This is a genomic window from Streptomyces sp. NPDC088745, assembly GCF_044751045.1.
GTDB classification, from domain to species: domain Bacteria; phylum Actinomycetota; class Actinomycetes; order Streptomycetales; family Streptomycetaceae; genus Streptomyces; species Streptomyces cremeus.
Window position 1 is genome coordinate 57672 of sequence record NZ_JBIVLB010000004.1, and the last position, 93053, is coordinate 150724.

Annotated in this window: 73 protein-coding genes, 1 tRNA gene, 1 pseudogene and 1 riboswitch; of the genes and pseudogenes, 41 read left to right on the top strand and 34 right to left on the bottom strand. The window is 73.0% G+C overall.

All coding sequences use genetic code 11. The annotated features are described in order from the left end of the window. Nucleotides 1-32 precede the first annotated feature (32 nt). From ACIP93_RS13170 to ACIP93_RS13190, 5 genes are all read left to right on the top strand, one after another. Complete coding sequence (locus tag ACIP93_RS13170) at nt 33-1583, top strand: diaminobutyrate--2-oxoglutarate transaminase family protein (RefSeq protein WP_401758023.1); 1551 nt, start codon at nt 33-35, stop codon at nt 1581-1583. Nucleotides 1584-1923: 340 nt separating this feature from the next. Beyond that, on the top strand, nt 1924-3729 hold the full coding sequence (locus ACIP93_RS13175) for an IucA/IucC family protein (protein ID WP_401758025.1): 1806 nt from the start codon (nt 1924-1926) through the stop codon (nt 3727-3729). Nucleotides 3730-3829: 100 nt separating this feature from the next. Continuing rightward, on the top strand, nt 3830-4561 hold the full coding sequence (locus ACIP93_RS13180) for a GNAT family N-acetyltransferase (protein ID WP_401758026.1): 732 nt from the start codon (nt 3830-3832) through the stop codon (nt 4559-4561). A gap of 141 nt (nt 4562-4702) precedes the next feature. Further along, nucleotides 4703-6562, top strand: coding sequence for an IucA/IucC family protein (locus ACIP93_RS13185; RefSeq protein WP_401758818.1), 1860 nt, complete (start codon nt 4703-4705; stop codon nt 6560-6562). A gap of 73 nt (nt 6563-6635) precedes the next feature. Continuing rightward, complete coding sequence (locus tag ACIP93_RS13190) at nt 6636-8618, top strand: ATP-dependent DNA helicase (RefSeq protein WP_345217351.1); 1983 nt, start codon at nt 6636-6638, stop codon at nt 8616-8618. Nucleotides 8619-8709: 91 nt separating this feature from the next. Here the strand turns inward: ACIP93_RS13190 and lexA are convergent, their stop codons facing one another. After that, nucleotides 8710-9495 carry a transcriptional repressor LexA gene (lexA, locus tag ACIP93_RS13195; protein WP_345217352.1) on the bottom strand — a complete coding sequence of 262 codons (786 nt, stop codon included), beginning with the start codon at nt 9493-9495 and terminating at the stop codon, nt 8710-8712. A gap of 614 nt (nt 9496-10109) precedes the next feature. On the opposite strand from lexA, the gene nrdR reads away from it, so the two are divergent. Both nrdR and ACIP93_RS13205 read left to right on the top strand, forming a co-directional pair. Beyond that, nucleotides 10110-10622: a transcriptional regulator NrdR gene (gene nrdR, locus ACIP93_RS13200; protein ID WP_345217353.1), complete on the top strand. Its 513-nt coding sequence runs from the start codon at nt 10110-10112 to the stop codon at nt 10620-10622. A 166-nt stretch (nt 10623-10788) separates the two neighbouring features. Next, the gene (locus tag ACIP93_RS13205; protein ID WP_345217354.1) at nt 10789-13680 is read left to right on the top strand and encodes a vitamin B12-dependent ribonucleotide reductase; all 2892 of its coding nucleotides are present in this window, start codon (nt 10789-10791) and stop codon (nt 13678-13680) included. Between the two features lie 132 nt (nt 13681-13812). Here the strand turns inward: ACIP93_RS13205 and ACIP93_RS13210 are convergent, their stop codons facing one another. After that, nucleotides 13813-14343: a TerD family protein gene (locus ACIP93_RS13210; protein WP_345217355.1), complete on the bottom strand. Its 531-nt coding sequence runs from the start codon at nt 14341-14343 to the stop codon at nt 13813-13815. Nucleotides 14344-14539: 196 nt separating this feature from the next. On the opposite strand from ACIP93_RS13210, the gene ACIP93_RS13215 reads away from it, so the two are divergent. The 6 genes from ACIP93_RS13215 (at nt 14540) to ACIP93_RS13240 (ending at nt 20639) form a co-directional block, all read left to right on the top strand. Then, on the top strand, nt 14540-15145 hold the full coding sequence (locus ACIP93_RS13215) for a YdbC family protein (RefSeq protein ID WP_401758030.1): 606 nt from the start codon (nt 14540-14542) through the stop codon (nt 15143-15145). Between the two features lie 130 nt (nt 15146-15275). Further along, nucleotides 15276-15935, top strand: coding sequence for a histidine phosphatase family protein (locus tag ACIP93_RS13220; protein ID WP_345217357.1), 660 nt, complete (start codon nt 15276-15278; stop codon nt 15933-15935). An 11-nt stretch (nt 15936-15946) separates the two neighbouring features. Further along, on the top strand, nt 15947-16855 hold the full coding sequence (locus ACIP93_RS13225) for an ADP-ribosylglycohydrolase family protein (protein WP_345217358.1): 909 nt from the start codon (nt 15947-15949) through the stop codon (nt 16853-16855). 303 nt (nt 16856-17158) lie between these two features. Next, on the top strand, nt 17159-18892 hold the full coding sequence (locus tag ACIP93_RS13230; RefSeq protein WP_401758032.1) for a DUF4153 domain-containing protein: 1734 nt from the start codon (nt 17159-17161) through the stop codon (nt 18890-18892). Nucleotides 18893-19207: 315 nt separating this feature from the next. Continuing rightward, on the top strand, nt 19208-19918 hold the full coding sequence (locus tag ACIP93_RS13235) for a ribonuclease HII (RefSeq protein ID WP_401758035.1): 711 nt from the start codon (nt 19208-19210) through the stop codon (nt 19916-19918). A gap of 112 nt (nt 19919-20030) precedes the next feature. After that, entirely contained in the window at nt 20031-20639 is a 609-nt protein-coding gene (locus ACIP93_RS13240; RefSeq protein WP_345217361.1) for a hypothetical protein, read from the top strand. 165 nt (nt 20640-20804) lie between these two features. On the opposite strand, the gene ACIP93_RS13245 is transcribed toward ACIP93_RS13240, so the two are convergent. After that, nucleotides 20805-21434, bottom strand: coding sequence for a hypothetical protein (locus ACIP93_RS13245; RefSeq protein ID WP_345217362.1), 630 nt, complete (start codon nt 21432-21434; stop codon nt 20805-20807). Nucleotides 21435-21650: 216 nt separating this feature from the next. Then, nucleotides 21651-21854, bottom strand: coding sequence for a hypothetical protein (locus tag ACIP93_RS13250; protein ID WP_345219126.1), 204 nt, complete (start codon nt 21852-21854; stop codon nt 21651-21653). A gap of 177 nt (nt 21855-22031) precedes the next feature. On the opposite strand from ACIP93_RS13250, the gene ACIP93_RS13255 reads away from it, so the two are divergent. Beyond that, nucleotides 22032-24191 carry a RecQ family ATP-dependent DNA helicase gene (locus ACIP93_RS13255; RefSeq protein WP_401758038.1) on the top strand — a complete coding sequence of 720 codons (2160 nt, stop codon included), beginning with the start codon at nt 22032-22034 and terminating at the stop codon, nt 24189-24191. 245 nt (nt 24192-24436) lie between these two features. Then, nucleotides 24437-25261 (top strand): SAM-dependent methyltransferase, encoded by an 825-nt coding sequence (locus tag ACIP93_RS13260; RefSeq protein WP_345217364.1) that lies wholly within the window; start codon nt 24437-24439, stop codon nt 25259-25261. 231 nt (nt 25262-25492) lie between these two features. Here the strand turns inward: ACIP93_RS13260 and ACIP93_RS13265 are convergent, their stop codons facing one another. The 3 genes from ACIP93_RS13265 to ACIP93_RS13275 form a co-directional block, all read right to left on the bottom strand. Further along, nucleotides 25493-26350 carry a BTAD domain-containing putative transcriptional regulator gene (locus ACIP93_RS13265; RefSeq protein ID WP_401758042.1) on the bottom strand — a complete coding sequence of 286 codons (858 nt, stop codon included), beginning with the start codon at nt 26348-26350 and terminating at the stop codon, nt 25493-25495. A gap of 20 nt (nt 26351-26370) precedes the next feature. Next, entirely contained in the window at nt 26371-27132 is a 762-nt protein-coding gene (locus tag ACIP93_RS13270; protein ID WP_401758045.1) for a BTAD domain-containing putative transcriptional regulator, read from the bottom strand. A 294-nt stretch (nt 27133-27426) separates the two neighbouring features. Next, nucleotides 27427-28233 carry a helix-turn-helix domain-containing protein gene (locus ACIP93_RS13275; RefSeq protein ID WP_401758048.1) on the bottom strand — a complete coding sequence of 269 codons (807 nt, stop codon included), beginning with the start codon at nt 28231-28233 and terminating at the stop codon, nt 27427-27429. A gap of 200 nt (nt 28234-28433) precedes the next feature. On the opposite strand from ACIP93_RS13275, the gene ACIP93_RS13280 reads away from it, so the two are divergent. Further along, complete coding sequence (locus tag ACIP93_RS13280; RefSeq protein ID WP_345217368.1) at nt 28434-28826, top strand: hypothetical protein; 393 nt, start codon at nt 28434-28436, stop codon at nt 28824-28826. A 44-nt stretch (nt 28827-28870) separates the two neighbouring features. On the opposite strand, the gene ACIP93_RS13285 is transcribed toward ACIP93_RS13280, so the two are convergent. The 8 genes from ACIP93_RS13285 to ACIP93_RS13320 all read right to left on the bottom strand — a co-directional run bounded on the left by ACIP93_RS13285 (nt 28871) and on the right by ACIP93_RS13320 (nt 37644). Beyond that, complete coding sequence (locus tag ACIP93_RS13285; protein ID WP_401758051.1) at nt 28871-30202, bottom strand: NAD(P)/FAD-dependent oxidoreductase; 1332 nt, start codon at nt 30200-30202, stop codon at nt 28871-28873. After that, nucleotides 30199-30879 carry a flavin reductase family protein gene (locus ACIP93_RS13290; RefSeq protein WP_401758054.1) on the bottom strand — a complete coding sequence of 227 codons (681 nt, stop codon included), beginning with the start codon at nt 30877-30879 and terminating at the stop codon, nt 30199-30201. The genes ACIP93_RS13285 and ACIP93_RS13290 overlap by 4 nt, the downstream gene beginning before the upstream one ends. 231 nt (nt 30880-31110) lie before the next feature. Then, the gene (locus tag ACIP93_RS13295; protein WP_401758056.1) at nt 31111-31605 is read right to left on the bottom strand and encodes an SRPBCC family protein; all 495 of its coding nucleotides are present in this window, start codon (nt 31603-31605) and stop codon (nt 31111-31113) included. Nucleotide 31606: 1 nt separating this feature from the next. Further along, nucleotides 31607-34042, bottom strand: a complete 2436-nt coding sequence (locus tag ACIP93_RS13300; protein ID WP_401758058.1) for an MMPL family transporter — start codon at nt 34040-34042, stop codon at nt 31607-31609. Beyond that, nucleotides 34039-35058, bottom strand: coding sequence for a hypothetical protein (locus tag ACIP93_RS13305; protein ID WP_345217373.1), 1020 nt, complete (start codon nt 35056-35058; stop codon nt 34039-34041). Before ACIP93_RS13305 ends, ACIP93_RS13300 begins: the two co-directional genes overlap by 4 nt. Before the next feature lie 121 nt (nt 35059-35179). Continuing rightward, nucleotides 35180-36655, bottom strand: coding sequence for a cytochrome P450 (locus ACIP93_RS13310; RefSeq protein WP_401758061.1), 1476 nt, complete (start codon nt 36653-36655; stop codon nt 35180-35182). Continuing rightward, complete coding sequence (locus ACIP93_RS13315) at nt 36652-37332, bottom strand: methyltransferase domain-containing protein (RefSeq protein WP_345217375.1); 681 nt, start codon at nt 37330-37332, stop codon at nt 36652-36654. The genes ACIP93_RS13310 and ACIP93_RS13315 overlap by 4 nt, the downstream gene beginning before the upstream one ends. Before the next feature lie 225 nt (nt 37333-37557). Then, nucleotides 37558-37644: transfer RNA gene (locus tag ACIP93_RS13320), tRNA-Phe, on the bottom strand. A 189-nt stretch (nt 37645-37833) separates the two neighbouring features. On the opposite strand from ACIP93_RS13320, the gene ACIP93_RS13325 reads away from it, so the two are divergent. After that, nucleotides 37834-38610 carry a hypothetical protein gene (locus ACIP93_RS13325; protein ID WP_401758065.1) on the top strand — a complete coding sequence of 259 codons (777 nt, stop codon included), beginning with the start codon at nt 37834-37836 and terminating at the stop codon, nt 38608-38610. Between the two features lie 122 nt (nt 38611-38732). Here ACIP93_RS13325 and ACIP93_RS13330 read toward each other — a convergent pair whose 3' ends face one another. From ACIP93_RS13330 to ACIP93_RS13365, 8 genes are all read right to left on the bottom strand, one after another. Continuing rightward, on the bottom strand, nt 38733-39224 hold the full coding sequence (locus tag ACIP93_RS13330) for an SRPBCC family protein (protein WP_401758068.1): 492 nt from the start codon (nt 39222-39224) through the stop codon (nt 38733-38735). Nucleotides 39225-39263: 39 nt separating this feature from the next. After that, a complete protein-coding gene (locus ACIP93_RS13335) occupies nt 39264-40520 on the bottom strand; it encodes a beta-ketoacyl-[acyl-carrier-protein] synthase family protein (protein ID WP_401758071.1) in 1257 nt (418 codons plus the stop codon). Beyond that, nucleotides 40520-40759, bottom strand: a complete 240-nt coding sequence (locus ACIP93_RS13340) for a phosphopantetheine-binding protein (protein ID WP_345217379.1) — start codon at nt 40757-40759, stop codon at nt 40520-40522. Before ACIP93_RS13340 ends, ACIP93_RS13335 begins: the two co-directional genes overlap by 1 nt. Before the next feature lie 89 nt (nt 40760-40848). Continuing rightward, entirely contained in the window at nt 40849-41391 is a 543-nt protein-coding gene (locus tag ACIP93_RS13345) for a hypothetical protein (protein WP_401758074.1), read from the bottom strand. Beyond that, entirely contained in the window at nt 41391-41900 is a 510-nt protein-coding gene (locus ACIP93_RS13350) for an SRPBCC family protein (RefSeq protein WP_345217383.1), read from the bottom strand. Before ACIP93_RS13350 ends, ACIP93_RS13345 begins: the two co-directional genes overlap by 1 nt. Further along, entirely contained in the window at nt 41893-43266 is a 1374-nt protein-coding gene (locus ACIP93_RS13355; RefSeq protein ID WP_401758077.1) for an aspartate aminotransferase family protein, read from the bottom strand. Before ACIP93_RS13355 ends, ACIP93_RS13350 begins: the two co-directional genes overlap by 8 nt. 10 nt (nt 43267-43276) lie before the next feature. After that, nucleotides 43277-44410, bottom strand: coding sequence for an acyl-CoA dehydrogenase family protein (locus ACIP93_RS13360; RefSeq protein ID WP_401758080.1), 1134 nt, complete (start codon nt 44408-44410; stop codon nt 43277-43279). A 59-nt stretch (nt 44411-44469) separates the two neighbouring features. Then, entirely contained in the window at nt 44470-46164 is a 1695-nt protein-coding gene (locus ACIP93_RS13365) for an aldehyde dehydrogenase family protein (RefSeq protein ID WP_401758083.1), read from the bottom strand. A gap of 203 nt (nt 46165-46367) precedes the next feature. On the opposite strand from ACIP93_RS13365, the gene ACIP93_RS13370 reads away from it, so the two are divergent. After that, on the top strand, nt 46368-47366 hold the full coding sequence (locus tag ACIP93_RS13370) for a bifunctional lysylphosphatidylglycerol flippase/synthetase MprF (protein ID WP_401758086.1): 999 nt from the start codon (nt 46368-46370) through the stop codon (nt 47364-47366). Between the two features lie 147 nt (nt 47367-47513). On the opposite strand, the pseudogene ACIP93_RS13375 reads toward ACIP93_RS13370, so the two are convergent. Further along, a pseudogene (locus ACIP93_RS13375) lies at nt 47514-47871 on the bottom strand (recombinase RecQ); the annotation flags it as partial. 104 nt (nt 47872-47975) lie between these two features. Between ACIP93_RS13375 and ACIP93_RS13380 the strand changes: the two are divergent. The 7 genes from ACIP93_RS13380 (at nt 47976) to ACIP93_RS13410 (ending at nt 59059) form a co-directional block, all read left to right on the top strand. Further along, a complete protein-coding gene (locus ACIP93_RS13380) occupies nt 47976-49484 on the top strand; it encodes a DUF4192 domain-containing protein (RefSeq protein ID WP_401758089.1) in 1509 nt (502 codons plus the stop codon). A 122-nt stretch (nt 49485-49606) separates the two neighbouring features. Beyond that, complete coding sequence (locus tag ACIP93_RS13385) at nt 49607-51634, top strand: glycogen debranching N-terminal domain-containing protein (protein ID WP_401758092.1); 2028 nt, start codon at nt 49607-49609, stop codon at nt 51632-51634. A gap of 99 nt (nt 51635-51733) precedes the next feature. Then, nucleotides 51734-52591 (top strand): NUDIX hydrolase, encoded by an 858-nt coding sequence (locus ACIP93_RS13390; RefSeq protein ID WP_401758095.1) that lies wholly within the window; start codon nt 51734-51736, stop codon nt 52589-52591. A gap of 180 nt (nt 52592-52771) precedes the next feature. Beyond that, nucleotides 52772-54853, top strand: coding sequence for an ATP-binding cassette domain-containing protein (locus tag ACIP93_RS13395; RefSeq protein ID WP_401758098.1), 2082 nt, complete (start codon nt 52772-52774; stop codon nt 54851-54853). Between the two features lie 160 nt (nt 54854-55013). Next, nucleotides 55014-55901, top strand: coding sequence for a FadR/GntR family transcriptional regulator (locus ACIP93_RS13400; protein WP_345217402.1), 888 nt, complete (start codon nt 55014-55016; stop codon nt 55899-55901). Between the two features lie 569 nt (nt 55902-56470). Further along, a complete protein-coding gene (locus tag ACIP93_RS13405; RefSeq protein WP_401758100.1) occupies nt 56471-58054 on the top strand; it encodes an RNA polymerase sigma factor in 1584 nt (527 codons plus the stop codon). A gap of 174 nt (nt 58055-58228) precedes the next feature. Next, on the top strand, nt 58229-59059 hold the full coding sequence (locus ACIP93_RS13410) for a S1 family peptidase (protein WP_401758103.1): 831 nt from the start codon (nt 58229-58231) through the stop codon (nt 59057-59059). Nucleotides 59060-59716: 657 nt separating this feature from the next. Here ACIP93_RS13410 and ACIP93_RS13415 read toward each other — a convergent pair. Beyond that, the gene (locus tag ACIP93_RS13415; protein ID WP_345217410.1) at nt 59717-59947 is read right to left on the bottom strand and encodes a hypothetical protein; all 231 of its coding nucleotides are present in this window, start codon (nt 59945-59947) and stop codon (nt 59717-59719) included. A gap of 450 nt (nt 59948-60397) precedes the next feature. On the opposite strand from ACIP93_RS13415, the gene ACIP93_RS13420 reads away from it, so the two are divergent. The 5 genes from ACIP93_RS13420 to ACIP93_RS13440 all read left to right on the top strand — a co-directional run bounded on the left by ACIP93_RS13420 (nt 60398) and on the right by ACIP93_RS13440 (nt 66853). Further along, nucleotides 60398-62515: a DNA topoisomerase IV subunit B gene (locus ACIP93_RS13420; protein ID WP_345217412.1), complete on the top strand. Its 2118-nt coding sequence runs from the start codon at nt 60398-60400 to the stop codon at nt 62513-62515. Nucleotides 62516-62629: 114 nt separating this feature from the next. Further along, nucleotides 62630-63952, top strand: coding sequence for a sensor histidine kinase (locus ACIP93_RS13425; RefSeq protein WP_401758107.1), 1323 nt, complete (start codon nt 62630-62632; stop codon nt 63950-63952). Next, nucleotides 63949-64668, top strand: a complete 720-nt coding sequence (locus ACIP93_RS13430; protein ID WP_401758110.1) for a response regulator — start codon at nt 63949-63951, stop codon at nt 64666-64668. The genes ACIP93_RS13425 and ACIP93_RS13430 overlap by 4 nt, the downstream gene beginning before the upstream one ends. A gap of 131 nt (nt 64669-64799) precedes the next feature. Next, on the top strand, nt 64800-65258 hold the full coding sequence (locus ACIP93_RS13435) for a DUF485 domain-containing protein (protein WP_345219018.1): 459 nt from the start codon (nt 64800-64802) through the stop codon (nt 65256-65258). Further along, nucleotides 65255-66853 (top strand): cation acetate symporter, encoded by a 1599-nt coding sequence (locus ACIP93_RS13440; protein ID WP_345217419.1) that lies wholly within the window; start codon nt 65255-65257, stop codon nt 66851-66853. Before ACIP93_RS13435 ends, ACIP93_RS13440 begins: the two co-directional genes overlap by 4 nt. Nucleotides 66854-66861: 8 nt before the next feature. Here ACIP93_RS13440 and ACIP93_RS13445 read toward each other — a convergent pair whose 3' ends face one another. The 3 genes from ACIP93_RS13445 to ACIP93_RS13455 form a co-directional block, all read right to left on the bottom strand. Then, the gene (locus ACIP93_RS13445) at nt 66862-68448 is read right to left on the bottom strand and encodes an ATP-binding protein (protein WP_401758114.1); all 1587 of its coding nucleotides are present in this window, start codon (nt 68446-68448) and stop codon (nt 66862-66864) included. Nucleotides 68449-68619: 171 nt separating this feature from the next. Further along, a complete protein-coding gene (locus tag ACIP93_RS13450) occupies nt 68620-68889 on the bottom strand; it encodes a hypothetical protein (protein WP_345217423.1) in 270 nt (89 codons plus the stop codon). Between the two features lie 268 nt (nt 68890-69157). Next, nucleotides 69158-69631: a DUF6082 family protein gene (locus ACIP93_RS13455; RefSeq protein WP_345217425.1), complete on the bottom strand. Its 474-nt coding sequence runs from the start codon at nt 69629-69631 to the stop codon at nt 69158-69160. Between the two features lie 322 nt (nt 69632-69953). Here ACIP93_RS13455 and ACIP93_RS13460 point away from each other — a divergent pair, with 322 nt between their 5' ends. After that, on the top strand, nt 69954-71093 hold the full coding sequence (locus tag ACIP93_RS13460) for a CobW family GTP-binding protein (protein WP_401758118.1): 1140 nt from the start codon (nt 69954-69956) through the stop codon (nt 71091-71093). Between the two features lie 105 nt (nt 71094-71198). Here the strand turns inward: ACIP93_RS13460 and ACIP93_RS13465 are convergent, their stop codons facing one another. Further along, nucleotides 71199-73652, bottom strand: coding sequence for a DNA topoisomerase IV subunit A (locus ACIP93_RS13465; RefSeq protein WP_345217431.1), 2454 nt, complete (start codon nt 73650-73652; stop codon nt 71199-71201). Nucleotides 73653-73952: 300 nt separating this feature from the next. On the opposite strand from ACIP93_RS13465, the gene ACIP93_RS13470 reads away from it, so the two are divergent. From ACIP93_RS13470 to ACIP93_RS13480, 3 genes are all read left to right on the top strand, one after another. Continuing rightward, nucleotides 73953-75341: a pitrilysin family protein gene (locus ACIP93_RS13470; RefSeq protein ID WP_345217432.1), complete on the top strand. Its 1389-nt coding sequence runs from the start codon at nt 73953-73955 to the stop codon at nt 75339-75341. A 47-nt stretch (nt 75342-75388) separates the two neighbouring features. Next, nucleotides 75389-76753 carry a M16 family metallopeptidase gene (locus ACIP93_RS13475; protein WP_401758823.1) on the top strand — a complete coding sequence of 455 codons (1365 nt, stop codon included), beginning with the start codon at nt 75389-75391 and terminating at the stop codon, nt 76751-76753. 252 nt (nt 76754-77005) lie between these two features. Further along, nucleotides 77006-77173: riboswitch (cyclic di-AMP (ydaO/yuaA leader) on the top strand. A gap of 14 nt (nt 77174-77187) precedes the next feature. Beyond that, nucleotides 77188-77979, top strand: a complete 792-nt coding sequence (locus ACIP93_RS13480; protein ID WP_401758122.1) for a M23 family metallopeptidase — start codon at nt 77188-77190, stop codon at nt 77977-77979. Nucleotides 77980-78197: 218 nt separating this feature from the next. Here the strand turns inward: ACIP93_RS13480 and ACIP93_RS13485 are convergent, their stop codons facing one another. Then, on the bottom strand, nt 78198-78479 hold the full coding sequence (locus ACIP93_RS13485; protein WP_345217436.1) for an HPr family phosphocarrier protein: 282 nt from the start codon (nt 78477-78479) through the stop codon (nt 78198-78200). 150 nt (nt 78480-78629) lie between these two features. Here ACIP93_RS13485 and ACIP93_RS13490 point away from each other — a divergent pair, with 150 nt between their 5' ends. The 4 genes from ACIP93_RS13490 to ACIP93_RS13505 all read left to right on the top strand — a co-directional run bounded on the left by ACIP93_RS13490 (nt 78630) and on the right by ACIP93_RS13505 (nt 84275). Beyond that, nucleotides 78630-81716 (top strand): GNAT family N-acetyltransferase, encoded by a 3087-nt coding sequence (locus tag ACIP93_RS13490; protein ID WP_401758125.1) that lies wholly within the window; start codon nt 78630-78632, stop codon nt 81714-81716. 72 nt (nt 81717-81788) lie between these two features. Beyond that, nucleotides 81789-82385 carry a DUF5998 family protein gene (locus ACIP93_RS13495; protein ID WP_345217441.1) on the top strand — a complete coding sequence of 199 codons (597 nt, stop codon included), beginning with the start codon at nt 81789-81791 and terminating at the stop codon, nt 82383-82385. After that, complete coding sequence (locus ACIP93_RS13500) at nt 82385-83575, top strand: alkaline phosphatase family protein (protein ID WP_401758128.1); 1191 nt, start codon at nt 82385-82387, stop codon at nt 83573-83575. The genes ACIP93_RS13495 and ACIP93_RS13500 overlap by 1 nt, the downstream gene beginning before the upstream one ends. A 49-nt stretch (nt 83576-83624) precedes the next feature. Further along, on the top strand, nt 83625-84275 hold the full coding sequence (locus tag ACIP93_RS13505; protein ID WP_401758131.1) for a thymidine kinase: 651 nt from the start codon (nt 83625-83627) through the stop codon (nt 84273-84275). 189 nt (nt 84276-84464) lie between these two features. On the opposite strand, the gene ACIP93_RS13510 is transcribed toward ACIP93_RS13505, so the two are convergent. Continuing rightward, nucleotides 84465-85238, bottom strand: a complete 774-nt coding sequence (locus ACIP93_RS13510) for a VOC family protein (protein ID WP_401758133.1) — start codon at nt 85236-85238, stop codon at nt 84465-84467. A 209-nt stretch (nt 85239-85447) separates the two neighbouring features. On the opposite strand from ACIP93_RS13510, the gene ACIP93_RS13515 reads away from it, so the two are divergent. Then, a complete protein-coding gene (locus tag ACIP93_RS13515; protein ID WP_345217456.1) occupies nt 85448-86275 on the top strand; it encodes a sulfurtransferase in 828 nt (275 codons plus the stop codon). A gap of 122 nt (nt 86276-86397) precedes the next feature. On the opposite strand, the gene sepH is transcribed toward ACIP93_RS13515, so the two are convergent. Next, complete coding sequence (sepH, locus tag ACIP93_RS13520; RefSeq protein ID WP_345217458.1) at nt 86398-87486, bottom strand: septation protein SepH; 1089 nt, start codon at nt 87484-87486, stop codon at nt 86398-86400. A gap of 542 nt (nt 87487-88028) precedes the next feature. Between sepH and ACIP93_RS13525 the strand changes: the two genes are divergently transcribed. Beyond that, nucleotides 88029-88925 carry a hypothetical protein gene (locus tag ACIP93_RS13525; RefSeq protein ID WP_401758138.1) on the top strand — a complete coding sequence of 299 codons (897 nt, stop codon included), beginning with the start codon at nt 88029-88031 and terminating at the stop codon, nt 88923-88925. A 181-nt stretch (nt 88926-89106) separates the two neighbouring features. On the opposite strand, the gene ACIP93_RS13530 is transcribed toward ACIP93_RS13525, so the two are convergent. Continuing rightward, complete coding sequence (locus tag ACIP93_RS13530) at nt 89107-90423, bottom strand: D-arabinono-1,4-lactone oxidase (protein WP_345217463.1); 1317 nt, start codon at nt 90421-90423, stop codon at nt 89107-89109. Beyond that, nucleotides 90386-91633 (bottom strand): MFS transporter, encoded by a 1248-nt coding sequence (locus ACIP93_RS13535; protein WP_345217465.1) that lies wholly within the window; start codon nt 91631-91633, stop codon nt 90386-90388. The genes ACIP93_RS13530 and ACIP93_RS13535 overlap by 38 nt, the downstream gene beginning before the upstream one ends. A gap of 161 nt (nt 91634-91794) precedes the next feature. Here ACIP93_RS13535 and ACIP93_RS13540 point away from each other — a divergent pair, with 161 nt between their 5' ends. Continuing rightward, nucleotides 91795-92964, top strand: coding sequence for a ferrochelatase (locus ACIP93_RS13540; protein WP_401758142.1), 1170 nt, complete (start codon nt 91795-91797; stop codon nt 92962-92964). Nucleotides 92965-93053: the final 89 nt, after the last annotated feature.

Genomic DNA, 93053 nt, shown 5'->3' on the forward strand with positions numbered 1-93053 from the left:
AAAAGGCACAGCTTGGGGGAGGACCAGCAGTCGTGGCCGTGACCGAACCTGCTCCGGCGCTCGTCGCGCAACCGGGTGCCGCCCCGCCGCCCGACGGGCCCGACCGGGCCACCGCCGACCGCCCGGCCGTGCCGGACCGCCCGACCGTCGCGCACGAGGGCATCCTGCGGCGGCAGTCCCTGCGCGAGTCCGCCGCCCGGACGTACGCGCGCTCACTGCCGATCGTTCCCGTACGCGCGCGCGGGCTGACCATCGAGGGGGCGGACGGGCGGCGGTACCTCGACTGCCTCTCCGGGGCCGGGACCCTGGCGCTCGGGCACAACCACCCGGTGGTCCTCGAAGCGATCAAGAAGGTCATCGACTCCGGAGCCCCGCTGCACGTCCTGGACCTCGCCACCCCCGTCAAGGACGCCTTCACCACCGAGCTGTTCGCGACCCTGCCGCCCGGACTCGCCGCCGACGCGCGGGTGCAGTTCTGCGGCCCGGCCGGGACCGACGCCGTGGAGGCCGCGCTGAAGCTGGTGCGCACCGCCACGGGCCGCAGCGGGCTGCTGACGTTCACCGGGGCCTACCACGGCATGACCGCCGGGGCGCTCGACGCGTCGGGGGGCGCGCAGGACGTGCGCGTGACGCGGCTGCCCTACCCGTACGACTACCGCTGCCCGTTCGGGACCGGCGGCGCGCGGGGGGCCGCGCTCGCCGCGCGCTGGACGCGGAGCCTGCTGGACGACCCCAAGGGCGGGGTGCCGCGGCCCGCCGGGATGATCCTCGAACCGGTGCAGGGCGAGGGCGGTGTGATCCCGGCGCCGGACGACTGGCTGCGCAGGATGCGGGAGATCACCGCGGCCCGGCAGATCCCGCTGATCGCGGACGAGGTGCAGACCGGGGTGGGCAGGACCGGCGCGTTCTGGGCGGTCGAGCACAGCGGGATCGTGCCGGACGTCATGGTGATGTCCAAGGCCATCGGCGGCAGCCTGCCGCTCGCCGTCATCGTGTACCGGGCCGAGCTCGACACCTGGCGGCCCGGCGCGCACGCGGGCACCTTCCGGGGCAACCAGCTCGCCATGGCCGCGGGCGCCGCCACCCTGCGGTACGTACGGGAGAACGGGCTCGCGGAGCGGGCCGGGAGCCTCGGCGAGCGCATGCTCGCCCGACTGCGCGCCCTGGCCGCGGAGTATCCGGTGATCGGCGACGTCAGGGGCCGCGGGCTGATGATCGGCGTCGAACTGGTCGACCCCGAGGGCCAGTCGGCCGCCCCCGCCGGGGACGCCCCCGCGACGGACCCGGCCGACGGCGGGGCGGAGCGCGATCCCGCGCCCGCAGCACCCGCGCTCGCCGCCGCCGTGCAGCAGGAGTGCCTGCGGCGCGGGCTGATCGTCGAGGTCGGCGGCCGGCACTCGGCGGTCGTACGGCTGCTGCCGCCGCTCACCCTCACCGACGAACAGGCCGTCGCCGTACTGGACCGGTTCGCCGACGCCCTCGCCGCCGCCGTCGCGCGTGCCCCGCACCGCGCGGGGCCGCACGGCCCGGGGCCGTACCGCCAGGAGCAGCACCGCCAGGAACCCACCGGCACATCGCGCTGACACCGGCCCACGCCGGAACAACCTCACAAGGAAGCCCTCCGTGAACCCCACTCCCGCACCCGACACCGATGAGGACACCGCAGTCGAAGCCGAGGCAGGCCAGGGGGCCGGGACGGCCGGCCCGGGCTCGTCCGGTACGACCGCGTCAGCGACGGCCGACCCGACCGGCTCAGCGACGGCCGACCCGACCGGCTCAGCGACGGCCGACCCGACCGGTTCAGCGACAGCCGGCCCGCCCGCGTCAGCGACGGCCGGTCCCGCCGGGACAGCCGCATCCGGTACGACCGCGTCAGCCCCGGCCGGCCCCGCCGCGTCAGCTCCGGACGCCCCGGTCGAGCCCGTGACCGTTCCCCGGCAGCTCTCCAAGGCGAGCGGGCCGCGGCCCGGCCCGCTGGGGCCGCGGCCCGACCTCCTCGACCACCCCGACCCGCGCACGGCGGCGGACGCGGCGGCCGTGGAGAACCTCCTGCGCTGCTGGGTACGGGAGACCGGCCTGGCCCGCCCCCGGGGCGACACCCTGCGGATCCCGCTCCCGAACACCGGCACCTCGCTCCTGGTCCCGGTCCGCTACTGGTCCGCCGCCGGATGGCACCGCTTCGGGATGCCGATGCTGGCGAGCGGCCCCGGGCACGCCCCGACCGTCGACGCGGTGACTCTCGCGGCGCTGCTGGGGCGGGAGACGGCGCCCGAGGACTCCGCGGGCACCCACTCCCCGGACGGCGCCGACCTGGCCGGCCGGGTCGCCGACTCGGTGCGCAGGACCGCCGAGTTCCTCGCCGACCGGCGCGCCGACCCCGGGCCCGCAGCCGGGGCGGACCTCTTCCTCACCGCCGAGCAGTCCCTGCTGCTCGGGCACCCCACGCACCCCACGCCCAAGAGCCGCGAAGGGCTCTCCGAGACCGAAGCGCGCCGCTACTCACCGGAGTTGCGGGGCTCCTTCCCCCTGCACTGGCTGGCCGTCGACCGCTCCGTACTGGCCCAGGACTCCGCCTGGACGGAACGCGGCCGCACCCTCAAGGCCGAACAGCTCGCCACCCGGCTGGCCGGTGGCCCGCGCCTGCCGGAGGGGACGGCGCCGCTCCCGCTGCACCCCTGGCAGGCCCGCGAGGTGGCGCTGCGTCCCGCCGTCGCGGCCCTGTTCGACAAGGGGCTGCTGCACGACCTGGGGCCCTCGGGCGACGTCTGGCACCCGACCTCCTCCGTACGCACCGTGCACCGGCCGGGCGCCACCGCCATGCTCAAGCTCTCCCTCGGGGTGCGCATCACCAACTCCCGCCGGGAGAACCTCCGCAAGGAACTCCACCGGGGCGTCGAGGTGCACCGGCTGCTGCGCGGCGGCCTCGCCGAGCGGTGGCACGCCGCCCACCCCGGGTTCGACATCGTCCGCGACCCGGCCTGGCTCGCCGTCGACACCCCCGACGGTGCGCCCGTCACCGGGCTCGACGTGGTGTTCCGGCACAACCCCTTCGGGCCCGACGACGACGCCGTCTGCGTCGCGGGCCTCACCGCACCCCGCCCCTGGCCGGGCCGGGCCGGCATGCACTCCCGGCTCGCGGACTGCGTCGCGCGGCTGGCCGCCCGTACCGGAAAGCCCGCGGGAGCGGTGTCCGCCGAGTGGTTCCTGCGCTACCTCGACCAGGTCGTACGGCCCGTGCTCTGGCTCGACGGACAGGCCGGCATCGCCCTGGAGGCCCACCAGCAGAACACCCTGGTCCTGCTCGACCGGGACGGCTGGCCGGCCGGCGGACGCTACCGCGACAACCAGGGCTACTACTTCCGGGAGTCCCACCGCGCCGCTCTCGAAGCCCGGCTGCCCGGCATCGGGGAGCACAGCGACACCTTCGTCAGCGACGCGGTCACCGACGAACGCTTCGCCTACTACCTCGGCATCAACAACATCCTCGGCCTGATCGGCGCGTTCGGTGCCCAGCGTCTCGCCGACGAGCGCGTCCTGATCGCCGCACTGCGCCAGTTCCTCGGCAAGTCCACCGGGCTCGGGTCCGCACTCCCCGCCCAGCTCCTGGAGCGGCCCACCATCCGCTGCAAGGCCAACCTGCTCACCCGGCTGCACGGCCTGGACGAACTCGTGGGCCCCGTCGACACCCAGTCCGTCTACGTCACCCTCGCCAACCCCCTCCACTCCTGACCCGCCCGACGCCCCGCCCCCACCGGAAAGTTCCCCCACTTCGCACCCGTTTCAGCCGCGGGACCGCCCCCCTTCGGCCCGCTGAGAGGAGCGCGCCGCCGTGCCCACCACCGATGCGAGCACCGACGTCGGAGCCGACCCGGTCCCCCGCAGCACCTCCCGGGCCGGCGCCGGCCCCCCGGCGGGGCCGGACACCGAGGACACCCTGGAACTCCGGCTGCCCGACGGGTTCGTGGCCCGCTCCGGGCCGGCCGGGGAGGGCGACCTCCTGGACTCCGTCGCGGACTGGCCGGCGGCCGCCACCCCCGTGGGCACGTTCCGGCTGCGCCCCGTGCGGCCGGATTCCGACCTGCCGCTCCTCACCCGGTGGATGAACGACCCCGCCGTCGCCGCCTTCTGGGAACTCGCCGGGCCCGAAGAGACCACCGCCGCCCACCTGCGCCCCCAACGGGAGGGTGACGGACGCAGCGTGCCCTGCCTGGGGGTCCTCGACGGGGTCCCGATGAGCTACTGGGAGATCTACCGGGCCGACCTCGACCCGCTGGCCCGCCACTACCCCGCCCGCCCGCACGACACCGGCGTCCACCTGCTCCTCGGCGACGCGGCGGACCGCGGGCGGGGCCTGGGCACCGCGCTCCTGCGGGCCGTCGCCGATCTCGTCCTGGACCACCGCCCGGCGTGCTCGCGCGTCGTCGCCGAACCCGACGTGCGCAACACCGCGTCCGTCCGGGCCTTCCTCCGCGCGGGTTTCCGGCTCGCCGGGGAGGTCGACCTCCCCGACAAGAGGGCCGCGCTCATGATCCGTGACCGCGCCCACCCAGCACAGACGTAACCCCGTCCGCGGCGGCCCCGCCGTCCCGGCCGCCTGCCGGCCCGACGCTTTCGCCGCACCACCCGTCCCGCATCGCTCCCACCCCGAGGAGTCACCGTGCCGAAGCCCGTCCCGACGCCCGTCCCCGTCCCGGCGCAGACCATATCCGCGCCCGGCCCCCGAGCCGCTGCTCCCGCGGCACCGGCCCTGTTCGCCCCGCCCGAACTGACCGGAGCCCTCTGGGAGCGCGCGGCGGGCCGGCTGCTCGCCAAGACGCTCGCGGAATTCGCGTACGAGGAGATCATCGAACCGGTCCCGGCCCCCGGCCCGGTCCCGGACGCGGCGGCGCCGGCCGCCGGGGCGACACCCCACACGCTCCGCCTCGACAACGGCGAGATACTTTCCTTCCGCGCCCGCCGCGGTTCCTACGGCGGCTGGCGCGTCGACCAGGACTCCATCGAGCTCCAGGACCACGACCACCCCGAGCGCCGCCCCTTCCACGACCCCGTGCGCTTCCTGGTGCTCGCCCGCCGTCTGCTCGGCCTCGACGGCGCCACCCTCGGCCACCTGGTCCGCGAGCTGACCGCCACGCTCGCCGCCGACGCCCGCCTCGACCACACGGCCGTCAGCTCCGCCCGCCTCGCCGAGCTCTCCTACGCCGAACTGGAGGGCCACCAGACCGGCCACCCCTGGCTCGTCCTCAACAAGGGCCGCGTCGGCTTCTCCGCCGAGGACGCCGACGCCTGGGCCCCGGAGGGCCGCACCCCGGTCAGGCTCCCGTGGATCGCCGTCAGCACCGCCCTCGCCCGCTACCAGGGCATCCCCCCGCTCGCCGATCCCGAACGGCTGTACGACCAGGAGCTCGACGCCGCCACCCGTGCGCGTTTCGCCGCCGCGCTGCGCGACAGGGGCCTGGACCCGGCGGGGTACCTCTGGCTGCCCGTGCACCCCTGGCAGTGGGACGAGGCGATCCTGCCGCTCTTCGCACCGGCCGTGGCCCGGGGCGAGATCGTCCCGCTGCCCGCCGACGGCGACCTCAGACTGCCGCAGCAGTCCATCCGCACCTTCCTCAACGTCAGCCGTCCCGAGCGGCACACCGTCAAGCTGCCGCTGTCGGTCCTCAACACCCTCGTCTGGCGCGGCCTGCCCACCGAACGCACCGTCGCCGCGCCCGCCGTCACCGCGTGGATGCAGGGGCTGTACGACACGGACGCGTACCTCAAGGAGGAGTGCCGGGTCGTGCTGCTCGGCGAAGTCGCCTCCGTCGCCGTCGAACACCCCGTGTACGACCACCTGCCGGAGGCCCCGTACCAGTACAAGGAACTCCTCGGCGCGATCTGGCGCGAACCCCTCGAAGGCCGCCTCGACCCCGGTGAGCGGGCCCGCACCCTGGCCGCGCTGCTGCACACCGACCCCGAGGGGCGGGCGTTCGTCGCCGAGCTCGTCGACCGCTCCGGGCTCTCCGCCGAGAGCTGGCTGCGCCACCTGTTCGCGGCGACCCTGCCGCCGCTGCTGCACTTCCTCTACCGGTACGGCACGGTGTTCTCCCCGCACGGCGAGAACGCCATCGTCGTCCACGACGCGCACGACGTGCCGGTCCGGCTCGCCATCAAGGACTTCGTCGACGACGTCAACGTCAGCGAGGAACCGCTGCCGGAACGCGACACCATGCCCGACGAGGTCCGCGCCACCCTGCTCACCGAACCGGCCGCCTTCCTGCCGCAGTTCATCCAGTCCGGTCTCTTCATCGGTGTGTACCGGTACCTCGCGCCGCTGTGCGAGGAACAACTGGGCGTGCCCGAGGCCGAGTTCTGGTCACTCGTACGGGCCGAGATCCTGAAGTACCAGGCGCGCTTCCCGGAACTCAAGGAACGCTTCGAGATGTTCGACCTGCTCGCGCCCCGGCTGGAGCGGCTCTGCCTCAACCGCAACCGGCTGCACACCGACGGCTACCGCGACCGCCCGCACCGCCCGCACGCCACCGTGCACGGCACCGTGCCCAACCCGCTGCACCGGCCGTGACGGCCTCGCGGGCAGCGGCCGGAAACCGGCTGTGACCGTCGTTGTCAGTGCCGCGTCGTAGGGTGGTCGGGCTATGACGAAGCCCTCACTCCCCGAGCTCCTCCACGCCGCCGTCGCCTCCGTCGGCGGCGTGGAACGGCCAGGCCAGGTCACCATGGCCCAGGCCGTCGCCGACGCGGTCGACGACAACTCCCACCTGCTCGTCCAGGCGGGCACCGGCACCGGAAAGTCCCTGGGCTATCTGGTGCCGGCCCTCGCGCACGGCGAGCGCGTCGTGGTCGCCACGGCCACGCTGGCCCTCCAGCGCCAGCTCGTGGAGCGGGACCTGCCGCGCACCGTGGAGGCGCTCAAGCCGCTGCTGCGCCGCACCCCGCAGTTCGCCATGCTCAAGGGCCGGTCGAACTACCTCTGCCTGCACCGCCTGCACGAGGGCGCCCCGCAGGACGAGGAGGACGGCCTCTTCAACCCGATCGAGAGCTACGAGTCCTCCGGGCCCAGCAGCAAGCTCGGCAAGGACCTGCTGCGCATGCGGGACTGGGCCGACGAGACCGAGACGGGCGACCGCGACGATCTCACCCCGGGCGTCTCCGACAAGGCGTGGGGCCAGGTCTCCGTCTCCTCCCGCGAGTGCCTGGGCGCCAGCAAGTGCGCGTACGGCGCAGAGTGCTTCGCCGAGGCCGCCCGCGAGCGGTCCAAGCTCGCGGACGTCGTCGTCACCAACCACGCCCTGCTCGCCATCGACGCCATCGAGGGCGCTCCGGTCCTGCCGCAGCACGAGGTGCTGATCGTCGACGAGGCGCACGAACTGGTCTCCCGGGTCACCGGCGTCGCCACCGGCGAGCTGACCCCGTCCCAGGTCACCCGGGCCGTCAAGCGCGCCTCGAAGATCGTCAACGAGAAGGCGGCGGACGCCCTGCTGACCGCCTCCGACAGCTTCGAGCGGGTCATGGAGCTGGCCCTGCCCGGCCGCCTGGAGGAGATCCCGGAGGACCTGGGATACGCGCTGATGGCGCTGCGCGACGCCGCCCGCACGGTGATCTCGGCGCTCGGCTCCACCAAGGACCGGTCCGTCACCGACGAGGACGCCGTCCGCAAGCAGGCCCTCGCCATGGTCGAGAACATCCACGGGGTCGCGGAGCGCATCGCGAACGGCTCCGAGTACGACGTGGTCTGGTTCGAGCGCAACGAGCGCTACGGGACCGCCTCGCTGCGCGTCGCGCCGCTCTCCGTGTCCGGGCTGCTGCGCGAGAAGCTCTTCACCGAGCGCTCGGTGATCCTCACCTCCGCCACCCTCAAGCTGGGCGGCGACTTCAACGGCGTCGGCGCCTCCCTGGGCCTGGCCCCCGAGGGCCGGCACGGCGAGGACTTCCCGGAGTGGAAGGGCCTCGACGTGGGCTCGCCCTTCGACTACCCCAAGCAGGGCATCCTGTACGTCGCCAAGCACCTGGCCCGTCCCACCCGGGACTCCGGGCGCGAGGACATGCTCGACGAACTGGCCGAGCTGATCGAGGCGGCGGGCGGGCGCACGCTCGGCCTCTTCTCCTCGATGAAGGCCGCCCAGACGGCTGCGGAGGCGCTGCGCGAGCGGCTCGACCTGCCGATTCTGCTCCAGGGCGAGGACACCCTCGGCGAGCTGATCAAGGGGTTCGCCGCGGACCCGCGGACCTGCCTGTTCGGCACGCTGTCGCTGTGGCAGGGCGTGGACGTGCCCGGGCCGAGCTGTCAGCTCGTGGTGATGGACAAGATCCCGTTCCCGCGCCCCGACGATCCGCTGATGAGCGCCCGCCAGAAGGCGGTCGAGGACAACGGCGGCAACGGCTTCATGGCGGTCGCCGCGACCCATGCGGCGCTGCTCATGGCGCAGGGCGCGGGCCGGCTCGTCCGGGCCACGGGCGACAAGGGCGTCGTGGCGGTCCTGGACCAGCGCCTGGCCACCGCCCGGTACGGCAGCTACCTCAAGGCGTCGATGCCGGACTTCTGGTACACCGTGGACCGCAACCAGGTGCGCCGGTCGCTGGCCGCGATCGACGCGGCGGCGAAGGCCGAGGGCGCCTGAGCAGGGCCGGGGCACCCGCTCCTGACGTGAGAGGGCCCCGGCGCGTCCACCTCAGTGGTCCCGGGGCCCTCTCACATCACCGCGGCGGGCGTCAGACACGCCGCAGCACTGCGACGACCTTGCCCAGAATGGTCGCGTCGTCGCCGGGGATCGGCTGGTACGCGGCGTTGTGCGGAAGCAGCCAGATGTGGTTGTCCTCGCGCTTGAAGCGCTTCACCGTCGCCTCGCCGTCCAGCATCGCGGCCACGATGTCGCCGTTCTCCGCGACCGGCTGGCGGCGCACGGTCACCCAGTCGCCGTCACAGATCGCGGCCTCGACCATGGAGTCGCCGACGACCTTGAGGACGAAGAGCTCGCCGTCGCCCACCAACTGGCGGGGGAGCGGGAAGACGTCCTCGACCGACTCCTCGGCGAGGATCGGACCGCCCGCCGCGATCCGGCCGACCAGCGGCACGTACGAGGCGGCGGGCTTTCCGGCCGTGTCGGTGGGCTGGGTGCTCGGCTGGTCGGAGCCGCGCACCTCGTAGGCGCGGGGACGGTGCGGGTCGCGGCGCAGGAAGCCCTTCCGTTCGAGAGCCATGAGCTGGTGGGCGACGGAGGACGTGCTGGAGAGCCCCACCGCCTGCCCGATCTCGCGCATGGACGGCGGGTAGCCCCGGCGCTGCACCGAGTCCCGGATCACCTCGATCACCCGTCGCTGCCGGTCCGTGAGGCCCGAGCTGTCCGCCCTGATGCCCGGAGGTCGGCCGGGCAGCGAGCGGGTGGGCTTGCCGCCCTCGGCGTTCGTGGTCGCGTCGTTCATGGCATGCACCGGCTCAAGTCGGCCCTGGGAGCGGTCCTGGGCGGCGATCGTTGCGCTGTCCGCGGTGGTGGTCATGGTCGGCCCCTCTCGAATGGTCTCCCTGACCGGACAACGGTAGTAGCTTTCGAAAGGTTGCGCCAAACACACGTTCGAGTGAAAAACCGCAGAATGACTGCCCTATTCGTACGGATGGGTGTATGGAACGAGCGTTCCGCAGTGATCTACGGGGGGAGGGTCACAGGTTCGCGCCCTTCGGCCGAACGGCAATTCGGCTCATTGCGGTAGCCTTCTCCGTCGGGTCCCGTCCGGTCGAACACCGCGCCGCGAGGCGCCGCCGGGTGTCCCGCGGCTCTCCGCTGAGCCGTCCGGGGGAGGGGGATCCCGTCGGGCGCGGCGCGTCCCGTACTCTCGTGGGCGGTCGGGCTCCCGGCTTCCCGCCGGCTTCCCCGGTTCGACGGCTCGTGGGTGTCTTCCCCCCGGTTTTCCGCGGCTTTGCGGTGCGACACGCGCATAGGGGCGAAGAGTCGCCGAAACCCCACATCTAGTGGTTGGATCGTTCCGGCTGCCCACCAGTTGTGGTCCGTGGTCCTTCTGTGGCTCGGAATCGACTATGCTGGGAGCTGCTTCCAGGGTCCGCCACGCGACCTGCCGAAGCTCTTCAGACGTGCCGCGAAGGAGGCCTTGGAACCATGCACTGCCCCTTCTGCAGGCACCCCGACAGTCGAGTGGTCGACAGTCGCACCACGGACGACGGGACGTCGATCCGCAGGCGCCGTCAGTGCCCCGACTGCTCCCGCCGTTTCACCACGGTGGAGACGGCCTCGCTGATGGTGGTCAAGCGCAGCGGTGTGACCGAGCCCTTCAGCCGTACGAAGGTCATCTCCGGTGTACGCAAGGCCTGCCAGGGCCGTCCGGTCACCGAGGACGCCCTCGCCAAGCTGGGCCAGCGGGTCGAAGAGGCGGTCCGGTCCACCGGCAGCGCCGAGCTGACCACCCACGACGTGGGTCTGGCCATCCTCGGCCCGCTGCAGGAGCTCGACGTCGTCGCCTACCTGCGCTTCGCGTCCGTCTACCGGGCGTTCGACTCGCTGGAGGACTTCGAGACCGCCATCACGGAACTCCGTGACCAGCAGACTTCCGCCCAGCAGGCCGGACCGGACGGAAATCCGCCGGTTCCCGTGCCCGCGGCGGCCGCCGACTAGCTCGGCCCCCGCCGGCGCCTCTCGACGACGAGCCGAGGAGCCGGCGCTCCAAGAACTTCACGACCTGTCCCGGACGCCGTTGCGACGGCCGGGACGCCACGACACACACCGTGCCCCGGGAAGAACTGGGCACTTCTGGGCGTTTTAGCCCGATATGGGAGGCGGCATGACCGAGACGACGAGCGGCCCGGCACGAGGTTCCCGCAGCAAGGGTTCCAAGGGCGGCAAGGGTCTGCGTATCGAGCGCATCCACACCACGCCGGGCGTGCACCCGTACGACGAGGTGGTCTGGGAGCATCGCGACGTCGTCATGACCAACTGGCGCGACGGCTCGGTCAACTTCGAGCAGCGTGGCGTCGAGTTCCCCGACTTCTGGTCGGTGAACGCGGTCAACATCGTCACCAGCAAGTACTTCCGCGGCGCGGTCGGCACCCCGCAGCGCGAGACCGGTCTCAAGCAGCTCATCGACCGGATCGTCAAGACGTACCGCAAGGCCGGCGAGGACTACGGCTACTTCGCCTCCCCGGCGGACGCCGAGATCTTCGAGCACGAGCTGGCGTACGCCCTCCTGCACCAGATCTTCAGCTTCAACAGCCCGGTCTGGTTCAACGTCGGCACCCCGCAGCCGCAGCAGGTCTCCGCCTGCTTCATCCTGGCCGTCGACGACTCCATGGAGTCGATCCTCGACTGGTACAAGGAAGAGGGAATGATCTTCAAGGGCGGCTCCGGAGCCGGCCTGAACCTCTCCCGCATCCGCTCCTCCAAGGAGCTCCTGTCCTCCGGCGGCAACGCCTCCGGCCCGGTCTCCTTCATGCGCGGCGCCGACGCCTCCGCCGGAACCATCAAGTCCGGCGGCGCCACCCGCCGCGCGGCCAAGATGGTCATCCTCGACGTCGACCACCCCGACATCGAGAACTTCATCGAGACCAAGGTGAAGGAGGAGGAGAAGATCCGCGCCCTGCGCGACGCGGGCTTCGACATGGACCTGGGCGGCGACGACATCACGTCCGTCCAGTACCAGAACGCCAACAACTCGGTCCGGGTGAACGACGAGTTCATGAAGGCCGTCGAGTCCGGCGGCAAGTTCGGCCTGCGCGCCCGCATGACCGGCGACGTCATCGAAGAGGTCGAGGCCAAGTCCCTCTTCCGCAAGATGGCCGAGGCCGCCTGGGCCTGCGCCGACCCGGGCATCCAGTACGACGACACCATCAACAAGTGGCACACCTGCCCGGAGTCCGGCCGCATCAACGGCTCGAACCCGTGCAGCGAGTACATGCACCTGGACAACACCTCGTGCAACCTCGCCTCCCTGAACCTGATGAAGTTCCTCAAGGACGACGGCAAGGGCAACCAGTCCTTCGAGTCCGAGCGCTTCGCCAAGGTCGTCGAGCTGGTCATCACCGCGATGGACATCTCCATCTGCTTCGCGGACTTCCCCACCGAGAAGATCGGCGAGAACACCCGCGCCTTCCGTCAGCTGGGCATCGGCTACGCCAACCTGGGCGCCCTGCTCATGGCGACCGGCCACGCCTACGACTCCGACGGCGGCCGCGCCCTCGCCGGCGCCATCACCTCGCTGATGACCGGCACCTCGTACAAGCGCAGCGCCGAGCTGGCCGCGGTCGTCGGCCCGTACGACGGCTACGCCCGCAATGCGCAGCCGCACCAGGCCGTCATGAAGCAGCACGCCGACGCCAACGCCGCGGCCGTGCACGTCGACGACCTGGACAACCCGATCTGGGCCGCCGCCACGGAGGCCTGGCAGGACGTCCTGCGCCTCGGCGCGAAGAACGGCTTCCGCAACTCGCAGGCCTCGGTCATCGCCCCCACCGGCACCATCGGTCTCGCGATGTCCTGCGACACCACCGGTCTCGAGCCCGACCTCGCGCTGGTGAAGTTCAAGAAGCTCGTCGGCGGCGGCTCGATGCAGATCGTCAACGGCACCGTCCCGCAGGCCCTGCGCCGCCTGGGCTACCAGGAGGAGCAGATCGAGGCGATCGTCGCCCACATCGCCGAGAACGGCAACGTGATCGACGCCCCGGGCCTGAAGACCGAGCACTACGAGGTCTTCGACTGCGCCATGGGCGAGCGCTCCATCTCCGCGATGGGCCACGTCCGCATGATGGCCGCCATCCAGCCCTGGATCTCCGGCGCCCTGTCCAAGACGGTCAACCTCCCCGAGACGGCCACCGTCGAGGACGTCGAGGAGGTCTACTTCGAGGCGTGGAAGATGGGCGTCAAGGCGCTCGCCATCTACCGCGACAACTGCAAGGTCGGCCAGCCCCTCTCCGCCAAGACCAAGGAGAAGGAGAAGGAGGCCGTCACGGCCAAGGCCGAGGACACCATCCGCACGGCCGTCGAGAAGGTCATCGAGTACCGCCCCGTCCGCAAGCGCCTCCCCAAGGGCCGCCCGGGCATCACCACCTCGTTCACCGTGGGCGGCGCCGAGGGCTACATGACCGCGAACTCCTACCCGGATGACGGTCTCGGCGAGGTCTTCCTGAAGATGTCCAAGCAGGGCTCGACCCTCGCGGGCATGATGGACGCCTTCTCCATCGCGGTCTCCGTCGGCCTCCAGTACGGCGTGCCGCTGGAGACGTACGTCTCGAAGTTCGTCAACATGCGCTTCGAGCCGGCCGGCATGACGGACGACCCGGACGTGCGGATGGCGCAGTCGATCGTCGACTACATCTTCCGCCGCCTGGCGCTGGACTTCCTGCCCTTCGAGACGCGTTCCGCGCTCGGCATCCACTCCGCCGAGGAGCGTCAGCGCCACCTCGACACCGGTTCGTACGAGCCGACGCTGGAGGAGCAGGAGCTCGAGGTGGAGGGGCTTTCGCAGTCCGCCCCGCTGGCTTCGGTCGCCGTCGCCCCCAAGGTGGAGGCCCCGGCTCCGGCCCCGAAGCAGAACGCCCCGCACACCTCGGCCGAACTGGTCGAGATGCAGCTCGGCATCAACGCCGACGCCCCGCTGTGCTTCTCCTGCGGTACGAAGATGCAGCGCGCCGGCTCCTGCTACATCTGCGAGGGCTGCGGCTCGACCAGCGGTTGCAGCTGATACGGCTGACGCCCCGGTGAAGGGGTGACACGGCAGTGGGCGGCGACTCCGTGAGGAGCCGCCGCCCACTGCCGTGCGCGCACGCCGGTGCCGGTGCGCGGCACACCGGCACCCGTCCGCGGGTCCCGCGGGTCAGCGCTGCCGTACGCCCATCAGCCCGGTGAACTCCTCCGGTTCGGCGTCGAAGCCGCGCACCGTCTCATGCATGTCCCACGTCCCGTCGGCCTCGCGCACGAACTCCGCGACAGTGGCCGACGTGGCTCGCGCGACAGTGCCGAACTCGCTGCTCAGGAGCTCGGTGTAGCCCTCGGCCACCCGCATCGAGGTGCCCTGTATGTCACCGAACTCCAAGCGGCCCTCGCGCTGTTGGATCGCCACTCCGAGCACCACCCGTCCGTACTCCTGCGACAGGCGCTCCAGCTCGATCGTCATCTGTTCGTCCGTGCCGAACCCCTGACCCGTCTTGCTGTCCCGGTGCAGGGTGATCGTCCCGTCGGGGGAGCGGCTGCCGAAGTGCACCAGGTACACCGGGTTGTCGTACGGGTCGTCCGCCCGGTACACGGCGGCGACGATGTCGAGGTCGGCGGCGGGCGCGCCGCGCGGGCTGGGGTCCCACTTGAGGGTGACCTCGGCCTTCCGGATGCCCTTGTTGAAGCTGCTCACGGTGTTGTCCCTCTCGCTTCCAGTCGTCCGCCGATCCTCACAGGGTGCACCGGGCGCGACAAGTCGGCCTGGGCGCGGCGCACATGGGGGCTGACGGAACAGGGGGGAAAGGAACAGGCCAACGGGGAGGCCCAGTTGGCGAGCGCGCCCTGTCGCGGGGTGACCTCCGCCACCCTCCTGGCCGTACGATGGCGCGGTGCTGGTCAAGTGGATTCGCTGCACTGCCGTGGACCGTCGAGGGTTCGAACAGGGGCAGCGGAAATGGGCGGGGCTGCTCGGCGAACCCGGTTTCCGGGGGCAGGGCGGCGGCTGGAGCAGAGGGCGGGACGGGGTGGCCCACGTCTTCGCCTTCTGGGAGAGCCGTGCCTTCTACGACTCCTTCATGGCCCGCTCGCACGAGCGGCTCGCCGCCGGACAGTCGGGAACGTACAAGGACAGTCAGGTCAAGCTGTTCGAGTACCGCTTCGACGTGAAGACGGGCTTCGAGCCGCACTTCACCGACGCCGACGTGGTGCGCGTCGCGCACTGCACGGTGCGGGAGGACCGGGTCGAACACTTCGCGCTGATGCAGCGCAAGGTGTGGAACCCGGCGATGGCGGGCTCGCCCGGCATGCTGCGCGGGGTGTTCGGGGAGGCCCCCGGCAACGAGTTCCTGGTGCTGTCGATGTGGCAGCGGGCCGCCGAACGCGGCAAGTACCGGGCGGACCGGGTGGAGCGGCTGTCGCTCCAGGCGCAGACCGAGGCGGACGTGGCGGCCCTGACGGGCGACGTGGTGGACCTGGACCCGTACTGGACGGTGTGACCGGGCCGGTGCGACCGGGCGGTGCGGTCAAGGCCGGTGCGACCGTTCCGCGGCGGGTCCCGTACGCCGGATGGGGGCGCTGGGGCAGCCCGGTCGAGCCCGGCCCGCGCCTTCGAACTAGGGTTTCGGCATGGCACGACCGCGACGCATCGTCCTCGTCCGGCACGGCGAGTCCGAGGGCAACGCCGACGACACCGTCTACGAGCGCGAACCCGACCACGCCCTGCGACTCACCGACACCGGCTGGCAGCAGGCCCGCACGGCGGGTGAGCGGCTGCGCGCGCTCTTCGGCGACGAGCGGATCAGCGCGTACGTCTCGCCCTACCGGCGCACCCACGAGACCTTCCGCGCCTTCGACCTCGACCCCGCGCGGGTGCGGGTGCGCGAGGAGCCGAGGCTGCGCGAGCAGGACTGGGGAAATTGGCAGGACCGCGACGACGTACGCCTCCAGAAGGCCTACCGGGACGCCTACGGGCACTTCTTCTACCGCTTCGCCCAGGGGGAGTCCGGAGCCGACGTCTACGACCGGGTCGGCGCCTTCCTGGAGAGCCTCTACCGCAGCTTCGAGGCCGAGGACCACCCCGAGAACGTCCTGATCGTCACGCACGGCCTGACCATGCGGCTGTTCTGCATGCGCTGGTTCCACTGGTCGGTCGCCGAATTCGAGTCGTTGTCCAATCCGGACAACGCCGAGATGCGGGTGCTGGAGCTGGGCGACGACGGAAGGTACGTCCTGGACCGGCCGTTCGAGCACTGGTGCACCCCGGAGTCGTACGGTGCCACCGGTTAGAGTGCACAGCGATGACCGCTGACTCCGATTCCGGCCCGCGCCTCACGCGCGCGCTCGACAGCCTGCGCGGGCTGTCCGTGGGAGACGCACTGGGCTCCCAGTTCTTCGTACCCGCCCACTACCCCCTGCTCAAGCGCCGGGAGCTGCCCGAAGGACCGTGGCAGTGGACCGACGACACCGAGATGGCCGCCTCCGTGGTGGCCGTGCTCGCCGGGCACGGACGGATCGACCAGGACGCCCTCGCGCGCTCCTTCGCCGACCACCACGACTTCGACCGCGGCTACGGGCCCGCGGTCAACCGCATGCTGCGGCTGGTCCGCGAGGGCGGCGACTGGCGGGAGCTGGCCGCCGCGCTGTTCGACGGGCGCGGCTCCTGGGGCAACGGCGCCGCGATGCGGATCGCGCCGCTGGGCGCCTGGTACGCCGACGACCCGGAGCAGGCCACCCATCAGGCCGAGATCTCCGCGTACGTCACCCACCAGCACCGGGAAGCGGTCATGGGCGCCATGGCGGTCGCCGCCGCTGCCGCCTTCGCGGCCGGTGCGGCCGGACCGCCGACGCCGGAGGCCCTGCTCGACGGGGTGATCGGGCTCGTCCCGCGCAGCGCCGTCGGGGCGGGGCTGCGCAGGGCGCGCGACATGCTCGACTACGACGACGCGAGCACCGTCGCGGCGGTCCTGGGCTGCGGCAGGCGCACCAGCGCGCACGACACCGTGCCGTTCGCGCTGTGGGCCGCGGCGAAGGGGCTGGGCGACTTCGAGGGCGCCTTCTGGCGGACCGCGCAGGTCGGCGGCGACGTCGACACGAACTGCGCCATCGTCGGCGGGGTGCTCGCGGGCGCCGCCGCCGGTGCTCCGCCGCGCCAGTGGCTGGAGCGGACCGAGGCACTGCCGCGGTGGCTGGCGGCGCGGGCCGTCTGAGCGTTCGTCCCGTACGGGGCGGGGTCGCGCGGGGCTGTGCCGGCGCGGCCCCTTCCGCGCGGCCGGGCCCTGTCACGGTTTCGTCCGGGTCCGTGCGGCCGCCGGAGCCGGCGTGCGGGCCCCGGGCTACGCTGACGGCCACGCCGCCGCGTTGATCATCACCGGCGCGCGCTCACAGAGACACCGGGTGCGGTTCCTCGCGTACTGCGCGACGCGGAACGCAGCCGGTCGGGAGGGGGTCCCGTGCCTGACGACGCACAACCGTCGATACCGTCACCGTCCGCAGCACCGTCGCCGTCCGCAGTGCCCGCGCCGCCCGAGGGGGAGGCCGCCGCGTCGCGCGCCCGCGCGGGCACGGAACCCGACGCCGGTCCGCAGGACGCCGTACCACAGCCTCCCGTCGCTCCGGGACATGGGCAGCCGCCGATCGCCGCCGCGCAACCGCCGGCCCCCGCCGCAGCGCAGCAGCAGTCCGCTCTCCCACTGCGGCAGTACCAGCAGTGGCAGCAGTGGCAGGCGCACCAGCACTGGGAGCAGCAGCGGCAGAGGAAGGCCGCCGAGCCGCCCGCGTGGCGTGCGGGAGTGCGCCCCGCGCCCCCGGCCCGGATACGGACCGCCTCCCTGTGGGCGGTGCTGGCCACCGGGCTGCTGAGCGCCCTGTTCCTCGGTGCCGGGCTCGGCCTGAACCTCCTGGTCGTCGCCGTGCCCGCGGCCCTCGCCGCGTACTTCGCCGCGCAGGCCGCCGGGCGCAGGCCGCGTCCCTGGACGCTGGTGTGGGGGCTCGGCGGACTGGCGCTCCTCGCGGTGCCCGCGCTGCGGGACGCGGGCTGGCCGACCTTCCTGGCGGTCCTCTCCGCGCTCGCGCTCGGCTCGCTGGCGCTGCACGGCAGCCGCTCCTGGGCCGGGGTGCTGATCGGCTCCGTCAGCATCGTCGGCTCGCTGGTCCCGGGCGTGCGCTGGGGCTGGCGGGGGATGCGCGAGCGGGCGAACGGCTCCCGGGACCGCTGGGCGCCCGTGCTCCGCACCGCGGCGATCGCCGTCGGCCTGCTGGTGGTCTTCGGGGCCCTGTTCGTCAGCGCCGACGCCGCCTTCGCCGAACTCCTCGGCAAGCTGGTGCCGGAGGCCTCCGTCGGCGACGGGCCGTGGCGGTTCCTGCTCTTCCTCCTCGGGCTGGTCGGCGCGCTCGCCGCCGCCCGCACGGCTGCCGCGCCGCATCAGTGGGACAAGGCCACGATCAGGCCCGGACGGGCCCGCAAGCGTCTGGAATGGGCTCTTCCGCTGATCGTGCTCAACCTGCTGTTCGCCGCCTTCAACGGGGTGCAGCTCGCGGTGCTCCTGCGGGGCTACGAAGCCGTGATGGACCAGTCCCGCGCCGAGTACGCCCGACAGGGCTTCTGGCAGCTCCTCTGGGCCACCCTGCTGACGATCGTCGTGATTGCCTTCGCGAAGCGGTGGGCCCCGCGCGGCGGTGCGCGCGATCACCTGCTGGTGCGTTCCGTGCTCGGTGCGCTGTGCCTGCTGACGCTGGTGGTCGTCGCGTCCGCGCTGAGCCGGATGAACATGTACGTCGACGCCTACGGGCTCACCCGCCTGCGCGTCTCGGTGGCCGCGATGGAGCTGTGGCTCGGCGTGGTGCTCGTCCTGATCATGGCCGCCGGTGTCTTCGGGGCGCGCTGGCTGCCCCGCGCGGTGGCGGCGAGCGCGGGGGCGGCGGTGCTCGCCTTCGGTCTCGCCTCGCCGGACGCGCTGGTCGCGGAGCGGAACGTCGCCCGGTACGAGAAGCACCGGACCATCGACGTCGAGTACCTCCAGGACCTGTCGGCGGATGCCGTGCCGGCCCTGGACGCGCTGCCCGAACCCCTGCGCAGCTGCGCGCTGGACGCGATCAGGAAGGGGCTGGACGAGGACGACCCCTGGTACGCCACCAGCCGCGGCGAGCAGCGCGCGCTCGACCTGCTGAAGCGGCGCCCGATCGACGAACGGGCCGCCGAGTGCCGCGACCTGCCGTCGGGCGACAGCGGCGACGGCTACCGCTGACGCTGCCGGGAAGTGTGCGTCAGCGAATCGGGAAGGCGTGGGCCGGTGTGCCGACGGGGGTGTCCCCTCTCCGCCGTGTGCGCCGGACCGGGGTGCGCCGGGCCGGGGAGGCCGCGGGTGAAGCGGCCGGCGCGTCGAGGGCGGGCCGGCCGCGGCGTCGCGGGTGCGGCGGCCCGGGGTGTCGTGCGAGGGGGCCGGCCGTGGTGTGACGGGCGGGCGGGCCGTGTCTGCCGCGGGTGCGGCGGCCCGGGGTTCCGTGGAGGGGGAGGCCGGGGTGTCGCGGCCGGGGCCCGGCGGCGTACTCTGGCTGGCGCCATGCCGTACGAACCACCCACACACACCGTCGAGCGCTCGCTGCGCGCCACCACCGGTGCCAGGACCGTCGCCGGAGTCGACGAGGTCGGGCGCGGAGCGTGGGCCGGACCGGTCACCGTCTGCGCCGCCGTCACCGGCCTGCGCCGTCCGCCCGCCGGGCTCACTGACTCCAAACTCCTCACCGCCAAACGCCGTGACGAGCTCCTGCCGGTGCTCCAGGACTGGGTGACCGCCTACGGCCTCGGCCACTCGACGCCCGAGGAGATCGACGCCCTCGGCATGACGGCAGCCCTGCGGCTCGCCGCCGAACGTGCGCTAAATGCCTTGCCGGTACGGCCCGATGCGGTCATCCTCGACGGGAAACACGACTACCTCGGGGCTCCCTGGAAGGTTCGTACGGTGATCAAGGGCGACCAGTCCTGCATCGCGGTGGCGGCGGCCTCCGTGATCGCCAAGGTCAGCCGCGACGCCATGATGGCCGAGCTGGAATCGTCGGCCGACGGCTGCGCGCCGTACGCCTTCGCCGCCAACGCGGGCTATCCCTCGCCCGTGCACCAGGCGGCCCTGGCCGAACACGGACCGACCGCACACCACCGCCTCTCCTGGTCCTATCTCGACGGACTCCCGCAGTGGCGGCACCTCAAGAAGCACCGGCCCTCGGCAGAGGCCGCAGCACTGGAAAGCGGGGGCCAACTCGGCTTCGACTTCTGAATTGCCTGCGCCGCCGGGCAGGCAGCCGTCAGCCGCCGCCCGCCCCGCGCGTCGCACTGATGCGCTATCCGCCGACGCCTTGTCGCACCGGCGTTTGAAAGATGTCCCACTCATGCCTCTCATCCACCAGGAGTCCCAGATTCACGAGAGCGCCCAGGGTCCTCGCGTCACCCCGGCTGTCAGCCGTACCGCGCCGACCCCTCGCCCCGTACCCGGCCCGCGTCCCGCGGCGGTGCCGCGCCCCGGTCCCGCCGTCCGCCCCGGCCCCCCGGCGCAGCGGACGCACACCCCCCGGCCCCCGGCCCGGCCCGCCGCTCCGCGGGCCGACGCCGCAACCCAGATCCAGCTGATCCCGGCCCCCGCGAACGGCGCGCTCGACGCCGCGGAGGAGGCGGTGGACCTGCTGCTCGACTCCGGCCGCGCGCCGGGTGACGTGCTGGTGCTCACCACCGGTGACCAACACCCCTGGGCGGCCCACGAGTTGTCCTTCGGTGAGGCGTCCTACTGGGCGCAGCACGACGCCCGGGACGACGTCTTCTACGCCGACGCCAAGGCGGCCGAACGGGCCGCCCGGCGTCCGGTGGTCGTCGTGGCCGTCAACGACGCGTCCGGCGACGATCTCGGCCCCGTGCTGGCGGTGGCCCGCGAGCGCGCGGACACGCTGCTGATCGTCTGCGGCGACCCGCAGCGCGTCAACTCCGCGCTGGGCGCGGGGGTCTGACGGGTGCGAGGGTCGCGGACCGGTACGTGATTCCGTGCCGGTACGCGATCCCGTTCCGGCGCGTGGTCCTGCGCCGGCACGTGGTGTGGTCCCGCGTCGGCTGTGTACGGGAAGTCCTGCCCCGTACGCGGCCGGGCGGGACCTTTCCGTCGTGCGGCGTGACGCTCAGCGGGCCGCGGCCCGGCCCAGGGCCGCTGCCGCCCCGCCACCGGTGCTCACCGGCGCCGGGTCGGACTCGGCCAGCGCCTCCGCCAGCCCCGAGGGCCGGGACCCCGCGTACGGCCGTCGGCCGCCGCGTCCCTCGCCCAGCACCTGCCAGCCGCCGCGGGTCAGCGTGATGTACGCCCCGCAGCGCAGCCCGTGCAGCGTGCAGGCGTCCCGCAGCCCCCACATCCAGGCCCCGTCCTCCTCCGTCCACCGCTGGTCGCCGTCACGGCAGTAGAGCAGCACGGCCGTACGGACCGGGGTGCGACGGCGCAGGTCGTGCGGGACGATCCGGCGCAGGTGGGCGAGCAGCGCGTTGCGCAGTTCCCAGCCGTCCGCCGGGGCGGGGCGGCGGGCGAACGAGGCGCTGGCGATGAGGCGTTCCTCCGTGTCCAGCACGGCCACGACGGCGGTGGAGGGTTCGGGGAGGTGGCGGGCGTGCAGGCCGCTCACGACCTCACGGGGATTGCGCAGCAGGGGAATTCCCGCCGAGGCCCACTCGGCCGGCTCCAGCGTGCGGCCCAGGCGACCGGGCGGATCGGCGGACGACGGGCTGAGCGAACTCGGGGACGGAGCGAATCCGAAGGTCACGGTCCTCCCTTCGCGTACGCGCCCACGACTGCGGGCAAGGGCGGGTGGGGGCGCACCACGGCACGGCCCTTGCGGACCACATCGAAGCCGTGCGGGAGCGCTTCCAATTCTTCCTGGCGCGAGGGAATGCGGCAACGAGCAATTGGGGCGGCCGACCGGATTCTATGGATATGACACTGATATCCCTGCCCAGTACGGCCGCTCCCGACTCCTCGGTCACCCCTGAACGGCGAGGACCAGCGGAAACACCCCCTCGGCTCCGGACCGGCGCAGCATCCGCGCCGCCACGGCCAGCGTCCACCCGGTGCCGGTGGCGGCGTCGACCACGAGGAGACCGGTGGCGGCGGACAGCCCGGACAGCACGTGGTCCCGGAGATCGGGACTGTTCAGGCGCTCGGGGCTGCGGCACGGGGAGTACATTCGGATTCCAGGCGGATGTGGAGCCCTGACCTGCGTAAATGTGCTGTTCGGGGTGGTCGTGGCAGGAGGGCCGGTCTCGTCCGTCCTCGGTTGATGTGGGCCTGGGGACTGCTTGTGAGCGGGTGGTGACACGAGGCGGAGTCGTCGATTGTCAGTGCCATCGGGTTGCATGGGGGCATGAACACCCTGGAACTGCGCACTGAAGCCGATACCGTCCTCGCTGAGCTGGTCGGTGCCCCCGCGGGGTCTGCGCGGCTGCGGGAGGACCAGTGGCAGGCCGTGGCCGCCCTGGTCGAAGAGCGCCGTCGGGCGCTGGTGGTGCAGCGCACCGGGTGGGGAAAGTCGGCGGTCTATTTCGTGGCCACTGCTCTGCTGCGGCGGCGTGGTGCCGGCCCGACGGTGATCATTTCGCCGCTGTTGGCGTTGATGCGCAACCAGGTCGAGGCAGCGGCGCGCGCGGGGATTCAGGCGCGCACGATCAACTCGGCCAATCCGGAGGAGTGGGAGACGATCTACGGTGAGGTGGAGCGCGGGGAGACCGACGTTCTCCTCGTGAGTCCGGAGCGTCTCAATTCCGTGGATTTTCGTGATCAGGTGCTGCCGAAGCTCGCGGCGACGACCGGGCTTCTGGTGGTCGACGAGGCGCACTGCATCTCCGACTGGGGGCATGACTTCCGGCCTGACTACCGGCGGCTGCGCACCATGCTGGCGGAGCTTCCGGAGGGAGTTCCCGTGTTGGCCACGACGGCCACCGCCAACGCACGGGTGACTGCGGATGTGGCGGAGCAGTTGGGAACCGGCGGCAAGGACGCGTTGGTGTTGCGGGGGCCGCTGGACCGGGAAAGTCTGCGCCTGGGGGTGCTGGAGTTGCCGAACGCGGCGCACCGGCTCGCGTGGCTGGGGGAGCGGCTTGGGGATCTGCAGGGTTCGGGGATCGTTTACACGCTGACGGTGGCGGCGGCGGAAGAGGTTGCGGCGTTCCTGCGGCAGTGCGGATACGCGGTGGCTTCCTATACGGGGAAGACGGAGAACGCTGACCGGTTGCAGGCGGAGGAGGACCTGCTGGCGAACCGGGTCAAGGCCCTGGTCGCCACGTCCGCGCTGGGAATGGGTTTTGACAAGCCGGACCTGGGCTTCGTGGTGCATTTGGGGTCCCCTTCGTCTCCGATCGCCTATTACCAGCAGGTGGGGCGCGCGGGGCGTGGTGTGGACCATGCGGATGTCTTGCTGCTGCCGGGACGGGAGGACGAGGCGATCTGGGCGTACTTCGCTTCGGTGGGTTTCCCGCCCGAGGAGCAGGTGCGGCGCACTCTGGATGTGCTGGAGGACGCAGGGCGTCCGTTGTCGCTGCCGGCGCTGGAGCCGTTGGTGGATCTTCGGCGTTCGCGTCTGGAGTCGATGCTGAAGGTGCTGGACGTGGACGGGGCGGTCAAGCGGGTGAAGGGCGGCTGGACCGCCACAGGGCGGCCGTGGACGTACGACGCGGAGCGGTACGCCTGGGTCGCGAAGCAGCGGGCCGCGGAGCAGCAGGCCATGCGGGACTACGTGGCGACCACCGGCTGCCGCATGGAGTTCCTGCAGCGGCAGCTCGATGACGAGAAGGCGGTTCCGTGCGGTCGCTGCGACAACTGCGCCGGCCCCTGGCTGGATCCCGCTGTGTCGTCCGGGGCTCTCGCGGCGGCGACCGGCGAGCTGGACCGGCCGGGCGTCGAGGTCGAGCCCCGCAAGATGTGGCCGACCGGCCTCGCCGCGGTCGGCATGGACCTCAAGGGCCGCCTCCCCGAGGGTCAGCAGGCGGTGACCGGACGGGCGTTGGGGAGGCTGTCCGACATCGGCTGGGGCAACCGGCTGCGCCCACTCCTGTCGGCGCAGGCAACGGACGGGCCGGTGCCGGACGACGTGCTGAACGCCGTGGTGAAGGTGCTGGCGGACTGGGCCCGTTCACCGGGCGGCTGGGCCAGCGGCACTCCTGACGCGGTGGCCCGGCCCGTCGGCGTCGTCGCCATGCCGTCCCGCACACGCCCCCAGCTGGTCGGCTCCCTGGCCGAGGGAGTGGCCGGGGTCGGCCGGCTCCCCCTCCTGGGCAGCCTCGCCCACACCCCACACGCCGACGAACACACCGCACACCGCAGCAACTCCGCCCAACGGCTACGCGCACTGGCAGACTCGTTCACCGTGCCCGACGAACTCGCCACCGCCTTGGCCGCGACTCCGGGCCCGGTCCTGCTCGTCGATGACTACACCGACTCCGGCTGGACCCTCGCGGTGGGCGCACGCCTCCTCCGCCAGGCCGGCGCAGACCAAGTACTACCGCTCGTCCTGGCGCTCGCCGGATAGCCGCTACGGGGGTTTCGAAGCCGCTGTTGCGGAGGGGGCGTCGGCTTCTGCCTTCTTGCTCGCAACCCTCGTGGGCGCGATGTGTCCCGAGGCGGGCATCGCCACGTCCGCGACCCGCCTCCCGGCGGCTCCCGGCCAACGTCTGCCGACGAGGGCGGAGTTGGGACGGAGGCGGTGTGTGTTCCGTTCAGGTGTGCGTCTAGGTTGGGATCGATCATCCGAGAACGCCCCGCAGGAGGCGCCCCGTGTCCGACCGTAAGCCCGCAGTTGTCTCGGCCGCCGAACTGAACGAGCGGATCGATACGGCCACACCGCACTCCGCACGCTTCTGGAACTACTTCGTGGGCGGCAAGGACAACTACGAGGTGGACCGCGAACTCGGCGACCACATCAGGGACATCTTCCCCGGTCTGGCCGACGTGGCGCGCACGAGCCGCCAGTTCCTGGGCCGTACGGTCCGCCACCTGGCCGCCGAGCAGGGCATCCGGCAGTTCCTCGACATCGGCACCGGCCTGCCGACCGCCGACAACACGCACGAGGTCGCTCAGCGCACCGCGCCGGATTCGAAGATCGTGTACGTCGACAACGACCCCCTCGTCCTCGCCCACGCCCGCGCTCTGCTCACGAGCACCCCGCAGGGAGAGACGGCCTACATCGACGCCGACCTGTACGAACCGGAGGCCATCCTCCGGGTCGCGGGAGCGACGCTGGACCTCTCCCGGCCGGTCGCCCTCGTCATCCTCAACACCCTGGGCCACGTCGCCGACCCCGACCAGGCGCGCACGCTGGTGTCCCGGCTGATGGCGGGCCTGCCGTCCGGCAGCCACCTCGTGATCAGCGACAGCACGTCCACCAGTGCGGGCATGATCGCGGCGTCGGAGGCGTACAACAGGAGCGGGGCGGTGCCCTACCACGTGCGCGCCGTCGAGGAGATCACGAGCTTCTTCGACGGGCTGGACCTCCTCGAACCGGGCGTCGTGGAGGTCACGCGGTGGCGGCCCGACCCCGCGTCCGCGTCCGGCGCGTCGCCCACCGTGGACGCCTACGGCGGCGTGGGCCGCAAGCCGTAGCGACTCCTCGCTGGTACGGCGCGGGCCGGGCGGGACGAGGGCCCCGGCACCGGAGCGGCGGGACCGCCGGGCGGCGTTCCGCGCCCGCGCTCAGGGCCTCATGGGCCCCCGGCGGCGGGCCGACGAAGCAGTACGCCGGCACGCGAGGCCCACGGCCACGCGCCACGGCCGCCGGGCCGCGCGGACGGCTGTGGCGCGGGCACCCGGCGTACTCCCGGCGCACGAAGCCCCTCAGTCGACGTGCGCCGGGGTCCGGCTGCCCAGGTTCCGGAGCCAGGTGTCGTCCTGGCGCAGGATCGCCGTCTGGAGCCGGCTCAGCCGACGGCCCGGGTCCATGCCCAGTTCCTCCGACAGCAGGCCGCGCAGCCGGGCGAAGCGCTGAAGGGCCTCGGCCGGGCGTCCCGACAGGTAGAGGGCCTGGATGAGCAGTTCCCAGGTGACCTCGCGCAGCGGATTGCGAGTGATCAGTTCCTCGGCGGCCAGGACCGCTTCCTCCAGGTTCCCCTCCCGTACCAGGATCGTCACGCGCAGCTCCCAGGCCATCAGCCGGGCCTCCTCCAGCCGCGTGCTCACATGGGCGGCGAAGGGGTGGTTCACCGCGTCTGCCAGCGCGGTTCCCCGCCAGAGGGCCAGCGCCGCGTCGAGTTCCTGGCGCGCCTGTCCGGTGCGCCGCTGGTCGAGCAGGCGGCGGGCCCGGCTCAGCGCCTGCTCGAAGCGCACGGCGTCCTGGGTCTCGCCCGGCACCCGCAGGGCGTAGCCCAGGGATTCCCGCACCAGGACGCCGCCGTGGCCGCGCCGGGCCCGGTCGCGCTCGGGTTCGAGCACGTCGCGCAACCGGCTGATGTGCGCGTGCACCGAGGAGACCGCACCGCGGGGAGGCCGGGTCGTCCAGAGGTCCTCGCAGAGCACGTCCAGCGGTACGGCCTGTCCCTGTTCCAGCAGGAGCCGGATCAGCAGGACGCGCCGTTTGGGCGGGCCGACGTCGAGGGCCATGCCGTAGCTGCGGACGACCAGCGGACCCAGCAGGTCGAAGGAGAAAGCGGGCCGGAGGCTGCCGCTCACGGGGGCCGACGCGTACGAGGTCTTCATCGGAATCCACCGCTCCTTCGTCACACGACGGCCGGGTCTTGGCGCAGAATTCCGTAGAATTTGCTCTTCAGTTCCTGACCCGGGTCAAGCCCCAGGCTGTGCGAAAGACGGTCGCACATGCGGCTGTACGCGTCGAGTGCGTCCGCCTGTCGGCCCGACCGGCACAGCGCCGTGATCAGCTGGGCGCAGAACCGCTCGTGGAAGGGGTACATGGAATGCATTTGTTCCAGGTCGGAAATCATCGCACGGTGGTGGTTCATTTTCAGTTTGACGTCGAAGAGCTTTTCGCAGGCGGTGATCCGGGTCTGCTGGAGCCGGGTGTAGGCCATGCGGCAGATCACGCCCTGCCCGGTGTCGACGAGGGCCGCCCCCCGCCACATCTCCGTCGCCTCCGTGAGGAGGCCGGCCGCCACCTCCAGTTCGCTTTCCGGGCAGAGTTCGGCCTGTTTGACCAGCGCCTCGAACCGGGCCGCGTCCACCTCGACGCGGGAGCCGGTGAGGGCGTAGCCGGCCGGCGAGGTCTCGATGATCTCGCGCATGTCGGGCTTCCCGCTGTGGGCCGAAAGCACCCGGCGGAGCCTGGCTATGTGACCGTGGAGGGAATTCTCGGCATTGCTGGGCGGCTCCTCCCCCCATAATTCGTCGATCAGGCTGTTGCGTGACACAGGGTGTCCCGGGGACAGCGCGAGAACGGCGAGAATGGCCCTCAACTTTTCTCCGGGTATTCGGATTTCCATTGTTTCGTCGCGCACTTGGAGAGGGCCGAGGATGCTGATTCTCATGTGGAGACTCCGTGAGGGACTCAGATGTTCGGGTCGCACTGCAGTGCATCACGCAAAGGGGTCGGAAAGGTGAAAGGGCGAGAAATTGGCACCGGCTTCCGGGCGGGCGTCGGGGTCGCACTGCGGCAGGTCGTCCGCAGTGGAACGTGCGCCCGGGGCACGCGAGGCGCGTCGTGGTCGGGTTGCCTCCCGGCAGTGGTCCGCGGTCTCAGCGATGGGCATCCTTACGCACGTTTCTTGTCGTCCGCTTGCTTTTTCCGGGACCCGAGTCGCTTACTATCGGTAACTTGACCCCTACTGTGCGGTTACTTGTCCCGGCTTCTCGGCCCACGAAACCGCCACACGCTGGGAGAACAGCGCGCTCGGCCGCAGCCCGAACATGCCGTGGAACGTGCTGCTGAAATGTGACGGACTCGCGAAGCCCGCCTCCACGGCGGCCGTGCTCAGATCCGGCCAGGTCTCCAGCAGGACGGCCACCCGCAGCATCCGCGCCCAGAGCCGGTAACGCCGGAACGTCGTGCCGGTCTGGGCCCGGAAGAGCCGGAGGAAGGCCGAGACGGAGAGCCCGACGTCCGCCGCCAACTCCGCGGCGGAGAGGTGCGGTTCGGCGGGATCGGCCAGCCGGTCGGCAGCCCGCCGGATGCGCGGGTCCCTGCGTCCGGAGAGCCGGTCGGGACCGGCCAGGTCGAGCCAGGGGCGCAAGTCGGCCGGCGGTGCGCCGGGGGCCAGCCCCGCGGCGACCGCGGTCAACTCGGCCTCGTGACGGTGCCCCAGGGCCACCTCGCCGTGGTCCTCGGCCATCAGGGAGTGGCAGGCCCGCTCCCTGGTGGAGGCCGGGTCCAGGTAGCAGAAGGCCATCCGGGCGCCGTCCGCCACGATCCGGTGCCTGACCCGGGCGCCGACCAGAGCCGTACGCGCCTTGAGGCGGGCGCCGTCCTCCAGCTCCAGCGTGAACCCGGCGTCCACCCCGACCGCCAGACAGCTCACCGCGCCCGCGTGGAAGCCGAGGTTCAACGAGGGCCCGAGATAAAGGGCTTGGCCCGGCCACAACCACAACGCCGCCTGGTCACGACACGTTTCTGAAAGCAGCGCAGGTCCCATGCGGTCATGCTAATCACTGTTCCGCCCATCCCGGCCGGGGTTCCTCCCCGCGTGCCCCGCGCCGCGGGCGGGCGTCCCTTCGTGCTGTCCGCCCTCCACATCCGGCGGGCGCATTCCCGCGCCGGCCACGGACCGCCCGGCCCTTCTTCTCCCGCAACCGACTTCCCGCCCCGGCTCCCTGCGAACGGACAGACGACACCATGTGGATCGAGCGTGCCCTCACTGCCCTGCTGGTCATCGTCGGGGCGGTGAACCTGTTGCCCGGCTTCGTCGCCGTGGCACCGTCCCAGATCAGCACCGCCTACGGCGTAACGATCGGGGACGGAGCGGGCTCCGCCGACCTGACGGTGCTGCTGAGGCATCGCGCCGTCCTGCTCGGTCTGGTCGGCATCGGTCTGCTCTGTGCCGCCTTCCTCCCGCAGTTGCGGGTTCCCGCCATGGTCGCGGGCGGTGTCAGCATGGGCACGTTCCTGCTCTTCGCGTACGCCACGCCCGCCCTCAACAGCGCCACCATGCGCGTGGCCAGGATCGACATCGCGGCGATCGCGCTGCTCGCCGTCGCCGCGGTACTGCTCTGGCGGAAGAACGCCTGAACTCCCGTGGCCGGGGCGGACACCGCCCCGGCCACGGGAGCTGTTCACGCCTCGCGGCGGGCGGCCCGCGCCATCCGGGACAGGCCCGCCCGCAGCAGGGGCCGGACCGGGGCGGGCAGCGGCAGCTTCGGGGCCCGCGAGCGGTGCCAGGGCAGGAGCTCCGGGGAACCGCCGCAGAGCACCTCCGCCACATGGGCGCCGTGGGCCACCGACATGGCCAGACCGTGACCACAGCAACCGCCGATGTACCAGACGTCCGGGAGCCCGGCCAGCGGGCCGACCACCGGCAGGTCGTCGCCGGTCATGCCGATCCGGCCCGCCCAGCGGTGGGTGACCTCGGCCCGGGCCAGCGCGGGGTGCAACCGGCGCAACCGCTGCTCCAGCCCCGCCCACACCGCCGTCGCGGCGGAGCCGTCCGACACCGGCGCCAGTACGGGCCGCCCGCCGCCGAACACCAGCCGGCCGTCGGGGGTGAGCCGGAAGTAGTCGCCGAGCGGGTGCGCGTCGATGAGCGCGCAGCGCGTGTCGCCGCCCAGCGCGCGCTGGACGTCGGCGGGCAGCGGGGCGGTCGCCACGGCGTGCACCGACAGCGGAAGGACCGTGCCGACCGGCAGGCCGAGGGAGCCCGCGGCCGCGTTCACCGCGAGCACCGCCTTCCGGGAGCGGACCGTACCGCCGGGGAACACGAGCCGTACCCCGCCGGAGGTCTCCGCGCGGACCGCGCGCAGCGGGCTGTTGCCGAGGAAGCGGACGCCCTTGGCGGCGCAGGCGGCGGCCAGCGCGCGGCTGAGCTCCGCGGGGTCGAGCGTGGCCGCGCGGTAGCGCAGGCCCGCGTGGCGGGGCACTTCCACGAGGGCTCCGATCTCCGCGGCCGACAGCACGGGCACGTCCAGGCCGAGTTCCCGGTACGCGGCGGCCTGCCGGGCGAGCGACGCGAGGCCCGCCGCGGTGCGGGTGGCCACCACCTGGGCGGCGTCCCGGGGACCGGTGTCCACGCCGAGTTCGGCCGACAGCTCCCGTACGCGCTCCACCGCCGCCGTGCTCGCGGCGTACATCCGGCGGGCCGTGTCCGGTCCGAACCGGCGCACGGCCTGGTCCACCGAAGGCCCCACCCTCGGCCCCAGCAGCCCGGTGCCGCGTCCGCTGGCTCCGGCGGCCGGTCCTTCGGCGTCGACGACCAGGACGGACCGTCCCGGGTCGTGCGCGGCCAGGTGGTAGGCGGTGGACAGTCCGGCGAGTCCGGCGCCGACCACGGTCACGTCCGCGTCCAGCACTCCGCGTACCCGGGCCGGTGCCGCGGGCGTGGCGGGGGGTTCCGCCGCCGGGCTCGCGGTCACGGCGTCCCAGAGGGGGCGGCCTGCGGAAGGTCGGGTCATGAGGACTCCCTCACGGGGCGGGTGGCGACGACGGGCGCACCGTCGAGAGCGGGGGCGGCGACGGGCGCGCCGCCGAGGGAGGCGAAGGCGCGGTCGTGCCAGAGCAGCGGGCGGCCGACGGCGGTGTGGGCGGCGGCGATCCGGCCGACGACGAGGCTGTGGTCCCCGTAGCGGCGGACGTCCTCGACCAGGCAGACGGCCCAGCCCAGGGTGTCCGCGAGGACGGGGACGGCCAGTTCACGCCGGTGGCCGGTGGCGGCGAACCGTTCCGCGGCGCCCACCGCGGGGTCGGCGAAGAGATCGGCCCGGGCCCGCTGGGACTCCGCGAGCAGGTTGACCGCGAACCGGCCGCTCGCCTCGACCACCGCCAGGGTCCGGGACGCGTTGCCCAGGCAGATCAGGAGCAGCGGGGGGTCGGCGGAGAGCGAGGTGACCGCCGAGACGGTGCTGCCCGCGGGCCCGGCGGGCCCCTGGGCGGTGACCACCGTGACACCGCCCGCCATCCGCGCGTAGAAGGCACGGCAGTCCAGCTCCGGGGCCGTGACCGACGACGGACCGGTGTCCGACGGGGCGGCCTCCTTCTCGGGCGGGCCCGCGTCCCCGGGCGCGGCGGACCCCTGGGGCGGTCCGGCGGCTGCGTGCTCGCCGGGGGTGGCCCCGACGGTGACCTGGCGCATCACAGGGCTCCTTCGTGAAGGGAAGTGCGGTACGGGAGGGGCGGGGACGGACGGCGTGCGGGCGGGCGCCGGAGGGGCGGCGCGGGGCGCCCCCGACCGGCCGGCAGGGTTCCGGGGCGGGGTACGGGACCGGGCCGAAGGCGTGAGGGCCGGGCGATTGGTCGAACTGCAGGCGTGAGGCCGGGCGGCGGCACTCTCACCGCCGCCCGTGCGAGCCGGGCGGCGCGCTTGTCACCGCCGCCCTTCGAGCGTGTCGCGCAAGGCGATCAGCGTGGTCCGCACTGTGCGGCGGTTGCGGGCCGGGCGCCGGACCACCCCGGTGAGCAGCGGTGCGGTGGCGGTGAGCAGCTTGCCGGGCAGTCCGCGGCGCCGGTCGTGCCACTCCTCGGTGACCTCGCAGCCGCCGGGCGTCTCCGCGAAGCGGTACACCCAGCGGGAGAGCGGGACGCCGAAGAAGCTGACGTCGAACGCGAACAGCTTCCCCGGTACGGACTCCACCACCCGGCACACGGTCACCCAGGGCAGCCAGGCCGCCCGGTTGCGCCCCAGGAACCGGCTGCCGGGGCGCAGCGCGCCCGCCCGGCCCGGCACCCAGGCGCCCCGGCACTCCGGGCTCCATTCCCCCATCCGCCGCACGTCGCTGACCGCCGCCCACACCGTGTGCGCGGGCACCGCGACGGTCAGCCGTTCGGCCACTCTCGGTTCAGTCGTCAGGTCGCTCTGCATGTCACTCCTTTGACATCGCGGGCTGGTCCGTCGCGGGCTGGTCCGCCGTGGGCCGGCGGGAAGCGCCGCGGCCGACGTCCTTGCGGCCGGGCATCCACCAGTTCCACCGGTTCATCAGCCGCATGGAGGCCGGCACCAGCAGCAGCCGGATGACGGTCGCGTCGACCGCGATGGCCACGGCCATGCCGATGCCTATCTGCTGGATGGGAAGGATGCCGGTGAAGGCGAACGCCGTGAAGACCGCCACCATCAGTACGGCGGCCCCCGAGATCAGCGGCGCGGTGGCGGCCATGCCGCGGGCCACGCTCCCGGTGCCGTCGCCGGTCGCCACGTAGTCCTCGCGGATGCGGCTGAGCAGGAACACCTCGTAGTCGGTGCTCAGGCTGAACAGCAGGGTCACCAGGAGCACCGGCACGAAGTTGGTGAGGTATCCGCTGGTGTCGAAGCCGAGGACGCCGCTGCCCCAGCCCTCCTGGAAGACGAGGACCAGCACTCCGTAGGTGGCGGCCATCGAGACCAGGTTCATCAGGATCGCCGACAGCGGCAGGAACACCGACCGGAAGGTGATGAGCAGCAGCAGGTAGATGACGGCGAGCATGGTGGCGACGACCGGCAGCAGGCTGTCGGAGATCACCTCGTTGGCGTCCACGCCCTCGGCCGTCTCCCCGCCGGTGTGCACCCGCCAGCCGTCCCCGGCGGCGAAGGCGTCCGCCGTCGTGCGCACCGACTCCAGAAGGCCGCGCACCGATTCGGAGGACGCGGTGTCCTCGCCCACCACCTCCAGTACGAGGGCGCGTCCGTCGCCGGTCGCGAAGTGCCGTACGGACGACCGCAGGTCGGCGGGGAGCGCGGTGGCCGCCGCCGGTGCGAGGGCGGCGAAGGGCCGCTCGGGGCTCACCTGCCGCAGCGGGGCGACCACCGAATCGACCCGTTGGGCTCCGGGCAGCCGTGCCAGGGCGTCGTGGAAGGCGACCAGCCGGGCGGCGGCGGGGGCGTCGCGTTCCCACAGCGGCACGTCCGACTCCACCACCACCTGGATGGGGGCGGCGCTGCCGACGCCGAACTGGTCCTTGGCGGTGTCGTACCCCTCGCGGACGGCCGCCCCGGTGGGCACCACCCGGGCGTCGGGGGTGAAGGTCTCCAGCTTCAGCGAGGGCACTGCCAGCACGCCCAGCGCGGTCAGGCTGACCGCGAGGAACAGCAGCGGCCTGCGCATCACCGCGTGGCTGACCGTCGCCCAGCGGCTCGGCCGGGCGGCCGTCGTGCGCGCCGGTCCGCGCCGGCCCAGCGCCCCCCACTCGATGCGGGGGCCCAGCAGGTGGAGCAGGACCGGCAGCAGCAGGACGCTCGCCAGGATGGAGAAGGCCACCACGACGACGGCGCCCAGCGCCATCGACCAGATGACGTTCAGGTCCACCAGGAAGAGCGTGGACATGGCGGCGACGATGGTGATCCCGGAGGCGACCACCGTCTCGCCGGAGGTGCGCAGGGTACGGGCGACGGCGTGTTCCACCGCGTCGGCGTCCGGGCGGGGGCCCACGGCGCGCAGCTCGTCCTTGAAGCGCATGATGACGAAGAGCGAGTAGTCCACGCCGACGCCCAGGCCCAGCATGGTGGCGGCGTTCTGGACGAAGACGGAGAGTTCCGTGTGCCGGGCGAGCACGGCGAGCAGCCCGAGCGTGAAGGCGACCGAGGTGACGCCGACCAGCAGGGAGACGAGCGCGGCGGCCACGCTGCGGAAGAGCAGCAGCAGGACCAGCGCGATGATCGGCAGGGTGATCAACTCGGCCCGGAGCAGGCCGCGTTCGCTGAGGTGGTTGACCTCGCCCCACAGGGCGGCCTGGCTGACCAGGGAGACCCGCAGGCCCTGGGGTTCGTACGCGTCGCTCAACTGGGCCTGGATGGCGGGCAGTACGCGGCGGGCGGTGCCGTCGTCGAGTGCGGAGCCCATGCGGACGAGCGCGGTGCGGCGGTCCTCGCCGAGGAAGGCGGCGCGGGCCTGCTCCGTGCTGAGCGTGGTGTAGCCGTGGGTTCCGGAGATCTTCAGGCCGGGGTCCCGGGAGACCCGGTTCACCGCGTCCCGCACCCGGCTGTCGAAGGCGCTTTCGCCCTGGTGGTGGCGGGTGTCCTCGACGACGAGGGTCAGTGAGGTGGCGCCGCGTCCCAGGAAGCCCTGCGTCACCCGCTGGGCGGCGGCGGCGGAGTCGGAGCCCGCCACGAACCAGCCGCCGCCGCTGAGCGCGTCGGCGAGCCGGGTGGCGCCGAAGCCCGCCACCACCAGGAGCAGCAGCCAGGCGGCCAGCAGCGGCCGACGTCTGCGGCGGGTGAACCGGGCGGTGGCGTCGGCCGCCCGGGACGCCGTGCCCAGGGCCTCGCGCGGACCCGGGTCGCGGTCGGCCGGGGGTCCGGCGGCGACCCGGGTGGTCTGTTCGGTCATGCGCGGATCGTGATTCCGTGGTCGCGGTCGTCGGTCAGGATCTCCATCAGCGCCCGGTTGGCCGTGTGCATCCGCGCGGTGCGGCCGGTGATCTTGTTGGTGATCTCCACCTCGCACGCGGCGATCTTGGTGTTGAGGCAGTGCTTGATGCCGCCCGGCGGGTTGTAGTAGTTCAGTCCCACGAAGTGCTCCGGCCTGGCGTCGAAGCGGCCGCGGATGTCCACCGTGTCGTCGCCGCCCGCGAAGTCCCAGTAGAAGTAGCCGAAGTCGGCCTTGGCGGTGAGCGCCCGGCGCGGGGCCACCAGGGAGTATTCGCGGTCCTCGTGCCGCAGCACCAGGAAGGTCACCATGGGGGTGGTGACCGGTCCGGCCAGCCGGGTGCGGCCGGTCACGATCTCCAGGAAGCTGTCCGGCGCGTCGTCGAATCCGGCGACCTGGCCGAAGGCGTAGTAGTCGGTGTGACGGCTGCCCCAGTTGTGGTTCTGGCTTCCGGTCCAGCCGTCCACGTCCACGGTCCTGCCGTCCACGGTCAGCGTGCCGTCGTACACCGCGAGCGGCACGCCGACCAGGCTCTTCGCCTTGGGGAAGCCCCCTTCGTACATGCCCGGCGGCAGCAGGAGCAGCGGAGGCTCGTCGCCCTTGTACGTCAGGTCCCAGGCGATCGAGCCGTTCGTGCCCACCGACTCGCCGCGCAGCGCGCCGGGTTCCAGCACGCGGTCGCCGACGCGCGCGCCGAAGGTGTCGCGGTCGAAGGCGCACTCCGCGATCGGGTACTCCTCCTTGGCGACCACGTGTTCACCGGTCACGCCGTCGAAGTAGACCGCCCACAGCTCGCCGATGGCCGCGTCGGGCATCCCCGCCGGGCTGAAGATCGTGTAGCGGATCCAGAACGCCCTGGGTTCGGTGGGGTGGTTGCCGCGCTGGTAGAAGCTCTCGTAGTGGCCCTCGGTCTGGCCCGGCCGGTACCGCGTCCGGTTGAGGGTGAGGGCGTCGGCGGTGGTGTAGTCGGTGTGCACGGGTGCGTCTCCTCCGGTCGGCCGGCGTGCGGTGGTCGCCCCGGCGGGCCGCGGGGGCGGTCGGTGTCTGCGGGACCGTGAACTGGCGGTCGGTCAGCGGCGGGTTCCGCGCCCCTGACGGTCAGTCGGCGGCGGGGTCATCGCCCAGCGGTCGGCGGGCCCTGGAAGGCCGGCGCTCGTGCAGGGTCATCTCCATGCCGTACTTGGGGCGCAGGGTGATGGTCGCGTGGTTGACGACTCGGTGGGAGGGCACGTGCCGGAACTCGTAGCGCCGGATCAGCGCGGCGAGCAGCAGGTGCGCCTCCATGAGCGCGAAGTGCTTGCCGATGCACAGGTGCGGGCCTGCGCCGAAGGGCAGGTACGCGAACCGGTGGCGTCCCTTCTTGCGCGCGGCGGCGAAGCGGTCCGGATCGAAACGTTCGGGGTCGTCCCAGTGCCGCTCGTCGCGGTGGATGTTGAACAGGTTGACCAGGACGCGTGAGCCGGCCGGTACGCGGTGGCCGCCCAGCACCGTGTCCTTGAGGGTCAGCCGGGGCACGATCGGCGCCGACGGATACAGGCGCAGCGCCTCCTCGAAGATCTGCAGGAGGTACGGCATCCGGGCGAGGTCGGCGGCCGTGGGCAGGGTGTCGCCCAGTTCGCGGTCCACCTCCTCCTGTGCCCGGCGCAGCACCTGCCGGTTGCGGGAGAGCAGGTAGAAGGCCCAGGTGAGGGTGACCGCGGTGGTCTCGTGCCCGGCGGCGAAGGTGGTGATGATCTCGTCCCGCAGTTCGCGGTCGGTCATCCCCTCGCCGGTGTCGGCGTCCCGGGCGGCCAGCAGCATGTCCAGGAGGTCCTTGGCGCCGCCCTCGGGGGGCCCGGCGGCCCGCCGCTCCTCGATGATGCCGTACATCATCGAGTCGAGGCCGTCCATCACCCGGCGGAAGCGGCGGTTGCGCGGGGTGGGCCAGCCGGTGGGCGGGCTGAACGGGTTCTGCAGCCGGTCGAAGGCGAAGTTGACCGCCACGTCCACCGCTTCCGGACTCAGGCTGTCGCGGGTGCGGCTGACGTCCGTGCTGAACATGCAGCGGCTGACGATGTCGAGGGTCACCCGCATCATCTCGCCGTGCACGTCCACCTCGGCGCCGGGCGCGTAGACCCGCTCCATGTGGGCGAGCTGGTCGGCGGTGGAGTCGGCCATCGCCCGGTACATCCCGGCGAGCGCCTGCTTGGCGTAGATGGGCTGCATCATGCGCCGGTTGCGCATCCAGCTCTCGTGGTCGTCGCTGGTGAGCAGCCCCTCACCGAGGATGAGCCGCAGCGGGTTGTCCGGTCCGAGCTTGCCGTACGTGGCGCTGTCGGTCAGCACCTCGCCCGCCAGCTCGGAGCTGGAGACGCCGTGCACCGCCACCGGCCCGAGCCGGTAGCGGACGAGTCCGCCGTGCTCCTGCCAGCCCCGGTGCATGACGCCCAGGATGTCCTTGCGGAACTCCACGATGTTGCCCAGCAGCGGCACCCCGTCGGCCTCCGGTGCGGGGGCGGGCCCGCCTGCGGCGGGGGCGACGTGCGGGGCGGCCCCGGCGGGCGCCGGCCTCGGTGTCTCGCGGGCCGTGGTCATTTGCGGCCCAGCGCGCACACCCAGCCGAGGGAGCGGCGGGGTTCGCAGACGAAGCGGACGTCGTGGAAGCCCGCCTCGGAGAGCATTCCGGTCAGTTCGGCCCCGGACAGGATGTGCAGTCCGTCGCGCTCGGAGCGCTCGGTGAAGTGCTTGCCGAAGTACCGCTGGACCAGCGAGGGGTCGGCGGCGGCCTCCCGGCTCATCTCCAGGGTGATGGCCACCTGGCCGCCGGGGCGCAGCACCCGGTGGGCCTCGGCGAGGCCGCGCATCGGGTCGGGCCAGAAGTAGAACGTCTCGATGGCGCTGACGTGGTCGAAGGAGGCGTCCTCGTAGGGGAGTTCGGCGCTGTCGCCGTGCCGGATCTCGACCCGGCGGCGCGCGATGGCGTCGGCGTTGCGGCGGACGGCCTGGGTGACCATGTCCATCGAGTAGTCGACGCCCGCGACGAAGCCCCGCGGGGTCCGCTCGGCGAGCAGCTTGACCGCCATGCCGCCGCCGCAGCCGACGTCCAGGACCCGCTGGGAGCGGCGTACGTCCATGTGCTCGATCGCCCAGACGGTCAGCGACCGGTGCTGGAGGGTCATCAGGTGCCCGACGAGCTGCCCGGCGGGGCCGCTTGGCTGCCGGAAATTCGTCTCCACCACTTCGAGGGGCTTTTTGAGCAGCGTGCCGATCATCCGGGGTTCCCTTCGCGGCTGTGCGGGTTTCGCGGCTGTGCGGAGCGCACGGCCGGGTGGGACGCGCGTCCGCGGCGGTCCTGTGGCCGGCGGCGGTCGTGGCCCCGCGGACCGGCGCGTCGCGCGGTCCGGCCGGTTCCGCGACCGGCAGGGGCACCGGGCCGGGCCGGGCGACGGCCTCCCGGAGCCGGTCCCGGTACGGACGGGACCTCCGGGAGGCGGACGCGGAGAGGGCAGGATTCGAACCTGCGCGGGCTTGCACCCGATCCGGGTTTCCCCGGAACCCCGTTGGGCCGCTTCGGGTACCTCTCCCTCGGCTTCGCGGGGCGGTGACGCCCCGTCCGCCGGTGGTTCAGATCCTGCCGGACCCCCCTGAGATTCGGCTTAGACGGCTCTGAGACGAGCGCCTCACCGACGGAACAGGTCACTCCGCGCAGGCTGGGGTAGACAGCCGCAACCGGCCGTCCCGAACCCGGGACGCCGAACCGAAGGAGTGAGCACGTGCCCCGACTGTCCAGGCCCCGCACGACGGAGGGTCTCGCGCCGGACGAACACGGCGATCCGCACTGCCTGGACGCGGCGGAGACCGGCCGACTGCTGGCCGGGGCGCGCTGGCGGCGGATGATCGTACTGGGCGAGGGCGGGGCGCAGCGGCGCGTCGAGCGGGTCGAGGGGTATGGCGGCGGTCTCTGGTACGACCGGGTCACGGACGCCCTGAGGGGGCGGGAGCCGGGGCTGGCCTGTCTGAACCTGCTGGGCGGCAAGCCCCGCCGGTCGGCCGCGGTGCGGTCCGGCCAGCTCGCGGACGCGCTGGTCTTCGGCGGGGACCTGGCGGTGGTCCAGTTGTCCGGCCAGGACCTGCTGCACCCCTCCTTCGACCCGGGCGTGCACCGCACGGAACTGGTGCGGGTGATCAGCCCGTTGCGCGAGCGCGGCCTCGACGTCGTGCTGGTCGAGCCGTTCAGCCTGGCCCGTTCACCCGAGGCGCGCGGGCGGGACGCGGAGGAGGTGGGGGCCCTGCAGCGCGCCCAGGCCGAACGCACCCGCACCGTCGCCCAGTTCCACGGCGCGCTGCACGTGTCCCTGGCGGGTCTGCCGGCCCCCGCCGTCGCCGGGGTCTGGGAGCGGAACGGCCCCACGCCCAACGCGCGCGGGCACGCCCGTCTCGCGTCCGCGGTGGTACGGGCCCTGGCTTCGGGCCTGCACTCCTCGGCCAGACGCCGGCCGGCGCCCGTGGAGGACGGCGCGGACCCGGCCGGGGCGGCGGCTGGACGCTGAGGGGCCCGACGCGGCCCGCCGTCCTGGGGGAACGCGCAGGGGGCGGGCACGGATCGACGTGCCCGCCCCCTGCGGTGCGGCTGTGCTCTGCGGGCCGGCGGTCACGACCGGCCGCCGGCCGTCTACCTGCTCTCCAGTTCCCGCCTCAGCCGCTCCAGCGTGGCCCGCATCCCCGCCTCGTTGGCGAGGTGGCGCACCTCGGGGCGGGTGCCGGTGAAGATCCGGCCCATCGCCTGGGTCACCTTGCCGTACCGGCCGGTGCGCAGGTCGCGCCAGTATTCGGTGACGCGGGTGCCGTCGGCCTCCGGGGCGAGGCGGTAGCCCCACAGGGCCACCGGCAGCCCGAAGGAGCTGACCCGGAACGCGAAGTCGACGCCCGGTTCGGCGCGGGTCACCCGGCAGTCGGTGAACCAGAAGAACGGCCCCTTGCGGTTGAAGCCGACGAAGCGCGCGCCGGTCCGGGCGGGACCGGCCGCGACGCCGCGGACCGCGACGCACTCCGGGCTCCAGCGGGCCATCGACTGGACGTCCGCCACCGCCGCGTAGACCCGGTCGGCGGGCGCCTTGACGAAGACGCTCTCCTCCACGCTCCAGCGGCGTTCCGTCGGGTTCATCCTGCTGCTCCTTCTCGGGCCCAAAAGGTCATGTACTCGTCAGGCTCGGGTGAGCAACAGTACCGCGTTCTGCCCGCCGAACCCGAAGGAGTTGCTGACGACCACCTCCACCGGGCCCTCCCGGCCGGCCTTGGCCACCACGTCGAGGTCGATCTCGGGGTCGAGGCTCTCCAGGTTCGCGGTGGGCGGGACGAACCCCTCCTCCAGGGTGAGCGCGGACACCGCCGCCTCGATCGCCCCCGCCGCCGACAGCGAGTGCCCCGTCACGCCCTTGACCGAGGTGACCGAGGGCCGCTGCCCGAGCACCTCCCTGATCAGCCGCGCCTCGGTGGCGTCGTTGATGGCGGTGGCGGTGCCGTGGGCGTTGACGTGGTCCACCTCGTCGGGCCCGATCCCGGCGTCGCGCAGCGCCGCCCGCAAGGCGAGCGCGGCACCCGTGCACTCCGGGTCGGGGGCGGTCGCGTGGAAGGCGTCGGCGGAGGCTCCGTACCCGCTGACCATCGCCCGCACGCGCGCGCCGCGGGCCCGCGCGTCCTCGGCCCGCTCCAGCACCAGGACCGCGGCGCCCTCCGCGGCCACGAAGCCGTCCCGGTCCGCGTCGAAGGGACGGGAGGCGGAGCGGATGTCGTGACCGCGCCGGGACAGGGCGCCCATCTGGCTGAAGCCCGCGACCAGCGAGGCCGTCAGCGGAGCCTCCGCGCCACCGGTGAGGACCACGTCGCAGGCGCCCGAGCGCAGCAGGTCCCGCGCGGTCCCGACGGCGGTCGTGCCCGAGGCGCAGGCCGTCGCGGTGACCAGCGAGGGGCCCCGCGCGCCGAACTCCATCGAGACGTACCCCGCCGTCATGTTCGCCGACAGCATCGGGATGAGCCGGGGCGAGACCCGGCGCGCTCCCGATTCGAGGAGCCGCCGGTGCTGGGTCTCCCAGGTCTGCGCGCCGCCGATGCCGTTGCCCAGCACCACGCCGACGCGGGCGCCGTCCCAGTCCTGCGGGTCGAGCCCGGAGTCGGCCACCGCCTCCAGCGCGGCGGCCAGCACCAGTTGGCTGGAGCGGTCGAGCTGCAGGACCCTGCGGCGGCCGAGTACGGCCGCCGGGTCGAAGCCCGGCACCCGGCAGGCGAAGTCGGTCGTCACACCGGCGAGTTCGGGCACCGTGACGGCCTCGGTCGCGGCCCCCTCGCGGATGCGCGCCCAGGAGGGGCCGGTGCCGACTCCGGCGGGCGTCATCATGCCGAGCCCGGTGATCGCCGCGTCGAACCGGGCGGGCCGTCCCGCCGCGTCGCTGCGCGGGCGCATCAGGCGGCTTCCGCCTTCTGCTCCAGCACCCGGGCCGCGTCGGCCAGGGTCGAGTCGGGGCCGACCTCCTTCTCGGAGAGCTTCACCCCGAACTCCTCCTCGGCCGCCACGGTCAGCTCGACCATGGCCAGCGAGTCCATCTCCAGGTGGGAGAAGGTGTCGGAGGGGCTCAACTCGTGCGGCTCCAGGCCGAACCCCTCGGCCAGCAGCTTGGTCAGACGGTCGTAGACGTTGCTCATGGGTGCTCCCGGTGTGGTGGCGCGGGCCCGGCCGGGCCCGCGCGGAGAGGAAGACGCGAAGGACGAGGAGGGCGGGACGGAAACGCCGCTCAGTGGACCGCCGCTGTGCCGCCGGCCGCGGCGGTGCCCGTGGCGGCGCCCGCGGTCACGTCCGCGGTCACGTCCGCGCCGTCGTGCCCGCCGGAGTGCCCGCCGCTCTCGTAGCGCGCGCGGAAGGCGGTGTACGCGGGGTGGGCCTCGGGCTCGAAGCGCAGCGCGAACGGCTTGAGGAAGTTGCCGAACAGGGCACGGTCGCCGAACAGGTGGATCGGCACGACCAGCAGGGCCCACTCGGCGCCGAACAGCCAGATCCAGGCCAGTACGACCAGCCCCTGGGTGACCAGGCTGTGCATCACGTTGTAGAGGACGTAGTAGACCTTGGGGATCCGCTTGTCGGGGCTGCGGTGGTGGGCGAGGGCCCCCGGCAGGTAGCCGATCAGGTCGATGTAGAGGAAGAGCCCGATCGCCGGCAGCCAGCGGACCTCGTCGAGGTGGGCGAAGAACAGGACCGCCGAGACCACGAGACCCAGCCCGTACTCCAGCCGGATCAGCCGGTAGGTGGTGGGCGTGTCGAAGAGGTTCCGGCCGTCCATCAGCCGAGTACCGGGGCGGCCTGCGCCGTGCTCCCCGCCTCCGCGACGGCACGCGCCACGGCCTCGTCGCCCTCCACCCGCGCGCTGCCGAAGAGGCCGACGACGACCCGGGCGATGGTCTCCTTGAAGACCCGCTGGGCCACCGGGTCCAGGATGCCGGCCAGGCTCGGGATGCCGAAGTCGAAGTCGGCGGAGAAGGCGATCAGGGTGTCGGGGCCGTCGGCGCTGACCCGCCAGGTGCCGGAGAACTCGGCGAAGTCGCCGTCGATCTGCTCGAAGGAGATCACCAGCGTCTCCCGGTCGAAGCGGTCGGCCTCCGTCCACCGCAGGATGCCGTTGCGGAAGTAGACCTCCCACTCACTGGTCTCCTCCGCGGCGGAGAGCTCGTGGACGGTGACGCTGCGGACCACCTCGGTGAACTCCGGGTACCGCGCGAAGTCGTGGACGCGGTCGAAGGCGGCCTCGGGGGCGGTGCCTTCGACGCGGAGGAGTACGGATGCGTTACGCATGGTGTCGGCTGCTTCCTGCGGAGGGCTCGGCGGAGCGGGTGGGGGCGTCGGGCACGGCGGACGCGGGGGCGTAGCGGCGCGCCTGCGCGCGGCAGGCCCGGTCGAACGCCTCGTACAGGTGGTCCAGTTCGCCGCGCTCCAGGATCGCGGGCGGTGTCAGACGCAGTACGAGGTGCGAGTTGAGGGAGTGGTTGGCGATGATCCCGTGGGCGATGAGCTCGATGAGCAGGTCGCCGGCCGGACCCGGTTCGGCGAACTCGATGCCCATCAGCAGCCCGCGCCCGCGGACCTCGCGGACCGCGTCGCCGTAGTGCGACAGCGCGATCCGCCGCAGTTGCGGGAGCATCTCCTCGCCGAGCGTCCGGGACCGTTCGACCAGGTCGTCCTCCTGGATCGCGGCGAGGGCGCCACGGGCGGCGGCCATCGCGAGCGGGGCGCCGGAGAAGGTCGAGGTGTGCAGGTAGGGGTCGCGGTCGAAGACCGAGAACACCTCCCGGGTGGCCACCACCGCCGACACCGGGACGACTCCGCCGCTGAGCCCCTTGCCGACGAGCAGGATGTCGGGGCTCACGCCCTCGCGGTCCGCTCCCCACCAGGTGCCCAGCCGGCCGAGACCGGTCTGGATCTCGTCCAGCACCAGGAGCGCGCCGTGCCGGTCGCAGGCTTCGCGCACCGCGCGCAGGTAGCCGTCCGGCGGCAGGACCACCCCGGCCTCGCCCTGCACCGGCTCCACGAAGACGCACGCCTCGCCCGGCATCGTGGCCAGGACGTCCTCCAGGGCCCGCGCGTCGCCGAACGGCACGTGCGCGGTGTCCTGGAGCAGGGGCTCGAAGGGGGTGCGGAAGACGTCGTTGCCGGTCAGGCTGAGCGCGCCGACGGTCTTGCCGTGGTAGCCGTTGACGGTGGCCACCAGACGGCGGCGGCCCTTGGTGCGGGCGAGCTTGAGCGCGGTCTCCGTCGCCTCGGCGCCCGATCCGGCGAAGTGGACCCGGGACAGGCCCGCCGGGGTGACGGCGGTGAGGGCCTCGGCGGCGAGCGCCGCCTGCGGCTCCAGGAAGAGCCGGGTGGAGATCGGGTGCGAGTGCAGCTGCTCGGAGACGTGCCGTACCACCGTGGGGTGGCGCGCTCCCATCAGGAAGACGCCGTAGCCGCCGCAGTTCAGGAACCGCTCGCCCTCGGCGGTGGTGACCCACGCGCCCTGGGAGGACACCTCGACGTGGCCGCCGAACATCTCGCCGAGGGTGGCCCGCCCGCGGTTCATGTGCTCCCGGTAGAGGCGTCCCAGCTCCTCCCGGCCGGGGATGCGGCGGCCGGGGGCGTCAGGGGCGGCGGGCCCGGGGGAATGAGTGAGGGGTGTGGTCGTCATGGGGTGCTCCTCAGGCCAGACGCAGCGGTTCGCCCGCCACGTGTGCCAGGTAGGGGCCGGTGAAGGCGGAACGGGACGGCGGGTGGAAACCGAGCCCGTGGGAAGCCGCGGCGACGATCGCCACGTCGGACGCGCTCATGTACGCGGTGCCGCCGAGCAGTTCGACGGCCTGGTCGCGGGCGGCGGCCAGCGCGTCCTGCGCGGCGTACCGGGCGACCAGCGCCTGCGCGAGGTGCTCGTTGCCCCGCTCGCCGTCCCGCACCCGGCGGGCCACGCCCTCCAGGAGCTGGGCGGCGGCCTCCAGCGACACCAGGGCCCGCAGCCGGTCCGACTCGCTGCCCCTGCCCGTGTCGACGGCGCGCTCGACCAGGCCGCTGACCATGCCCAGGTAGCAGCCGGAGATGAGCAGTTCGAACCAGATCAGTCCGACGGTCTGCAGCTCGTCGAGCTCGCCCGGCTCGGCGTCGTTGGGCATCAGCAATTGTTCGTCCACGAAGACGTCCGTCAGCCGGACCTCGTCGCTCTCCGCGCCCGCCAGCGCCTGACTGGCCCAGAACGGGTGCGTGGTGAGACCGGGGGTTTCCCGGGGGACCAGCAGTACGGCCATCCTGCTGCCGCCGTCGTCGGCGGGCAGCGCCACGCTGGCGGTGAGCAGATCCATCGAGTGGGAGAGGCTGCACGGCTTCTTGGAGCCGTTGATCAGGTAACCGCCCTCCGCCTTCACGGCGGACACGGTCGGCGACAGGATGCCCCGGCCGGGCCGCCCCTCGGCGAATCCGGAGGCGACCAGGAGGCGCTGTTCGGCCACCCCCTGGAGCAGTGCCCACTCCATGCCGCTGCTGCGCACGCTCGCCGCGAGGCTGAAGAGGGTGGCCACGGAGAAGTGGTGCATGGTCGTCGCGACCGCGAGCGACGGAGCGCGGGAGGCGATGGCCCGGGTGACGGCCAGTGCCTGGAGGGGGTCGGCGCCGAGCCCGCCGTACTCCTTCGGGATGACGAGTGCGGGGCCGCCGCATTCGCGGAAGTGCCGCAGGGCCGGGCTCTGCGGGACCTCCAGTTCGGTCAGGGTGTGGCCGGCGAGGCGGCCGAGCAGGCCGGGCAGGAAGGTCTCACAGGTGGCGCGGGCCGCGTCGAGTGGGCGCATTGCTCTCTTTCGGTACGTGGGCTGCTGTCTGCTCTCGGGTCACGCCGTCGGCGTACGGATCACGGGCGCGCGGACTCCGCCGCCGGGGCCGCCTCCCGCAGGGACCGCCAGGCGCCGAACACGGCGTCCCTCGGCCGCACCGATCCGTCGCTGACGCTCACGCCCTGGATGTGGGAGGTGCGCAGGATCGGGTAGTTGGCCTCGCCGTGCACTCCGCCGGTCAGTCCGGTGCCGCCGTGCGTCGGCAGGCCGGGCAGGAAGCCGATGTGCGAGTCGTTCACCTTGAGCAGTCCGCCCTTGGTGATCCGGGTGACGAAGTGCTCGACGGCCTCCGGGTCCTTGGCCCACACCGAGTTGCGCAGCCCGTAGGGGTTGCTGTTGACGAAGTCCGTGAAACGTTCGAGCAGTACGGACTCCGGGGCGGGCTCCGCCGCGATCACCGGCAGCAGCGGGAAGAACGTCTCGTGCCGCACCGCCTGGATGCGCCGCGCCGCCTCCATGCCCCGGACCAGGACCACGGTGGGCTCCAGGAAGATGCCCGCGGTGTCCCGGGTGCCGTCGGCCTGCATGGCGTGCCCGCCGCACACCAGTTCGGCGCCGCCGTCCAGGGCGTCCTGCAGGCACTCGAAGAACTTCTCGTTGCGCAGCACGGGCGTCAGCAGGACGTCCTCGTCGCGCACCGAACCGGCCTTGATCTCCCCGGCCTTGCGGGCCAGCAGCGCCACCAGCTCGTCGGCGACGTCCGGGTGGGCCAGCACCTGGTTGGGGATCATGCACAGTTGTCCGGAGCCGAAGAAGCTCTCGGTCAGCGCCTCGGCGGCGTACTCCAGGTCGGCGTCCTTCCAGACCACCACGGCGTCGTTGCCGGCCAGTTCCAGGATCGGCTTCTTGCCCGCGGCCACGCACCGGTCCTGGAAGCGGATGCCGGCCTCGCTGCTGCCGAAGTACATGATGTCGTCGACCAGCGGGCTCTCCAGCCAGCTGTTGAGCACCGGAGCCGGGTCGCCGCAGACCGCGTTGAGGGTGCCGCGCGGTGCGCCCAGTTCCTCGAGCGCCGGGGCGACGACCTCGTGCAGGACGTACATCACCCCGAGCGGGGCGCTCCGCGGAGCCCGTACGACCAGCGAGTTGCCCGCCATCATCGACGTCACGCCGAGCAGCGCGCTCGACAGCGGGGCGTTCTGCGGCGGATTGAGGCAGACCACGCCGTCGGGGCGGCGGCGCACCGACGTGCGGCGCGGACCCTGGGTCGTCTCGTGCAGCATCTGGCTGCGGTAGAAGTCCAGCGACTGGGGCGAGAAGCACTCCAGTGCGCCGGAGACCTGCCAGCGTGCCAGCGCCAGGGGGTGGCCCTCGCGCAGCAGGATGTCGATGGTGCGCTCGGCCGTCTCGGTCAGCCGCCTGTGCAGCAGTTCGCCGAACTGGTTCAGGCGCACGTCCAGGGGGAACGCGTTCCACTCGGCGGTCGCGCCGGCCGCGGCCCGCACGGCCTGCTCGACCGCCTCGCGGTCCGCCCTCGCCACCCGGCCCACGATGCTGCCGCCCGGCAGGTCCTCGGGGGCCAGCCTGCCGCTCTCCAGCTTCCGCTTGAGCGTCAGGCTGGCGAAGGCGTCCTGCAGCAACGCGTCCGAGTCGACCACGTAGACCCACCGGTCGCCCGGCACGCTCTTGCCGTCGATCAGCGAGGCGTAGCTCAGCAGTTCTGATCCGTCAGTGTGGTGCGGCGCCGGGGGCGCCGTACGGGCCCTGCTCACGCAGTTCCTCCGCTCACCCGTTTCCGGTCACGGAGACGGGAAGAATGTCCTAGGTGATGCCCTCGCACCGACTGTCACAGCCCCGCCTGAGAATCGGCGGAGATACCTCTGAGACGGCGGCCTCAGCCTGATGAAAGCCCCTTCGCGGAGCATGACGGCCCAGCACTTTCCGCAGGCTGTCCACGAGGGACCAGAGGTGACGGATGACCACGGCCAACCGGAAGACGGACCACGCCGAAGCGGCGAGGGTGCTCGGTGAGCACGCGGACAACCCCAGCGCCTTCCTCGCCCTGAACTCGGGCAACGGCTTCTTCACCGCCCCGGGTTCACCCGGCCTCGTCGCCTACCGGGAGGCGGGCCGGTACCTGATCCAGTTCGGCGGCCCGTTCGCCCCCGAGGCCGGCCGCCCCGCGCTGCTGCGCGCCTTCCTGGACTTCGCCCGCACCCGTCGGCGCACCGTGGTGGCCGTCCAGCTCCAGCCGCACGACGCCCGGCTGTACGCCTCCAGCGGCTTCACGGTGAACCAGGTCGGCTCCTCCTACGCCGTCCGGCTGCCCGGACACACGCTGCGCGGCACGAAGTTCATGAAGCTGCGCAACAAGATCTCCAAGGCGCGCCGGAGCGGCCTGGAGGTGTCCGAGGTCGATTACGAGGAGCACAGGGCCGAGATCGCCGCGATCGACGCGGAGTGGCTCAGGTCGAAGGGGCGGCACGTCAAGGAGATCGAGTTCCTGGTCGGCGAGTGCGGCGGCCCGGCGCAGTCCGCCCGCCGGCTGCTGCTCGGCCGCTTGGAGGGCGCCCCGATCGGCTACATCTCGTACGCCCCCGCCTACGGGACGCACCCGGGCTGGTTGCACGACCTGAGCCGCCGCCGGGCGAGCGCGCCGCCCGGCGTGATGGAGGCGATGAACCTGCACGCGATGGACGCCTTCCGGGCGGAGGGCGCCGAGTGGCTGCACTTCGGCTTCACCCCGTTCGTCGGGCTCTCGCACGAACACGAGGTCACCGGCGCCAGTCGGCTCACGAGCCGCTTCATGCGCCTGCTCGCGGAGCGCGGCGACAAGGTCTACCCGTCGGCGAGCCAACTGGCGTACAAGGAGAAGTGGGGCCCGGACCTGGTGGTACCGGAATACCTGGCCTTCCACGGCCGGGCGTCCCTCCCCGCGATCTGGCAGATCCTGCGGGTCACCAAGTCCATCTGACCCCCGCGGGCTCCGGCCACCTCACCGCCGGGAACGGCAGGGGGCAGATCGAGGGCCGGAGCGAGGCCGGCGACGGGCAGCGGTGCGTCGTCCTCGAAGGCGAGACGGACACCGCACCCGGGGACGGTGCGCCGACGGCTGTCCCACCGGGCTCACCAGGAGAACGGCGACGGTGCCGTCGGCGACCTCGGCCCGGACGGTGTCCCACTCCTCGGGGTCGGAGGAGTTGACCGTGCGCGCCCGCACGCCCGCACGGGCGCACGCCCGCACGGGCGGCGGCCTCGGCCTGGTCGCGCAGCAGGGCCGGCAGCGGGGAGACGGCCACGGTCGGCCCGCTGTCCCGCGCGCGCGGCAGCGAGGCCGCCACGAAGTGCACCGCGGACTTGCCCCGGCCGGTCCGCTGCACCACCGGCGCCCGGCGTTCGTCCGCGACGAGTGCCTCGACGGCCCGCCACCGGTCCTCCCGCAGCCGGGCCGGGCCGCTGGGGGTGGGCCATGCCCCCATGCAACCCGGTGGGACCGACAAAGCGCGAACGCTCCGCCCCGGGCTGTGGACAGAGTTATCCACAGGGGTTTCGGAGATCGGGCGGCGCGTCGGAAAGTAGCGCCATGAACACGAACAGTGACTCAAGCGGAAATCGCGATCTCTCCCACGGCCCCACCGCCGACCTGTCCGCAGGCGTGGCGAAGGGCTCCGTCCCGGCCGTCACCGCCGCAGACGGAGTCGAAGAACAGCAGGTCACACTTCGCGGACCCGCCCAACTCGCCGACTGTCTCCCGTACTTGATGGGGTTCCATCCCTCCGACTCGGTGGTCCTGGTGGCCTTGCACGGCCGCCGCGGCAGGTTCGGCGGCAGGCTCCGCGTCGGCATTCCGAAGTCGCCCCAGGAATGGGCCCCGGTCGCCGCCCACCTCGCCGAATGCCTGCTGGCCAACAGTGAGCGGCACGGCCGCCGCCCCGACGGCGTCGTCGTCTTCCTCTGCCAGGACCCGGCGGAGGGGGAGAGCGGCCGGCAGGTCATGGAGCGGCTGCGCGCCTTCGCGCAACGCCTGCGCACCGCGTGCGGGGTCCTGGACGTGCCCGTGCTCGAAGCCCTCTGCATTTCCGACGGCCGCTTCTGGTCGTACTGCTGCCCCGACCGCCGCTGCTGCCCGCCCGAGGGAACGGGCCTCGCCCTGCCCGGTACGTCGGTGATGGCGGCGGCCGCCGCCTACGCGGGAATCCAGGTCCGCGGAACGCTGCGGGAGATGGAGGCCAGATTCGCTCCCCGCACCCACGTCCCCGAACACCTCCGCACGACGGTGAGCGCCCTCGACGACGCGGGCAGCGCGGTGATGCCCCGTCTGCTCACCCGGGCCGGCCGCGAACAGGTGGGCCGCGAGACCCTGGCCCTGGCCAGGACCCTGCTGCGCCGCCTGGGAAGCGCCGCGCCGCCGCGCGGGTCCTGGCAGGACGCCGACAGCGCCGACGACGCCCTGATCGACGACGCCGAAGCGGGCGCCGTCCTGCACGGCCTCCAGGACCGGGAGACCCGCGACCGGCTGGCGGAGTGGATGGAGGGCCCCGAGGCCGTCCCCGCGCTCAGGCTGTGGCGACTGCTCGCCCGCAGGTGTGTCGGCCCCTACGCCACCTACGCGGCCCCGCCCCTCACTCTCGCGGGCTGGGTCGCCTGGTCCACCGGCGACGAACCCGAGGGCCGCGTCGCCCTCGGCCTCGCCCTGGAGGCCGACCGCGACTACACCTTCGCCCAACTCCTCCACCAGGCCTGCAACGACGGCCTGGACCCGGAGAAGCTCCGCGCCTGCCTGCGCCGTGAACGCGCCGGACGCGCCGAGGGGCCGGTGCCGCACTCCTTGAAGGGCGCCCGGAGCGGCCCGGGCGGGGGCGGGCGCCGTACCTCCGTCGCGAGCCGTGCATCCGGCCCCGGCCGTACGTCCCTGGCGAACGCGCGACGGACCCTCCGTGCGGGAAGCGCGCGTACCACGACCCGGCCGCCGGGCGCCCGCACCAAGGACCGCCAGGTCGCGGGGGCCCGGGGCCGCCCGGCCCGGGGAACCGGAGCCGGGCGGCGCGAGGTGCCGCACCGCCCGCGGCGCGGCACCCGGAGCGGACGATGAAGGCCCGGTGCCCGCTCGGCCGTGACCCCGCCGCCCACCGCGCCGTTCACCTGAGTGGCGGCACCGCTCGCACCGCGTCGCCACATCCGTCGCCACCCTCCGGAGCGCAGAGAAGGCACCGCATGGCCCTCACCGTCCCGCAGTCCTCCGCAGGCCGCGGCGCGCCGCCCACGCCCCGGCGCACCGCTCCGGCACCCGTCGGCGGACCCGCCGGCCGGGCCGCCGCCCTGCCCGCCACGCACGGGATGATCATCTGCGCGGACCTGCCGTCCCTGGCGCTCTCCGCGGACCACGGGCAGCTCACCGGGCACGGGTTCGACGGCTTCTACCAGTCGGGCCGCAGGCTGCTCTCCCGCTGCGTACTGCGCGTCGCGGGCCGCGAACCCATCGCCGTCCAGGGCCGCTCGCTCGCGGCCGACCGGGCCCGGTTCGTCGGCGTGGTCCGCACCCAGGGCGACGGCGGCCCCGACCCCGGGATCATGGTCGAGCGGGTACGGACCGCCGACGGCGTGGAGCGGATCACCCTGCGCAGCTCCGCCCCGCGCCCCCTGCGCGTCCCGGTCGAGATCACCCTCGGCACCGACCTCGCCGACCTGGGCGCCATCGGAGCCGGCCGCCCCGGCCCCGAACTGCCCGCCAGCGTCCACGACTCCGGCATGCGGTGGGCCGCGGGCCCCGCGCACTGCGTGGTGACGGCCGACCCGCCGCCGGGCGACGCGCTCGCCTCCGCCGGACTGCTGCGCTGGGAGATGGACCTGCCGCCCGGCGGCTCCCGCACCGTCGAACTGCGCGTACGCACCGACCGGCCCGTGCGCTCCGCGGGCAGGACCGGCGGCTGCCCGCTGCCCGAGGTGAGCGCCGAAGGAGACGATCCCCGGGTACGGGACCTGCTGCGCACCGCCGTCGAGGACCTCCGCTCGCTCCTGATGCGCGACCCGGCCCACCCCTCCGACGTCTACCCGGCCGCCGGCATCCCCTGGCGCTGCGGCCTCGCCCCGGCGGACGCCCTCTGGGCGGTGCGCATGGCGCTCCCCCTGGGCACCCGGCTCGCGGCGGCCACGCTGCGCACCCTCGCCCGCACCCAGGCCGGGGGCGACGGCCGCATCCCCGGCCCGTTCCGCGACGCGGGCCCGCACCTGCCGCCGGGCTGCACGGGCCTGGAGGCCACGCTCGCCTTCCCCGTGGTGCTCGCGGAGGCCCGCCGCTGGGGTCTGCCCGAAAGCGACCTCGCGGAACTGCTGCCCGCCGCCGAACGCTGTCTCGACTGGCTGCGCACCGCGCTGGGCGACGGTGTCTACCTGCGCGACCCCGGCCCCGTCGGGCTGCGCCGCGCCGAGACCCAGGCCCACGCCCACCGGGCCGCGCTGCTCGGCGCGGACCTCCTGGAGTCCTGCGGCCGGCCGGGAGCCGCCCACTGGCGGGACCGGGCCGCCGACCTGCGCCGCGCCTTCCGGGAGGACTTCTGGATCGAGGACCGCGCGGGCGGCCGCCCCTGTGCCGCCCTGGCCGCCGACGGACGCCCCGTCCCGCACCTCGGCAGCTCCACCGCACACCTCCTGGACACCGGGCTCCTGGGCGCCGGCCGCGCGGCCCCCGGACTGCTCGACAAGGTCCAGACCGAGCAGTTGGCCCGCCTGCTGGGCGGCCCGTCCATGGACACGGGCTGGGGGCTGCGCGGCCTCGGCGCCAAGGAGGCCGGGCACAACCCCTTCGGTCACCGCAGCGGTGCGGTGCGGGTGCACGAGACGGCCGTCGCGGTCTCCGGACTGGCCGCGGCGGGATACGAGAGGGAGGCGGGCTCGCTGCTGCGCGGGCTGCTGGACGCCGCGCAGGCCTTCGGCCACCGGCTGCCGGAGATGTACGCGGGGGAGCAGCGCACCGCCGACAGCTCCCCGCTGCCGCATCCGGCGGCCTGCCGTCCGGCGGCGGTGTCCGCGGCGGCCGTGGTCCACCTGTGCGCCACCCTCGTGGGCATCCGCCCCGACGCCCCCGCCGGGACGGTCCGCCTGACGCCGCTCAACAGCGCCCCGCTGGGGGCCCTCCAGCTCTCCGGGCTGCGGGTCGCCGGCGAACCGTTCGCCGCCCGGGTCAGCCGGCTCGGCCTCGGCATGGTCGAGGAGGCCGCCGACGGCCTCCAGCTCGGGGTGTGACGCGTGACCGGCACGGGGAGGGCGACGGCCCGGGGCGCGACGGACGGGCCGGCCCGCGAAGAGACTGTTTATCGTCAGGCAGACGACTATGATCGCCGCATGTCGCCCTACGACCCGTCGGCCTTTCCGCCCTTCGCTGTCACCGTGGATCTGGCCGTGCTCACGGTGCGTCGGCACGCGCTCTGCGCACTGGTCGTACGCCGTGGAGAGCCGCCGTTCCAGGGGCGGTGGGCGCTGCCCGGCGGCTTCGTCCGGAAGGACGAGGACCTCGCGACGGCGGCGGCCCGTGAACTGGCCGAGGAGACCGGCCTGATCGCCCTGTCCACCCGCACGGCTCCCTCCGCCCCCGCCGCGCACCCCGCCACGACGACCGGGGCCGCCGCACCGTCCGCGGCCGCCCCGACGGTGCCTCCCGCCCCGGCGCCCCCGGCCGCCCTCGGCAAGGGCGCCCACCTGGAACAGCTCGCCACCTACGGCGACCCCGCGCGCGACCCCCGGATGCGGGTCGTCAGCGTCGCCCACCTCGCACTCGCCCCCGACCTCCCCGCGCCCCGGGCGGGGGGCGACGCGCACAGCGCCCGCTGGGCCCCCGTGGAGGCGCTGCTCGGCCACGAGGACGCGTTCGGCGGCGACGAGGAGGCGGCCCCGCTCGCCTTCGACCACGCGCAGATCCTCGCCGACGGCGTCGAACGGGCCCGCTCGAAGATCGAGTACTCCTCACTCGCCACGGCCTTCTGCCCACCCGAATTCACCGTCGGCGAGCTGCGCCGGGTCTACGAAGCGGTGTGGGGCGTGGCCCTCGACCCGCGCAACTTCCACCGCAAGGTGACGGGCACCCCCGGGTTCCTCGTCCCGTCGGGCGGGACGACGACCCGTCAGGGAGGACGCCCCGCGCAGCTGTTCAGGGCGGGCGGCGCGACCGTACTCAATCCGCCGATGCTGCGTCCCGAAGTCTGACCGGAGGCCACGTCGCGGACCCCGTTCCCGCCCCGGCCCGGACCTCCCGGGCCGGGGCCTCCGCAAAAAGTCCTAAATGTCGCGTTATCTTGCTGCGGTACCCGCCTCGGCCGCCGAGCGTTCCCTCCACCGCGGGGAGCCGTGGACGTCGCGGGAGCCGCACGAGACGCGAGGGAAGCGATGCTCCAGGCCATCGGACTCACCAGCACGCCGCGACGGGCCCGCCCGCCCGCCGTGGACGACCTGACCTTCGAGGCCCGTCCCGGCACCGTCACCGCCCTCCTCGGGGCCCCCGGCTCCGGGAAGACCACCGTCCTGCGCCTCATGCTCGGACTCGAACGGGGCCGAGGCGTCACGTACTTCCGCGGCCGCCCCCTGCACCGTGTCGCCCACCCGGCCCGCGAAGTGGGCGCCCTCCTCGGTGACGTCCCCGGCAACCCCTCGCGCACCGCCCGCGCGCAGCTCCGGATGCTCTGCGCCGCCGCCGGAGTGCCCGCCGCGCGCGCCGACTCCCTCCTGGACGTCGTCGGCCTCACCGGACTCGGCGGTCAGCGCCTGGGCAACCTCTCCCTGGGCATGGACCGCCGTCTGGGCCTCGCCTCCGCCCTGCTCGCCGACCCGCACACCCTCCTCCTCGACGAACCCGCGGCCGGGCTCTCCCCCCGGGACAGCAGTTGGCTGCACGGACTCCTGCGCTCCCACGCCGCGCACGGCGGCACCGTGCTGTACACCACCGACGACGCCAAGGAGGCCGCCCGCACCGCCGACCGCGTCGTCAGCCTGGACGAGGGCCGCCTCGTCGCCGACCAGGCCGCCGCCGACTTCGCCCGCACCCGGCTGCGCCCCCGCGTCGCCGTCCGCACCCCGCAGGCCGTCCGGCTCGGCGCGCTCCTCAGCAAGGAGGCCCGCGTCGCGCGGCGCTCGGTGGAAGTGGTCTCCGAGGAGGGCAACCGTCTGTCCGTGTACGGCAGCACCTGCGCGGAGGTCGGGGACACCGCCTTCCGGCACGGCGTTCCCCTGCACCAACTCGCGGATGAGACCGGAGACATGGGCCCGGGGCGCACCCCCGCGCAACAGACGCCCGTCACACCCCGCGACGCGAGCCGCGCACGGCTCGCAGACGCCCGCCGCGCACCGTTGCCCGGCGGGGACCGTGCACCGCTCGCAGACGGGAGCCGGGCGTCGCTGACAAGTGCGGGCCGTGCACCGCTCGCAGGCGAGAACCGCGCGCCGTTGACCGGCGGAGACCGTGCACCGCTCGCAGACGGGAGCCGGGCGTCGCTGACAAGTGCGGGCCGTGCACCGCTCGCAGGCGAGAACCGCGCGCCGTCGACAGGTGCGGACCGTGCACCGTCCGCAGACGGGGGCCGCATTCCGCTGACCGGTGAGGACCGCGCCCCACTCGCAGGGGACCCTGCAACTCCTCCTGTGACGCGCCCCGTTGCGGCGAGCCACCGCGACAGCACCCCGCTCCGCCCCCTCCGCGGCCCCCTGCGCCCCTTCCGCTACGAAGTGCTCCGCACCTTCAGCACCCGCAGCACCTTCCTCGTCGCCCTCACCTCCCTCGTCGCCTCCGCCGTCCTGTGCGTCCTCGCCGTGCACGCCGGCGGCAGCGGCGGCTCCCTGCCCGTCGCTCTCGCCGCGTGGCCCGCCCTGCTGCCCCTGCCGCCCGCCGCCTTCGCGGCCGGCCTGCTCGGCGCGCTCTCCTTCGGCGACGAGTTCCGCTACCCGGCACTCGCCGCCTCGCGCGGCACCTCGCCCCGCCACCTCGGGCTCCTCCTCGCCAAACTCGCGGTATCGGCCGGCCTCGCGCTGCTTCTCGCCGCCCTGACGGTCGGGGTGAACCTGCTCCTCGTACGCCTGTTGTACGGGGCCGGGGCGACGCCGCTTCCCGCTTCCGGCCTGCCCGGCAAGGCGGCGAGCTGGGCCGCGCTCAGCGTCGGGTGCGCCTGGGCGGGGGTGTTGGGCGCCGGGGTGTTCCGGGTCGCCACGGCGGGGCTCGCGGCCGTGCTCGCGGTGCCGGTGGCCGTCGCTCCCGTCGTCCAGCACCTGCTGAGCGGACCGGCAGCACGTTCGACGGTCGGACTCCCGGGCAGGCTGCGGGAGCTGACGTGGATCCGGATTCCGGCGGAGGCGGACCAGTGGCTGCTGGCCGCGATGCGGATCGTCGCCCAACCCGTCGGCACCGCACTGGCGTTGTCGCTTCCTGTGCTCCTGTGCACATATCTGATCACGGACCTTCGCCGCAAGGCCCGTTGGTGATCGCATTCTGACGTCGAGACGTCGATTCGCCCACAACTCCCCCTGGAGCACACGCTTCTGCCCGGCAAGGCGTCAATGGGGGAGAGGACGGTGATCACCCTTTCGTGTGCTTTTCACCAAAGACCTCAAGGGGCACGAGCAGGACGCCGACAACTCTTCCGTGAGTACCCTTGCGCACACCATGATGACCGCCGCCCGCTCTGTCGACACAGGTCTCGCCGGCCCCGGCGACCTCGACCGTTACCCCTTCGCAGAGGTGTCCGCCGCCGACCGGGTCGGACCCATCGGCTGGGACAGTCCCGAATCCGACCTGGGCCGGATCGGCCGCCGCGCGGCGGGCAACCGCGGCCGCGGTCTGCACGGCCAACTCGTCCAGCAGCTCGGCCAGATGATCGTCTCGGGCGACCTCGGCGCCGACCGCCCGCTGGTGCCGGAGGAGATCGGGCAGCGCTTCGAGGTGTCCCGCACCGTCGTCCGCGAGTCGTTGCGCGTTCTGGAGGCCAAGGGGCTGGTCAGCGCCCGCCCCAACGTGGGAACCCGGGTCCGGCCGGTCAGTGACTGGAACCTGCTCGACCCCGACATCATCGAATGGCGCGCCTTCGGACCCCAGCGCGACGACCAGCGTCGTGAACTGACCGAACTGCGCTGGACCATCGAGCCCCTCGCCGCCCGGCTGGCTGCCGGCCACGGGCGCGACGACGTGCAGCAGCGCCTGGGCGACATGGTCGACATCATGAGGCACGCCCTCGCCCAGGGCGACTCCCTGACCTTCTCCCGGGCCGATGCCGAATTCCACTCCCTGCTCATCCACCTCGCCGGCAACCGCATGCTGGAGCACCTCTCCGGTATCGTCTCCGCCGCCCTTCAGGTCTCCGGCGGACCCATCGTCGGCTGCGACCGTCCCACCGACGTCTCCCTCTCCCACCACGCCCGGATCGCCGACGCGCTCGCCGCGGGCGACGGCTCGGGGGCCGAGGTCGCGATGCGTCAACTCCTCACCGTCCACCCGGAGGTGGAGCGCGTCGTTCCGGCTCCGCGCGAGCACTGACCCCCTTCGTCCCCGGCCGCTCCTCGCCCCGTACACCGTCAGCGGTTCCCCACGCCGTGTCCCGCGCGGCCGTACCCCCTTCGTGGGGGCGGGCCCCCCCGGGGGGGGGGCCCCCCGGGGGGGGGGGCCCCCCCGCGGGGGGGGGGGGGGGGGGGGGGGGGGGGCGCCGGCCCCCCCCCCCCCCCCCCCCCCCCCCCCCCCCCCCCCCCCCCCCCCCACGACTGTGGGGGCCCCTCCCCGGGCGGGAGTTCATCGCGGGCAACTGTGCGCCGCGGCCCGCCGCCGTGCCGCACATCGCCCGCGCGCCGCGCGCCTCCCGTGACTCGGTCCCTTCGCCCGTGCCACCGACCCGGACCGCGAAGATTGAGGCGTAACACTCCGTCGGATCCCGCGATGACCTAAGAGGTGACAGCCGAGGAGGGAATGCGGAGGCCGCTCGCGGCATCGCAGACGGTCCCAGGTTCTCGCCCGGTCCGCCGGTGCACCATCCCCAGCCGGTGGTCGTCGGCTCAGGCCCTCCAGCGGGCTCGGGGCCGGACGCCATTTCCATCGCTTTCGAGAGGTTGTTCGTGTCGGCCAGCACATCCCGTACGCTCCCGCCGGAGATCGCCGAGTCCGAGTCTGTGTTGGCGCTCATCGAGCGGGGAAAGGCTGATGGGCAGATCGCCGGCGACGACGTGCGTCGGGCCTTCGAGGCTGACCGGATTCCGCCGACCCAGTGGAAGAACGTCCTGCGCAGCCTCAACCAGATCCTTGAGGAAGAGGGTGTGATGCTGATGGTTGCCGCCGCGGAGCCGCCCAAGCGTGCCCGCAAGACCGTTGCGGAGAAGAGCCCGCCCCCCAGGAGCCCCGTCCAGCGGACCGTGCCCCGGACCTTCGCGGCAAGTACCTTCACGCCCAAGGCAGTTGCCGCCGCGGCTTCCGTCACGGACCCCGGGGAAGCGCCCGCCGACGAGACCGCCGCTGCCGCCCCCGCGAAGAAAACCGCAACGAAGAGGACCACCGCCAAGAAGGCCGTGGCGAAGAAGACCATCGCCCGGAAGACGGCGGCGAAGAAGACCGCCGCGCAGCAGGCCGGGACCGCGGACGGCGACGATCCGGTCGAGGAGACCAAGGCCGGGACGGGCGACGGCGAGGAGAGCGCCGAGTCCGGCGAGTCCGGCGAGTCCGGTGAATCGAAGGGCTTCGTCCTCTCCGACGACGACGAGGACGACGCGCCGGCGCAGCAGGTCGCGGTCGCGGGCGCCACCGCCGACCCGGTCAAGGACTACCTCAAGCAGATCGGCAAGGTCCCCCTGCTCAACGCCGAGCAGGAGGTGGAGCTCGCCAAGCGCATCGAGGCGGGTCTCTTCGCCGAGGACAAGCTCGCCAACTCCGACAAGCTCGCCCCCAAGCTCAAGCGCGAGCTGGAGATCATCGCCCAGGACGGCGGCCGCGCCAAGAACCACCTCCTGGAGGCCAACCTCCGTCTGGTGGTCTCCCTCGCCAAGCGCTACACCGGCCGCGGCATGCTCTTCCTGGACCTCATCCAGGAGGGCAACCTGGGCCTGATCCGCGCGGTCGAGAAGTTCGACTACACCAAGGGCTACAAGTTCTCGACGTACGCCACCTGGTGGATCCGGCAGGCGATCACCCGCGCGATGGCCGACCAGGCCCGCACCATCCGCATCCCGGTGCACATGGTCGAGGTCATCAACAAGCTGGCCCGCGTCCAGCGCCAGATGCTCCAGGACCTGGGCCGCGAGCCCACCCCGGAGGAGCTGGCCAAGGAACTCGACATGACCCCCGAGAAGGTCGTCGAGGTCCAGAAGTACGGCCGCGAGCCCATCTCGCTGCACACGCCGCTGGGCGAGGACGGCGACAGCGAGTTCGGCGACCTCATCGAGGACTCGGAGGCGGTCGTTCCGGCCGACGCGGTGAGTTTCACGCTTCTCCAGGAGCAACTGCACTCCGTCCTGGACACGCTTTCCGAGCGCGAGGCCGGTGTCGTGTCCATGCGCTTCGGCCTCACCGACGGCCAGCCCAAGACGCTGGACGAGATCGGCAAGGTCTACGGCGTGACGCGTGAGCGCATCCGCCAGATCGAGTCCAAGACGATGTCCAAGCTGCGTCACCCGTCGCGCTCGCAGGTGCTGCGCGACTACCTCGACTGAGCTGTTCGAGTTCGACTGGGCTGTTCGAGTCGGCCACCGGGCCCGGGTTCCGTCCGTTCGCACGCTCGTCCGTGTCGTACGGGACCCGGGCTCGCGGCGTGCCGTGCGGGTGCGGCCGGTACGGCACTGGATGACTCTGGGTGTGCACATCACACCCCTGAGTCAGGAGGACCTATGCGTCGCCCCATCACCAGATCGCTCACGGGGGCCCTCGCCCTCATTGCCGCAGTGGCCGGGCCGCCCCTGGCGGCGGCCGGCACGGCCGCCGCCGACGGCGTGATCATAGGGGGCCAGGCCGTGAAGGTGGCGGACAGCCCGTGGGTGGTGGCGGTGGCCAGCCGTGACCGGTTCGGCGGTATGCGGGCGGGGCAGTTCTGCGGCGGAGTGGTGGTGGCGCCGACCAAGGTGCTCACGGCCGCGCACTGCCTGGACAGGGACGTGCTCGGCGTGCGGCTGAGCGAGGTGCGGGACCTGAAGGTCATCGCCGGGCGCGAGGAACTGGGCGGCGCCGACGGTCAGGAGATCGCCGTGCGCAGCGCCTGGGTGAACCCGTCCTACGATCCGCGGTCGAACTCCGGCGACCTGGCGGTGCTGACCTTGGAGGAGGCGCTGCCCGCGGAGTCCGTGATCCGCACGGCCCCGGCGAACAGCCGCCTGACCGACCCGGGGACCGTCGCGTCGGTCTACGGCTGGGGCGACACCACGGGCCACGGGACGTACGCGTCCTCCCTGCGCTCCACCGAGGTGCAGGTACTGCCCGACGAGGCGTGCGCCCGGGCGTACCCCGGCAACCTCGACGGAGCGTATCTGCCGGCGACGATGCTGTGCGCGGGGGACCCCGAGGGCGGTCATGACGCCTGCCAGGGCGACAGTGGGGGGCCGCTGGTGGCGCGGGGGCGGCTGATCGGGCTGGTGTCGTGGGGGAGCGGGTGCGGGCAGGCGGAGAACCCGGGGGTGTACACGCGGATCCCGGCGCTGTCGGAGGTGCTGGCGGAGCAGATCTGACCCTCGCGCGCGGGGCTGAACGGGCGGCCCCTCGCCCAAGCGGGGGACGGCCGCCGTCCGCCGTCCGTGCGGAGGGGCGGCCTGGGCGCGTGACGACGCCGGGGCCGTCGGGGTGGGGACGGGCTTCCGGGGCGGACCGGGGGCTTTCGGAGGGGGCAGGGGCTTTCGGGGCGGGGCAGGGGCCGTGCACGGGCAACCGGGCGCGGCCCCTCACCTGCGTACCCGTCGGCGGGGCCGGCACTGCGCCCGGGGGGCGGCCCCTCTGGTGGCTGCCGCTGGACCGCTCCGCCCGGCGGCGGCTGCTCCGGGGGCGGGTCCAGGGCTCCGGGGAGGGGCTGAGGGCACTGGCGTGATGCCGGTCGGGGGACGGCCCTGGCGGGTCTGCCGCGGTGCGCTCGCCCGACCCAGGATTCCGACCCTCGGCTCCGGGGCCCTGCCTCCGGCCTTGTTTCCGGGCTCCGCCCCCGGCTTCCGGCCCCGGTCCCTCCCCGCGCGTTCCGGGACCGTACCGGCCCATCACGTACCCGGCGGACAGTCCGCCGCGCCCGCGCCCGCGCACGCGCACGAGAACGGGCGGCTTCCCCCGCACACCCGGGGGAAGCCGCCCGTCGACCGTCCGTATGCGGTCCTCGGCTCGTCGTCGACGCTCTCAGGGCGTCAGTGTTCGTCGTCCTCGACGGACGAAGGCGTGACCGTCAGCCGGTCCGTCTCATCCTGTATTTCCGCGGCGATCTTCTTGAGCTCGGGCTCGAACTTGCGACCGTGGTGGGCGCAGAAGAGCAGTTCGCCGCCGCTGGCCAGGAGAACGCGCAGGTAAGCCTGGGCGCCGCAGCGGTCGCATCGGTCAGCGGCCGTCAGGGGGCTCGCGGGGGTCAGAACAGTAGTCACGTCGCCTCTTCTCTAGCTCGACGAGCTGTCGTACCAGGGTCAACATCCAACCAGGCCGAAAACGTTCCCGCTCGTGGCTTTTTCTTGAAACTTCTTCCGAAGGTCTTCCGGAGTGGTTGTCTGTTGCCGGTTGGCGGCGAATGAGCCGTATTGCGTCGCTTTACGGTTTCGCGTTGCTGGCTTGTCTTGGTGGGGCGTCCCCCCGGCCGGATTGCCGGGTTGTTGATGAGGACGTGCCCGGAGCCTAAATGGTTCATGCCCGGAAGGGAACGTGACATGTGCTTCACTCCATCGAGGGATCGAACATGTGTACGCCACTGGACTAGCATGAGTTTTCCCGAGGGTGGCGTTACACCCGCTCTACCAGGCCCCGTTACCCTCTGAGCGGCGACAGACGCCGACCCCGTACCCCATCGGGGCCCATTTGAAATTCAGCGAGGAGCGAACCGCGTGACCGCCGATACGACCGTCCCGTCCACCGCACTGCTGAGCGGCGCGGACCGTGACGGTTCCAACTACACCGCGCGGCACCTGCTCGTCCTCGAAGGTCTTGAGGCGGTCCGCAAGCGTCCCGGCATGTACATCGGGTCCACCGACAGCCGCGGCCTGATGCACTGCCTCTGGGAGATCATCGACAACTCCGTCGACGAGGCCCTCGGCGGCTACTGCGACCGCATCGAGGTCATCCTCCACGAGGACGGCTCCGTCGAGGTCCAGGACAACGGCCGCGGCATCCCCGTCGACGTCGAGCCCAAGACGGGCCTGTCCGGCGTCGAGGTCGTCATGACCAAGCTGCACGCCGGCGGCAAGTTCGGCGGCGGCTCCTACGCCGCCTCCGGCGGTCTGCACGGCGTGGGCGCCTCCGTGGTGAACGCGCTCTCCGCCCGCCTGGACATCGAGGTGGACCGCAGCGTCACGCACTCGATCAGCTTCCGCCGCGGCGTCCCCGGCGCCTTCACCGGAGAGGGCCCCGACGCCCCCTTCGACCCCGGCAACGGACTCCGCAGGGGCAAGCGCGTTCCCAAGGGCCGCACCGGCACCCGGGTGCGCTACTGGGCGGACCGGCAGATCTTCCTCAAGGACGCCAAGCTCTCCCTGGACACGCTCTACCAGCGCGCCCGGCAGACGGCCTTCCTGGTGCCGGGACTGACCATCGTCGTGCGCGACGAGCGGGACCTGGAGGGCGTCGGCAAGAGCGAGGAGACGTTTCGCTTCGACGGCGGCATCAGCGAGTTCTGCGAGTACCTCGCGCAGGACAAGGCGATCTGCGACGTCCTGCGGCTCACCGGCCAGGGCACCTTCAAGGAGACCGTCCCGGTCCTCGACGACCGCGGCCACATGACGCCCACCGAGGTCACCCGCGAGCTGTCCGTGGACATCGCGCTGCGCTGGGGCACCGGGTACGACACCACGGTCAAGTCCTTCGTCAACATCATCGCCACCCCCAAGGGCGGCACCCACGTCTCCGGCTTCGAGCGCTCCCTCACCAAGACGGTGAACGAGACGCTCCGCTCCGCCAAGCTGCTGCGCGTCGCCGAGGACGACGTCGTCAAGGACGACGCCATGGAGGGCCTCACGGCGGTCGTCACCGTGCGGCTGGCCGAGCCGCAGTTCGAGGGCCAGACCAAGGAGGTGCTGGGCACCTCCGCCGCCAACCGCATCGTCGCCAACGTCGTCGCCAAGGAGCTCAAGGGCTTCCTGACCTCCACCAAGCGCGACGCCAAGGCGCAGGCCCGCTCGGTGATGGACAAGGTCGTCGCGGCCGCCAGGACCCGTATCGCGGCCCGCCAGCACAAGGACGCCCAGCGCCGGAAGACCGCCCTGGAGTCCTCGTCGCTGCCGGCGAAGCTCGCGGACTGCCGCAGTGACGACGTGGAGCGCAGCGAGCTCTTCATCGTCGAGGGGGACTCCGCGCTCGGCACGGCCAAGCTCGCCCGGAACTCCGAGTTCCAGGCACTCCTGCCGATCCGCGGCAAGATCCTCAACGTTCAGAAGGCGTCCGTCTCGGACATGCTGAAGAACGCCGAGTGCGGCGCGATCATCCAGGTCATAGGAGCGGGGTCCGGCCGGACCTTCGACATCGACGCCGCCCGCTACGGCAAGATCGTGCTCCTCGTCGACGCCGACGTCGACGGTGCGCACATCCGCATCCTGCTGCTGACGCTCTTCCAGCGGTACATGCGCCCGATGGTGGAGGCGGGGCGCGTGTTCGCGGCGGTCCCGCCGCTGCACCGGATCGAGCTGGTGCAGCCCAAGAAGGGCCAGGACAAGTACGTCTACACGTACTCGGACAACGAACTGCGCCAGACCCTGCTGGAGTACCAGCGCAAGAACATCCGGTACAAGGACGACATCCAGCGCTACAAGGGCCTCGGCGAGATGGACGCCGACCAGCTCGCGGAGACCACGCTGGACCCGCGGTTCCGTACGCTGCGCCGGATCAACATCGGTGACCTGGAGTCGGCCGAGGGCGTCTTCGACCTGCTCATGGGCAACGAGGTGGCGCCGCGCAAGGAGTTCATCACCAGCGCGGCGGCGACGCTGGACAGGTCGCGCATCGACGCCTGATCCGCGTATGCGGTGCGATCCGCGCGTGCGGTGGCGGAGTCAACCCGTGGGTGGAGCCGAAAGCTCCACCCACGCTCCGATTCGCGGGGGCTTCCCGCTCCGTAACGTCGAAGCATGAACACGCAGACGGCAGTGCCGGCGCAGTCGACGCGGTGGGGCGGCGGATTCACCGCCTGGCCCTCCCGGGAGGCCCTGACGCGCATCGGGGTGCCCCGGGTGCGGAGGGTCATCGACGTCGCCATGTGGCTCGGCATCGGCGCCTGGATCCTTCTGGAGGCGTACGCGGCGCGGGTCTTCGACGGTCTCGCCGTCGTGGTGCCGCCGCTCGCCCTGGTCGCGGTCACGGGGGCGGCCGAGCTGTACGACCGGCTGACCCTGCGGCACCGGCTGCTGCCCTCGCTGGCGGTGCTCGGGGCGGTCGCGCTCCTGGCCGGCGGAGCGTACGCGGTGGACGCGCAGGCGTCCGGGGCGATCCTGCTGGTGGTCTGCGTGGTGCAGGCCATGGTGCGGCTGCCGTTGGCGGCCGGCGCACCGGTGGGCGCGGTGCTCGTGACCGGCATGTCGTGGCTGGGGGACGTCAGCCTGCGGGAGCAGTTGGTGGTCAGCTTCGGTGTCCTGGTCACCGGGTACATGCTGCGGCTGGACGCGCAGGCGCGGGGCTCCGGGTTCCTGCTGCTGGCGCAGGAGCGGGCGGCCCGGGCGGCGGAGGCGGAGAGCGCCGCGCTCGCCGAGCGGGCCCGGATCGCCCGGGAGATGCACGACGTCCTCGCGCACAGCCTCTCCGCGCAGGTGGTGCACCTGGAGGCGGCCCGCCTGCTGGTCGAGAGGGAGCCGCGGGGCCCGTTCCGGGACGGGCTGCTGGAACGGGTGGTCGCCGCCCGCAGGATGGCCCGCGAAGGGCTGGCGGAGACCCGGCAGGCGCTGTCGGCGCTGCGCGGGGACACGGCGCCCGTCGAGGACTACCTGCGGGAGATGGCGGCCATGGACCGGGCCGACGTCCAGGTGGCCGGCGCGCGGCGGGGGCTGCCCGCCGACGCCTCCCAGGCGCTGCGCAGGGTGACCCAGGAGGCCCTCACCAACGTGCGCAAGCACGCGCCGGGAGCGGCGGTACGGATCCTGCTGGCGTACGGGAGCGACGAGGTGACCCTGGAGATACGGAACTCGGGCCGTCGGGACGGACAGGCGGCGGTGCCGGGGGCGGCGGCGGGGGCGGCGGGACCGGCGACCGGACCGGCCGGGGACGCCGGGTCCGTGACGACGGCACGGCCGACTGAGGCGACCGAGCCGCGGAACGCGGACGTGCGAAGGGAGTTGGCCGCGACCGGAGGCGGGTACGGTCTGCTCGGAATGCGGGAACGGGCGGAACTGCTCGGGGGCACGCTGGAGGCGGGGCCCGAGGGGGAGGGATTCGTGGTGAGACTGCGGATGCCGGTATGAGCCGGGACGACGCCGAAGCGGGCACCGTCCGGGTGCTGGTCGTCGACGACCAGGCGATGGTGCGCGAGGGCATCGTCCTGCTGCTGGGGCTGCTGCCCGGCATCGAGGTGGCCGGTTCGGCGGGGGACGGCGACGAGGCCGTCGAACTGGTCGGCCGGCACGCGCCGGACGTGGTGCTGATGGACCTGCGGATGCCGCGCTGCGACGGCGTGGAGGCGACCCGGCGGATCCGGGCCGCGCACCCCGCGACCCAGGTGGTCGTGCTCACCACGTACGCCGACGACGACTGGCTGTTCCCCGCGCTGCGGGCCGGTGCGCGCGGGTACCTCACCAAGGACGCGGACGGGGAGGAGATCGTCCGGGCGGTGCGGGACGTGATGTCCGGGCAGGCCCGGCTCTCTCCCGAGGTGCAGCGCAGGCTCCTGGAGCGCGTCACCGCCCCCGAGCCCCCGGTGTACGGCGCGCCGGGCTCCGGGGACCTGCCCGACGGGCTCACCCCGCGCGAGGCCGAGGTGCTGGAGCTGATCGCCGAGGGGCTGACCAACGCGGAGATCGCCCGCCGGCTGCGGATCGGGTCCGCCACGGTGAAGACCCACATCAACAACCTCTTCGCGAAGACCGGCGTGCGCGACCGCGCACAGGCCGTCCGCTACGCCTACCGGCAAGGCCTCGCCAGGCCGCCGCGCACGGGCCCGCCGGGTGCGGACGTCACCTGATGGGGTGAAGAGAGGGCATTGCCGAACCGGGGGACTTGCTTGTCTGCCCATCCTGGGGCGCGCGGACCAGTCCGGCCGCGGACAAGGAGTGTTGTTCGGTGGACAAGCACGAAGGGCGCGACGCCGCGGCGATGCGGTTCGACGACCCGTGGTATGACGCCCTCGCCTCCGGCTGGGGGGAAACCGGCGGCCCGGGAGCCCGGCCGCCCGCGGTGCCGCAGCAGCCCACCGCGCCCGGGCCGGGCCCCGGCGCCGCCGAGATCTACCTGGAGGTGCAGCGCAGCCCCGCCTTCCAGGAAGTGCGCCGCCGCTACCGGCGGTTCGTCGTCCCCGCGACCCTCGCCTTCCTCGCCTGGTACGTCGCCTACGTCGTCGCCGCCACCGCCGCACCCGGCCTGATGGCCAGGCCGGTGGCCGGCGCGGTCAACGTCGCGCTGGTCGCGGGTCTCGGCCAGTTCCTCTCCACCTTCCTGCTGACCTGGGCGTACGCCCGGCACGCCAGGCTGCGCAGGGACCGGGCCGCGCTCGAACTGCGCTGGGACACCCAGGAACTGACCCGGCTGACCGAAGCCCGGGGAGCCGGCCGGTGAACCATGGCCACGAGACCCTGGCACTACTGCTGTTCAGCGCCTTCGTCGCGACGACGCTCGCCATCACCACCTGGGTGAGCCGCCACCGGCAAGGCTCGGCGGAGGAGTTCTACGTCGGCGGACGCCTCTTCAGCCCCATGGAGAACGGTTTCGCCATCGCAGGCGACTACATGTCCGCCGCCTCCTTCCTCGGCATCTCCGGCCTCATCGCCCTCTACGGCTACGACGGGATGCTCTACTCCGTCGGATTCCTGGTGGCCTGGCTGGTGGTGCTGTTCCTGGTCGCCGAACTGGTGCGCAACTGCGGCCGGTTCACCCTCGCCGACGTCGTGGTCTCCCGGATGCGGGAGCGGCCCGTGCGGATCGCGGCGGGCACCTCCTCGGTCACCGTGTCCGTGCTGTACCTGGTGGCCCAGATGGTCGGCGCCGGCAGCCTCGTCGGGCTGCTGCTCGGCGGCAGCAGCGGGGCCGCGCAGACGTGGACGGTCGTCGGGGTCGGCGCGCTGATGGTCGTCTACGTGACGCTCGGCGGGATGCGGGCCACGACCTGGATCCAGATCGTCAAGGCCGTCCTGCTGATGGCGGGCGCGCTGGCGCTCACCGTGCTCGTCCTGGTGCGCTTCGGGGGCGACTTCAACCAGTTGCTGACCACCGCCGCCGCGCGCAGCGGGCACGGACTGGACTTCCTCGCGCCCGGCCTGCGCTACGGCGGGGACTGGACCGCGCGCCTCGACTTCATCAGCCTGGGGCTGGCCCTCGTGCTCGGCACGGCGGGGCTGCCGCACATCCTCTCCCGCTTCTACACCGTGCCCACCGCGCGGGCCGCGCGCCGTTCGGTGGTCTGGTCGATCGGGCTCATCGGCAGTTTCTACCTGATGACGATCGTCCTGGGCTTCGGCGCCGCGGCACTGCTCGGCACCGACAAGGTGCGGGCGTCCAACGCGGCCGGCAACACCGCGGTCCCACTGCTCGCCAACGTACTGGGCGGCGGCGAGGGTTCCGCTGGAGGAACGGTTCTGTTCGCGGTCGTCGCCGCCATCGCCTTCGCCACGATCCTCGCCGTCGTCGCCGGCATCACCCTGGCCTCCTCCGCCTCCGTCGCGCACGACCTGTACGCGTCGCTGCGCAGCCGCAGCAGGCGCGGCAAGCCGTACAGCGAGGTCGCGGTCGCCCGGGTGGCGGCGGGCGGGATCGGGGTGGTGGCCATCGGGCTGGGACTGCTGGCGAAGGACCTGAACGTGGCGTTCCTGGTCGGCCTCGCGTTCGCGGTGGCCGCGTCCGCGAACCTGCCGGTGCTGCTCTTCTCGCTGTTCTGGCGGGGGTTCACCACGCGCGGGGCGGTCTGGTCGGTGTACGGGGGGCTCGTGCCCGCGGTGCTGCTGGTGATCGTTTCGCCGGTGGTCTCGGGCAGCCCGGAGTCGCTGTTCCCCGGTGCCGACCTCCAGTACTTCCCGTTGCAGAACCCGGGGCTGGTGTCGATCCCGCTGGGGTTCCTGGCGGGCTGGCTGGGGACGGTCACCTCGCGCGAGGAGCCGGACGCCGCGAAGCACGCGGAGACGGAGGTGCGGTCGCTGACGGGGGCGGGGGCGGTGTGAGGCGCGGCTCAGCCGGGCGCGGTCAGCGCCTCCGGGAGGACCACCGTGAACTCCGCGCCACCGCCCGGCGCCCGCGCCACCCGGGCGCTGCCGCCGTGCCGCTCGGCCAGACGCCGTACGAGAGCGAGACCGAGGCCGCGCTTGCCGTGCGACGGGAGCGCCTTCGTCGTCCAGCCCTCGGTGAAGATCGACTCGCGTTCGGCGTCCGGCACCCCGGGGCCGCTGTCCGTCACCCGTAGCACCACTTCCCGGCCCCGTGCGTACAGTGCCACCTCCACGAAGGCCGCAGGCGAGCCGGCCGCCGCGTCCAGGGCGTTGTCCACCAGGTTGCCGACCACCGTGACCAGCCCGCGCGGGTCCACCAGGCGGTCCGGCAGCATCGTCTCGGCCGCCGGGCGCAGCACCACCGCCCGCTCGGCCGCGACCGTCGCCTTGCCGACCAGCAGAGCGGCGAGAAGCGGGTCGTGGACGCGGTCGGTGAACTCCTCCGCCGTCGCCCGGTGCACTCCCGCCACTTCCGTCACGAAGTCCATCGCCTCCTCGTGCATGCCGAGTTCGAGGAGGCCCAGCAGGGTGTGCATCCGGTTGGCGTGCTCGTGGTCCTGGGCGCGCAGGGCGTCGATCAGGCCCCGGGTGGAGTCCAGCTCACGGCCCAGTTGCTCCAGCTCGGTGCGGTCGCGCAGGGTGGCCACGGCCCCGCCGTCGTCGGTGGGCATGCGGTTGGCGACCAGCACCCTGGGACCTCGTACGGTCAACAGGTCCTCGCCCGACACCCGGCCCGCGAGCACGTCCGCGGTACGGCCCTGCCCCAGCACCTCGTCCAGCGGGCGGCCCGTGGCCTCGTCGCCGATGCCCAGCAGTCGCCGGGCCTCGTCGTTGACCAGCCGCACCCGGCCGGCCGGGTCGAGGGCCACGACCCCCTCCCGGATGCCGTGCAGCATGGCCTCGCGTTCCGCGAGCAGCGCCGCGATGTCGGAGAAGGCCAGGTCGTGCACCTGCCGCTGGAGCCTGCGCGAGATGAGGTACGCGGCCAGGGCCCCGACGGCGAGCGCCCCGCCCGCGTACGCGAGGAGCCCCGGGATCGCGGCGAGGAGCCGGGCGCGCACGCTGTCGTACTCGATGCCGACCGAGACCGCGCCGACGATGCGGTCGCGTGCGTCCCGCAGCGGGACCTTCCCGCGGGCGGACGGGCCGAGGGTGCCGCTGTCGATCTCCATGACCTCGCGCCCGGCCAGGGCGCCGCTGGGGTCGGTCGAGACGACCTGCCCGATCCGGGCGGTCGCGGTGTGCGACCAGCGGACCCCGCGCCGGTCCATGATCACCACGTACTCGGCTCCGGTCGCCCGCCTGATCCGCTCGGCCTCGGCCTGCACGGGCCCGCCGGGCGCGGCGGGGGAGTCGAGCAGCGTCCGCGCGACCTGCGGCGAAGCGGTGGTCTGCGCGATGGCCAGGGCCCGCCGCATCGCCTGGTCGTCGAGCTGGGCCCCCAGGGGCGCGAGGAAGAGCCCGGTGGCGAGGACGGTGATGCCGGTGGCCACCGCCAGTTGCAGCAGCAGGAACTGGGAGACGACGCGCTGGGGCCAGGTGATGCGCATGGACAGGAACGGTAGGGGACGCGCCGCCGGGACCGCGCCGGGCGTCCGCGGGAAGGGGCCACAGGGCAATGGGCCCTGCAACGCCGTGCAGGCGAAGGGGCCCATCTGGTCCTGACCGCCGGACGGCGGCCGCGCGCCCGGCCGGCCTTGCTGCGCCCGGCCGGCCGGTGTCTACGCGTCGGGGATGTCGGCCTTCGCCCGGATCAGGGTCTCGCGGCTGATGACCACGATGCGTTCGTAGTCGGCACGTCCCGCGTCCGCCGGGAGCTCGTGGTCCAGGACGGCGGTCGACTCCGTCCCGATGACCGCGAAGTTCCCGTCGCTCAACTCGAAGATGTCGGGGCACGTCTGGCCCGTCGCACTGCCTCGTGCCTGGGGGGAAGCGCCGATCCTGCGGACGATCTGTAGGTTCTTCAACGGGAGTCCACTGTTCCAGTTCATGTGTGGCTTGCACGCACCTTGTGCACACCCAAGGGCGGAGGTGCATGCGCGCGATCTGTGGTGTGCGTGCAGGCCGGGGCCTCTGCGCACGTAATGTACCGGACGTGAGATAGATCACCCGCGTGCACTCCGGGGCGCGCGGGACGGCACGGCCTCGTGAGTCGCTTTTCTCCCCTCGGACCTCCTCCGGCACACACCGGCGCGTGCAGGGGCGCATGGGTGCACGACGGTCATGCGTGACGGGATCCGGCGCTGTGACGCGGCCTTCTCACGCGATCCACCACTGATCGCCCTCGTCGCTGGCCCGGGCGACGATCTCGTCCACCAGCCTGCCCATGGCCGCTTCCGCCGAGTCCGAAGGCAGGCTGGCCCGGTGGTGACCGGTGGCGTCCCAGTACTCCCGGAAGACCTTGCTCTGGCAGGTGATCCTGAGATGGCCGAGCGCTTCTTCGAGGCTCATCGTGCCGACGCGACAGTCGTGCAGGATGTTGCCGTAGAGGGCGTTGGCGAAGAGGAACTGCCGTTGCCGGTCTGCGGGCACTTCCTCCTCGTAGGTGTCCAGCACAGCGGCGAGCTGTGGATCGGCCATCGCTTTGCACTGGAGCTGGAGCTGCAGTTGCCGCTGGGCGGTCAGTGCGATGCGCCGGTGGATCCGCTGTTGCTGGATGAGCATGGCGGTGAAGGCAGTCGTCCCCAGGACGAGCCCCACCACGACCCCCCGCTGCTGTCCGTGCTTAGCCATCCCAACCCCCGAAAATCACAGGCGACCGCACTGAGCACCGGGTGGGCGGACGTGGAGTACGGGCCGGCCGGCGGTCGTTGACTGCGTGTCCCGCCTCCAGAGTGCCGAGCGGCTCCGGTCGGCGGAAGGCGGAGCAGAGGCGCACGGAGTCAGAGACGTGCGAAGACGTGTCGTGGCAACGTGCGCCCTACTCGCATATGTGCCCGTTGGGTGCCACCGACAACCGTTCACCGCCTGCCGCGTCCGAAAAGGGGCGGCCCCCGATTTCGGGAGCGGCCGGAGTGCGGCAGCCGCGACAGCCGGTGCGTCTACGATCGGGACCATGTCCAGGCCACACATCCCCGTCGTCGTCCTCGCCGGATTTCTGGGATCGGGGAAGACGACCCTGCTCAATCATCTGCTCAAGCGGAGTCGTGGTACCCGGATCGGGGCGATCGTCAATGACTTCGGGGCGATCGAGATCGACGCGATGGCCGTGGCGGGACAGTTGGGGGACTCGACGGTTTCGCTCGGGGACGGGTGTCTGTGCTGTGCGGTGGACGCGAGTGAGCTCGATGCGTACCTGGCGAAGCTGACGGATCCGGCGGCCGGGATGGACGTCATCGTCATCGAGGCCAGCGGGCTGGCGGAGCCCCAGGAGCTGGTGCGGATGCTGCTGGCCAGTGAGAACCCGTATGCCGTGTACGGGGGGCTCGTGGAGGTCGTGGACGCGGCCGAGTTCGGGGCGACCAGGCTGCGGCATCCGGAGATCGTGCGGCATGCGGCCGTCGCTGACCTGGTCGTGCTCAACAAGACCGACCGGGTGGGCGAGGAGGAGCTCGCCGCGCTGCGCGAGGAACTGGCCGGCCTCGGGAGCGGTGCGGTCATCTGCTCCGCGTACGGGCGGATCGATCCGGAGGTGCTCTTCGACCGGCGGACCGCCGCGCAGCACCAGGAGGACGGCTGGCAGCTGAGCTTCGAGGACCTGCGGGCCGAGGCCGAGGGCGACGGCGGTGAGGAGGGGCCGTGCTCCGGGCACGCCGGGCCCGGCGAGTGCCCCGCTTGCTCCGGGCATCTGCATGCCGCGTACGAGAGCGTGGAGTTCGTGTCGGACGTCCCCATGGACCCGGGGCGGCTCATGGCCTTCCTCGACGCGCGGCCCGAGGGGCTGTACCGGATCAAGGGATACGTCGACTTCGGTGCCGCCGACGCGCGCAACCGGTACGCGGTGCACGCGGTGGGGCGGTTCCTGCGGTTCCGTCCGGAGCCCTGGGGAGCGCAGGAGGAACGGCTCACGCAGCTCGTGCTGATCGGGACGGGCACGGACGGCCGGGCGCTGCGGGAGCGGCTCGCCGGGTGCGTGGGCGAGCCGGACGCCCGGGACGTGCCACCGGGCGAGGACACTCCCGCCGAGCGCGCCATGTGGGGCGTCCTGCGTTACGTACAGACGGCGGAGACGGAGGGGCCGCCCCCCGAGGAGTGATCTCCCCGGGGGACGGCCCGTCCGCGAGGAGTGATCCTCCCGGAGGCGGCCCGCCCGCGAGGAGTGATCTCCCCGGCAGGCGGCCCGCCCCGTGCGGCGGAGCCCCTACACCGCCCCCGCCAGAGCCGCCACCGGCTTCGGCAGCGGAGTGCCCGAGCCGTCGCGGCGCGGGTCGAGCTCCGGCAGCTCGGCCGGGGTGCCGTTCTTCTGGGCGGCCCGGGCCGGGGCCGCGCCCGCCCACGCCAGCAGCAGGGCGTCCTCCCCGCGCAGGAAGCGCTGGCAGCGGACGCCGCCCGTGGCGCGGCCCTTGCGCGGGTACTGGTCGAAGGGGGTGAGCTTGGCGGAGGACTCCGCGTCACCCATGAGGGTGCCCTTCGAACCGGCGACGGTGAAGACCACCGCGTCGGCCGCCGGGTCGACGGCCGTGAAGGAGATGACCTTGGCGCCCGCGGCCAGCTTGATGCCTGCCATGCCGCCGGCCGGGCGGCCCTGCGGGCGCACCTGCGAGGCCTGGTAGCGCAGGAGCTGGGCGTCGTCGGTGATGAAGACCAGGTCCTCCTCGCCCGTGCGCAGCTCCCGCCCGCCGACGATGCGGTCGCCGTCCTTGAGCGTGATGACCTCCAGCTCGTCCTTGTGGGCGGGGTAGTCGGGGACGACCCGCTTCACGACGCCCTGTTCCGTGCCGATCGCGAGGCCGGGGGAGGACTCGTCCAGGGTGGTCAGGCAGATCAGGGTCTCGTCGCCCTCCAGGGAGAGGAACTCCGCGACCGGGGCCCCGCCCGAGAGGTTGGGCGCGGACGCCGTGCCGGGGAGCTGGGGGAGGTCGATCACGGCCAGTCGCAGCAGCCGGCCCGCCGAGGTCACCGCGCCGACGGTGCCGCGCGCCGTCGCGGGGACGGCCGAGACGATCACGTCGTGCTTGGTGCGGCGCGCGTCGTCTAGGGCGAGGGGCTCGCCGTTGGGCGTACGGGCCAGGAGACCGGTGGAGGAGAGCAGGACGCGGCAGGGGTCGTCCGGGACCTCCAGCGGCACCGTGGCGACGGCCGAGGCGCCCGACTCCAGCAGGACCGTACGGCGCTCGGTGCCGAACTTCTTGGCGACCGCGGCCAGTTCCGCCGAGACCAGCTTGCGCAGCTCCGCGTCGGACTCCAGGATTCCGGTCAGCTCGTCGATCTCGCCGTTGAGGCGGTCGCGCTCCGACTCCAGCTCGATCCGGTCGAACTTGGTCAGACGGCGCAGCGGGGTGTCCAGGATGTACTGGGTCTGGATCTCGGAGAGCCCGAAGCGCTCGATCAGGCGCTCCTTGGCCTGCGCGGAGTTCTCGCTGGAGCGGATGAGGCGGATGACCTCGTCGATGTCGATGAGCGCGACGAGCAGGCCCTCCACCAGGTGCAGCCGGTCCCGGCGCTTGGTGCGGCGGAACTCGCTGCGCCGGCGGACCACCTCGAAGCGGTGGTCCAGGTAGACCTCCAGCAGCTCCTTGAGGCCCAGCGTGAGCGGCTGGCCGTCGACCAGGGCGACGTTGTTGATGCCGAAGGACTCCTCCATCGGCGTCAGCTTGTAGAGCTGTTCGAGGACGGCCTCCGGGACGAAGCCGTTCTTGATCTCGATGACCAGGCGCAGACCGTGCGAGCGGTCGGTGAGGTCCTTGACGTCCGCGATGCCCTGGATCTTCTTCGCCCCGACCAGGTCCTTGATCTTGGCGATGACCTTCTCCGGGCCGACCGTGAAGGGCAGTTCGGTGACGACCAGGCCCTTGCGGCGGGCCGTCACGTTCTCCACGGCGGCCGTGGCGCGGATCTTGAAGGTGCCGCGGCCCTTCTCGTACGCGTCCTTGATGCCCGTGAGACCGACGATCCGGCCACCGGTCGGCAGGTCGGGCCCGGGCACGAAGCGCATCAGCGTCTCCAGGTCGGCGCCCGGGTGCTTGATCAGGTGGCGGGCCGCGGCCACGACCTCGCCCAGGTTGTGCGGCGGCATGTTGGTGGCCATGCCGACCGCGATGCCGGTGGTGCCATTGACCAGCAGGTTCGGATATGCGGCCGGCAGCGCGACGGGCTCGCGCTCCTTGCCGTCGTAGTTCGGGCTGAAGTCGACCGTGTCCTCGTCGATCGACTCCGTCATCAGCGACGTCGCGTCGGCCATCCTGCACTCGGTGTACCGCATCGCGGCCGGCGGGTCGTCGTTGCCCAGCGAGCCGAAGTTGCCGTGCCCGTCGACCAGCGGCAGCCGCATGGAGAACGGCTGCGCCATGCGCACCAGCGCGTCGTAGATGGACGCGTCGCCGTGCGGGTGCAGCTTTCCCATCACCTCGCCGACCACGCGGGCGCACTTCACGTACCCCCGGTCGGGGCGCAGGCCCATCTCGTTCATCTGGTAGACGATGCGGCGGTGCACGGGCTTGAGGCCGTCCCGCGCGTCCGGCAGGGCGCGCGAGTAGATCACCGAGTAGGCGTACTCGAGGAAGGAGCCCTGCATCTCGTCGACGACGTCGACGTCGAGGATCTTCTCCTCGAACGCCTCGTCAGGCTGCGGGGTCTTCGTGCTGCGGCGGGCCATCGCGGCTGCGGCTCCTTCTCACTGTTCAACGGTCGGTGGCTGGACTGATCGTGCGGACACGGGGGTTCCTGACGCGGACCATTGTGGACCGCCGCACTGACAACGCCGACCTCGGCCCGTCCGTAGCGGTCGTGGAGCCGTCCGGGACGCGCGCCGTCGGCGGGGGAACAGCGCGTCGAAAACACGGGAACGAAGAGTCGGGGATCCGGGAACTTCGCGGACTGTCACTGCGCTTGCATACAGTGGCAGGACTTAACAGCAGGACTTGTCTCATACGCGATCGAAGGGACGTACATGCCCATGGGTCACACGGCCACAGCGCAGGCCGGCTCCGGCGGCCTGACAGCGACCGAGCACCGGCTTGCGAACGGTCTGAGGGTGATCCTCTCCGAGGACCACCTGACCCCGGTCGCCGCGGTCTGCCTCTGGTACGACGTCGGCTCGCGCCACGAGGTCAAGGGCCGCACCGGCCTGGCGCACCTCTTCGAGCACCTCATGTTCCAGGGCTCCGCCCAGGTCAAGGGCAACGGGCACTTCGAGCTGGTGCAGGGCGCCGGCGGCTCGCTCAACGGCACCACGAGCTTCGAGCGCACCAACTACTTCGAGACCATGCCCGCGCACCAGCTGGAGCTGGCGCTGTGGCTGGAAGCCGACCGGATGGGCTCGCTGCTCACCGCGCTCGACGACGAGTCCATGGAGAACCAGCGCGACGTCGTCAAGAACGAGCGCCGCCAGCGGTACGACAACGTGCCCTACGGCACCGCGTTCGAGAAGCTCACCGCCCTGATGTACCCCGAGGGACACCCCTACCACCACACCCCGATCGGCTCCATGGCCGACCTGGACGCGGCCACGCTCGAAGACGCCCGCGCCTTCTTCCGCACGTACTACGCGCCCAACAACGCGGTGCTGTCGATCGTCGGCGACATCGACCCCGAGCAGACGCTCGCCTGGGTGGAGAAGTACTTCGGCTCGATCCCCTCGCACGACGGCAAGCAGCCGCCCCGCGACGGCTCGCTGCCCGACGTCATCGGCGGCGAGCTGCGCGAGGTCGTCGAGGAGGAGGTCCCGGCGCGCGCGCTGATGGCCGCCTACCGGCTGCCCAGCGACGGCACCCGCGAGGCGGACGCCGCCGACCTGGCGCTCACCGTCCTCGGCGGCGGCGAGTCCTCCCGGCTGCACAACCGTCTCGTACGGCGCGACCAGACGGCCGTCGCCGCGGGCTTCGGCCTGCTGCGCCTGGCCGGGGCCCCCTCGCTGGGCTGGCTGGACGTCAAGACCTCAGGCGGTGTGGAGGTCCCGGCCATCGAGGCCGCCGTCGACGAGGAGCTCGCCCGGTTCGCCGCGGAGGGCCCCACGGCCGAGGAGATGGAGCGCGCCCAGGCCCAGCTGGAGCGCGAGTGGCTGGACCGGCTGGGCACGGTCGCCGGCCGCGCCGACGAACTGTGCCGGTACGCCGTCCTGTTCGGCGACCCGCAGCTCGCCCTGAGCGCCGTCGGACGCGTCCTGGAGGTCACCGCCGAGGAGGTCCAGGCCGTGGCCAAGGCCCGGCTGCGCCCGGACAACCGCGCGGTCCTGGTGTACGAACCGACGGCCGCCTCCGACGACGCAGCCGCGGACGCAGTCGCAGCCGCGGACGTGCGGGAAGGCGCGCAGGAGAACGACGAGCAGGAAGGGGCGGACCAGTGACGGAGACCGCAGCCACCACCGGCGGGAGCGCGGCCGTGACCAGCGCGATGCAGTTCCACCCGCAGCCGCAGCCCGGGCCCGCCACCCCGTGGGCCTTCCCCGCCCCCGAGCGCGGCGCGCTGCCCAACGGCCTGACCGTGCTGCGCTGCGACCGCCCCGGCCAGAAGCTGGTGGCCGTCGAGGTCTTCCTCGCCGCGCCCCTGGAGGCCGAGCCGAAGGGCCTGGACGGCGTCGCCACGATCATGTCGCGCGCCTTCACCGAGGGCACCGACAAGCACTCCGCCGAGGAGTTCGCCGCCGAGCTGGAGCGCTGCGGCGCCACCCTCGACGCGTTCGCCGACCACCCGGGCGTGCGGGTCTCCCTCGAAGTCCCGGTCTCCCGGCTGCCCAAGGCGCTCGGACTGCTCGCCGACGCCCTGCGCGCACCGGCGTTCGCGGACGGCGAGATCGAGCGTCTCGTACGCAACCGGCTCGACGAGCTCCCGCACGAGGCGGCCAACCCGTCCCGTCGGGCCGCCAAGCAGCTCTCCCACGAGCTGTTCCCGGCGGACCTGCGCATGTCGCGCCCCCGCCAGGGCACCGAGGAGACGGTCAAGAACATCGACTCCGCGGCCGTGCGCGCCTTCTACGAGACGCACGTCCGCCCGGCCACCGCCACGGCGGTCGTCGTCGGCGACCTCACCGGCATCGACCTGGACGCGGTCCTGGCCGAGACCCTGGGCGCCTGGACGGGCGGCACGGCGGCCCCGCGCCCCGTTCCGGCGATCACCGCCGACGACACGGGCCGCGTGGTCGTCGTGGACCGCCCCGGCGCGGTCCAGACCCAGCTCCTGATCGGCCGCATCGGCGCCGACCGGCACGACCGCGTCTGGCCCGCCCAGGTGCTCGGTACGTACTGTCTCGGCGGCACCCTCACCTCCCGCCTGGACCGCGTCCTGCGCGAGGAGAAGGGCTACACCTACGGCGTGCGTGCCTTCGGCCAGGTGCTGCGCTCCGCCGAGGACGGCACGGGCGCCGCCATGCTGGCCATCAGCGGCTCCGTGGACACCGAGTCGACCGGGCCCGCCCTGGAGGACCTGTGGAAGGTCCTGCGGACGCTCGCGGCCGAGGGACTCACCGACGCCGAGCGCGACGTCGCCGTGCAGAACCTGGTCGGGGTCGCCCCGCTCAAGTACGAGACGGCCTCGGCGGTCGCGGGCACGCTGGCCGACCAGGTCGAGCAGCACCTGCCCGACGACTTCCAGGCCCAGCTGTACGCGCGGCTGGCCGCGACCGGCACCGTGGAGGCCACCGCCGCGGTGGTGAACGCCTTCCCGGTGGACAGGCTGGTCACGGTCCTGGTCGGCGACGCGTCCCGGATCGTGGAGCCGGTGCGCGCGTTGGACATCGGCGAGGTCACGGTCGTGAGCTGACCGGCCCGCCGACCGGTTCACCGGCCGCTTGACCGATCAAAGGTCATCCGGGCGGCCGGTGGAAAGCAGGACGAAAAGGACCCCGACGGCTTCCCGGTCGTCGGGGTCCTCCCGTATGCCCGATTTGTTGCGGAGGTTGCCTGTCTGCCGTGTGGGCTCCTTCACAAAAGCGGCCGTGTGTTTGGAGATTGAAAGAAGTGCCGCTTAGCGTCGACCCGGCTGCCCGTCAGAGTGCGCCGCAACCGCGGCACCGGGCAGTCATCGCCGAGTCCCCGTCAGGCGCGAGCCTGGGGAGCCGGGGACCCACTTGAGTCCCTGGGGTGAATCGGACGCCATCGCCCGCACGGGCGGGTGGGGTCCGTAGGAGACCTTCCTGCTCCGAACCCGTCAGCTAACCCGGTAGGCGAGAAGGAAGGAAAGGAAACAGCCACTCCATGGCGTTCACCCGTGCCGCCGGGAAGCACCGGCGTCCCTCCGTGCTGTCGCGCAAGAGCGCCAACATCGCCGGAGTCGCCGCACTCACCACGACCGGTGTCATCGGAACCCTGGCCCCGCAGGCCTTCGCCGCCGAGCAGGACCTGGCCGCGGAGGACACCGGCACCATCCGCGCCGTCGCCCTGGACCACTCCGCCGAGGTCGTGGCCGAGCGGATCGAGGAGCAGGCCCAGGCGCAGCAGAAGGTGCTGGACGAGGCCGAGGCCGCCCGCAAGGCGGAGGCCGAGCGCAAGGCCGAGGTCAAGCGCAAGGCCGAGGCGAGGGCCAAGAAGGAGCGCGAGGACCGCGAGCGCGCCGCCCGCGAGGCCGAGCGCAAGCGCCTCAACACCTTCCGGCTGCCGGTGGCCGGTTCGTACGTCTCCACCAGCTACAAGTCCGGCGGCGCCCTGTGGTCCTCCGGCAGCCACTCCGGCGTCGACTTCCACGCCGCCTCCGGCACCTCCGTGGTCGCCGTCGGCGCCGGCACGGTCGTCGAGGCCGGCTGGGGCGGCGCGTACGGCAACAACATCGTGATCAGGATGAACGACGGCTCGTACACCCAGTACGGCCACCTCTCCTCGATCGGCGTCTCGGTCGGCCAGAGCGTCGGCTCCGGCGACCAGATAGGCCTGGCCGGCTCGACCGGCAACTCCACCGGCCCGCACCTGCACTTCGAGGCCCGCACCTCGCCCGAGTACGGCTCGGACATCGACCCCGTCGCGTACCTGCGCGCGCACGGCGTCAGCGTCTGACCGCGAACTCCACAAGGAAGGGCCCCGGCTCCCCGTGAGCCGGGGCCCTTTCGCGTTCCGCCGGACGCCGCGGCCCGCTCCGGTCCCGCCGGACGCCGCGGCCCGCTCCCGGCATTCCCGGGAACGGCACGAGCCGCGGCCCCCGGAATCCGGGATGCCGCGGCTCGTGCGCGGGAATTTCGCCCGTACGGGCGCGGCCTCACGTGGCCGCGGGGGTCTCAGACGGTCTCGGGGAGCTCGTCCAGGCCCTCGGCGACCAGCTTCGCGAGACGGTCCAGGGCGGCGTCCGCGCCCTCGGCCTCGGACGCCAGCACGATCTCCTCGCCGCCCTGCGCGCCCAGGCCCAGCAGCGCCAGCATCGACGCGGCGTTGACCGGGGTGCCGCCCGCCTTGGCGATGGTGACGGGGACGCCGGTGGCCGTGACGGCGCGGACGAAGATGGAGGCGGGGCGGGCGTGCAGGCCCTCGGCCCAGCCGACGGTGACGCGGCGCTCAACCATGGTGTTGCCCTTCATGTGCTTATTGGTTGTCTAGACCAGTCTCTCATGTGGTGCGGGCTGCTCTGCCCGGCGAAAGTCCCGGGGAGGACCGGCCGAACAGGACCAGACTGTCCCGCCCTCCGGACCCCCGCGAGTCGTAGGCTGCACACCATGGCCAAGGCTGCGGACGATGCGGATCAGGTGGGCGGGGCGCCGGAGCGGGCGCGTCCCGACCAGTCGGAGCACGCGTACCCCGACCACTGGGAGGCCGACGTCGTACTGCGCGACGGCGGAACGGCGCGCATCCGGCCCATCACCACCCAGGACGCCGACCGGCTGGTCAGCTTCTACGAACAGGTCTCGGACGAGTCGAAGTACTACCGCTTCTTCGCGCCCTACCCCCGGCTGTCCGCCAAGGACGTCCACCGTTTCACCCACCACGACTACGTCGACCGGGTGGGCCTGGCCGTCACCGTGGGCGGCGAGTTCATCGCCACCGTCCGCTACGACCGCATCGACGCCGACGGCCTGCCCGCCTCGGGACCCGACGCCGACCAGGCCGAGGTCGCCTTCCTGGTGCAGGACGCCCACCAGGGCCGGGGGGTCGCCTCCGCCGTCCTCGAACACATCGGGGCCGTGGCCCGTGAGCGCGGCATCCGGCGCTTCGTCGCCGAGGTGCTGCCCGCCAACACCAAGATGATCAAGGTCTTCACGGACGCCGGCTACCAGCAGAAGCGCTCCTTCGAGGACGGCGTCGTCCACCTCGAATTCGACCTGGAGCCCACCGACCGCTCCCTGGCCGTGCAGCGCGCCCGCGAGCACCGCGCCGAGGCCCGGTCCGTGCAGCGGCTCCTCGCGCCCGGCTCCGTCGTGGTCGTCGGCGCGGGCCGCTCCCCGCGCTCTGTGGGCCGCACGGTGCTGCGCAACCTCGTCGGGGCGGGCTTCACGGGCCGTGCGTACGCGGTCAACGCCGCCCTGCCGGAGGAGACCACGGAGCTCGAAGGCGTCCCCGCGTACCGTTCCGTCGCCGGGATCGGCGCCCCGGTGGACCTCGCGGTCCTCGTCGTACCGGCGGAGAAGGTTCCGCAAGCGGTCGCCGACTGCGGCGAGAGCGGGGTGCAGGGGCTGGTCGTCCTGGCCGCCGGATACGCCGAGAGCGGGGCCGAGGGGCGGGAGCGGCAGCGGGAACTGGTGCGGCAGGCCCGTTCGTACGGAATGCGCATCATCGGCCCCAACGCCTTCGGCATCATCAACACCTCCGACGCCGTACGTCTGAACGCCTCCCTCGCGCCCCGCTCGCCCGACCGGGGACGGATCGGCCTGTTCGCCCAGTCCGGGGCGATCGGCATCGCGCTGCTGTCCGGGCTGCACCGGCGCGGGGCGGGCGTCTCCGCCTTCATCTCGGCGGGCAACCGCGCCGACGTCTCCGGCAACGACTTCCTCCAGTACTGCCACGAGGACCCCGACACCGACGCCGTCCTGCTCTACCTCGAATCCATCGGGAACCCGCGCAAGTTCACCCGTCTGGCCCGCCGTACGGCAGCCACCAAGCCGGTCGTCGTGGTCAAGGGGGCGCGCCACAGCGGGAGTACGCCGCCCGGGCACGCGGTACCGGTGGCGCGCATTCCGGACGCCACGGTCTCGGCGCTCTTCCGCCAGGCGGGCGTCGTACGGGTCGACACCGTCACCGAACTCGTCGACGCGGGTCTGATGCTGACCGGCCAGCCCCTGCCGCGCGGCCCGCGCACCGCCATCCTCGGCAACTCCGAGTCCCTCGGGCTCCTGACGTACGACGCCTGCCTCGCGGAAGGGCTGCGTCCGCTCGCTCCGCACGACCTGACCACCGGCGCCACCCCGGCCGACTTCCGCGAGGCCCTGGCCGCCGCCCTCGCGGACCCGGGCTGCGACGCGGTCGTCGTCACGGCCATCCCCTGGGTGGGGGAGGGCGGGACCACGGAGTCCGGCGACGGCGAGGTCCTGGCCGCGGCCCTGCACGAGGCGGCGGCCACGGCACCGGCCAAACCGGTCGCGGTGGTCCACGTGGAAGTGGGCGAACTCGCCGAGGCCCTCGCGGCGGCGACGAGCACGGCCCCGGGCAGGAGCGGAGCGGGCGCACGCCCCGGGCCGCCTCCCGCCCCGGGGGAGCCGGCCCCCGCACCGGTCCGGCCGACGGGCGCACCGGCCGCGGACACCGGTGCGGGCCCGAACCCGGGCCACCCGGCCCCCGGCTCGCCCTCCTCCCCGGCCCTTGGCGCACCCTCCTCCCCGGCCGGGACCTCGCCCACCACCACCGCCGGGACCCCGGCACCCGGAACCCCGGCACCCGGCGCCCCGGCCCCGGTCCCCGCGGCCGCCCCCGTTCCGCCGCCCGGCTGGGCCCCCGTGCCCCGGTGCATTCCCGCCTATCCCGCCGCGGAGCGCGCCGTGCGGGCCCTCGCCGAGGCCGTGCGGTACGCCCAGTGGCGGCGTGACGCGGCCGAGCCCGGCAAGGTGCCCGAGTACGACGACATCGACGAGGCCGGAGTCGGCGCCCGGATCGACGCCCTGCTCGCCGCCGACGGCGACCCGCGCGGCCTGCCCCTCCGGCCCGACGCCGCCCGGGAGTTGCTCGGGCGCTACGGCATCCGGGTGCGCGAGGCCCTGCCCGCGCCCGACCCCGGTGCGGCCGTGGCGGCGGCGGAGCGGCTCGGCTACCCCGTCGCCCTCAAGACCACCGCCCCGCACCTGCGCCACCGCCCCGACCTCGGCGGCGTACGGCTCGACCTGGCGGACGAGGACGACCTGCGACGGGCGTACGCGGAGCTGACCGACGCCCTCGGCAAGCCCGCCGAGCTGCTGCCGGTCGTGCAGGCCATGGCCCCGCGCGGCGTGGACACCGTGGTGCGGGCCGCCATCGACCCGGCGGTCGGCGCGGTGCTCTCCTTCGGCCTCGCCGGAGCCGCGTCCGAGCTGCTCGGCGACACCGCCCACCGGCTGGTCCCCGTCACCGACCGCGATGCCGCCGAGCTGATCCGGTCCATCAGGACCGCACCGCTCCTCTTCGGCTGGCGGGGCTCCGCGCCCGTGGACACCGCCGCCCTGGAGGAACTGCTGCTGCGTCTGTCGCGGCTGGTCGACGACCACCCCGAAGTGGTCGGCGTCAGTCTCGAACCCGTGGTCGTGGCCCCGGACGGACTCTCCGTGCTGGGCGCGACCGTGCGACTGGCTCCTCCGGCGGTACGGGACGACCTCGGCCCGCGCCGCCTCCCGAGCTACTGAGCCCCACCGGACCCCCGGCCCCGCCCCGGCGCAAGGGACATCCGCCCTCCCGGGCCCCGTAGGATGGAAGGCATGGCGAAGACCGGTACGACGACCCAGGGGCTGCGGGCAGCGATCGAGCGCAGCGGCTACTACCCGGCTCTGGTGGCCGAGGCGGTGGAGGCCGCCGTCGGCGCGGAGCCCATCTCGTCGTACCTCGTGCACCAGGAGACCACGTTCGACTCGAACGAGGTCCGCCGTCACGTGACCGTCCTGGTCCTCACCGGCACCCGCTTCATCGTCAGCCACACCGACGAGCAGAACGCCGACACCAGCTCCCCGACGCCGTACGCCACCACCTCCACCGAGTCCGTGAAGATCGGCCGGATCTCCTCGGTGGTGGTCAGCCGCGTCGTGGCCAACCCGGAGAAGTACGTTCCGGGGACGCTGCCCCGCGAGGTTGTCCTCACCATCGGCTGGGGCGCGGTCTCCCGCATCGACCTGGAGCCCGCCGGCTGCGCCGACCCGGGCTGCGACGCCGACCACGGCTACACCGGCAGCTCCACCGCCGACGACCTGAGTCTGCGCGTCAGCGAGGCCGGGGACGGCCCGGACACGGTCAGGCAGACCCTCGTCTTCGCGCAGGCCCTGTCCGAGGCGACGGCCGCGACCGGCTCCTCCGCCCGCTGATGGCGCTGCCCGCCGCCTGGCAGGACCCCGTCCCCCTCGCGCTCGACACCGCACCGGTCCCGCAGTACGGCTCCGGCTCCCTCGCGGACCTGCTGCCGACGCTGGCGGCCGGCATGGACGTACCCGGAACGACCGCGTCCCTCGACGGGCTGACCCCCGCCGACCGCAACTGCGTCTTCCTGATCGACGGTCTCGGCTGGGAGCAGATCAAGGCCCACCCGGACGAGGCGCCCTACCTGCACTCCCTCCTCCCGACCTCGCGCGGCGGCACCGGCCGCCCGATCACGGCCGGTTTCCCCGCCACCACCGCGACCTCGCTCGCCTCCGTCGGCACGGGCCTGACCCCCGGCGTGCACGGCCTGGCGGGCTACACGGTCCGCGACCCGGCCACGAACGCCCTGATGAACCAGCTCCGCTGGCGGCCCTGGACCGACCCGCACGTCTGGCAGCCGCACCCCACGGTCTTCCAGCTCGCGGACGCGGCGGGCGTGCACACCGCGCAGGTCTCCTCCCCGGACTTCCAGCACACCCCGCTGACCAAGATCGCGCTGAGCGGCGGCACCTTCCAGGGCCGGCTGACCGGCGAGGACCGGATGGACCTCGCCGCGCGCCACCTGGCGGCGGGGGACCGGTCGCTGGTCTACACGTACTACAGCGAGGTCGACGGCGCGGGCCACCGCTTCGGCGTCGACTCCGACGCCTGGCGCGGCCAGTTGATGCACGTCGACCGCCTCGCCCAGCGCCTGGCCGAGCAGCTCCCGCCGCGCAGCGCCCTGTACGTCACCGCCGACCACGGCATGATCGACGTCCCCTTCGACGAGCAGTCGCGGATCGACTTCGACGAGGACTGGGAACTGGGCGCGGGCGTCGCCCTGCTCGGCGGCGAGGGCCGCGCCCGCCACGTGTACGCGGTCCCCGGCGCCGCCTCGGACGTCCTGGCGGTCTGGCGCGAGGTGCTCGGCGAGCAGTTCTGGGTGGCGAGCCGCGACGAGGCGATCGACCTCGGCTGGTTCGGACCGTACGTCGACGAGCGCGTCCACGGCCGGATCGGCGACGTGGTCGCCGCGGCCCACGACGACGTGGTGATCACCGCCTCCCGTAAGGAGCCCGGTGAGTCCTCGATGGTCGGCATGCACGGCTCGATGACCTCGGCGGAACAGCACGTCCCGCTCCTCGAAGTGCGCCCGTAACTCTCCCCCCTTCCCCCCCCTCATGACGGCCCGAAAGGCTCAACTCCTCATGTCCGAGCTGGTGTTCTTCTCTGGAACCATGGATTGCGGGAAGAGCACCCTGGCACTCCAGATCGGCCACAACCGCTCCGCCCGGGGCCTCCAGGGCGTCATCTTCACGCGGGACGACCGGGCGGGCGAGGGCAAGCTGTCGTCGCGGCTGGGGCTGGTGACGGAGGCCGTGGAGGCCGGGCCCGGGAGGGATTTGTACGGGTATGTGGTGGACCAGGTGTCGCGCGGCGGCAAGGTCGACTACGTGATCGTGGACGAGGCGCAGTTCCTCGCGCCGGAGCAGGTCGACCAACTGGCGCGGATCGTGGACGACCTGGACCTGGACGTGTTCGCGTTCGGGATCATGACGGACTTCCGGACGCGGCTGTTCCCGGGTTCGCAGCGGTTGATCGAGCTGGCGGACCGGCTGGAGACCCTGCAGGTCGAGGCGATGTGCTGGTGCGGGGCGCGGGCCACGCACAACGCCCGCACGGTGGGCGGTGCGATGGTCGTCGAGGGCGAGCAGGTCGTGGTCGGCGACGTGAACCGGCCCGCCGAGGACGTCGGTTACGAGGTGCTGTGCCGCCGCCACCACCGCAGGCGCATGACGAGCGCGTCGGCGCAGGCGGGGGCGTTGTCGCCCGACGTGCTTCCGGTGAGCGTGGTCTGAGGTCGCGGACGGTCCCGGGCGGACTCGGGCCGAGGCGCGGGCTGATCCGCTCTCGCCGGCTTTCTCGGCGCACCGGAGCGCGTCGCTGAGGCCGACGGCGGAGTGAGGGCGGGCCGCCCCCGTTGCGCAGGAGCACCGGGCGCGCGACCGGGGCCACGACGCGCAGCCCCCCCGCCATCACCACCACCGTCAGCGGTGCGACCGTACGACCGTGAAAACGGCTCCCTCCGGGTCCGCGACCACGGCCGTCCGGCCGGTGGTGCTCTCCCTGGGCGGCTGGAGGACGTGCCCGCCGAGGTCGCGCACCAGCGCGGCGGCCTCGTCGGTGTCCTCGACCTCGAAGTACGTCATCCAGTGCGCCCCCCGCTCACGCGGCAGCGCATGGCCCACCCCGTGCAGCGAGGCCACCGGCTTCCCGTCGAGCAGCAGCGTCGTGAAGTCGAAGTCGGCCGAGACGACCGCCTCCGCGCCGTACCCGAACACCGCCTGGTAGAACTTCACGATGCCGGCCGTCTCCCGCGTCACCAGCTCGTTCCACACCGGGGTCCCCGGCACCCCGGCGAGCCCCGTGCCCAGGTGTTCCGCCGCCTGCCAGAGGCCGAACACCGCGCCCGCCGGGTCCGCGACGATCGCCAGCCGGCCCGCCTCGCCCGCCTGCAGCGGGCCGACCGCGACCGTGCCGCCGCTGCTGCTGACGGCCTGCGCGCTCGCCGTCGCGTCCTCGGTCGCCAGGTACGGCGTCCACGCGGTCGTCAGGTGCCGGTCCGGTGGCAGCCGGCCGAGGCCCGCGATGTCGCGTCCGTCCAGCAGGGCCCGCACATAGGGGCCGAGCTCCTGGGGGCCCGGCCGGAACTCCCAGCCGAACAGGGCGCCGTAGAACTGCTGGGTGGTGGGCAGTTGGTGCACCATCAGACTCACCCAGCAGGGGGTGCCGGGCGTGTGCCGTGCGGCAGCCTCGGTCATTCACGTCTCCTCGGACCATTCGTGGTGGCCGTTACAGGATCGGGGCGGGCACGCCGTCGCGCGGTGCGGACCGTGGCCCCGTGCAGATGCTTGCACCACCCGGCGCGGAGCGCGCCCCGGCCGCGCCGCGCGGCTCGTTTCCGCCTCGTTACGACGGGGCTCCGCGACGGAAGTGACGGCCGGGTGCGGCACTGCGCGAGGATGGCCCCATGAACGCCATCATCTCCGCAGCCGCCCTTGCGAGCGAGTCGGCGGGACCCCGCCCGCCCGTCCTCCTCGACGTCCGCTGGCAGCTCGGCGGCCCGAACCTGCGCTCCGAGTACGCCGCCGGGCACCTGCCCGGCGCGGTCTACGTCGACCTCGACGCCGAACTCGCCGGGCCGCCCGGCTCCGGCGGCCGCCATCCGCTGCCGGACCCGGAGGCATTCGGCGCGGTCATGCGCCGCGCGGGCGTCTCGGCGGACACCCCGGTCGTCGTGTACGACGGCGGGCTCGGCTGGGCCGCGGCCCGCGCCTGGTGGCTGCTGCGCTGGGCGGGCCACCGTGACGTACGGGTCCTGGACGGCGGTTTGGCCGCCTGGGAGGGGGAGCTGACGACCGAGGTCCCGGACCCCGCCGAGGGCGATTTCCAGCCGAAGCCCGGCGGCATCGGCCTGCTGGACGCGGACGGCGCCGCCGCGCTGGCCCGCGAGGGGCTGCTCCTGGACGCCCGCGCCGCCGAACGCTACCGGGGCGACGTCGAGCCCATCGACCGCGTCGGCGGCCACATCCCGGGCGCGGTCTCCGCCCCGACCAGCGAGAACACCACCGCCGACGGCCGGTTCCGGCCCGCCGCCGAACTGGCGGAACGCTTCACCCGGCTCGGCGCGCGCACCGCGCCCGCCGTCGGCGTCTACTGCGGGTCCGGGGTGTCGGGCGCGCACCAGGTACTGGCCCTGGAGCTGGCCGGCGTCGAGGCGGCGCTGTACGCGGGGTCCTGGTCCGAGTGGTCCTCGGACGAGTCCCGCCCGGTCGCCACCGGTCCCGCCCCGCAGTAGGCCCACCGTCGAGGAGGGGCCCGTACACGAAACGTACGGGCCCCTCCTCGCCACGGCGTACCGGCGTCCAGCAACCGCGGCGCCTGCTCGTCGTGCCGCCCCGGACACCGCTGCTGCCCCTGCTACTCCTGCTTCTTGCGGCGCGTGCCGAAGACGATCTCGTCCCAGCTCGGCACCGCGGCCCGGCGGCCCGGACGCACGCCGTCCGCCTCCGCCTGCCGGTCCGTCGTCCCGACCAGCCGGTCGCGGTGACCCGCCACGGCCCTCGGCATCAGCACGTCCGCGTACGCCGCGCCCGCCCCGGCGGCCGCGGGCGGCTCCTCGGGCACGGACTCGGGCTCGTCCGCGTCGAGCACCGTCGGCGGCTCCGGCGGCGGCGGAACCTGACGCTCCGGCACCACCATGTCGCCGCGGAAGCTGGGCACCGCCTCCAGGAGGCTGGTCAGCGAGTCCCGCTCGGACCCGGAATCGTCCGCCTCCATCGCGGGCGGCGGCCCGGGCCGCTCCAGCTGCCGGTCCAGGGCGCGGTCCAGCGGCCGCTCCAGGGAACGGTCGAGGGCCCGGTCCAGCGGCCGGTCGCGCGGCAGCCGCGCGATCCGGGGCACGAACGGGAAGCTCGGCTCGGGGGCCGCGGGCAGGTCGTCGCTCTCGCCGATCAGCGAGCGCGCCTCGTCGTCCACCGCCGCGACCAGCCGGCGCGGCGGGTCGTACGTCCAGCTCGCGGAGTGCGGTTCGCCCGCGACCCGGTAGACGAGCAGGACCTCCCAGGTGCCGTCGTCGCGGCGCCAGGAGTCCCAGAGCACGGTGTCCTTGTCGGCGCCGCGCAGCAGCAGCCGCTCCTGCACCGCCTCGCCGAGCTGGGGTCCGGCGTTCTCACCGGGCCTGCGGACGGGGGTCTTGCGGGCGCGCTCGGCCATGAAGGCGCGCTCGGCGAGCACGGGCCCCTCGAAGCGGCGCACCCGGTCGACCGGGATGCCGGCCATCTGGGCGACCTCTTCGGCGGAGGCTCCTGCTCGTATCCGCGCCTGGATGTCGCGAGGGCGGAGGTGACTCTCCACCTCGATCTCGATCTGGCCGAGTCGGGCGCGGTCGTTGCGGACGGCGGCACGCAGTCGCTCGTCGATCGGAAGCGTGTACTCCGTGCTGTCCGCAGCCTTCAAAACCAGCCGTGTGCCGTCGTTGCTGACGGCCACGACACGCAGTTCGGGCATGGGGACCTCCCGGGTGGTGCCTGCCGACGTCACGTGCGTCGCTGCTTCCGCTAGTCGAGTGTGGCCTGCCCGGGTGCAGCCTGCCACTACCTTGCCGTGTTGCCCGGCGTGTCGGGCATTGCGCCCGCGCTCGCCGTTATGGCACGGTGACCTGTTGTCGACGCAAAGTGACCACTGGTCACCCTGTGTAGCAGGTATCCGTTCGATGCCGTGGCGCCGCCGGTTACGAGTGCCGTTCGGCCCCCTCCCGAAGGGTCCGGACACCCAGGGGGAGACCGGATCCAGGGCTCGCAACACTACTCCATTTGGGCCACATGGGTGGACCGGCGCGCCGTCGAAGTTCTCCCCGGCCACGGGAGTTGTCACACCTCCGCGCGGGTCGTTCCCCGTCAACTCTTGTGAGCGCGCTCCTGCCCCGTGAAGGGCGAACTGACGCCCCTTGGTGTCCTGATTCACAGAAAGTCCAGAAGCGGAACTTTTGACTTCGCCCAAATGTCTCTTCCTGTAGCAAGGTGCAACGGAAGGACAAACAGAGGTTGGGGATGGACAAGAAGCTGGAAACCAGTGCAGAACCGGCGAAACGCCGCATCGATCTGAGCGTGGCGCAGGTGGCGGGCAGCGCCGTGGCGGCGGTGATCGCGGCCGTACTGGCGTCCCAGCTCGGCGTCTACGGAACGGTCATCGGCGCGGGCGTGGTCAGTGTCGTCGCCACCAGTGGCGGAACGATTTTCCAGCATGTCTTCAAACGCACCGGGGAGCAGCTCCGCGAGGTCACCGTCCACGCGAAGCCGAAGAGCCGGCAGCCGCACGTGGACGACCGGACCCGGGTGCTGCGCCAGGTGGAGGTGCCGACGGGCCTGGGGGAGGGGCAGCTCCCCGGGGACGGCGAGTTCACCGAGGCGTCCGTGCACGGCACCCGGGTACGGGGCTGGAAGCGGTCGGCGATCGGGGCCGCGGTGGTGTTCGCGGTCGCGATGGGCGGGATCACGGTCTACGAACTGGTCGCCTCGCCCCTCAGCGGCAACGACAGGCCCGCGCTCGAGAGCGTGTTCACGGGCAAGCAGCAGAAGCGGACCCCGCCCGCCGAACAGCCTCCGGCCTCCCAGGGCCCGGACCCCGGCACCACCGGCGGCACCGGCCGGACTGCCGCTCCCGACCAGGACTCCGGCGACAAGCAGACGCCCGACCCCGGCACCGGCGGCAAGCAGAGCCCGGACCCGGGCGTCACCCCGACGCCCGGCCCCAGCACCGGCGACGGCGGCACCACGGGCGACGGCACCGCCACCGGCGGCCAGACCGCGCCGCCCACCCAGGACCCCGGCGGCGAGGCCGACAAGGGCGAGCAGGACAAGGTCCCGGGTACCGCCGAGGGCGCCGAGGGCCGGCAGCAGCCCCCGCCGCCGCCCGCGGGGGGCGAGGCGGGCACGGAGGCTCCCTGAGGGACGCCGCATCCCGGGGCGGGGGCCGGTCGCGGGCCCTTGGCGGTCCTGCGCGTGCCTTTCCCGGGGCTTGTGCGGGCCTTCCGCGCCCCCTGCGCGGACTTCCCGCAGGCCCTCGCCGGGGCTTCCCCGGCCCGGGGCCGGTCCCGGGCCGGGTTCCGGGCCCGCCCCGGGGCCCGGCTCAGTCGCCCAGCACGCGCCGCAGGTAGTCGTTGCCGAAGAGGCGGTCCGGGTCGAGGCGGTCGCGCAGTGCGGTGAACTCGCCGAAGCGCGGGTAGGCCGCCGCCAGGTACTCGGCGTCGCGGGTGTGCATCTTGCCCCAGTGCGGGCGGCCGCCGTGCGCGGTCATGATGCGCTCGACGGCGGTGAAGTACCCCTGGTACGGAGTGCCCCGGTACATGTGCACGGCGATGTACGAGGTGTCCCGGCCGGAGGCGGTGGAGAGCGCGATGTCGTCGGCCGGGGCCGTGCGCACCTCCACCGGGAAGCTGATCCGCAGCGGCGAGCGCTCGACCATCGCGCGCACCTCGCGCAGCACCTCCACGGTGGCCTCACGCGGAACGGCGTACTCCATCTCCACGAAACGCACCCGGCGCGGGCTCGTGTAGACCTTGTACGGAATGTCGGTGTAGGTCCGCGCGGACAGGGCGCGGCTGGAGACCTTGGCGATGACCGGGATGGTGCGCGGCACGGCCCTGCCGAGCGAGCAGACCACCTGGAAGAGGCCGTTGGACATGAACTCGTCCTCGATCCAGCCCGCGATCCGGCCGGGCGGGGCGATGGGCCCCAGGGTGCGGTTGTTGCGCTTGGTATTGCAGTTGCTGGTGTGCGGGAACCAGTAGAACTCGAAGTGCTCGTTCTCGGCCACCAGGGCGTCGAAGTCCGCGGTGACCCGGTCGAAGCCCATCGGCTCCTCGCGCGCCGTCAGGTGGAAGACCGGCTCCACGGCGAAGGTGACGGCGGTGATGACGCCGAGCGCGCCCAGGCCGATCCGGGCGGCGGAGAAGACCTCCCGGTTCTCCTGCTCGGAGCAGGTGAGGACCCGCCCGTCGGCGGTGATCAGCTCGAGTGCCCTGATCTGGGCGGCCAGCGAGGCGGAATCGCGGCCGGTGCCGTGGGTTCCGGTGCTGGTGGCGCCCGCGACCGTCTGCTCCATGATGTCGCCCATGTTCGTGAGCGACAGGCCCTCGCGGGCCAGTGCCACGTTGAGGCGCTTGAGCGGGGTGCCCGCCTCCACGGTGACCGTGCCCGCCTCGCGGTCGATGCCGCGGATGCCGGTCAGCAGGTCGGGACGGACGTGCACCCCGTCGGTGGCCCCTATGGCGGTGAACGAGTGGCCGGTGCCGACCGGCTTGACCCGCAGGCCCTCGGCGGCCGCGGTGCGCACCGCGTCGGCCAGTTCCTCGACCGACGAGGGCGTCACCGCCCGCGCGGGGCGGGCGGTGACGGTGCCCGACCAGTTACGCCAGGCGGTGCTCGTCTTCGTGGTGTCGCTCATCGGCGCCGTGCCCTCCCCGATTCGGTGCCGGCCTGCCCAGCCGGCGGTACCCCAGGAACGCCACCGCGGCCGCGAGAGCCCCCGACGCGACGGACACCGCGTACGCCGCGTCCGCGCCCATCCCGTCGACGGCCCACCCTGCGGCGGACGAGCCGAGCGAGACGCCGACGGCGAGCCCGGTACTGGTCCAGGTCATGCCCTCGGTCAGCTTGGTGCGGGGTACGTGCTGTTCGACCAGGGCCATCGTGGTCACCATCGTCGGTGCGACGGCCAGGCCCGCGACAAAGAGCGCCACGGCCAGAAACGGAAGGTTCCCGGCCAGTTGGAGGGGGATCATACTCACGGCCATCGCACACACGCCCAGCAGCCACCTCCTGGTGGGGGAGCCCTTGAGGTGCAGCAGCCCGAACACTGCTCCCGCCAGGCACGATCCCAGCGCGTACGCCGCCAGCACCAGGCTGGCCGCGGCCTTGTGCCCCTGCTCCTCGGCGAAGGCCACGGTGACCACGTCGATCGAGCCGAAGACCGCACCGGTGGCGACGAACGTGGCCACCAGCACCTGAAGCCCCCGGGACCTGAGCGCCGAGCCGCCCCTCCCGCCCGGCTCGCGCGGATGCGGCACCGGCTCGGTGGCGCGCTGCGCGGTCAGCCAGAAGACGCCCACCAGCAGGAACACGCCCGCGATCAGCGGACCCGCCTCCGGGAACCAGGCGGTGGACAGACCGATCGAGGCGATCGGCCCGAAGATGAAGCAGATCTCGTCCGCGATGGACTCCCAGGAGTACGCGGTGTGCAGCTCGCGCGGGGAGTCGCGGTAGATCGCCGCCCAGCGGGCCCGGACCATCGATCCGACGCTGGGCACCGTGCCCGCGCCCGCCGCGAACACGAACAGCGTCCAGTCGGGGGTGCCCTGCTGGGCGCAGACCAGCAGACCCGCCACGGCGACGACGGCCACCAGGGCCGCCGGGCGCAGCACCCGGCTCTGGCCGTGCCGGTCGACCAGCCGGGAGATCTGCGGACCGAAGACGGCCGCCGACATCGCGAGGGTGGCGGAGAGGGCGCCCGCCAGGCCGTAACGGCCGGTGAGCTGGGAGATCATGGTGACGATGCCGATGCCCATCATGGACAGCGGCATCCGGCCGAGGAGCCCCGCCACCGAGAAGCTCCTGGTGCCGGGGGCGGCGAAGATGGCGCGATAGGGACTGGACAACTTGAGGTTCCGCCGATCAGGCGCGCGCTGGGGGCAGGCGCCGCTCACACATGTAGATGTCTCGTACAGGTTTTCGTACAGGTTACGTACCGAAGGCCCGCACCGGCACTGTGATCTGTGTCGGGTGCGGCGCTGTCGGAGGCGGGTGGCAGGATCGACGTATGCCTGATCAGCCCGATGCGGTCCCCACCGGCACGCTCCTCGCAGCGTCCGACGCGACCCCCTACGACGCCCTGCTGCTGCTCTCCTTCGGCGGTCCCGAGGGCCCCGACGACGTGGTCCCGTTCCTGCAGAACGTGACGCGTGGCCGCGGCATCCCCGAGGAGCGCCTCAAGGAGGTGGGGCAGCACTACTTCCTCTTCGACGGCATCAGCCCGATCAACGAGCAGAACCGTCACCTCCTGGACGCCCTGCGCGAGGACTTCGCCGAGCACGGCCCGGCGGACCTCCCGGTCTACTGGGGCAACCGCAACTGGGCCCCGTACCTGACGGACGCCCTGCGCGAGATCACCCGCGCCGGACACCGCCGCGTCGCGGTCCTGGCGACCAGCGCGTACGCCTCGTACTCGGGCTGCCGCCAGTACCGCGAGAACCTCGCGGAGTCGATCGAGGCGCTGCGGGCGGAGGGCCTGGAGCCGCCCCGGGTCGACAAGCTCCGGCACTACTTCAACCACCTCGGTTTCGTACGGCCGATGGTCGACGGCGTGCTGAAGTCCCTGGCCGAGCTGCCGCAGGAGCTGCGCCGGGGCGCCCACCTGGCCTTCACCACGCACTCCATCCCGACCGCGGCGGCCGACACCTCCGGCCCGCCGGAGGCGCACGGGGAGGGCGGCGCGTACGTCGCCCAGCACCTGGACGTGGCGCGGCTGATCGCGGACGCGGTGCGGGAGGCGACCGGGGTGGACGACCGGCCCTGGGAGCTGGTCTACCAGTCGCGGTCCGGCGCCCCGCACATCCCGTGGCTGGAGCCGGACATCTGCGACCACCTGGAGGCGCTGCACGGGGCGGGGGCGCCCGCGGTGGTGATGGTGCCGATCGGGTTCGTCTCGGACCACATGGAGGTCCTGTACGACCTGGACACGGAGGCGACGGCGAAGGCGGCGGAGCTGGGGCTGCCGGTCGCCAGGTCGGCGACGGTCGGTGCGGACCCGCGGTTCGCGGCGGCGGTGCGGGAGCTCCTGCTGGAGCGGGCGGCCGCCGAGCGGGGGGCCGCCGTCCGGCCCTGCGCGCTCGGCGCGCTGGGGCCGAGCCACGACCTGTGCCCGGTCGGATGCTGCCCGGCACGGTCGCCGAAGCCCGCGGCTGCCGGGGCGGACAGCCCCTTCGCGTGACGGGGGGGGCGGGGCGGGGTGCCCCCCCCCCCCCCGCCCCCCCCCCCCGCCCCCCCCCCGCCGCCCCCCGGTCCGGGCGGGTTCGCGGC

Excerpts from the sequence above, each read along its gene's own strand:
- ACIP93_RS13190 (WP_345217351.1), top strand. The coding sequence starts at position 6,636 with ATGACGAAGCCCTCACTCCCCGAGCTCCTCCACGCCGCCGTCGCCTCC.
- lexA (WP_345217352.1), bottom strand. The coding sequence starts at position 9,495 with ATGACCACCACCGCGGACAGCGCAACGATCGCCGCCCAGGACCGCTCC.
- nrdR (WP_345217353.1), top strand. The coding sequence starts at position 10,110 with ATGCACTGCCCCTTCTGCAGGCACCCCGACAGTCGAGTGGTCGACAGT.
- ACIP93_RS13205 (WP_345217354.1), top strand. The coding sequence starts at position 10,789 with ATGACCGAGACGACGAGCGGCCCGGCACGAGGTTCCCGCAGCAAGGGT.
- ACIP93_RS13220 (WP_345217357.1), top strand. The coding sequence starts at position 15,276 with ATGGCACGACCGCGACGCATCGTCCTCGTCCGGCACGGCGAGTCCGAG.
- ACIP93_RS13225 (WP_345217358.1), top strand. The coding sequence starts at position 15,947 with ATGACCGCTGACTCCGATTCCGGCCCGCGCCTCACGCGCGCGCTCGAC.
- ACIP93_RS13235 (WP_401758035.1), top strand. The coding sequence starts at position 19,208 with ATGCCGTACGAACCACCCACACACACCGTCGAGCGCTCGCTGCGCGCC.
- ACIP93_RS13240 (WP_345217361.1), top strand. The coding sequence starts at position 20,031 with ATGCCTCTCATCCACCAGGAGTCCCAGATTCACGAGAGCGCCCAGGGT.
- ACIP93_RS13250 (WP_345219126.1), bottom strand. The coding sequence starts at position 21,854 with ATGTACTCCCCGTGCCGCAGCCCCGAGCGCCTGAACAGTCCCGATCTC.
- ACIP93_RS13255 (WP_401758038.1), top strand. The coding sequence starts at position 22,032 with ATGAACACCCTGGAACTGCGCACTGAAGCCGATACCGTCCTCGCTGAG.
- ACIP93_RS13265 (WP_401758042.1), bottom strand. The coding sequence starts at position 26,350 with ATGAAGACCTCGTACGCGTCGGCCCCCGTGAGCGGCAGCCTCCGGCCC.
- ACIP93_RS13270 (WP_401758045.1), bottom strand. The coding sequence starts at position 27,132 with ATGAGAATCAGCATCCTCGGCCCTCTCCAAGTGCGCGACGAAACAATG.
- ACIP93_RS13275 (WP_401758048.1), bottom strand. The coding sequence starts at position 28,233 with ATGGGACCTGCGCTGCTTTCAGAAACGTGTCGTGACCAGGCGGCGTTG.
- ACIP93_RS13280 (WP_345217368.1), top strand. The coding sequence starts at position 28,434 with ATGTGGATCGAGCGTGCCCTCACTGCCCTGCTGGTCATCGTCGGGGCG.
- ACIP93_RS13285 (WP_401758051.1), bottom strand. The coding sequence starts at position 30,202 with ATGACCCGACCTTCCGCAGGCCGCCCCCTCTGGGACGCCGTGACCGCG.
- ACIP93_RS13290 (WP_401758054.1), bottom strand. The coding sequence starts at position 30,879 with ATGCGCCAGGTCACCGTCGGGGCCACCCCCGGCGAGCACGCAGCCGCC.
- ACIP93_RS13295 (WP_401758056.1), bottom strand. The coding sequence starts at position 31,605 with ATGCAGAGCGACCTGACGACTGAACCGAGAGTGGCCGAACGGCTGACC.
- ACIP93_RS13300 (WP_401758058.1), bottom strand. The coding sequence starts at position 34,042 with ATGACCGAACAGACCACCCGGGTCGCCGCCGGACCCCCGGCCGACCGC.
- ACIP93_RS13310 (WP_401758061.1), bottom strand. The coding sequence starts at position 36,655 with ATGACCACGGCCCGCGAGACACCGAGGCCGGCGCCCGCCGGGGCCGCC.
- ACIP93_RS13315 (WP_345217375.1), bottom strand. The coding sequence starts at position 37,332 with ATGATCGGCACGCTGCTCAAAAAGCCCCTCGAAGTGGTGGAGACGAAT.
- ACIP93_RS13330 (WP_401758068.1), bottom strand. The coding sequence starts at position 39,224 with ATGAACCCGACGGAACGCCGCTGGAGCGTGGAGGAGAGCGTCTTCGTC.
- ACIP93_RS13335 (WP_401758071.1), bottom strand. The coding sequence starts at position 40,520 with ATGCGCCCGCGCAGCGACGCGGCGGGACGGCCCGCCCGGTTCGACGCG.
- ACIP93_RS13340 (WP_345217379.1), bottom strand. The coding sequence starts at position 40,759 with ATGAGCAACGTCTACGACCGTCTGACCAAGCTGCTGGCCGAGGGGTTC.
- ACIP93_RS13345 (WP_401758074.1), bottom strand. The coding sequence starts at position 41,391 with ATGGACGGCCGGAACCTCTTCGACACGCCCACCACCTACCGGCTGATC.
- ACIP93_RS13350 (WP_345217383.1), bottom strand. The coding sequence starts at position 41,900 with ATGCGTAACGCATCCGTACTCCTCCGCGTCGAAGGCACCGCCCCCGAG.
- ACIP93_RS13355 (WP_401758077.1), bottom strand. The coding sequence starts at position 43,266 with ATGACGACCACACCCCTCACTCATTCCCCCGGGCCCGCCGCCCCTGAC.
- ACIP93_RS13360 (WP_401758080.1), bottom strand. The coding sequence starts at position 44,410 with ATGCGCCCACTCGACGCGGCCCGCGCCACCTGTGAGACCTTCCTGCCC.
- ACIP93_RS13370 (WP_401758086.1), top strand. The coding sequence starts at position 46,368 with ATGACCACGGCCAACCGGAAGACGGACCACGCCGAAGCGGCGAGGGTG.
- ACIP93_RS13380 (WP_401758089.1), top strand. The coding sequence starts at position 47,976 with ATGAACACGAACAGTGACTCAAGCGGAAATCGCGATCTCTCCCACGGC.
- ACIP93_RS13385 (WP_401758092.1), top strand. The coding sequence starts at position 49,607 with ATGGCCCTCACCGTCCCGCAGTCCTCCGCAGGCCGCGGCGCGCCGCCC.
- ACIP93_RS13390 (WP_401758095.1), top strand. The coding sequence starts at position 51,734 with ATGTCGCCCTACGACCCGTCGGCCTTTCCGCCCTTCGCTGTCACCGTG.
- ACIP93_RS13395 (WP_401758098.1), top strand. The coding sequence starts at position 52,772 with ATGCTCCAGGCCATCGGACTCACCAGCACGCCGCGACGGGCCCGCCCG.
- ACIP93_RS13410 (WP_401758103.1), top strand. The coding sequence starts at position 58,229 with ATGCGTCGCCCCATCACCAGATCGCTCACGGGGGCCCTCGCCCTCATT.
- ACIP93_RS13425 (WP_401758107.1), top strand. The coding sequence starts at position 62,630 with ATGAACACGCAGACGGCAGTGCCGGCGCAGTCGACGCGGTGGGGCGGC.
- ACIP93_RS13430 (WP_401758110.1), top strand. The coding sequence starts at position 63,949 with ATGAGCCGGGACGACGCCGAAGCGGGCACCGTCCGGGTGCTGGTCGTC.
- ACIP93_RS13435 (WP_345219018.1), top strand. The coding sequence starts at position 64,800 with ATGCGGTTCGACGACCCGTGGTATGACGCCCTCGCCTCCGGCTGGGGG.
- ACIP93_RS13445 (WP_401758114.1), bottom strand. The coding sequence starts at position 68,448 with ATGCGCATCACCTGGCCCCAGCGCGTCGTCTCCCAGTTCCTGCTGCTG.
- ACIP93_RS13450 (WP_345217423.1), bottom strand. The coding sequence starts at position 68,889 with ATGAACTGGAACAGTGGACTCCCGTTGAAGAACCTACAGATCGTCCGC.
- ACIP93_RS13455 (WP_345217425.1), bottom strand. The coding sequence starts at position 69,631 with ATGGCTAAGCACGGACAGCAGCGGGGGGTCGTGGTGGGGCTCGTCCTG.
- ACIP93_RS13460 (WP_401758118.1), top strand. The coding sequence starts at position 69,954 with ATGTCCAGGCCACACATCCCCGTCGTCGTCCTCGCCGGATTTCTGGGA.
- ACIP93_RS13465 (WP_345217431.1), bottom strand. The coding sequence starts at position 73,652 with ATGGCCCGCCGCAGCACGAAGACCCCGCAGCCTGACGAGGCGTTCGAG.
- ACIP93_RS13470 (WP_345217432.1), top strand. The coding sequence starts at position 73,953 with ATGGGTCACACGGCCACAGCGCAGGCCGGCTCCGGCGGCCTGACAGCG.
- ACIP93_RS13475 (WP_401758823.1), top strand. The coding sequence starts at position 75,389 with ATGCAGTTCCACCCGCAGCCGCAGCCCGGGCCCGCCACCCCGTGGGCC.
- ACIP93_RS13480 (WP_401758122.1), top strand. The coding sequence starts at position 77,188 with ATGGCGTTCACCCGTGCCGCCGGGAAGCACCGGCGTCCCTCCGTGCTG.
- ACIP93_RS13485 (WP_345217436.1), bottom strand. The coding sequence starts at position 78,479 with ATGGTTGAGCGCCGCGTCACCGTCGGCTGGGCCGAGGGCCTGCACGCC.
- ACIP93_RS13490 (WP_401758125.1), top strand. The coding sequence starts at position 78,630 with ATGGCCAAGGCTGCGGACGATGCGGATCAGGTGGGCGGGGCGCCGGAG.
- ACIP93_RS13495 (WP_345217441.1), top strand. The coding sequence starts at position 81,789 with ATGGCGAAGACCGGTACGACGACCCAGGGGCTGCGGGCAGCGATCGAG.
- ACIP93_RS13500 (WP_401758128.1), top strand. The coding sequence starts at position 82,385 with ATGGCGCTGCCCGCCGCCTGGCAGGACCCCGTCCCCCTCGCGCTCGAC.
- ACIP93_RS13505 (WP_401758131.1), top strand. The coding sequence starts at position 83,625 with ATGTCCGAGCTGGTGTTCTTCTCTGGAACCATGGATTGCGGGAAGAGC.
- ACIP93_RS13510 (WP_401758133.1), bottom strand. The coding sequence starts at position 85,238 with ATGACCGAGGCTGCCGCACGGCACACGCCCGGCACCCCCTGCTGGGTG.
- ACIP93_RS13515 (WP_345217456.1), top strand. The coding sequence starts at position 85,448 with ATGAACGCCATCATCTCCGCAGCCGCCCTTGCGAGCGAGTCGGCGGGA.
- sepH (WP_345217458.1), bottom strand. The coding sequence starts at position 87,486 with ATGCCCGAACTGCGTGTCGTGGCCGTCAGCAACGACGGCACACGGCTG.
- ACIP93_RS13525 (WP_401758138.1), top strand. The coding sequence starts at position 88,029 with ATGGACAAGAAGCTGGAAACCAGTGCAGAACCGGCGAAACGCCGCATC.
- ACIP93_RS13530 (WP_345217463.1), bottom strand. The coding sequence starts at position 90,423 with ATGAGCGACACCACGAAGACGAGCACCGCCTGGCGTAACTGGTCGGGC.
- ACIP93_RS13540 (WP_401758142.1), top strand. The coding sequence starts at position 91,795 with ATGCCTGATCAGCCCGATGCGGTCCCCACCGGCACGCTCCTCGCAGCG.